Genomic DNA, 114,220 nt, shown 5'->3' with positions numbered 1-114,220 from the left:
GAATTGAGCGAACCAACCTGACATAACGTTCAAGATTGAAGCGCCTTGTTCGTAAAACGATCGGTTTTTCAAAATCAGAAGAGATGCATGACAAAGTTATAGGGACGTTTATCGAGCGGGAGTTCTATTAGTAATTCAACTGATTTGAGTCACGACCTAAGATTGGGTACATGCGTTGAGACTCCACCAAGGAGTTCTTCTGTATTTTCGTAAGAAATAGTAATCAGCTGAAAAGCTATAAAAAAGGACACCTGTCTTTTTTTATGAAGAAGGTATATTATTAAATTTCATGATAGGCTTATTATAAAAAGATGATTTGATGAAAAAATCAACCAATACAGAATTGAAGTGGCATTATATTGAACATTTTTCTTTAGCGGATTACTTGTCTGATGAGACCATTAAGAATATTGATTTGATTTCAGTAAATAAGGGTGAGTACCTCTATCATCAAAACGATGAGCTCTCTTATATTTACTTTCTGGTAAATGGGAAATTGCATGTAAATTATGTTCAGGATAGCGGAATAGAGTCTGTCTACTCATTTGAAACTCCTTTTTCTGTAATAGGTGAGGTTGAGTTATTCTCGAATGATAAAATACGAAGAAATGTTCAGGCTTGTGAAGATTCTACTGTATTAGCACTTTCCGCAAAATACGTGCTAGAGCATGCATATGATAATGTACAGTTTTTACATTTTATTATTTCCAGATTAAGAAAAAGAATCGTATTCGTATCCTCTCTCCTTTCACAATCGTCTGAATCAGTAGAGTTTCTGATATCCAGATACTTACTACAAAGGGCAGAAAAAGAAGGTTATGAACTAAAATTAGAAAAGAGAGAATCACTATCTGCAATGCTAGGAATATCAACTAGACATTTGAACCGAATATTAAAAAATCTACATGAAAAAAATATTATTTTCTTAAAAAATAAGACTCTGATCATCAGAAATGAATCCTATTTACTAGACCTAATTAAAAAAGGACACTAGTCCTTTTTTTGTTTCCACTATTCACGGATATTACATCGTACAGATAATAAGCAAGGTACGATGTAATGAGGCATTTTTTAATTGATACTGATACAGCTTCCGATGATGCAATCGCAATCATCATGGCCCTTAGAGAACCTAGTATCAAAGTGGAAGCAATAACGGTCCTCGCTGGTAATTGCCCATTGGATCAGTGTGTAGAAAACGCACTGAAATCTATTGAGCTAGCTAATACTTATCAGCCCCCAGTCTACGCGGGTGCTTCTAAGCCGCTACTCCGTAAGCAAATAAACGGTGTGGGTGTACACGGAGAAGATGGCCTTGGAAACCTAAATCTATCACCTGCTGCTATCAAAGTTTCCAAAGGACATGCAGTAGACAAACTAATAGAAACCGCAAAAAAATACCCGGGCGAATTAGAGATTGTAACCATTGGCCCTCTGACAAATTTAGCTTTGGCACTACTAAATGATCCAGAGTTACCTCAGTTAATTAAGCATGTATATATTATGGGTGGTGCTGGTTTTGGGCCTGGCAATGTAACATTTGTTGCCGAGTTTAATGTGTGGGCTGACGCTGAGGCGGCGCAAATTGTTATAGGTTCAGAACTAAGCAAAAGCATTGTAGGTTGGGACGTTTGTATTGGTGATGCCTTCTTTGACGCTAACGATATCGAACAGTTACATAAAACTGGTCCATTGGGCGAGTTTGCCGCTCGTAGTACTCAGCTACTAAGAGAGTTTGGCAGAAAGTTTGGTAAAGACGGTATCGACCTTGCGGATCCTACGACAATAGCCGTTGCGATGTACCCAGAAATTATCACAAAGCAATTAAAAACTTTTGCCGAAGTCGACTACAAAAGCGAAGCAGGCTATGGGCAACTCATCATCGATAAATTCCGTGTTAGTGAGAATAAGCATAACGCAGTCATTGTATACGACATTAATGCCAAAGCGTTCAAAGGTAAGTTATTTAGCCTTTTATTGGAGTAAACGATGTCTATCGAAACCATAGGATATATCGCCTCTGGGTTAATTATTATGTCCCTAGTGATGACTAGCCAAAAGAAGCTTAGATATATAAACGCTACTGGATGTTCTATATATGTATTCTACGGTTTTTATATTTAATCATATCCTATCCTAATTAGGAATTTATTATGCGTGGGAATAAACATTTACCATTTAATACTAACTAAATCAGAGTGATAATATTTATATCCAATTGAATTTATAACGTTAACAAGGTGAAAATCATGAATATCATAATGAGTTTTATCGGAATAGCTGTATTGCTATTACTTGCGATTCTATTGTCAACAGATAGAAAGAAAATAAACTTGAGAACAGTTGGTGGCGCGTTCGCTATTCAGTTCTTCTTTGGTGCCTTTATTTTATATGTTCCCTTGGGCCGAGATTTTCTTTACGGAATATCTTCAGCAGTATCTAATATTATTGGATATGGTAACTCAGGAATAGAATTCTTATTTGGTAATCTAGTCAACTTCAGTGTTGATGGACTTGGTTTTATTTTCGCATTTAAAGTGTTACCAGTAATTATTTTCTTTTCCAGTCTGATCAGTGTTCTTTATTATTTGAAAATAATGCCTATTGTTATTAACTTTATCGGCGGTGGCCTTCAGAAAGCCCTAGGTACTTCTAGAGCAGAATCACTTTCAGCGACAGCTAATATATTCGTTGGTCTTACCGAAGCTCCTTTAGTTGTAAAACCGTTTATTCCAAATATGACACAGTCTGAATTGTTTGCTGTAATGTGTGGTGGACTGGCTTCCGTTGCTGGCGGTGTACTTGTGGGTTACGCATCTATGGGTGTACCAATGGAGTATCTAATCGCTGCATCGTTTATGGCTGCGCCTGGTGGACTTCTCTTTGCTAAGATAATTAAACCTGAAGTTGACGAGGTTGAAGATCAATCTCCAAACATAGAAGCTGATGCAGGTGATAAACCAGCAAACGTAATTGACGCGGCAGCCTCAGGTGCTTCATCTGGTCTTCAGTTAGCCCTCAACATTGGAGCAATGCTGATCGCCTTTATTGGCTTGATTGCATTACTTAACGGAATATTAGGCGGTATTGGTGGATATATCGATATGCCGCATCTTTCTTTGCAATATCTTCTCGGACTTATCTTTGCTCCGCTCGCATTCTTAATTGGTGTTCCATGGGAAGAAGCTACACTGGCAGGGTCATTCATTGGACAAAAGGTCATAGTTAATGAGTTTGTCGCTTATTTAGATTTTGCAAAATATCTAGCTTCCCCCGAAGAGCTTCAAGTCATGGGTCTGATGGTTCTTTCAGAGAAAACTAAAGCGATAGTTTCATTTGCACTATGTGGTTTCGCTAACCTGGGTTCAATTGCAATGCTATTGGGTGGATTAGGTTATCTGGCTCCAACCCGTCGTCATCAAATCGCAAAATTAGGTATGAGAGCCATTGCCGCTGGTACGCTGTCAAATCTAATGTCAGCAACCATCGCTGGGCTATTTATTTCATTCTAACCTTATTCGTCAACCAGAAATAACTATCGTCTGTAATGATTGTGCAGTATCTGCTCCTATCTACATCTGGAATCAAAGGTATCAGGCTAAAGTAACAAGTATTATAAATGCTGTGTAAACTGATTAATTATGTATTTCTGATTTTGTGTTAAATGCTATATCTGGACTGCTCTGTCAGTTGCTGCTAAATCGGAATTGTCCAGAAACGTTTTTGTTAGACCCCTGTTCTATTTGAGCAGACTTTATAAACTGTAGTGTAAATTGCAGACCAATAAACGCAAAAACCGGAGCAATCTTGCTCCGGTTCAACTCTTATACCATTAATTAATGCAGCTTAAGGTTTGGTCTAAGCACTCTGTTGATTCTACCAACCAACATCATCAAACCTGTTTTGAAAATACCGTGTAGCGCCATTTGGTGCATACGGTACAGAGAGATATACACTACGCGAGCAATACGTCCTTCAACCATCATAGAACCTTTAGTCAGGTTACCCATCAAGCTACCAACCGTTGAGAAGCGACTCAACGAAACTAAAGAACCGTGGTCTTTATAAATGTATGGTTTCAGTTCACGACCATTGAGTTTAGCGACAATGTTTCTAAACGCATGGCTCGACATTTGGTGCGCAGCTTGCGCGCGTGGTGGTACGAACTTACCGTTAGCTTGGGTGCATTGTGCAAGGTCACCAATCACAAAAATATCGTCATCTCGTGTGGTTTGAAGTGTGTTTTTCACGACTAATTGATTAATGCGGTTAGTTTCCAGACCTGCAATATCTTTCATGAAATCTGGGGCTTTAATACCTGCCGCCCATACCATGATTTGTGCTGGGATTTTCTCACCGTCTTTGGTAGTTAAACCATCTTTATCCGCTTGAGTCACCATTGTTGCTGTGCGCACATTAACACCGAGTTTGGTCAACTCGCTATGCGCTGCACTTGAAATACGCGGTGGCAATGCAGGTAGAATTCTCTCACCCGCTTCCACAAGATTAACATTCAGTTTGCTTGAGTCGAGATCACCAAAACCATAAGTGCGAAGCTCTTTCACTGCATTGTGCAGCTCAGCCGATAATTCAACACCTGTTGCACCCGCACCAACAATAGCAATGTCTACCGTCCCATGGCCATTTTTAGCATGCAGTTTCAAAAACTCATTATTCATCTCTGTACGGAAGCGGTTTGCTTGCTCAGGACTATCGAGGAAAATACAGTGCTCACGCACGCCAGGAGTATTGAAATCATTGGATGTCGAACCAATAGCAAGAATAAGAATGTCGTATTCTATTTCACGGCTTGGCATTAACAGTTCATCATGTTCGTCTTTGAGCTCACTGAGCACAATAACTTTACGTTCACGGTCAATATCAGCCAGGCTACCCATTTGGAAGTCGAAACTATGGTTCTTAGCATGGGCACGATAGCTCAAGGCATCCACACCTTCATCCAAAGAACCTGTTGCAACTTCATGCAGCAAAGGTTTCCATAAATGGCTCGCCTTACGATCTACCAGTGTAATCTCTGCGCGATTTTTACGGCCAAGTGTACGGCCAAGTTTTGTTGCGAGTTCTAAACCACCCGCTCCACCACCTACAACGACAATTCGAGTCACAAAAACAATCCTCAAAAAATGAATAAATATGGTTCAGCATGGCACTTCACACTGAAGAAATTTTCAATCATATGCTTGCTTTGGGCACGCTATCGCCTTTGAAGTAAAAGCTGCTTTCAGTAACACGTTCATTAGGATAAAAATATGCTTACGCACAATAATGGGCAAGTTTTCGCCTTGCTCTCAATTTTTTTTGATATTTATCAAAATATTTATAGTTTATTCATTATATAGAGCAAAATTCACCGTGCAACTAAAGAATGATGCTATTTCATTAACAAATGTAGGGATTTGGACAATAAAAAAGCGACCCTTACTGGAGTCGCTTTGTCATCAATATATGCAGCTAATGCGATTCTTTAAATGCTTTTATCGCTTGTAAATGCTGTGAGATCTTCTTGAATTTATGAGACTCTTTTTCATCCCAAATAATATCGTAGTAGCTCTCTAGCGCAGCTGCCGTTTTGCTGTTGTCATGGATTTCATCTTCTTTCGATAAGATCACTAAACAACGCCCTTTATTTTTCACTCGATACTGTTCCACACACTTGGTTGCAATATCTTCATATTCTTCAGGACGGTCAATTCGTCCTGTCATATTATTCTCTGGATATAAATTAGGGTTAAAGATCACTTGCTTAATGCCACACAGAAAACCAATACGTTCAGACCAGAACCCACCCAGCCCCACACCACAAATGATTGGATGTGGGTCATTCGATTGCTCGATAGCTTTGTGCACTTCTTTGAGAAGGTGTTGCATATCATGCTTGGGGTGTAATGTGCTGTAATTAATGAAACGGACATCATCGTCAATAAACTGCAACTGCAACACTTTTTCATGGTTTCCCGGGCTTGTTGAGTCGAAACCGTGTAAATAGATAATCATAATAATTCCCCCATTCCTTGAGGCTTCAATCTACCACGAAGATTGTGGTTTTAAAGACCTTACCAAATATTTAATGTAATGAGACTACGAAACAGTGATCCTAACTACATAATCCGTTTTTAAGTTTATCGGCTTGGTGTAGATAGTAATCATCTCCCCACAGTTGATGTGCAAGTAAATACCATAGCATCGCCATCATCGATATCCTTGGATGCCAGGCCATAACACCTTCAACCCAGTCATCTACACCTTCAATTTCGCGTAATTGGCAATAGCGATAAACAGATTCCAAAGGCTTCTGTCCCGCAACTTCAATGCTTAAGGCGAGGTCTAGCCTTGGGTCAGCAATAGAAGCATATTCCCAATCAATGACTCGATGACCTTGTTGGGTTTTCACCATATTGTAACCAGCAAGATCAAAATGACAGAGAACTACCCCAACATCGGCAAGATTTGGAGCTGTTCTCCATGATTGGTATAGACTCGTGCATTGTTCAGTTTTGTACTCGGCTTTAAGTTGTAACCAATAGAGATCGACACGTGCGGTAAAACTGAACGGAGCTACGGGGATACGGGCTGTACTGAGATTGTGGATCTTAATTTGGGTCTTGAGTAATGATTCGAAGGGTAACCCATCCATTAAAGACTCACCCTCTATCCACTCAACTAATAATCCCTGCTCATTGATAAACAGCGGCTTGGGGCCGATATGAGACGATTCTATCGCTGATAGGATTTGATACTCCTGAAAACGGGAGATTGAAAACGCTTGTGTAATTGGCGTATTAGGGCGCCATACAAAAGCAGATCCATCTTCAACAATGATTTTCCAGCATCGATTGGTTAAACCACCAGTCAAGGTCTGAGCATAGCCCGGTGGAATAGAGAAGAAGCCTTCTAGCGAGGTTAAGGTATGATCAAGCTTACAAGCTTCACGCCAAGACATTCGCGCCATATCGACTTCTTCCTCAATAATTAGGCCAACACGCCCTAGATATCGTAATTAAAGACCTAACATACTTTTTGACTCTTGCTTACGGATTTCGGTTTCATCCGCCCACTCGATAAGACCAGTTTCTAGATCCATCATGCGCATCGTCATTTTGTAGTACACATCTTTGTCACTTCCAGCATTTTTTACAATGCTTGAAAGGTTGCCATAAAGCATGTACTGCGCACCAACCATTTTACCAAATTGAATCGCTGTACTTTGATTGACTAGCTCGTCATTGTTTTGGAAGTTGAGCTGCTCACGTACAGACTCAACACGGTCCATATCAACAAAACGGAACTTACCTGAGTTCAACATCTTGGTGCTAATGGTGTCAGTGATCGACTCTGTATCAATATGCTCGCTGGTTTTGTTTTTAATACGCTCAACAAAAACAATGGGGCGCGAATCACGAGTAATAGCGGCAATAGAGCCTGACATCATCATACTATCGATCATTTCAGCGGCAATTTTTTGTAAATCCGTTGAGCCAAAATCAACCGTAGTCGTTTCAACAGCTTGTGCGTCACCATAGCTCACTTTATTTGAACAACCGCCCAGAATGACCGCTAGACCTAGCAATGCAATAATACTTTTCTTCATATTGGATCCTTAACTTCCCAATTTAGTTGTTTGATTCACGGATTTGTACGCGAAACTGTTTACCATTTGGATTCACTGAAACCTCAGAGAGTGAAACGGTGTCCATTCCACTAATAATAGTTTGCTTCCAAGGACTGAGTTTGTTGTTTACCTCTAGCCCATCATCGTCATACCAATAAAAACGGTACTCAATATTCTGGTCACCTTTGTATTGGCTAACTAAACGAACTATTCCTCGTGTATGCCCATCAACTTGCTTGGTCGCAATATCATCAATCACAAGTCGTTGACTTAATACGTTGTCACCAAACAACACTTTTTGTGATGCTCCGTCGACTCTTAAACCAGCTGTATTCGCAGCACAGCCAACTAAGGCTATGGCAGTTAAAAGCCCTAATATCCACTTTTTCATTACAATCTTCCTAGTTGTTTATGCCAGATCGTTGCATTATTCCCTTGGCGCGAAATCCACACCAATGTTGTTCCTTTTTCAGGAACAGAAAAAACGTACTCTTGTCCCTTCAGCTCTATTCGTTGCTCCCCCGCATCAACTAAAAGGCTTGTGCTCTTCACTTGACCCGGTAAGGTTATCCAGCTACGCGTATCAGGTTGCTCAGTCAGTAAATTCCATGCGTTAAGCAGTAAGTTACCTACATCATTATCTTTAGCCGCTTCTTTGCGTAATTGATCTTTGGCGAACACTCTTAACGCCTGCCTTATAACAATAGACGGCATTCGTTCTGACAAGCTTTGATTGGCCATCAAATTTACATCCGCTAGCACATTTGATTCTACAAGCTGACCATTGATCGCCAATCGTGCAAATCCTTCAGCCTGGGCTTTAGGATAGTATGGCAGAGCCAAAGAATATAATGCGCCATTACCTCGACTGTCATACAAAGGCAAAGATTGACGCCAACTTTGCATCGCTTGAACAATACTTTGTTCTTCAAGGATGATCACTCGCCCTTGATATTCAGACATGGCCGAAGCCTTACCATATTGCTTTTCAAGTTGAACAAGGTCTGCTTTCATTGCCAAACGTTTAGCAACTCGCAATGTACCGTCGATCACTTCAGGGTTATCGGGCATCACAGCTAACGCTCGTTTGTAATCCACATACGCACTATTCAAATCGTTAGAGGTTTCATAAAGCAAAGCTGACAAGTACAGAAGGTATGCGTTTTGTACCGCTTGCAGCGTTTTGCCAGCATCAGGATAGTTCGATAACACACTACCTAAATTTGGTGTAACACCTTGAGCTTGCATATCTTTTTGCGCTTTTTCTAAGTCAGCTTCCCTAGTTTTTCTGGCTTGCTCTTGAACTTGATTAGCCCGTCTAATTTCGACCAATGCACCTTCCAAATCATTGCGTTGTAAATAGTTTAAGCTCAGATAGAGATGCAAGAATCCTAATTCGTAATCCGCAGGAATGTACTCTGTTAAATTATCATTAGCAGCAAGCGCGCCGACACTGCTAGTGGTATCGCTAAGAGAAATTAATGCCTTATCTTGTTGAACTTTCATTGCTGCATCGCTCAGCTCAAAAGTTGCTTTACTTTCGACATATTTTTGATTGAGAAAGTAAACACGTCCTTTCTCTAAATTATCAAGAATATCACCCGCTATATAATCAGGAAGTTCGCTTTCCGCTTGTTGGTATTGACCTACTTTCACTGATTGATAAACAGCGCTGTTTTGCGCACTGTAATGGCTGAACAAATTTCCCGCAGAGAGATTGGCACATGAATTAAGAAAAATAGGCGATAAAAAAATAACAACGAGTCGCACGTAACGCTTCACCCAACACTCCGTTTCTGAAATCTATAGATCACAGTTATTACCCAACCAAGGTTGGGTAATACAAATTTAGCTCATTAAGAGAGGGCCAAGTGGACAACCACCCACTAGGTGCATATGAATATGATAGACCTCTTGTCCAGCATGCGCATTGCAGTTAACAATGAGGCGATAACCATCAGCAGCAATACCTTCTTGCTGTGCGATTTTCTTCGCTACGGTAAACATACGCCCTAACGCAGCTTCATCCTCGGCTTCCACATCATTCGTTGTTGGAATCAATTTGTTGGGGATGATCAAAATATGGCTTGGAGCTCGCGGGTTAATATCTCGAAAAGCAGTGACTAAGTCGTCTTGATATAGGACGTCAGCAGGAATTTCTTTATTGATAATTTTGCTAAAAATGGTTTCCTCAGCCATGAAGTACTCCATTGAGTGAATATAGTGATAGGTGTTTGGTTGGATTTTAGTATGCGCCAACACTAAAAAAAGCTCAATAAAAAACACCGTTCACTTAAAATAAATGACATTTCACTAATATAAAAAATAATTTTGCCAAACTCGTCATAAAATGCGCACCCCAACCTCAATACAATGCCGATTATTTTGTTATTTTTTTGAGACAAAAGATTATTATGATTTTTCTAGGGAGAGGATTATGAAGGGTTCAGTGATTAGGCGTATGTACGCTGGCTTTACACTGATTATCATTATGTTTGCTGTAACAACTGCTATTATGATGGGAGGAATGAATCAAATTCATTCCAATTTCGAAAGTGTATCAACCACCGCTTTACCACTTGTTTCACTATCAAACAAAACGAGTGTGCAATTGCTTTCTGCTGACAAATCATTTAAAGATTTTTTAACCACGCAGAATCAAGATCGTATGAATGCCATGCGTGCAGAATTTACCTCATCAAAACAAGACTTCAACACTATCCTAAATCAACTCGCACAAGCCAGTTCGAGTAACCCTGACTTAACAGAGCGTATTGCTCAATTAAAACAAATGGAGCAACGCTACTTCTCTGAAGCTTCAGATGCAATGAACAACTACCAAGCTATGTTTGAGGCTCAAGAAAAAGTACAAAAATCAACACGTGAGTTTCAAAGACTTCATGCAGATTTGAGCGTTGGAATGAAAGATTACGTCGACGGCCAGAGCAGTATTTCAGTGAAAGTTATGGCAAAAAGCTATTTCATCAAATTGAAAGACGCTGAAGTTATTACTTCTGATGCTTTAGCCAGTTCAGATGTATCCTTTGTTGAAAAAGCGGTAGCGAGAAATAAAAAAGCCGTTACCCATTTAAACTATGCCTACCGTGGGCTAGCGACACAATTGCCAGAGCTTAAGAAAGTCTTTGATGAATCAGTAGAGAAATTCACTATAGATATTGGTCAAAAAGGCGGCGTGTTAGACCAACATAATAACTACTTATTCGCTAAAGCCGCTTTATACGACAACATTGCCAATCTTGCGGTGGAAGTTGATAAAGCAATGACGATTCTGGACTCATTCAATGGCACAGCAACTGATAGCCTAAATACTTCTCTCGCAGAAGCAGGTGATGTTTATGAGAAAGGTGTGATACAAGCGATTGTCATTGGTATCGCTGTTGTGCTTATTGCTACCGGTATTGGTTATCATATTGCACAAAGTGTTCGTGAGCCGCTAACTCGGATACTCAAAACACTCGAAGGGCTAACTCAAGGGGACATGACACAACGCATTGAGATTCGCTATAACAACGAATTCAGCCGCTTAAGTGGTCATGTTAATTCATTAGCGGACAATTTGCATAATATTCTAGTACAACTCAATGATGCTTCTGAAAACCTAACCAACACGGCTAATCATAACCAAACCACTTCATCGCAAGCACAATCGAAACTCAATTCTCAACGTGAGCAAACCGCAAATGTCGCCACTGCAATGACGGAAATGGCACATTCTGTTCAGGAAGTCGCACAAAGTGCGCAAAGCTCGTTAGAGATGGTACTGAAAGTAGAATCGGCTTCTGAATCTGGTCGTAACATTATGAGCACCAATATCACGACCATTAACCAGCTTGAAACACGTTTGAATCAATCTGTAGATGCGGTGGGTGAATTGCAAAAAATGAGTAGCCAAATTGGTTCTATTTTAGATGTAATTCGCAATATCGCTGAACAGACAAACTTGCTGGCATTAAACGCAGCCATTGAAGCAGCGCGGGCAGGAGAACAAGGTCGTGGTTTTGCGGTTGTAGCCGATGAAGTTCGTGTTCTCGCAAAACGTACCACTGACTCTACCTCTGAAATTGAAACCATGATCAGCAACCTACAATCAAGCTCTTCATCAGCAAGCACAGTCATCGAAAGCTGTATGTCAGATATGGAAATGTCGGTCGAACAAGCGTCAACAGCAAATAGTACGATGGAAGAAATTCAAGCGCTTATACTCGAAATCAGCCAAATGAGCACGCACATCACTCAAGCAGCTGCAGAACAAAGTGAAACAACCAGTGATATTGCACGTAATATTGAAGATATTAATTTGATCGCAGATGAAAGCTATCAAGCTATGTCTCAAATTGCACAAGCAAGCGCCAGTTTGACTCAACTAGCCAGCCAACAAAATGAATTGGTCCATCAATTCAACTTGTAACAAACTAATGGCTAACTCACTTTAGCTTGTAAGTTAAGTGTCAATAATTGTCCAAGGGCGACTTTTATCTAAAGTCGCCCTTGTTTTTTAAGTATTGCATCGTTATATGATAACTATTGCTTGCGCACCATTTTACTTCTTACTTTTGCAAGCTAAACATGAGGATGATTTATGGCTGTTCATGTTGGCATTATTGACCAAGACCCTATTCGCTTGGTCACACCCCTACTGGATAATCGAACGGTAAGTTCACACATTGTTTTTATTGGTGATCAAAGCCAAGAACCTATTTATTTACGTCTACACGCCGTACTCAAGCAGCGTGATATCACCTCTGAGTTTTTTGAGATCCCATCGGGTTCAAATACATCAGCGATTAAAAACTCGATCTATGAGTTAGCAGAAGAGCTTAAAGCAAGAAATGAAGAGGTTAAGCTCAACGCTAGCTGTGGACTGCGCCATCGTCTGCTGTCTGCTTATGAAGTATTTCGTAGTTACTGCTGGCCAATTTTTGTGATCGAACCGAGTAGTGATCGTCTGTGTTGGCTCTATCCTGATGGAAATCAAGATGCTCAAGTTCAAGACCATATCACCATCTCTGATTACTTGACTATTTTTGGTGCCAGAGGTCAGTTCAGTGAACATAATATCCCACCTCAACTCGACAAAAAACTCTATGAACTCGGTGAACGTTGGGCCAGCAACGCATTAGAATTAGGCCCTGGCCTCGCTACCTTAAATTACTTAGCAACGACTTGTCGTAAAGAGCAGAAACTCGATGTTGAGCTCTCTGAAAAACAGCAAGGCTACCGTGAACTAAACCTTCTTTTAACTGATTTGGTCGAAGCTAAAATTGCTACCTATGAAGATGGTGTTTTAACTTTTGCTAATGAAGATGCGCGTCGTTTCTCGAATGGGGAGTGGCTTGAAACTTTAGTACATAGCACGGTGAAGCAAATTCAAGATGATATGCCAACGATTCAAGACCGTTCTCTAAATGTACAAGTTTATCGTCAATTAGGAGAAAGAGAAGTTCGAAATGAACTTGATGTTGCGACAGTTGTGAACAACAAGCTGCATATTATTGAATGTAAAACCAAAGGCATGCGTGATGATGGCGATGATACTCTCTATAAATTAGAGTCATTACGTGATTTGCTTGGCGGATTACAAGCAAGAGCAATGCTAGTTAGCTTTCGTCCTTTACGTCACAACGACATTACCCGAGCCGAAGATCTGGGGTTAGCCTTGATTGGTCCTGATGAACTGAAAGACTTAAAAAAACACCTTGCGGTTTGGTTCCAAGAAGCTGGGGGTAGCGAAGAAATCTAGCGACTGCCATAAATAACAAAGCCCGCTCTGCGGGCTTTGTTATTTTATGAATACTCGACAATGAATAGCCTAGCTATCATCTTCCGTAAAATTAGTCGGTAACGTTGTCTTCATCTGATTCCAAATGTGGGCACTAGCGATACCATAATGACGAATAACTACGGGCAATTCTTCGCGGTTACCGCTCTCACACACAGCTAATAACTCTCTATAAAACTTCAGAGCTAAATCACGAGCTTCTGGGTTTGAAAAATAGTAGCTACCAATTCGGTCGTACAATTTTTTAATTCCGTTGAAGATCAAACCATATATTTGATTGCCAGAATGAAATGCTAAGCGTTGGAAAAGCATGTAATCATAAAAATTAAATGTTTTTGCGATGAGTATCTGTTGACGTTTAGCCTCATCTTTCTCGCCATCATCTTTAATGTGCTGCTGAATTTTAGTAGCATAAGGTGATGATTCTATAAAAGAATCCCACGATTCTGCTCTTATCAGGGCTTCACAAGATTCAATCACATTAGTGATCGTACGCTCAGAGCTGTCTTTGTTTACCTTAAAAGCATAGCGCATAAATATCGGGCTAATATTAGTACGTGCAGCTAGCAAATCTTCCACGATACTGGTTGCATTGTCCGCATCAAGCGTCATAAGCGTATCTAAAATATGTAGGCCAGATGTTTCCATAAACTGGTTTACTTTCGTTGGCTTACCATGTTGTATAGTTAGCCAACCATCACGGGCTAAGCGTTGCAATACTTCTCGAAGCGTTGTGCGTGTAACACCAATTAATTCGGAAAGTTCTCGCTCTGCAGGTAAGATTGAACCAGGCGGAAAGCGACCATTCCAGATGCTCTCAATTATGTATTTTTCAGCAAAACCTGCTGGGCTTTTTGCCTTAATGACCATTAAGTACTTTTCCAGTTTTCTATTTATTTGTGGGTCGAATAGCACTCATCATACCACTACTTACTCGTTATCGGAAACCACCCTTCAATAAAGTCGTTACAAAGCAAAATTAGAGCAAAAACTCCATTTCATTCAGTATGACGCTTCCATTTAGATAATAAGTAAAATAGCTTTTTTCCATCACTTATGTATTCCCCGCCACTCATAACTCACTATAAGATAAAGAGAGATAAATCACATTCATAGATTTATAAGGCGTAATTTAATCTTGCGAAATTCGCTCTTTTTACTTTTTTTGCACGCTATTAACTTAGTTTCACTTCGAATCTTATCTCAATGAACATTTATCATCATTCTCAAGCAATGTTTACACTACTTTGATCGCGTTTTTGACCAAAATGTTGGTAGGTATTTTATCAATAAGCGGTTTTTTATTGACTAAAAAAGCGTGCAAGGTAGAGTGGCATTCGAAGTAAGGATTGCTTGTCTCACTCACGGAGCGTCTTAGTTAAACAGTTATTCAACACTTGGATTATTGTTTCACTAAGTCATTGTCAAATAGACGGTTACAACTACAATATTTGATAATTCCAATACATGAATTTAGATAAGCTAAAGATGTCTATTCATATCAACAGTAAGAGTACTACCCATGCCGATGTCCCTCGGAAGCGCTTTTCTCAAGAATTTTCTTGGTAAAGCTCCTGACTGGTACAAAGTTGCCATTATCACTTTTCTCATTATTAACCCGATTGTCTTTTTCTTGATCAACCCATTTGTTGCCGGTTGGTTGTTAGTGGTTGAGTTTATTTTCACCCTTGCGATGGCGCTCAAGTGTTATCCTCTTCAACCTGGTGGCTTATTAGCTATTGAAGCTATTGCTATTGGGATGACCAGTGCTGAACAAGTAAAGCACGAGTTAGTCAATAATATTGAAGTATTACTGCTACTGGTATTTATGGTCGCGGGTATCTACTTCATGAAGCAGTTATTGCTCTTTATCTTCACCAAGATATTACTTGGCATTCGATCTAAACCTATGCTGTCGGTTGCATTTTGTATCGCTGCTGCTTTCTTATCAGCTTTCTTAGATGCTCTAACCGTGATCGCTGTTGTTATTAGCGTCGCTGTTGGTTTTTATTCGATTTATCATAAAGTCGCTTCTGGTCAAGGTACAAGCTCTGCACACGACCACACGCAGGATGAGCATATATCAGAACTCACACGTGACGACTTAGAGAACTACCGCGCTTTTCTTCGCTCATTGCTGATGCACGCAGGTGTCGGAACCGCATTGGGCGGTGTAATGACGATGGTTGGTGAACCACAAAACTTGATCATAGCAGACCAAGCCGGGTGGTTATTTGGCGAATTTATCCTTCGAATGTCTCCAGTTACTGTCCCTGTCTTTATTTGCGGAATTTTAACCTGCGTACTAATAGAGAAATTCAAAGTTTTTGGCTATGGTGCAGAACTTCCAAACAACGTCCGTAAAATTTTGGTCGATTTTGATACCGAAGAGCGAAAAACTCGCACTAATCAAGATGTTGCTAAACTTTGGATTCAAGGTACCATTGCGGTTTGGTTGATTGTTGGTCTCGCTCTGCACTTAGCAGCTGTTGGCTTAATTGGACTTTCGGTCATTATTCTTGCAACAGCGTTTACTGGTGTTATTGAAGAGCATTCGTTAGGTAAGGCATTCGAAGAAGCCTTACCATTTACAGCCTTACTCGCCGTTTTCTTTTCGATTGTAGCCGTTATTATTGATCAAGAGTTATTTAAACCTGTGATTGATGCGGTACTGCATGTTGAAGATAAAGGAACTCAACTTGCGTTGTTCTATGTGGCTAATGGTCTACTATCTATGGTCTCTGACAATGTATTTGTCGGCACGGTATACATCAACGAAGTTAAAGCTGCACTTACTGAAGGTATGATCACGCGTGATCAGTTCGATGTTTTAGCTGTGGCCATTAATACCGGTACTAACTTACCTTCTGTAGCAACCCCGAATGGTCAAGCCGCGTTCTTATTTTTGTTGACTTCAGCACTTGCGCCACTTATTCGCCTCTCCTACGGCCGAATGGTGTTAATGGCTCTGCCCTACACTATCGTACTCGCCCTAGTAGGCTTAGCGGGAATTGTGTTCTTAGTCGAACCAATGACGGCTCACTTTTATGATTTAGGTTGGATAGTACATCACTCAGCAAAAGCAGTGGAGCACGCAGTTTCTATTGGGCACTAAAAATTTCAGTTGAACATGAAACTTATCCAAGTTAAAAAGCTCTGATAACTCAGAGCTTTTTTTTATTCTCAATAGGGAAATATCAGTGAACATTCTTTCCACCCTCAAGTCCTTCTCACAATCTAGAAAGTCTTGGCTTTTACTTTTGCTTTTTGTGGTTTTCTTCGAACTCTGCGCACTCTTTTTCCAGCACGTATTGATGCTAGCACCTTGCGTTATGTGTATTTATGAGCGAGTTGCGATGTTAGGGATTGTAGGAGCAGCCGTTATCGGGGCTATCGCGCCAAGCAACCCACTTGTACGTTGGGTTGGCCTAATCGCTTGGGGAGCGAGTGCCTACAAGGGGTTAACGTTAACAATACAACATGTGGACTATCAATTTAACCCTTCTCCATTCGCTACTTGTGATCTTTTTGTTACTTTCCCTAACTGGGCGCCACTAAATCAATGGGCACCATGGATGTTTGAAGCTTATGGAGATTGTTCAAAAATTGTATGGCAGTTTTTATCGCTTTCGATGCCACAGTGGTTAGTGGTTATTTTTGCAGGTAATTTATTGGTATTAGCGGTGATGGTATTAGCTCAACTAGTAAAAACAAATCGATAAACTTATTAGGGCACTGTAATCCATATTCGATGCTATGGATTACAGTGCCCTTATCTTTGTCTATCTTAATAATTGACCAAACGCAGCTAGGCGGTGAGAAACTGAATGTTAGTCTCTTGATGGTGCGGGAGCCAGTACCTCACGATTGCCATTATGACCAGGCGCGCTCACGATTCCTTGAGCTTCTAGCTGTTCAACGATTCTTGCCGCTCGGTTATAACCAATCTTAAACCGCCGTTGAACCCCTGAAACTGAGCCTCTACGCGTCTCTACGACATGTTCCACCACTTGATCAAAGAGTGGGTCGACTTCTTCGTCACTTTCCATCTTTTCACCAGGTAGCAAACCTTCGGGGCCTTGATCGCCATGAGTGATCTCTTCGATATAATTAGGTTTACCACGAGCTTTCCAATTATTAACTACCGCATGTACATCATCATCTGAAGCGAAAGCACCGTGAACGCGAATCGTATGGCTTGAGCCTGGAGGCAAATAAAGCATATCTCCCATGCCTAATAACGATTCAGCACCGCCTTGGTCAAGAATAGTACGTGAGTCCGTTTTGGTAGAGACAGTAAAAGCAACACGCGTTGGAATGTTAGCCTTAATCAAACCCGTAATAACGTCAACTGATGGTCGTTGGGTCGCTAGGATCAAGTGAATACCAGCCGCTCGAGCCTTTTGCGCTAAGCGAGCTATCAGTTCTTCAACTTTTTTACCCACCACCATCATTAGATCAGCGAATTCATCCACAACCACCACGATATACGGCAATTTTTCTAGCAATGGCGGTTCGCTATCCATACTGTCACCTTCTCGCCAAAGAGGGTCATGGATTGGGTGACCTGCTTCAGCAGCCATCTTCAGTTTATCGTTGTAACCTTTAATATTACGCACACCAAGCACCGACATGAGCTTGTAGCGGCGTTCCATTTCACCCACACACCAACGCAACGCATTGGAAGCATCTTTCATGTCAGTAACAACTTCAGAGAGAAGATGAGGAATACCTTCGTAAACCGATAGCTCCAACATTTTAGGGTCAATCATGATAAAGCGGACCTCCTCAGGCGTTGCCTTATACAGCATGCTGAGAATCATGACGTTAACCCCAACTGATTTACCTGAACCCGTGGTACCAGCCACCAACACATGAGGCATCTTAGATAAGTCGGCCACCAAAGCTTCGCCAGCAATGTCTTGTCCTAGTACAATTGTTGTTGGTGATTTTGCTTCTCTAAATTGCGGGCTATCAATAACATCTGATAAATAAACTGTCTGACGGCTCATATTCGGTAATTCAAGGCCCACATACGGTTTACCCGGTATAACCTCAACAACACGTACCGCCATCGCAGACAAAGAACGCGCTAAGTCCATCGACAAACTAGAAATACGGCTGACCTTAACCCCTGGTGCAAGATCCAACTCAAAACGAGTAATCACCGGACCTGGGAAGATATCCACAACCTGCGCCTGAATTTTATAATCAGCGAGTTTGGATTCAACCAACCGAGCAATTTCTTCTAATGCATCTCGGTCAATAAAGTTCTCACGCTTTTCTGGATGATATAAAAGTTGCAACGTTGGCATTGGCTCGGCAGGTTTCGGAAGATTGGTTTCTTGTTGCATTAAAAATGGATTCTGTTGCGCAGCCATATTTGCCTGTGCCGACGCCACCATTTCTTGAAAAGCAAGTACATCGCTATCGGTTTGTTCTGCGTGATCTTCTTGCTCGACACTGGCAGCTTGCGGCATAAGTTTAAGCTCAGAGTGAACAAACTCTATTTCGCTTGGTGCTTCTTCTTCATCAACCACATCAAAATCTGAAATAACTGGTTCAACGCGCAGTTCATCGACTTCAACGTCAGCCACCGAGCTAAATGCCGGGTCAACCTCTGTATCTGCCTGAGGCCAATTTGAATCTTGATCCAATGGTTCAGATCTCAACGGCCGTGCTGGTATCTCTTCCATCGTATAATTAATGAACGTGGGATCAGGCGATTCTTGCCCTGGTTGAGATACAAGATCATCATCTTCTAAAGCGACCGATTCAAGCTCCTCAATCGTTGCATTAAGTTGTTTGCTGCGATCAAACTCATGCTGTTCGATATAATTCGATGGTGTTGTTAACTCAACAGGTTCTTTGGTTTCAGGCATATGGATATTAAAACGCCTTGGCACCTCATCTGCTAAAACACTCTGTTGAGCACCTTCCACTGTCGGCTCAGTCGACTCACGATCATTCACTACCTCTTGGTCAAGCGCTGTGGGTTCAGCACGAGATAATTCAACGGCGGTGAGAACAGGTTCAATGGTCTCTTCTCGCTCACCTCGAATCCGGTTAATCAGCCATGAGAACATGCGAATGCTCGTCTCTCCTAGCGATTCAACAATGGTTAACCAAGAGATCCCAGTTAGCAGCGTAAAACCTGCTCCCCATAGAAAAAGTAATACTAACGTAGAGCCTAATAAGTTTAATGTAGGCAAGGCTAGGCTCGTCAGTACATCACCAATAACGCCACCCGATGAGAAATACCAAATATCATCAAAGTTAATATCAGCTAATCCGCAACTGGTTAAAATCAGAACAGTTAGACCGAGTAAGCGCGTACCCCACAACACAAAATCTAAAGGGTCATCGGCATCTCTTTTTCGTAGAAAAACCCAAGCAATTACCATCATAATAGGCGGGATAAGATAAGCCAGTGACCCAAATATGAAGAACAGCGTATCCGCAACCCAGGCCCCGATAACTCCACCAGCGTTTTGTATATCACTGCCCCAAGACGTTTGGGACCACGATGGGTCGGCAGGGTTAAAAGTAAGTAATGCGACAGAAAGGAGTGCAGAGGTAAGGACAGCGATGATCAGTCCGCATTCTTTAAGGCGTTGAGACCCATTCAAACGTGAAGACTGAGGCTCTTCACTCGTTTTAACAATAGTCTCAACTTTATTCGGGTTCTCTTTGAACATAAACCTAGATTCTGATTAGCTCCAATACGTAAATTTGATGAATAATTTAGCGATTGGTTTAAGTGGAAACAGTCCGAGCGGCAAAAGCCGCTCGGTTTGTTATGTAATTTAACCTATCAAGGTTAAAAACCCAATTGACGAAAGTCAGAATGTGGAAAGAAGTACCACTATTCAAACATTATCATCGAGTTTTTATAACCAATTGGTTAGTTTGCTTTACTTCTTCCATTACGACGTAGGTGCGCGTGTCGTTTACACCAGGTAAACGTAGCAACGTGTCGCCTAGCAGTTTTCGATACGCCCCCATGTCAGATACACGAGTTTTCAGCAGGTAGTCGAAATCACCAGAAACAAGATGACACTCTTGAATGTCATCCAGCTTTTGAACCGCAGTATTAAACTGCTCAAACACATCAGGTGCACCACGATTCAACGTAATTTCAACAAATACCAAAAGCGAAGCATCAAGATATTGAGGATTCAACAACGCGGTATAACCGGTAATGAAACCTTGACGCTCTAAGCGACGTACACGCTCTAAACAAGGCGTTGGAGATAACCCTACCCGTTTAGACAATTCTACATTCGAAATACGACCATCTTTCTGCAATTCATTAAGAATATTGCGATCGATACGGTCTAGATCCTTGGACGGCCTTTTATAGTTGTCTGCCATTTTTTATTCCACCTTATTACTTCCTTGCAAAAATATATACTACAACTTTTTAATATTCAGTATCAAATTTTACACACTCACATTTATACTAGTCATAAATTCGCAACAACAACCCGACATGCAGTTATAACAACCAAAAATATCTAAGGAGTTAGGATGATCATTGGAGTCCCTAAAGAAATCAAGAACCACGAATATCGTGTGGGTATGATTCCCGCGAGCGTGCGCGAACTTATCTCACACGGCCACCAAGTCTTTATTGAAACAAATGCCGGTTCCGGCATCGGCTTTTCAGACGATGATTACATCGCTGTAGGCGCATCCATTCTTCCTACTGCTTCTGACATTTTTGAGAAAGCAGAAATGATAGTTAAGGTTAAAGAACCTCAAGCTGTTGAGCGCGCTATGCTCCGTGAAGGCCAAATTTTATTTACCTATTTACATCTAGCTCCAGATTTTCCACAAACTGAAGAGCTAATCAAGAGCAAAGCTGTCTGCATAGCCTATGAGACTGTAACAGATAATATGGGTCGCTTACCACTATTAGCACCAATGTCTGAAGTTGCGGGTCGCATGTCTATTCAAGCAGGTGCACAATGCTTGGAGAAATCACACGGTGGCAGTGGATTACTGATGGGCGGTGTACCAGGTGTAGCACCTGCTAAAGTGGTCGTTATCGGTGGTGGGGTTGTTGGCGCAAATGCTGCGCGTATGGCGGTTGGCCTACGTGCGGATGTCACCATTCTCGATCGTAGTGTCGATACATTACGCAAACTTGACGAAGAATTCCAAGGCCGTGCAAAAGTCGTTTATTCTACAAAAGATGCTATTGAGCAACATGTTCTAGAAGCTGACTTAGTTATCGGCGCTGTTCTTATTCCGGGGGCAGCAGCACCTAAGCTTGTCACCAAAGATCTTATTTCTCGTATGAAACCTGGCTCTGCGGTTGTCGATGTCGCCATTGACCAAGGTGGTTGTTTCGAAACTTCTCATGCAACAACACACGCTGATCCAACTTATATCGTTGACGAAGTTGTGCACTATTGTGTTGCTAATATGCCAGGTGCCGTTGCACGCACATCAACGTTTGCTTTAAATAACGCTACTCTGCCTTACATTGTAAAACTGGCGAATAAGGGTTATCAACGTGCATTGCTTGATGACAAAGGCTTCCTCGAAGGACTCAATGTTATCCATGGTAAAGTAACGTGCCAAGAAGTTGCCGAGAGTTTCTCTCTTGAGTATGTTGCACCTGAAGAAGCTATTGCAATGTTTAACTGATCGCGAGCTCTTATAGTTGCATTCCGCTGAAATAGATAGAAAGCCAGGCTAATCACCTGGCTTTCTTTTAGCTGCTACTCCTTGAAAGCGTGGACCAGTATATTTCTAGGTGTGACTTGTCGTTCACAAAACTGCTCAATCGTTACTTTGTAACCACTTTCTTGCAAATAAATGGCTTTATCCAACACTAGCCATAGCTCAATAATGCGACGAAAAGCTTGCTGCACAAGACTCAGTCTTTCCATCTGCCAAAATCTATCCGCTCCTTTTTCTTCATAGTGTTTTAAATCCACATCTGCAGGCAACTCAATGCTCTTTTGCGCGCAAGCCCATTGGCAAAAAATGCGAAATCCATCGGCTAACTGAGATTTTTTGATACTCGGTACAGGGCAATAATTTTGATAGCCTAATTCCAGTCGCAAAAATAGATCAAAGCCTAAACGATACGTCATTTCCTGCTGACGGTGTCGTCGCACTCTCTGCCCCCCTGTTACAGTTTCTTGTAGGGGAATACGTAATTCACTTTGACTTAATGTTAATGATGACGCTTGCCCCTCACTCGACATCGCTTGGTAGAGGGCTGCTTGAATTAGGTGGTAACAACAAGGTGAGAATGAAATAGCGGGTAGTTTTTTTGCTACTGAATACTCTAAAAGCCGAACGTGGAGGTCACCGCAAGCATGCAGTGCTACAGCGTGTTGCGCTGGGTGAAATGCACACAGTGCCTCTGGCTGGAAGGCATCACCTTGTATAAACTGCATCGGCAGAGCAAATGCATCCGCAATGGTTTGTCCAGCCTCACATAATGGCATTTGATACTCAAAGCTTGTCACTTTTTGTTTTGATTGAGCTGCCAGTATTCTTCCTAAAAAACCTTTACCTGAACACCATTCCAACCATTCCGTACCTTGGTGCTGATACAATAAAGCTGAGCTCATCGAACGAATTTGCTGTAATTTTCGGCCCGGAATTCCTGTTTCAAGATGGGAATCGTGAATAAGTCGATGACTATGACGGGCTGGTCGAAGTTGTAACGAAGCATGAACTTGATCTAATCCTTCAATGAACTCAGATAAATGAATAACCAGTTCATTTGGCGACAATTTCAACGCTTCAATTTGTGAAAAGCTCAGAGAGCTTAACCACTGACCTAAAGGTTCATTGAATGAATGCCATGGCGAACCGGGCACAATACTCTGATGAAAAGGTTCAAATCGCCAAAAGTGTTGATTTTCGATTAAGAAAGCATCGAGCTGTTTAAATAATGTACGCATTCATCCCCCTAGAGTTGCCAATTTTAGGGGGAGAGTCATTAATTAGAAAGCGTTTCTCATTGAAAAGAGAAATCTCGAGCAAACGAACTATTTAACGAACCGGCAATTCAATATCTTTAAACATCTCTTCTATCTCTATATTCGATTTCAAAGAGATGGCTCGTTCGACGACTGGTCGGGTGAGATGAGGTGCAAAACGTTCCATAAAATCAAACATATAAGAGCGCAAGAATGTTCCGCGTCGGAATCCAATGCTCGTTGTGCTGGCACCGAAAAGATGACTGGCATCGATGGCCACTAGGTCACTGTCACTTGCTTTATCAATGGCCATACTTGCGATAACACCAACGCCAATTCCCATGCGAACATAAGTTTTGATTACATCGGCATCCGTTGCGGTAAAAACCACTTTGGGAGTTAACCCTACACGGTTAAATGCCGTATCTAGCTCTGAGCGCCCGGTAAAACCAAATACATAAGTGACTAATGGATAGGCTGCCAAGTCTTCAATTGAAATGCGCTCTTTTTTGGCTAAAGCATGATCTTTAGGTACAACAATGGAACGATTCCAATGGTAACAAGGCAACATGACGGCATCTTGATATAGGTGCAAAGCTTCTGTCGCAATAGCGAAATTAGCAGTACCTTTGGCAACCGCTTCAGACATCTGACTTGGTGTCCCTTGATGCATGTGTAGTGAAACTTTAGGATAGCGAGCAGTAAAGCCTTTGATGACATCTGGTAGAGCATAACGTGCTTGAGTGTGGGTAGTGGAGATATTCAGCGTGCCCATTTCTGGGTGGGTATGTTCACCAGCAACGGCTTTAATACTCTCGACACGCGAAAGGATTTCCTGAGAAATTCGAATAATTTCTTCTCCAGCCCCAGTCACCTGAGTAAGGTGCTTACCGCTACGTTCAAATATTTGAATGCCTAACTCATCTTCAAGCAAACGTACCTGTTTACTAATACCCGGCTGAGAGGTATACAGACTTTCCGCAGTTGCTGAAACATTCAGGTTATGATTAACCACTTCAACAATGTATTTTAACTGCTGTAACTTCATTATTGGCCCCGCAATCCCTTATCAAAGATCCAGATCATACAATCATAGTTTATAATAATTAGTTATAACGCTTAACACTCTCAATTCAAAGCCTGTAGGGTCAATACTTAACTAAAAAAGAGAGCATTTTGTGCAGTTGACTAAATTTTTGCCAAGCAACGCCCAATCTCACAAATAAAAAGCAGTTTTGACGTTTTAAAACAGGAATAATGAAAATAGTCGTTTTGAAGGTGTAGTGATAACTGAGGATCGTGTATCCTTAAATATCAACCGCTAAATTCTAAGAAAGATACGGATTTTATGAATATAGGTTTAATCATTGCTCTAGTTGCCGTTTTACTGGTATTGGTCCTTGGCTACAACATCATGCTCCAGTACAAAGTAAAGGTCGAGTCAGCAAAAAAGCAGGAATCGACTCGCTACATTGCGATTATTGATGCCACTGAAGATCTTATCGGGAACGCTCACCACATGCCTTTTAGTAAGGATTTATTGGTTTGCCTCAATAACCGCATTCTTGATGCTCTGCTTAATATGCATGAACTGGATCCCAAGAATAAACAATTAGTGCAACGAATTGAAAACATGAAAACACAGGTCAAAAACTTGCAAGAGAATCACCCTGGGGGAGACAGTACAACGTTCAAAGTTCCAACCAGTGATAAGCAAGCCCTGATGATGTTGAAGTTGGTTAAACGCCTTAGAGATACAGTGCGCAGTGAACACAATAAAGGACGCTTTGAAACTCAGGCTTATGTCACTGAAAATGCGCGTCTAGAAACTATACAAGTTCGCATCAACATTGAAAATGTACTTAAGCGAGCTAATGATTCAATTATGCGTGGGCAGCCAGGAACAGCAATACAATTATTGCGTAAAGGTTTGGATGTACTGAGTACCAAAAATGACGCTTACTCTAATCAAGCAAGAGAAAAATTGCAGTCAATGTATGATGATTTAGAGAAACGCCGCCAAACTAAAAGTGCCGCAGACCTTCAAGTCATGGAGGACAAAGAGAGAAATAGTGATATGGATGCTCTCTTTGGCGAAAAGAAAAAGTGGTAATATACCACCTCGATTTAATTCTAATTTTGAAGGTCGCAAACGCGGCCTTTTTTACACAGTAACGACATGATAAACAAAACAACAATCCAATCCCTATTAGAGCCTATACACCAATTTTTGCAATGTGAAACCCCCGATGAATGGGTAGAAGAGGCTCGTAAACCTAGCAATTTAAAAATCATTCTTCTCGATCATTTACTCTGTGAGCTGAAGGCTGGACAATCAGCGATGTATCTAATTCGCAAATACGCTGTTGATCAACAAAGTGCGCGTACCCTCTTAGATTGGTTCAAACCTTATGAAGATTTTGCTTATCGCCATATCGGCTCCATGGAAACCCTTAAGGGCAAAAGTAATATTTCCAAGATGATTATGGCTAAGTCAAACTCTCCTTATAGCCAAGATTTGATCGACAAAATGGTTCTCCTGATTAAAGAAGAGCTTCACCACTTCTATCAAGTACTCGAAATTATGCATTCCCGTGGCATTGAATATGAGTCAATACCAGCGAGCCGATATGCAAAAGGGCTGCTATCGCATATGACAACACATGAACCTAATACCTTGATTGATAAGCTCATTATTGGCGCCTATATTGAGGCCCGTTCTTGTGAGCGATTTGCAAAACTTGCTCCGTATTTAGATGAAGACATTGCAAAATTCTACATTTCATTATTGCGCTCAGAAGCAAGACACTATCAAGATTACCTAGCGCTAGCAGAGCAAATTGCAGGCAAAGATATTAGCGAGCGAGTCAATTATTTCGGCCAAGTTGAAGCTGATTTGATCACCACAATAGATAATAATTTTAAGTTTCACAGCGGTCGTCCCGCTTCAAACTGATTAAGCGCATAATAATAAACCCTACCGAAGTAGGGCTATCACTGATAAAATTTTCACTTTGAATTTTCATTAACTGAAGTCGAGGTAATTTACGCTACCAGTCAATTTAGCGACTGTTTATCCCTTTATTATCATCCGCACGGAAGAAGACTTTCATTTATCGCTTTTAAAACAGCATCAGGCTGCTCGGACTGTGTGATTGGGCGACCAATAACTAAGTAGTCAGATCCCGCTTTGATCGCCTCATATGGTGTCATGATGCGTTTTTGATCGCCTACTTCAGCACCTACAGGACGGATCCCAGGAGTAATTAGCTTGAAATCATGACCAAAGCTACCTTTAAGCATTGTAGCTTCTTGCGCTGAACAGACTACACCATCTAGGCCTGAGTTTTTGGTAAGACTTGCAAGTCGCATGACGTGTTCTTGTGGAGTCGTATCAATGCCAATACCACGCAGATCGCTCTGCTCCATGCTCGTTAAGACCGTCACCGCAATCAACAATGGCTTATCGTTACCATAAGGTTCTAGAATTTCACGCGAAGCTGTCATCATTCTCTCTCCACCACTTGCATGAACATTGACCATCCATACACCAAGTTCGGCGGCGGCTCTTACGGCTTTAGAGCATGTATTAGGAATATCATGAAACTTAAGGTCTAAAAATACTGAAAAACCACGCTTATGAAGTTCGCGCACAAAATCTGGACCAAACAGTGTAAACATCTCCTTACCTACTTTTAGTCGGCAAGAATTAGGGTCGATTTTATCGACAAATGCTAAAGCTTCATCTTGTCTATCATAGTCCAACGCGACAATCACTTTCTGGTCTTTCATTATTACTCCTAACAGTATTGAACCTAAAAAAAAGCAGCTTATTAGCTGCAAATTCTTTTTCGAGTTAACGGATTAACTCTGGTGAATCATTCTCCATCTAGCCCACGAATGGGTTTGATTGACCCCCAATTTTTACAAGAAGGACAGTGCCAATATAAGGAATGAGTAGAGAAACCACATTTTCTACATCGATAATGGGGCTTCACTTTAAGCTGCTCTCCTACCAGTTTCTGCAATGTAGACAAACTATCTTTAGCTCTTCCCTCTTCAGCATCGGCTAGATGATAATCAATTAAACGATAAAAGCCTTTCATCGTTGGATTTTTTACGAGTTGCCTGGTTAGCAAGTCTTGAGCTGCACCAACGCCTTCATGTTGTGCAACTAACTGTGCAAGCATCAATTCAGCCGATACACCCGCTTCTTTTTCTATACATTCTCTTAAGAACTCGACCAAGTGCTGTTCTTGGCCAATGTGGTGGTAACAGTCTGCTAGAGTAGGAAGGATTTCACCTATAAAATCAATATCTTGTTCTAAAACCATCTGCATGTATTTAATGGTATGCTGATAATCTTCACGTTCAAGGTATAACTTCCCTAAAGAGATGGTAGAACGCACACATTTAGGGTCTTCGCTTAATGCCTTCTTAAAATTCTGAATCGCCTTGCTATCGTTGCCATCTGATTTTTCTTGCATAGCGAGTTCACACCAAAAATGAGCAATCACACTACGCATTCTCTTGCGGCCTAATTTCACCAAATCATAGGCGTAATCAATGGCTTTATGCCATTCACGAGTTTGTTGATAAATAGCGACGAGTTGCTGTAATGCACCTTCACGGTGTTCAGGTTCATCCACTAACTGCTCAAATATTCTCTCAGCACGATCAAGAAAGCCAGACACCATATAGTCTTTTGCCAACTGTTGTAGAGCGAGATTTTTTTGGTCAATGGTTAAACTCGAACGAGATATCAGATTTTGGTGAATACGAATAGCACGATCGACCTCTCCTCTTGAACGAAATAGATTGCCTAACGCCAAGTGAGTATCAATGGTTTCATTATCGACCTGAAGCAGTTCAATGAAGTGATCAACCGCTTTGTCTGATTGATCAGAAAGCAGTAAATTAAGCCCCGTAACGTATTGACGGGATATTTGGTGAGAATGCTTCTGCTTGTCTTGCTGGGCACTACGATTGCCCATATACCATCCGTAAGCGGCTGCTATTGGCAATAACAAGAAAAGAATTTCTAACATTAAGTCAGCCTTTATTCCATTCTAAGCTTTACTTATAACGGCATTTTTTTCAGCCGTCTGTTTCTTCAGCTGCTTATTTAGCTTTCGCAGCTGTAACTGAGATTTAAAATAAAAGCTACTGCCAATTAACCAAGCTAAAGCAAAACCTGAGACAAACACTACACCAAGTAAAGTAGATAGGTGGAATTCACCTTGAGCGAGTAAGTAATTAAAAGTCACAACCACTTGATTTTGTGCACCTAATGCTAAAGCAATCAAAAAAAGCGCAACAATGAGAACGATTTTTATAATTTTCATAAGCCATTACCTATCCAGTATTGATCTGGTCTGATTATGCAGGAAAACGACTTCACAAACCATGTCTATCTATAGATTGATATCATAAAAAAGCGGCATACCAACTGTATGCCGCTTCTCAAAATAGGTTCTAAATAACAAATTTAGAGGCTCTCATTAACTCGCTCACGCAACTCTTTGCCTGGTTTGAAATGAGGTACAAACTTTCCGTCTAATACCACTTTATCACCAGTTTTAGGGTTACGTCCCACCCGAGGCTCACGATAGTGCAAAGAGAAACTACCAAATCCGCGAATTTCAATTCGCTCTCCGCTCTCCAAAGTTGATGCCATGCGTTCAAGAATATCTTTCACTGCATCTTCAATTTCTTTAGCAGATAGGTGCGTTTGCTCAGCACAGAGTCTTTCTATCAATTCAGACTTAGTCATAGTTTCCCTCATTACTTGCTTATCAAAGTAGGCACTAACCGAAAAAAGGAGCCTTTCGGCTCCTTCTAGCGAGTTAGATTATTCGCCTTTAGCAGCCTTGAATGCATCTGCCATAGCATTACCGAACGCACCTTCATCAGTTTTGTTCAGAGTAGCCATTGCTTCTTGCTCATCAGCTTCATCTTTAGCTTTGATAGATAGGTTGATTACGCGGTTCTTACGGTCTACACCAGTAAATTTCGCTTCAACGCTATCACCAACGCTTAGGATTAGAGACGCATCTTCAATACGGTCACGCGATACTTCAGAAGCACGGATGTAACCTTCAACGCCGTCTACAAGTTCAATTGTAGCACCTTTCGCGTCAACTGCAGTAACAGTACCGTTAACTAGAGTACCTTTTTTGTTATCTGCAACGTATGCATTGAACGGGTCGTTTTCCATTTGCTTAACGCCAAGAGAAATACGCTCACGCTCTGCGTCTACTGCTAGAACAACTGCAGAGATTTCATCGCCTTTCTTGTAATCACGTACCGCTTCTTCTCCTGCAACGTTCCAAGAGATATCAGATAGGTGAACAAGACCGTCGATGCCGCCGTCTAGACCGATAAAGATACCGAAGTCAGTGATAGACTTGATCTTACCAGTAACTTTGTCGCCTTTAGCTTGTGCTTCAGCGAATGACTGCCATGGGTTAGCTTTACACTGTTTCAGACCTAGAGAGATACGACGACGCTCTTCGTCAATATCAAGAACCATAACCTCAACTTCGTCGCCAACATTAACAACTTTAGATGGGTGGATGTTCTTGTTAGTCCAATCCATTTCAGAAACGTGTACTAGACCTTCAACGCCTTCTTCAATTTCAACGAAGCAGCCGTAGTCAGTTAGGTTCGTTACACGACCAGATAGTTTGTGACCTTCTGGGTAACGCTTAGCGATTGCTACCCATGGATCTTCGCCTAGTTGCTTAAGACCTAGTGATACGCGAGTACGCTCACGATCGAACTTAAGAACTTTAACTAGGATTTCGTCACCAACGTTAACGATTTCTGATGGGTGCTTAACGCGTTTCCATGCCATATCTGTGATATGTAGAAGACCGTCAACACCACCAAGATCAACGAATGCACCGTAGTCAGTAAGGTTCTTAACGATACCTTTAACTTCAGTTCCTTCTTGTAGAGTTTCAAGAAGTTCGTCACGCTCAACGCTGCTTTCTGATTCGATAACAGCACGACGAGAAACAACAACGTTGTTACGCTTCTGGTCTAGCTTGATAACTTTGAACTCTAGCTCTTTGTTTTCTAGGTGAGCAGTGTCACGGATAGGACGTACGTCTACTAGAGAGCCAGGAAGGAAAGCACGGATACCGTTTAGTTCAACAGTGAAACCGCCTTTAACTTTACCGTTGATGATACCAACAACAGTTTCAGCTTCTTCGTAAGCTTTCTCAAGAACGATCCAAGCTTCGTGACGCTTAGCTTTCTCACGAGAAAGTTGAGTTTCACCGAAACCATCTTCAACAGCATCAAGAGCTACGTCTACTTCAGAACCAACTTCAACTTCAAGTTCGCCAGCAGCGTTCTTGAATTGTTCAGCAGGGATAGCAGACTCAGACTTAAGACCAGCATCTACAAGAACGAAACCGTTCTCGATAGCTACTACAGTACCTTTAACGATAGTACCTTGTTGAAATTCAGTTTCGTTTAAAAACTCTTCAAAGAGTTGAGCAAAAGATTCAGTCATTTATTTAATCTTCAATAATTAAACTTCCACGGGTATCCTACCGCATGGGGTTATTAAATTCGCCAGTCATCATCCTTGCGACCAACGCTCTTACCTAACAGAACTATTCTGCTAGCTTAGATTCGGTATATTGTAATGCTTTTTCTACAACTTCGTCGATAGACATTGAAGTTGAATCAAGCAATAGCGCATCCTCAGCAGGTCGTAATGGAGCCACTGGGCGGTTACGATCTCGATCGTCACGCTCTTGGATTTCGCTTAAAAGGGCGTCAAATTTAACATCTAGGCCCTTGAGTTGCAACTGCTTAAAGCGGCGCTGAGCACGCTCTTGCGCACTCGCGTCTAAGAATATCTTTACTTCAGCTTGTGGGAATACAACGGTCCCCATATCACGCCCGTCAGCAACTAGGCCTTGCTCTTTGGCAAAAGCACGCTGACGACGCAGTAACGCTTCACGCACTCGAGGTAAAGCCGCTACTTTTGATGCCGCCATACCAGTTTCTTCTTTGCGTAGCTCTTTAGATACGTCTTCACCTTCCAAGATAACTTTCACTAAGTCACCTTCCGCCAAAAACTGAACATCCAAATGCGTTGCTAAAGGCACGAGAGCATCTTCTGATTCTGTGTCAACTCCGTGGTGAATAGCGGCGAGTGCAAGCACACGGTATATTGCCCCAGAATCTAATAAATGAAAGCCTAATTTTTTAGCCAACAACATACAAAGCGTGCCTTTACCAGCACCACTTGGTCCATCAACGGTTATAACCGGTGTATGAGAGGACATAATTTACTCCAATTCGTTTTAGTGCGACACATTGCTCGCTTTTGTCGGCGACAAATTATAGTGCTTATCCATTAAAGGTGCTAGAAAGGAATGTTGATGTGCCTGAAATAGTGCAATAAAAAGTAGTGAAGAGGAGCTCTTCATATAGCCCCTCATTATTAATTTATACCAAACTATAATAAAATTCTGTCTTCATTTTTTTGAACGATGGCATTACCGATTCCTTTTACTTGGCTCAGTTGCTCCTTCGTTTTAAACGCTCCATTTTGCTCTCGATAGTCGACTATCGCTTGTGCTTTTTTTAAACCAACACCTTTTAATAAATCAGCGAGCTCTTGTGCGGATGCTTGGTTTATATTGACGGTAATTTCTATACCTTGGTAAGTGTCTGCGACGTCTTCGGACGCAAAAGTAGGCGTAAGTGGCAATATTAAGCTTAAAACGAGTAACCATAGTTTCGATTTCATCTGAGTATCTCCTTGTTGTCAGTTCAGTCACCTCTATACTAACGACTTTAAAAACACATTCAGATGCATAAAACCAAAAATTAAAATGGGCTACATCTGCAGCCCATTTTGAGTTTCATATCAGTTACATTGCTGGTAACTATTGGCTCACAACATAGTACTCAATATCCGTATTCTTACGTAAGATACTTAGCATTCCCGCAAGGTCTTGTTGGCTACCCATTCGTTCTAGCTGAGCACCAATTTGATCGTTGTATTCTGGTGTAACTTTTGACTCAACTTTATCAAGCTGAATAATGACGACATCACCATTTGCCACTTTTGCTTGCCCGTAAATCACGCTATCCGTTACTGGTTTAGGTAATGAGAAAACGGTATTAGCAAGTGGTGAGCTGCGATCAATCATTTCTGCCTCACCAAATTCCAGAGCGTTCTGTTCGAGCAGTGATCGATCTCCATTTTGTAGTGAAGCGACGAGTTTTTCGCCCAACTCCGTTGCCTGTTGCTCACCTTTCACTTTTGAAAGTTGAGTAACCACTTGTTCTTTAACCTCAGATAACGGCAGTACCATTTGCTCACGAACATCGTTAACACGAACCACAATAACGTGCTCAGGCGCAACTTCTATCACCTCAGAATTTAGGCCATCCTCTTTTACTTCTGGGCTCAAAATCGCTTGTAGCACCGTTGGTGTCAACAACAATTCTGGCGCATCTTTTTGTGAAATAAAGTCAGTAGTTTGGATGGTTGCAGAAATAGCTTTAGCTGCATCATCTAAAGAATCTGGAAATTCAAACGCTACTTTTTCTAATTCACTTTGGAGTTCATAGAATTTATCGACCGCTTTTTGATCTTTTAGCTCTGTTTTAATTTCAGAAGCAGCTTGCTCATAAGGCTGGGCAACCGAGTCTTTTACTTCATCTAAACGAATGATGTGGTAACCAAATTCAGATTTAACTAAACCTGTTACATCTCCGACATTTTGAAGTGCGAACGCTGCTTCTTCAAAAGCAGGATCCATCACATCACGTTCAATCCAGCCTAGGGATCCCCCCTCTTCTGCGCTACCAATATCTTCAGATTTCTCTTTTGCTAACGTCGCAAAATCCGCACCTGTATTGATTTCATCAAGTATTGCTTGCGCTTTGGCTTCATCGTCACCTTGTACCAGAATATGACTCACTTTACGTTGAGCTTGTGTTGAGTACTTATCCAGATGCTCTTGGTAATACTTTTTCGCTTGCTCTTCAGAAACGGCCATTTGCTCTTTCAACTGTTCAGCCGAAAGTTCTATATACGCAACTTTCACCTGTTCAGGTCGAGTGTAACGATCTGGGTTCTGTTGGTAATATTGTTCAATGTCTTCTTCTGTTAATTCTACTCCTTTAGCAAACTCATCAAGAGATAGCGTTAACGAACGAATATTACGCGTTTGAGAGATAAGTTGACTTTGCTCATCAATTTCACCAGGAAGAATAAACTCACTGCCTTGAATGGCGCTCAACAATTGGTTACGAATCAAGTCACGACGTAGATATTCAGCAAAACTTTCTGGCGAAAAACCGGCACGACGAAGCGCTGCTTGGTAGATTTCTTGATCAAATTTTCCGTCAACTTGAAACTGAGGCATATCAATAATAATTTGACGAACCTGAGCATCGCTGACTCGTAAACCTAACGACTGAGCATGTTGCTCAAGTAGTAGGTCGTTGATCATGCGGTCAAGTACAGATTTACGGAAAGACTCTACATAGCTTGGATCAGCCAACAAATTAGCAAAGTAGTCACCTAATTGGGACTGCATGCGATTGCGCTCATTTTGATATGCTTGCTCAAAGTCTCCACGACCAATCTCAGTATTGCCAACTTTTGCTGCTGCATTGTTGCTACCACTGACGAGGTAACTACCTACACCTGCGAAGATGAATGATAAAATAATCATTCCTAAAATAATTTTCACCGCGATGCTGTTCACGCCTTCGCGTAATCGATCCATCATAATCTAACTGCTCTCCGGATAAGAAGTTTCACACTTCAACCTAAAAATTTGAATAGCGCGATAATATCAGAAAAAGAAATGCGCATCAGTAGGATGCGCATAATTTCAAAAGGTTCGAATTAATTTTGCCTACCAGTGGCAAAAAAAGACGATTTTGATTAGTTACAGGCGTCTTTAAGAGCTTTACCTGCTTTGAATGCAGGAACTTTTGCTTCAGCAATTTGAATTTCTTCACCCGTTTTTGGGTTACGACCTGTGCGAGCGGCACGAGTACGAACACTAAATGTACCAAAGCCAACAAGAGCAACTTGGTCACCAGACTGAAGAGTACCGCTTACCGCTTCGATAAATGCATCAAGAGCACGACCTGCAGATGCTTTAGAGATGTCAGCGTTATCTGCGATTTTTTCTACTAATTGTGTTTTATTCACTGTGTTTCCCCTTAGTGTCACCAGTTATAATTTTTTAATGGTGACTTTTCCGTTCCATTAAGTTCCTAAACTAGCTTGAAGCCTTATCGTGTCTGGGTTGCAAGCTATAGTGAGTTACGTTAGCGCCCAAAAAAAACGCTGACAAGCCTTTTTAAGCCTATCAGCGCAATCTTTTACTTATTTTTGCTACACATCACTATTTTTTAGCGTCAAACTCAACCCCTGATGGGTCTCGCTCCAGTGCAACCTTTAAAACCTCATCAATCCATTGAACTGGAATGACTTTTAGATCGGCAATAACGTTGTCAGGAATCTCTTCCAAATCACGCTCGTTATCTTTCGGGATCAGTACCGTGGTAATACCACCGCGATGCGCTGCCAACAGTTTTTCTTTCAAGCCACCAATCGGAAGCACTTCACCACGCAAGGTTATTTCCCCTGTCATCGCCACTTCAGCTTTAACTGGGTTCCCCGTGAGGCTTGAAACAAGTGCTGTACACATAGCGATACCAGCACTTGGACCATCTTTCGGTGTCGCACCTTCTGGCACGTGGACGTGAATATCACGTTTTTCGTAAAAATCTGGGTTAATCCCTAATTTCTCGGCACGAGCTCGAACCACAGTCATCGCTGCTTGAATCGACTCTTGCATCACATCACCCAAAGAACCAGTTTGGGTGAGTTTACCCTTACCTGGCATGGATTCAGTTTCAATCGTTAAGAGGTCACCACCCACTTCAGTCCACGCAAGACCTGTTACTTGACCAATACGATTGCTGTCATCGGCTTTACCGAAGTCACAACGTTGTACACCAAGGAACTCTTTCAAATTCTCTTGATTTACTACAACGGTTTTTATCTCTTTATTCAACAAGATATTTTTAACAGCTTTACGACAGATTTTTGAAATCTCACGCTCTAAACTACGCACGCCGGCTTCGCGAGTATAGTAACGGATGATGCCAATGATTGCAGAATCTTCAATGACGATTTCATGCGCTTTTAAGCCATTACGTTCTATCTGTTTGGTAACCAGGTGACGCTTAGCAATGTTCAGTTTTTCGTCTTCGGTATAACCAGAAAGACGGATCACTTCCATACGGTCAAGAAGTGGCCCTGGAATGTTCATTGAGTTTGACGTGGCAACAAACATAACGTCCGAGAGATCATAATCGACTTCAAGGTAATGATCGTTAAAGGTGCTATTTTGTTCCGGATCAAGTACTTCAAGTAATGCAGACGAAGGATCACCACGCATATCTGAAGACATTTTGTCAATTTCATCCAATAGGAATAGCGGATTTTTAACACCAACTTTTGCCATTTTTTGGATCAATTTACCTGGTAGTGATCCAATGTAAGTTCGGCGATGGCCTCGAATTTCAGCTTCATCACGAACACCACCCAGAGCCATACGCGTGTACTTACGCCCAGTGGCAGCAGCAATAGAGCGACCCAATGATGTTTTACCGACACCAGGAGGCCCAACAAGGCAAAGGATTGGACCTTTTAACTTGTTGATACGACTTTGTACCGCAAGATACTCTAAAATACGCTCTTTCACTCGTTCTAGACCGTAGTGATCAGAATTGAGGATCTCTTCAGCTTTCGTTAAGTCCTTCTTAACTTTAGAGCGTTTTGTCCACGGGACATTAACCATCCAGTCGATATAGCTACGTACCACTGTCGCTTCAGCAGACATTGGAGACATCATTTTCAATTTCTGAAGCTCTTGTTCTGTCTTCTCGCGTGCTTCTTGCGGCATTTTTGATTCATCAATTTTCTTTTTCAGCGTTTCAAATTCGTCAGGTGCATCATCCATATCACCCAATTCTTTTTGAATCGCTTTCATTTGCTCATTGAGATAATACTCACGCTGAGACTTTTCCATCTGTTTTTTAACGCGGCCACGAATTCGTTTTTCAACCTGTAGTAGGTCAATTTCCGACTCCATCTGTCCCATTAGGAATTCTAGACGCTCGCTGATATCAATAATTTCTAAGACTTTTTGTTTATCAACCAGCTTTAACGGCATGTGCGCAGCAATGGTGTCAGCAAGACGAGCGGCTTCATCGATACCATTCAATGATGTAAGTACTTCTGGTGGAATTTTCTTATTTAGTTTAATAAAACCATCAAACTGGTTAATAGCACTACGCACTATAACTTCCTGCTCTCTTTCATCCAGCTCAGGAGTAATAAGATACTGTGCTTCAGCTGAGAAAAAATCACCTTCAACAAAGCGGTCTATTTTCGCTCGTTGTTGACCTTCCACCAACACTTTGACAGTGCCGTCAGGTAGTTTAAGGAGCTGTAAAATGGTAGCAACAGTTCCAACGTCAAATAGATCTTCTATCGTTGGTTCATCAGTTTCTGCTTTTTTCTGTGCCACTAATAGAACTTGTTTGTTGTTGTCCATTGCCGCTTCAAGGCATTGGATAGATTTTTCTCTACCAACAAACAAAGGAATAACCATATGAGGATAAACCACCACATCACGTAGAGGCAGTACGGGGATTTCGATACGCTCGGAACGCTCCAAGTTCATATTATTCTCTCTTCCGCTTTAACTTATTACCGAGTATATGGGGGCTAACTAACTGGATTCAATAACAGAATAAAAAAAAGGAGGTATTTGCTACCTCCTTTAAATATTTATCTCTGCGTTTTACTCTGCGCCTGCTGCTTGGCTCTCATTTGCGCTGTAAATTAGCAGCGGTTCAGATTCACCATTGATTACCGATTCATCGATTACCACTTTGCTAACATCCGATACAGATGGAAGCTCATACATGGTATCGAGCAAGACACCTTCTAAAATTGAACGTAAACCACGTGCACCGGTCTTGCGGTTCATTGCTTTTTTCGCAATCGCTCGCAATGCATCTTCACGGAATTCAAGTTCGACATTCTCTAACTCGAAGAGTGCAGCATATTGCTTAGTCAGTGCGTTTTTAGGCTCGCACAAGATTTGAATCAGCGCTTCTTCATCAAGTTCAGTCAGTGTAGCCGTAACAGGAAGACGACCAATGAATTCAGGGATTAAACCGTATTTCACCAAATCTTCTGGCTCAACTTGAGTGAACAGCTCGCCAATGGTCTTAGTTTCATCTTTGGAACGAACTTCCGCTCCAAAGCCAATACCAGAACCTTTAGCAACGCGTTGATCAATTACTTTATCTAAACCAGCAAATGCACCACCACAGATAAATAGAATCTTAGATGTGTCTACTTGCAGAAATTCTTGCTGCGGATGCTTACGTCCACCTTGTGGCGGTACAGAAGCAACAGTACCTTCAACCAATTTCAATAGCGCTTGCTGAACCCCTTCACCCGATACATCTCGTGTAATCGATGGGTTTTCAGCTTTACGAGAAATCTTATCGATTTCATCGATGTACACAATACCGCGTTCGGCTTTAGCAACATCGTAATCACACTTCTGAAGTAGTTTTTGGATGATGTTTTCGACATCTTCCCCTACATAACCCGCTTCTGTTAGTGTGGTTGCATCAGCCATCGTGAACGGTACATCTAGGAAACGAGCCAGTGTTTCTGCCAGTAGTGTTTTACCACTACCCGTTGGGCCAATAAGCAAAATATTACTCTTGCCAAGCTCAACCCCTTCACTTGTCGTATCACCGTTACGTAAACGCTTGTAGTGGTTATATACTGCAACTGCAAGCACTTTTTTCGCGTGTTCTTGGCCAATCACATAGTCATCAAGATGTTCACGAATCTTACGTGGCGTAGGTAACGCCTCAGATTCCTTTTTAGGCAGAACATCTTTAATCTCTTCACGAATGATGTCGTTGCATAAATCAACGCATTCATCACAAACGTAAACAGAAGGACCGGCGATCAGCTTGCGAACTTCGTGCTGGCTTTTACCACAGAAAGAGCAGTACAACAGCTTGCTACTACCGCTCTCTTTGCTTTTGTCTGTCATTCGCTAACCTCTTAGCCTTTACTCTTAATGGTTTGAGTGTAACTCAAATTAAGCCAAAATGCGTAAACAATTATGACAACTGTTACTCGCCACGTTTGCTCAAAATAGAATCAACTAAACCGTATTCAACCGCTTGGTCTGCTGACATAAAGTTATCACGGTCAGTATCACGTTCAATCACTTCTAGTGGTTGACCCGTGTGCTCAGCCAATAGTTTGTTGAGTTTTTGTTTAATGGTCAAAATTTCTTGAGCGTGGATCTGAATATCAGAGGCTTGACCTTGGAAACCGCCCAAAGGTTGGTGGATCATCACTCGTGAATTAGGTAACGCATAACGTTTACCAGGAGCGCCACCTGCTAATAGAAATGCTCCCATAGAACAAGCTTGTCCCATACATACCGTACTCACATTAGGCTTAATGAACTGCATGGTGTCATAAATTGACATCCCTGCGGTTACGCTACCACCTGGGGAATTAATGTATAAGAAAATGTCTTTGTCAGGGTTTTCTGATTCTAAAAACAGCAATTGTGCAACGACAAGATTTGCCATTTGGTCTTCAACTTGACCTGTCAAGAAAATCACTCTTTCTTTAAGCAAGCGGGAATAAATATCGTATGAGCGCTCACCACGGGAAGTCTGCTCAACCACCATGGGTACTAGCGCGTCAATAATTGGCGACATTGCGTTTTTTTCTTGGTAGCTCATATTGTTATGTCCCTAAAATAAATGGCCCGGATGATGGGTATCACGCGGACCATTGTTAGCAGAATAGTTAACGTTAAGTCAACCACCTACGCTACATATTGCTTATTAAGCAGGTTGTTGGTTCATTAGCTCGTTGAAGCTAACTGCTTTCTCAGAAACCTGTGCTTTAGCGATGATCGCGTCGATTGCTTGCTCTTCAAGAGCAACATTACGCATGTTGTTCATCATTTGCTCATTTTGAGCATAGTAAGCCATTACTTCAGCAGGATCTTCGTAAGCAGTCGCCATTTCTTCGATTAGCGCTTTTACTTTCTCATCATCTGCTTTTAGCTCTTCAGTTTTAATCACTTCGCCAAGAAGAAGACCAACAACTACACGACGTTTAGCTTGCTCTTCGAACAATTCACGTGGAAGTTGCGCTGCCGCTTCAGGGTTGCCACCAAAACGTTGTGCAGCTTGTTGGCGTAGCACACCGATTTCTTGGTCAATAAGTGCAGAAGGAACGTCAATGTCGTTCTCTTTCACTAGGCCTTCGATCGCTTGCTCTTTGATGCGGTTCTTAACTGCTTGCTTAAGCTCACGCTCCATATTTTTGCGAACTTCAGCTTTAAGCGCTTCAACACCGCCTTCAACAACACCGAATTTAGCAACAAACTCATCGCTTAATTCTGGTAGTTCACGAGTTTCTACTTTGTTGATCTTGATTGCGAATTTCGCCGCTTTACCTTTTAGGTTTTCAGCGTGGTAATCTTCAGGGAAGTTTACGTCGATTTCGAATTCCATGCCTTTCGTTTTGCCAACGATACCGTCTTCAAAACCAGGAATCATGCGGCCTGCACCCATTTCTAGTGGGAAGTTTTCAGCTTTACCGCCTTCAAATTCAACACCGTCGATTGAACCAACGAAATCGATAGTTGCGCGAGAACCGTCTTCAACTGCTGCATCAACTTCAACCCACGTAGCTTGTTGCTTACGTAGCGTTTCTAGCATTTCAACAACATCTTCTTCTTTAACTTCAACCGCTGGTTTTTCAACAGTGATGCTTTCTAGACCTTTCAACTCAACTTCTGGGTAAATTTCAAAAGTTGCAGTAAAAACAAGGTCTTGACCTTCTTCAGTAGCGACTGGAGCAAAAGTCGGAGCACCTGCTGGGTTGATCTTTTCTTTTACGATTGCTTCGATGAAGTGACGTTGCATTACTTCGCCCATCACGTCTTGACGTACCGCTTTGCCGTACATTTGAGCAACCATTTTCATTGGAACTTTGCCTTTACGGAAACCATCGAAACGACGATTTTTCGCGATGTTGCGTAGTTCAGCTGTAACTGCATCTTCAATGTTAGCAGCAGGAACAGTAATATTCAGACGGCGCTCTAGGCCTTCTAGCGTTTCAACAGTAACTTGCATTATTTATAAACCTCAAAACTGGCTCAGTATTTCTGAGCATCATGAGCCGTAAGCTAGGCTATCGCCTGGTGCTTGGCTGCATCCTTGTGTTGTGTTCTATCCGAACACTTCAATTAAAATGAGCGTCGACATCTGAAGCGAAAACACCCAAACATCGGACTAATGAGCGATATCTTTACCAACCTAGGTCAAAAAGGTGTCTCCGATTAGTCTCAGGACAGAAAATTTAGACGCGACATTCTACCGACCTAAGTCAGTGCTGTCGAGCCAATCACCGCTTGGAGGTGATTCAATGCCCTAAATTGCCTATCGAGTGCTAAAAATTCCATCAACACGGAAAGCACCCGTTTTGAAATGGGGACAATAAAGGCTTTTTCAAGGGAATCGAGGCTTTTTTTATCTCAGAAGTGTAAAAAGAGATCTTGCTCCTGTTTTGTGACGCACTATTGAACTCTTTTTAGACAAAAAAACATCGAAAACCAGTAGACTTATCGTGTTCAGAAATGGATTTTCTTAATCACAACCGCAGTTGCAATAGAAGAGTAACCAAGGATGCTAGCGATTCGCCGTGTCAGTCTAATTTTTGTGATACTGTTCGTGTTGATAACAGCACTGGGTGCTCACCTTATCTGGCAATACAGTTACCAAAACTTATTAATTGAACATCAAGCTCAACTTGATCGTTTCTCTAGCCATATCACGGCTAAACTCGATAAATATGCACACATACCAAGATTACTCTCTAAAGATAAGGAGCTAATCGATGCATTAAACAGCCCTAACAATAGTGCCCAAGTAGAGATTACTAATCGCTACTTGGAACAAGTCAACGAAGTCATTCAAGCGGCCGATACGTATCTCATCGATCAATATGGCAATACCATAGCCTCAAGCAACTGGAACCTTGATCGTTCTTTTATCGGTCGCAACTTCGCTTGGCGGCCGTATTTTAAAGCGGCTATTACGAACCAGGAGAGTCAATATTTTGCGCTAGGCTCAACATCTGGCCAACGCGGTTACTATTATTCTTACCCTGTCATCTATGCGGCTGATGTGATAGGTGTGGTGGTGGTTAAAATGGATCTCTCGGCCATTGAAGAAAACTGGCAGAGCAAGCAAAGCTACTTTGTAGCAACCGACAGCAACAACATTATTTTTATGTCCAGTAAACCGCAATGGCTGTTTAAAAGCGTGGATACGTTGACCGAGAGTCAACGATTATTAGTACAAAATAGTCGCCAGTACCTTGAAACTTCGATTCGTTCTCTCGGTTTAGTGGGTGACTTTACCGCTCCAGTTTCTGAATGGCAAAACCCACATCAAGGTTGGTTCAAAGGTGACTTCATTGTCTCTACACGTGCTTTGCCTAATGTTTCGCTCAATATCCGCGTGTTATCGCCGAAGATGAATATTTTTTGGGATAGCTTTGCCTTTGCCCTGATCTCTAGCATGGTATTTGCCATCATTTATTTAGCGCTCCTACTCATCCATCACCGTCAACTCAAACAGCGCCAGATCGAACAATTGCAATCAGAAGCCAAGCAAAAACTCGAATTTTTAGTGATGGAAAGAACCTCAGAGCTGCACGCAGAGATTGCCGAGCGAAGTAAGACCGAAGTAATGCTAAGACAAACTCAAGATGAACTAATACAAGCCGCTAAGCTTGCGGTATTAGGAGAAATGTCCGCCAGCATTAGCCACGAACTCAATAATCCACTCGCCGCCATTCGAAGTTTTGCCGACAATGGACGCCGCTTTTTGGCAACGGGCAAGCCCGAAAGAACCGATGATAATCTTGCTCGCATTTCTGCGCTAACTGAACGCATGGCAAAAATTAGCGAACAGCTTAAATCGTTTGCGCGCAAAAGTGCAACGGATGAGAAAGTCATTGCACAATTAATACCGATTATCTTATCGACTAAAGAGTTGATGCAGCCTCAATTCAAATCGCACTTAATTCAGTTTCATTGTGAATTACCCAACCAGCCCATTCTAGTCAGAGTAAACCTTATCCAGTTAGAACAAGTCTTGATTAACTTACTCACCAATGCCGTTCAAGCTGTTGATGAACAAAAAGAAAAATGTGTTCACTTGACAACAGAAATCCATCAGGATTACGTTACTATTCATATTGATGATAACGGGCCAGGAATCTCACAAGAAAAAATTGACCACCTTTTTGAACCGTTTTTTACCACTAAAAAAAATGGACTGGGGCTTGGTCTTTCTATCTCACAGCAAATAATACAAAGTATGGATGGCAAGTTAAGCATGACGAAATCAACGCTTTCAGGGGCTCGCTTTTCCGTATCATTACCACAAATCGCAGAACCACAATAATCACAAGGACACCATATGTGTGATGTGTTTTTTATTGACGATGAAGATGATATCCGTATCGCCATCGAGCAAAGTTTTGAATTAGCCGACATTAGTGCTCGCCTCTTTGCTAGCGCCGAAGAAGCCTTACTTGCCGTGAAAAGCAATGGCCTGCCTCTTGTGGTCGTCACCGATATCTGTTTGCCAGGCCTCACAGGGCAAAACCTACTCAATTCTATCCACCATCAAGACCCTGATATCCCTGTGATATTAATCACTGGCCACGGGGATATATCGATGGCCGTACAAGCGATGCACGATGGAGCGTACGACTTCATTGAAAAGCCTTTTGTCACCGAACGATTGATGGAAACCGTTCAACGAGCCATAGAAAAGCGCCAACTAACGCTTGAAAATCAACAGTTAAAACGCACTCTCAAAGCTAGCCAAACGTTGGGGCCTCGTATTATCGGTGCTGCTCATAGTATTGAGTCATTACGCGAGACGATTACGCACATTGCTGATACCAATGCAGACATTTTGCTGTTTGGCGAAACAGGGACTGGTAAGGAATTGGTTGCACGTTCCTTGCATGAGCAAAGTTCACGCCGCGAGCAAAATTTTGTTGCCATTAATTGTGGTGCCGTACCTGAAAATTTGATTGAAAGTGAGCTATACGGACATGAAAAAGGCGCGTTTACTGGCGCAGATACAAAACGTATTGGTAAGTTTGAACACGCGCAAGGTGGAACACTTTTTTTAGACGAAATCGAATCCATGCCGATGCAAGCTCAAATTCGCCTACTTCGTGTGTTGCAAGAAAGAGTCATCGAACGCGTTGGTTCCAATGAGCTACTTCCTTTAGATATTCGCGTTATCGCTGCCACCAAAATCGACCTAAAACTGGCCGCGGAAGAAGGTACTTTTCGACAAGACCTCTATTACCGACTCAATATTGTTACACTTGATATTCCACCGCTGCGCGATAGAAAAGAAGACATTCCAGCCTTATTTCACCATTTCCTTTTGGTGGCTGCTGCGCGTTATGGTAAGGCCGCCACCGCGCTACCACAATCAGACATGCAAACATTGATTAGCCATGACTGGCCAGGCAATGTGCGCGAACTGAGAAATGCCGCAGAGCGTTTTGTTCTGCTCGGTAAACTCATTCAATTAGGAACCACCCAACCAGCCATCCAAACAACCAGTAACCTGACAGACCTAGTGGCTGAATTTGAAAAATCGACTATTGAACAAGCGTTAATTGAATGCGGTGGAAGTATAAAAGAGACGATGGAAACGTTGAATGTGGCGCGTAAAACCTTATATGACAAAATGCAGCGCTACGGGTTAGACAAAGACAATTATAAGATTTAATACCATAAAAATGCCCAGCGTCGCTGGGCATTGAATTTTATTTGGTAATGATTTCCGGCCCCATCAGTGTGGTCGGTAACCAGGTTGAGACCCATGGCACATAAGTAACGATAATTAGGAATAAGAACATAATAGCAACCCATGGTAATGCCGCTTTCACCACACTCATCATCGACATTTTAGCGACCCCTGCGGTGACAAATAGGTTTAAGCCCACGGGTGGGGTTATCATGCCAATTTCCATGTTAACCACCATAATGATACCGAGATGAATTGGGTCAATTCCCAACGCAATAGCAATAGGGAAGACCAGTGGAGCGACGATAATCAGCAAGCCTGACGGCTCCATAAACTGACCACCTAACAACAGCAATACGTTCACAACAATGAGGAAGGTAATTGGACCAAGCCCTGCCGACAACATCGATTCAGCGATAATTTGTGGGATGCGCTCTTCAGTTAATACATGTTTTAATATCAAGGCATTGGCAATGATAAACAGCAGCATAATGGTTAGTTTACCTGCATCAAACAGGGTCGCCTTGGTATCTTTATGAAAAAAGGCTTGTACCACTTTGACAACCGCAGGCTTGGTGTTTGCTTTATCCGCAAATGGGCCCATATCTTTGTAAATAAAGTTAGCGATCAAAAATGAATAAACCGCGGCAACGGCCGCCGCTTCTGTAGGTGTAAATATACCGCCATAAATACCACCAAGAATAATGACCACAAGTAGCAGCCCCCAGCTAGCTTCTTTAGCAGCCGACATCGCTTCTTTCCAACCGACAAATGGCTGCTTGGGCAAATTTTTCACACGGGCAAAGATATAAATGGCAATAATTAACATCAACCCGGCAAGCAACCCAGGGATCACTCCTCCTAAGAACATTCGCCCAACCGATACGTCCGTGGCCGCCGCATAAACAACCATAACGATCGACGGAGGGATCAAAATTCCGAGCGTCCCCGCATTACAAATAACACCAGCGGCAAACTCTTTGGTATAACCATTTTTCACCATACCGGCGATAACAATACTACCAATAGCGACCACCGTAGCAGGTGATGACCCAGACAACGCAGCGAACATCATACATGCCACAACAGAGGCAATCGCCAAACCACCGCGAAACCAACCTACCATCGCAATTGCAAAGCGGATAATGCGTTTTGCAACTCCGCCTGTAGACATAAAACTGGAGGCTAAAATGAAAAATGGAATCGCCAATAAAGTGTAGTGCCCTTCAAAGGCATTAAATAAGGTTTGAGCCACAGATGCTAACGACGTATCTGAGTGCCACAAAAGAAAAAGAATACTCGATAAGCCAAGTGAAATAGCAATGGGTACACCCACCAGCATAAAACCGATCACCATCACAAACAGTAGTAAAATTTCCATGAATTAGCGCTCCTTGCTGCTGTCGTTCGAGGCGATAGGTTGACGAAATGGTTCGGCCATATCGTCAGCGGCTTGCGCCATTTCGGCTTTCAGCGCTTCTAAATCTTCTTCAGCTTCATGACCTGCAATCATACGGTCTAGCTTGCCTGTCACAATTTGGTAGGCAATTTGTAAAAAGCGGAATGTTAACAATGCCATTCCTATCGGTAATGCCATATAAGGAATGAAACGTGGTAGCTTTTCATAGCGTTCGCCTTCATTCATCAAATCTGCGAGAAATTGCAGCATCTCTGGCATCGGAATATCGTCTGTTTCATACCATGCGCGCTCTGTCGCAAAGGGATACCAATAGTTCCACGAACCAATGAGCAATAAGATAGAGAAGGCTAAACAACTGCCAACAGCAAGCAAAGCAAACACTTTACGCATACCGGCAGGAACCATGTTAATAATGACATCAACACCAATATGAAAATGCTTTTTCACACCGTAGGAAGCGCCCACTAACACCATCCAAGCAAACATGAATACTGTCAGTTCCAATGCCCATAAAATATTTTCGTTAAACACATAACGCAGCACGACGTTAACGAAAGTGAGTAAGGTCATACTGCCAAGGAAAAATGCAATCAGCATTTCTTCTATGGCATCCGTAAATTTGCCGACTTTAGAGAAAAAAGAGTGTTCCATTTGATACATCGCTCTAATAGTTATTATCGGAATAAACACAAAGCGCTGTACTACTTAACTTCCAAACCAGCGGTAGAGTTAGGTGCAGCGTATTGAGAAAGCCCCATCACTCTTGATGGGGCAAATGGTACGTTATTGGTTTGAAGCCAACGCAGCATCAATCAAATCAGTACCGATGTCTTTTTCAAACTTCTTCCATACGGGTTTAAGTGCAGTAACCCACTCTTGACGCTGTTCTGAGGTCAAGGTGCGAATAACGCCGCCCGCTTCTAATACATACTGTCTGTTTTGTTGCTCAACCCGATTTGATTCGGAATTACGCGTTTCGGTTACTTCTTTTAGAATGGTGGCAAACTGATCGCGAATATCCGTTGGTAGACCGTCCCACCATTTGGTGGAGGTCACGACCAAGTAATCCAAAATACCGTGGTTCGTCTCTGTGATACCATCTTGTACTTCGAAGAATTTCTTCCCATAAGTGTTAGACCAAGTATTTTCTTGGCCATCGATAACTTTGGTTTGTAAGCCACCATATACTTCAGCAAAAGACATTTTTTGCGGGTTCGCACCAAGTTGTTCAAACTGAGCCACTAGCACATCGGAGGCTTGAACACGGAATTTCAACCCTTTGGCATCCCCAGGGACCAACAATGGCTTATTGGCTGACATCTGTTTCATACCGTTATGCCAAAACTCTAGGCCTTTCACCCCACGACGTGCCATTGAGTTTTTCAGTTTTTCGCCGTCAGCAGAATTTTGGAAACGGTCAACGGCATCAACATCATCAAAAAGAAAAGGAAGGTCAAAAATGCGGAACTTTTTGGTGAACTTCTCAAATTTAGAAAGAGAAGGTGCAGCAAGCTGAACATCGCCATTGAGCAAAGCTTCTAACACTTTGTCATCATCATAGAGTGTCGAGTTTGGAAACACCTGCATACAGGCTTTGCCATTCATTTCCTTATTGACACGCTCTTCAAGCAATGAAGCTGCGATACCTTTAGGGTGTTTATCGGTATTGGTTACATGGCTGAATTTAATCACCATTTCACCAGGGTCACAGTTTGCAGCGGCATTAAAACTCGTTACGGCAATAATTGAGGCAGAAAGAAGGGTTAGAGGCTTTAACATTATTATTCTCCTTGAGTGAACATATCAGCCCCATCAATGGGTGCTGTATAGTCTATACAAGGCAATTACCAAGCCAACTTTGTACATTTATTTAACAAGCCTTTAACCACAAGGTTCTCCACGATTACGCGGTTTGTAAACAGACAAAGTCCTACAAAACTTATTGGTACAATGGGTGGGAAATGACACACATAAAACGGCATTTTGGGTGGGAAATGACACTAAGCAAGATGATAAGCGAGTAAAGCATGAGGATATCAACCTCGAACGTTACATCGCCGCTTTTACTGCTTTGGCTAGCTTACGCGCTGCCTGCTTAGGATCTGCATAGCTGTCATTAAAAAAGTCAGTAACTACATCAAACATTGCACTTTGCACGTAGCTGGTCGTTGCCATGCCATGTGCCATGCTAGGTACTAACCCAGCGGATGCTGCCGTGTTTTTAAAGGCATTCATTGAATCTAAAGCGCATAGATCAAACTTAGACATATCTACGTCAACTCGCACAGGAATGGAGCCTTTTTTAAGATTAAATATCTCTTGGAACTGAGGAGCAAGAATCGTCGTTGCCAATGCTTGTTGCGCTTGCTTATTTTCGGTGTCGCTTAACTCATAAAAGGCAAAACTATCGATATTATGAATGAACTGCCCTTCCGTTCCGGGCGCAGCAACACAAAGGTAATCTTTACCCGCGACTTTACCGGCAGCGGTAAATTCACCTTTGGCCCAATCCCCCATGATCTGCATCGCAGCTTGACCACCTATCACCATCGATGTTGCTACGTTCCAGTCTCTACCGGGAGCATCAACGTCGATATAATCATGCATTTTTTGGAATTTGCTGAACACCTCGACCATTTTATCACTCAATAGCACATCCATATCCAGCTCAACAAATGCCTGTTGGTAGCCTTTAGGACCCAATACGTCTAAGGCAATGACTTCAAACAACGTTGCGTCTTGCCACGGTTGACCACCATGAGCAAGTGGAATAACACCTATGGCCTTAAGTTTGTCTCCGGCTACAAAAAATTCATCCAATGTCATCGGGACTTTCATATCGAGTTTCTTCAATACAACGAGGTTAACCCACAACCAATTGACACGATGAATATTCACTGGGACAGCAACATATTGGCCATGCCATTTCATGATCTCGGATACCACGGGCGGAAGAACATCATCCCACTGGCCTTGTTTGGCAACATCATTCAAATTGGTCAGAAAACCAAGCCCTGCCCACTCTTGAATATCACGCCCTTTAATTTGCGCAGCAGAGGGTGGGTTACCCGAAACGGCGCGGGTTTTTAGTACGGTCATCGCGCTTTCTCCACCACCACCAGCCACCGCAAAATCCCTCCAACTGTGACCTTGCTCTTCTAGCATCCCTTTCAGTACATCAATCGACTCAACTTCTCCATTAGCAGTCCACCAATGAAGAACTTCAACATCAGCGGCATCAACCGATGCAGTAAACAGCAACGATAAAACCAAGAGTATTTTTTTGATAGATAACCTCGTGTTGGTACTCATATCAACGTCCATAGTTTACTTTCTGCTAAAAAGAAATTGTCTGGCATCCTAGATCACACTTCAAGCATAGGCGGGATAAACACTTGCACTTCCAACCCACCGTGCGCTGGGTTGCGCAAAATAATATCACCACCATGTCCATGTAAAATACTGCGGCAGATACCCAACCCTAAGCCGTGTCCTTGATCATCATCGGCCAAGCGAAAATAGGGTTCAAATACCGCCTCCAATTTATCAGCCGGAATACCCGGGCCTTTGTCTTGGATTGTCACTACCACCCATTCTGGTGTTTCTTCCAACTTAACCCACACCTGCTGACCATATTTAACACCGTTGCCGATTAAATTGGTTAACACGCGCTTGATAGCCAGCGGCTTTGCGATAACGGGAGCGATCTCAATCGGAGAGAAGTGCACCACAGATTGAGATAAGTTATAGCCCTCAGCGATAGTGATAATCATCTCATTGAGATCAATGCTGGCATTATTCTCATGCAAATCGGTATCGCGTACGCACTGTAATGCCCCTTTAACCATCATCTCTAACTCGTCCAGATCACGGTTAAACTTCTCACGTTTTATATCGCTGTCGAGCAATTCAGCTCTTAGCCGTAAACGGGTGATGGGCGTTTTTAAATCATGAGAAATGGCAGAGAACAGATGCTCCCTATCAGCAATATAACGGCGAATACGTTGCTGCATTCGGTTAAAGGCTTGCGTGGCCGTGATCAACTCTGTTGCGCCCTCTTCACGTAAAGGACGTTGGGCAATATCCATGCTCATTTCATTAGCGGCCTTAGCGAGATTTTTCAACGGCCTAACTTGTCGGCGCATTAATAAGTAAGTGAGTAGCAGCAATATGGTGGTGGAAAAGAACAAAAATAACATTTGCTCCTTGCCCAAAATCGTATCGTCTAACTTCACGTACGGTGCGGGCAGCAAGGCGGCAACGTAGATCCACTCATGGCTTGAAAGCTCAATTTGCACCACCAAAATAGGTGGATTAAGAGGTTCCAGTGTTAACGTATGGTATGCCCAGGACTTTGGTAAATCACTAAGTAAAATGTCATTTTTCAATAAACGTAGGTGCTCAGGCTTGGTAAATTCCACTTGAATGCTAGCGACATTGTTTAATTTTTGCATGAGAACCTCAGTGACAGCATCAACCGAAGCTCGCTTTAAGCGCGTCTCTTCAATCGGCTCCACCAGCAATGCCTCTTTATTGAAAGAGACAAAAAATCGCGTGCCACCCATATTACGAATTTGGTCGAGTACGATATGACGGTATTTCACTGGCAGCGACTGAAAAAATGTCACTGTAGAAGCAAACATACCCGCCATACTAGATGATACCGAGTGTATCCCCTCGAGTTCTTTCTGTTTCGATTGGCTGTACCAAATGGCTGTGGCGATCCCTTGTGCAAGCACGACCGCTAACAGCGTCAGTAGTAGTGTGCGAGAAACTAAAGAATTGGGTTTAAGTCGCGAAAATAAAGGCGTCAATGGCATCGTTTAACTACCATACGTGACCGGAACCGAGAGAATATAACCATTACCACGCATAGTTTTTATATAGTGAGGATATTTAGCGCTATCGCCTAGTCGTTGTCGCAAGCGACTCAGTTGAACGTCAATACCACGCTCATAAGGCAAAGCTTCGCGTCCACGCGTTGCGTACGAAATAGTGTCACGATCCAGTACTTCATTAGGGCGGGTTAAAAAGAGCATCAATAAGGCAAAATCGCTGCCTGAGAGATCGTGCCCTTCATCACGTTCAAGGTGCATAATGCGATGCGACAAAGTATCCAGTTGCCAATCGCCAAAAGTAATCTGCTTGGGAGACGCACTATCGGTAGGCTTCTCTTCAGAAACTTGTACTCGACGAAGCAGCGCTTTGATACGAGCCATCAACTGACGCGGATTAAAAGGTTTCGCGACATAGTCATCAGCCCCAATCTCCAAACCAATAATTTGATCGGTTTCATCAGAAACTGCTGTCAGCATAATGATTGGCACATTTGAATTGCGACGAATTTTTTGACATAGCGTAAAACCGTCGTCACCCGGCATCATCACATCAAGCAAGATAAGATCTGGGTACATGTTTTGCTCTAAATAAGACAGCAATGCCACACCATCAGCGAGCGTAATAATTTCATAGCCCGATTTGGTCAGATATTCGTCGAGTAACTCACGAATTTCCTTATCATCATCTACTACAACAATGCGAGTTCTTGCCTGCATACCCTTTTCCCGTTTTTACCACGACTTTATTTTTACCACTAATCGCCACAGTGTACCGACCGACCGTTTTTTTGATTATTGATATTTATGTAAAATTTGAATTCAAACTGGATGATGATCACAAATTGGAATGGTTATGAGGAACAGCTGATCGTTAATTTTTTCCCCCATTGTGGTGGAAGTTGCGCATAGTGATCGTTTTCAGGTTGATCATCAAAAGGGTGAGCCAGTAATTGTGCCAAACGCTGCACTTCTTGATAGTCACCGTGTTGCGCTTTATCGATAGCTTGTTGAGCAAGGTAATTACGTAAAACATACTTAGGGTTCACTTTGCGCATTGCTTCACAGCGCACCTCAAGCGATGTCAAATTTCCAAATCGATCCGTTTCTAAATGACAACGTTCTAGATAGTGATCGAGCCAAATTTTGGCCTCCCCCCTGTCAAGGAATAGATCAATAACTGCTTGAGATCCTTGAGTATCTAGGTTAGATAATTGCCTAAAAAATCGTGTGTAATCGGTATGGTTTTTAGTTAGCAGCTCGAACATATGCTCAAACAAAGCAGAATCGCCGGTTTGTTGTGTCAGTAAGCCAAGTTTATGGCGCATGTGCTGGCTAAAATAACACCCAAGTTGTCTTTCAAACTGTGCAAGAGCGACTTCAAGATCAGCACGCTCAACCAATGGAGAAAGCGCATGTGCTAACGCCGACAAATTCCACAAGGCAATTCTAGGCTGCTGATCAAACGCATAACGCCCCTGATAGTCAGAATGGTTACTAATAAAACTGGGCTCGTAATCATCTAAAAATGCAAAAGGGCCATAATCAAAAGTTTGACCAAGAATCGACATATTATCGGTATTCATCACACCATGAGCAAAGCCGACCGCTTGCCAATCGGCAATCATCTTGGCTGTGCGATCCACAATGCGGTTAAACATAGCGGCATAAGGTTTTTCTTCAGCGAGGCAGTCTGGGTAGTGCCACTCAATCACTTTATCGGCGAGTAACTTTTGCTGCGTAAGTTGGTCGGTATAAAAGAAATGCTCAAAATGACCAAAGCGAATATGGCTTTGTGCCACTCTCACCAACAGAGCACCTTGTTCTTGTTGTTCTCTATAAACTGGCGTATCACTGCTCATCATGGCTAGTGCTCGGGTGGTGGCAATTCCTAAACCTGCCATTGCCTCACTACACAAATATTCACGAATGGTTGAACGCAGAACTGCTCGGCCATCGCCCATTCGAGAATAAGGTGTTAACCCTGCCCCTTTAAGATGGAGATCAAAGACCTCCCCTGAGTGACTTTCAATTTCAGCAAGCAGTAAACCGCGCCCGTCACCCAGTTCAGGGTTGTACACTCCAAACTGGTGGCCAGCATATTTCATGGCAAGCGGTTTAAATTGAGAAGGGAGTGCTTGACCCGATAAACTGACTAATAACTCATCGTTAACCGACTCTGGTAAAGACAAAAACGAAGCTAGCTTTTTATTCCAAGCCACCCAACGCACATTTTTTAATGGCGTAGGATCAACCTTAGAATAAAAAACTGTGGGTAACTGACCGTAACGATTGTGTAGCTTTACCTCATCCCAAATCGACATGCGAAGTCCTTTGTTTACTATGCTCTGACACTCGCACGTTAACAAATACCCGACCAAGTTGCTAGGGTATATGAGTTTAACCCAACCCTAGTTGGCTCTATTTAGATAAAGGCAAATATACCCATAACGATAACGAACGAAAAAAGACTGGTTTTACCTATCACCCCGAGAAAAGCAGGTTGGATCATTTCTTGACGCTGCATGTTACTCTTACTAATTATTACATCGTTATTACAATATGATGAATTTTTAACATTTACTCAACTATTTAAGATATTAAATTTTTGTTACAAAACATTCAATATTCTCTCTCTTTCACTAACGAAAAACGCTACTATTGCTAACAGTCACTCTCTTTATCGTAGGTATTGCCATGTTATCCATTTTTGAGATTTTTAAAATTGGCGTCGGCCCTTCAAGTTCACACACCAACGGTCCGATGATCGCCGGTTATCAATTCACACGCCTTATTGCTGATCTTTCTGAAGTAAAGCGAGTACAAGTTGATCTTTATGGGTCTTTATCGTTAACCGGTAAGGGCCACCATACCGACCGAGCGGTCGTTCTTGGTTTACTGGGCAATAAGCCCGACACCATCAAAATAACCAGTGCCAAGCAATCACTAGCCGTTGCTTTCGAAGAGGGAATGCTCAACTTAGCAGGCTCTCACAATATCTCTTTTGACGTTCAAACCGACCTTATTTTCCAATCGACCAACCTGCCACTGCACGAAAATGGCATGACTATTACAGCCTTTGGTAAACAAGGGCAGCAGCTTGCCTTTGAAACCTATTATTCAGTCGGGGGCGGATTTGTTACCACAGCGCAAGAGCTGCAACATGGCAGCAGTCAACCGACGGTAGACGTCGAATTCTCTTTCTCCTCTGCCGACGAGCTCCTATTCAAAGCTGAAAAAAATGGGCTCAGTTTAGGTGGTTTAGTGCTCCGCAATGAACTTGCCTTTCAAAGCGTAGAAGAAATCAATAAAAAAGCTGACCAAATTTGGAAGGTCATGTCGCTGTGTATGCAACGAGGTTTAGAAACAGAAGGAATATTAGAAGGAGGGCTGCATGTCACTCGCCGAGCACCTGCGCTATTAAAAAAGCTGGAAGCAAATGCGGCAATAGAGAATGACCCAATGGAAATCATGGATTGGATTAATTTATTTGCTTTTGCAGTAAGCGAAGAAAATGCAGCGGGTGGACAAGTGGTCACATCACCCACTAACGGTGCCGCTGGCGTTATTCCTGCGGTGCTAATGTACTACCATCGTTTCATTAAGCCGCTCGACACCAAACAGTTGAAAGATTTTCTAGCCGTTGCTGGCGCGATTGGAATTTTGTACAAAACCAATGCATCAATATCTGGCGCTGAAGTAGGTTGTCAAGGTGAAATTGGCGTGTCTTCCTCAATGGCTGCGGCAGGGTTAACCGCACTGAGAGGCGGCAGTAACGAACAAATATGCATTGCCGCAGAAATCGCGATGGAACATTCTCTGGGTATGACCTGTGACCCGATTGGTGGTTTAGTCCAAGTACCATGCATTGAGCGAAATGCCATGGGAGCAATGAAAGCGATAAACGCCTCTCGAATGGCATTGAAACGAACTAGCAAGTGTTTAATATCTTTAGATAAAGTCATCGATACTATGTTTCAAACTGGTAAGGACATGAACAAAAAATATCGAGAAACATCATTAGGTGGGTTGGCACTTATTCATTTAGCTCCACCTTGTGAATAAACGGTCTCTGATAAAAATAAACCTTATACCCTTCCGACTTGAATTTGCAGCGGTGTTGGCTACGTTCACTCACCCCAATCACATAGTGTATCTATGCTAATGGGGATGAACTCACTTGCCGCCTACCTGCAACTGCAAGTGGTTTGGGTATATACCAATGAAGCTTTAAGCATTAAATTCTGGCACGCGGATTTCTAACTTCTGCTCTGCCGCTTCGCGTTGAATGATCCATTGATAACTCAATGACAAAATACAAATTTCAACTGCACAAACAAACAGCCAAATTGCAGAGGCTAAGAATGTCACCATCAAAATATTGGACGCAAACAATGGTTGCAACACGATATTGATCAATGTTGGGATCACACCAATCAAAATAAACAGCGATTTACTGTGTGGCTTCGACCTGCGCCACGCAATAGTTAACCCTCTTGGTTGATGGTCTAAAGCCGTTGCAGGTAACACCAGTGACCAACGCGCTAATAGCCAGCAAATAGGAAGCATCACGCCATAAGTCATAAGCTGTAACACCCATTGTGCAGCACCAACAGTACTTGCAAGTGACCCGACCAGAAACAAAGGGATAAACATCGCACCAAACAGAGCACTCGCCAATACCCCCCACCACCCCACAAATCGCCACTCACGGATACTGATATGGAAAATAGCCCCTAAGCTGCATGACTTTTCATCTAACAGTGCCAAACGGTGAATCCGAACGGCCGCCATTGCTGCTGTCGCCAAATAAAGTAAACCAATCAGCATATTCAATGGTGTAAAGATAACTTGAGGCTCTGAAATATCAACCCAACCTAAAACAAAATAGCTATTCACTACACAAAAAGGAGCAGACAGAAAAAGCAGCGTCAGCCAGTTTGCTCTTACTAATTTAAGCGCACTGACCACCGTATATTGGACGGGTAACTGTTGATCTTCCATGAATGAATTCCCTTACAAAACCGTAGGTTTAATATATCGGATATGGATATTTTTTATCCGAAAAGCTCTGTGATGCGAATCTAACTCCCCACAGTAGTTGTTAACAATATTGTTTTTATCTCGATAAAAAATTAACGATGCTGTGCTAGTAATCTTCAAAAGGTTAAGAGATAGTGAAAATGTCGTATTACTCGTTGCTATTTCTTCCTGGCTATCAGTCAGTTGATTTCTAACGAGCAATCCAGATAAATAAAAAAAGGACACTTATTCAATGAGAAAATCAACCCCACGCTTAACCTTAAGAGTCATAGATACGAGTGATTATTCTGAACTGGCGGCGTTAATGGATCTGGTTTTTCATGACGTTGGCGGGTCATGGCCACGGATGACCATCATGGACCTAGTGCATCAGTTTCCTGACGGGCAAATTTGTATTGAAGATGATGGGCGCATTGTTGGCGCAGCATTAACAATTAAAGTTGACTATAACCGGATGTCATTACCGCACGTCTATACCGACATCATCAATGAAAATAATGTGATTCAACATAAAACCAGTGGCGATGCACTTTATGGTTTGGATGTGTTTGTCCACCCAGATTACCGAGGTTTGCGTTTAGGAAGGCGTCTTTACGAGGCAAGAAAAGAGTTATGTCGCAGCAATAACTTAAAAGCGATTTTGGCTGGTGGACGTATTCCAGGTTACGCTAAACATGCCAAAGAAATGAAGGTCGCTGAATATATAGAAAAAATCAAAAGACGCGAGCTGCATGACCCTATTTTATCTTTTCAGTTAGCTAATGATTTCGACGTAAAACGTATTATGCGTCACTACCTACCGGAAGACGACAGCTCACAAGGCTACGCAACATTATTAGAATGGGATAATTTCTTCTATGAAGAAGATATCTTTTCCATTCATGATATTGAAAAGACTATTGTTCGCTTAGGCATTGTGCAATGGCAGATGCGCGCGATGGAAAGCGTCGAAGACTTGATGCAACAATCTGAATTTTTTGTGTCATCACTGTCCAACTACAAGGCCGATTTCGCCTTATTTCCAGAGTTTTTCAATGCGCCGTTAATGGGTTTGCAAAATGATAAGAATTCAGTTGAAGCAATACGCTTTCTTGCTTCATTCAGCGACGAAATAAAACTGCATTTTTCACAATTGGCAGTCACCTACAACATCAACATTATTGCAGGCAGTATGCCAGTGATCAAAGATGACCAACTGTATAATGTCTCCTATTTGCTGCATCGAGATGGCTCGATAGACGAGCAGTATAAAATTCATATTACTCCACATGAAAAAAGAGACTGGGTGATTGATGGTGGCGATAAAGTGAAGGTTTTTGAAACCGATGCAGGACGTGTCGGTATTTTGATTTGCTACGACAGTGAGTTTCCAGAACTTGGCAGAATGATGGCAGAACAAGATGTGCAGATCATCTTCGTGCCATTTTGGACTGATACCAAAAATGGTTACCAACGCGTACGCTTATGCTCACAAGCCCGTGCCATCGAAAACGAATGCTATGTTGCTATTGGCGGCAGTGTTGGAAACCTTCCAAGGGTGGATAACGTCGACATTCAGTATGCTCAGTCGGCGGTTTTCTCCCCTTCTGATATCTATTTCCCACACGATGCAACGATCACAGAAGCAAGCCCTAACACTGAAATGATCATTTTTGCAGACGTTGATTTAGACAAACTCAAGCAGCTTAACATGGAAGGCTCCGTCACTAACTTACGCCATCGACGCTTAGACCTATATGGCGGATTTACTCAAAAACGTTCAGCTAAATAACTTCGACTAGCAGCAGTGATACTCAAGTGGTATCACTGCTTTTCATGAACAACAAAATAGCTATCGCTAAAATGTGCGATCTTCGTTCGCGTTTACTGACTTCATGCTAGAATGTGCTCTTATCGACACAGGTTGAGCCTTGTTGGGCTAATCCTACCAAATTATCATAATTCTGAGAGTCAGCATGCCATTCTCCAATCTTGGATTGAGCGATCCAATCTTAAAAGCCGTTACCGAACTCGGTTATTCCGCCCCCACTCCCATCCAAGAAAAGGCGATTCCAGCCATTTTAACGGGTAAAAATGTGATAGCGGCGGCGCAGACCGGTACCGGTAAAACGGCCAGTTTTGTATTGCCTATTCTACAAATGCTCAGCCAAGGAAAAACACAGCGTGCCAAACGCGTACGTGCATTAATTCTTGCTCCAACTCGTGAGTTAGCACTGCAAGTAGAAGAAAACATTACGCAATATGCGAAATATCTTTCACTGACATCGCTTGCAATGTACGGCGGAGTTGATTCTCAAAAACAGAAACAACGCTTGATTGAAGGTGTGGATATTTTGATCGCCACACCAGGCCGCTTGCTTGATATGTATGGACAACGTGCTGTCCATTTTGACGAGCTGGAAGTGTTAGTCATGGATGAAGCCGACCGCATGTTGGATATGGGCTTCATTGAAGACATCAATAAAATTGTTGATCGTCTACCGCTTGATCGTCAGAACTTGCTGTTTTCTGCAACACTCTCTCGCCCAGTACGCGAACTGGCAAAATCAGCGATTAATAACCCAATCGAAATTGATGTTGCGGGCTACAACAAAACACCAAATCAAATTGAGCAGTGGATCATCACGGTCGATAAAGATCAAAAATCCGCTCTGCTTAGCCATTTGATCAATGAAAACCAATGGCAGCAGGCGATGATTTTCATTGAAACCAAACACGGCGCTGCCAAGTTAGCCAGTCAATTGGAAAAACGCGGCATCACCGCCGAAGCATTTCATAGCGGGCGTAGCCAAGAAGTTCGAGAAAAATTATTGGCCGATTTCAAAGCCGGTAAGCTTCAATTTCTGATTGCGACTGGCGTCGCGGCTCGCGGGATTGATATCGACAACTTAGAACGTGTTATCAATTACGATCTACCCTACCCAGCTGAAAACTACATTCACCGTATCGGTCGTACTGGTCGCGCAGGTGCTACAGGCGAAGCAATCTCACTGGTATCAAGAGATGACTTTAAAAACTTATGTATGATTGAAAGTCGCTTAGGACATTTATTGGTACGCAAAGAGATTGAAGGCTTTACCCCGAAAAAAGACGTACCTATTTCGATTTTAAATTACCACTTGAAAAAGCGTGATAACGACCGCTCCAATGCGTCTCGTCCCCCTTCTCGCTCTAAGCAAGCTAAACGCTCGTAAGCGTTTGCTCTCTATCCATAGACCTCACCAGTTAGTGAGGTCTATGCTAGTTAGCGTTCCAAATAATTCAAACCGCATCACACTTCCGCTCACTCCTTGCCATCTACGCCCCCAATTAATGCATCAAGGAGGATTTTGTCTCATTGCTCTTCAACTAGCCTAAAACTCATCCAATATTGATATCAACGTGATGGCTTAGGTTCAACCGTTATGACCACTAATAAATACAATATCTATCAAGTATTCACGCGCTTATTTGGTAATAAAAAGAGTGTCAATACTCCGTGGGGCAGCGCCGAACAAAATGGCTTGGGTAGATTCAATGATTTTACTCATCAAGCGCTGGCTGAAATTCAAAAGTTGGGCATCACCCATATTTGGTATACCGGTGTACCCCACCATGCTTTGGTTCGTAACTACACTCAATACGGCATTCACAACGATCACCCAAGTGTGGTCAAAGGCCGTGCAGGCTCACCCTATGCTGTCAAAGACTACTATTCGGTCAATCCAGATTTAGCCGATAACCCTGCACAGCGAAATGAAGAGTTTGCAGCATTAATTCACCGAACGCACAATGCGGGTATGAAAGTCATCATCGATATCGTCCCTAATCATGTTGCAAGGCAGTATCGCGGCTTAAATAACCCTGCTGGTGTAAATGATTTCGGAGCCAATGATGACACCAGTGTCGAATATGCAAGAGATAACAACTTCTATTACATTCCACAGCAGCCATTTGAACTGCCTGATATACCTACTTCCCTTTTGCCACTCGGTGGCGAAAAGCACCCTGATTTAGCAACGCCATACCATGAATATCCTGCAAAATGGACAGGCAATGGTTCACGACTTGCTAAACCCAATGCGGATGACTGGTACGAAACCGTCAAAGTAAATTACGGCATAAGACCCGACGGCAGCAAAGATTTTGTGTCGTTACCAGAAGAGTACCGTTTTAAGTCTCACCGTGAGCATGCCGCATTCTGGCAAGATAAAAGCGTGCCAGACTCATGGGTCAAGTTTCGCGATATTGCGCTGTATTGGATCAATAAAGGCGTCGATGGCTTTCGCTACGACATGGCAGAAATGGTGCCTATTGAGTTCTGGAGCTATATGAACTCGGCGATTAAACAACAAAATCCACACGCATTTTTGTTAGCCGAAGTGTACCAACCGGAGCTATACCGAGATTATATTCAGCTAGGAAAGATGGATTATCTCTACGATAAAGTAGACCTTTACGATTCATTAAAAGCGGTGATGCAAGGTCATGGTTCGACCAAAGAGATTGGCCGCATTGAATATCAATTGCGTGATATTGAACATCACATGCTGCACTTTCTCGATAATCACGATGAGCAGCGTATAGCATCACCACAATTTGCAGGAAGTGCTGAAAAAGCGATCCCCGCGATGTTGATTTCAACATGCTTATCGACCGCGCCAACCATGATTTATTTCGGACAAGAAGTCGGGGAAGCGGGTGCCGAACATGCAGGCTTTGGTCAGCCATCTCGCACTTCTATCTTCGACTATATTGGCGTGCCAAATCATCAACGTTGGATGAACAACGGCCTATTTGATGGTGGCCAATTAACTGATAGTGAAAAGCAACTTCGCGATTTTTATTGCACATTGCTCAATTTAGCCAAACAGAGCCCGGCCTTGATGGGCGAATATCATGATTTGTATGCGCAAAACGTTGACAACTTTGCTCCTCTGCAAGACAGCCTATTTGCTTTTGCTCGAGGGAATACCACTCAAAAACTGATCCTGGCAGCGAACTTCAGTGACACTCACTCGAAATCATTACATCTAAGTATTCCGATGGCATTGATTAAGTATTGGGGATTAAGCGAGGGGGAATATCCACTGTTTGATCACCTTACCCAGCAAGCACTGGTATTGATAGTGAATGAAAAAGAAGATACAGCCTACGTACCACTTCAGTTTTCACCACTTTCAGCGCATTTTATCGAACTGATTTGGGAGTAAAACGATGACTCATCCTTTCTTCTATCACGGTCAAACGGCTGATTGGGTTGTGCGAGAAGGTGACCAACTCACCATAAAATTAGCCACAGAGAAAGCCTTTTCGCTGACCAAAGTTCAAATTCGTCATGAACCAAATAACGAAGAATACCTAGTTGATATGGTCTTGAGTAGCGCAACACCATATCTCAATTACTGGCAAGCAACCATCCCGCTCAACAGTGACCGAAATATCACGCACTATGTATTCAAGCTGCTACAAGAAAATGGTCAGTGGTGGTTAGATGCAAAATCCATATCTAAACGTATCCCAAGTAAAGAATTTCACTTTAAATTTAATGCCAACCACCAACCACCAGAGTGGGTCAACGAGCAAGTTTTCTATCAAATATTCCCTGATCGCTTTGCTAATGGCAAACCAGAGATAAGCGTTAAGACTGGCCAATACGCAGTCAATGGTGGTAAGAAGATGGTTCAAGCAAAAGTTTGGGGAGAAGCTGTCGATACGAAAAATGGCCATGGTGGATGTGAATTCTATGGTGGCGACTTGTATGGCGTCGAAAGCAAACTGGATTACTTACAACATCTCGGCGTCACCGCACTTTACCTTAACCCTATTTTCCGTGCACCCAGTAACCATAAATACGATTGCACAGACTATTACACTATCGATCCACATTTGGGGACGAACAAGCATTTTGCGGCTCTTTGTCAGAACTTACGTCAGCGTAATATGAAAATCATGCTTGATGCGGTTTTTAACCATACTTCTACCGAACACCCTTGGTTTAACCGCCAAGGTACGCATTCAACGATTGGTGCTTACCAATCTCCATTATCACCCTATCGTGATTATTATTTTTTCGATGGTGATAGCCAAAATTATATAGGTTGGAAAGGTATCGCCAATCTGCCTGTTTTAAACTTCGAAAACCAGAAAGTGAAAGACACCATTTACCAAGCTAAAGACTCAGTTATAAAGTACTGGCTTAAACAACCATACTGCATTGATGCATGGCGATTTGATGTCATTCATATGCTTGGTGAAGGAGAAGGCGCAAAAAACAATGCTCACTATGTCAAAGCTTTTCGCCAGTCAGCCAAACAAACCAACCCTAATTGCTATGTATTAGGTGAACACTTTTTCGAAGCCACACAATGGCTACAAGGTGATCAAGAAGATGGCGCAATGAACTACTATGGCTTTGCTCACCCTATCAGAGCTTTATTAGCTAAATTGGATATCGCTTTCGACCCCATTGATATCAGTGTGTCAGAGTTTCTCGACTGGCTTGCTGAAGCTCGTGCAAAATTACCTTGGGCCAATCAGTTATCACAATTAAATCAATTAGATAGTCATGACACAGCTCGTTTTATCGAATTGGTTAAATACGATTCGGCACTCTTTAAAATAGCCAGCACGCTATTGTTTACCTATATTGGAACACCTTGTATTTACTATGGAACCGAAGTTGGGCTAGAAGGTAGCCATGATCCTGACAACCGCCGCTGTATGCCATGGGATCACGTTGAGCAATCACCGTACTACCCATTCTTCCAACAGTTAATCGCTCTTAGAAAAAATTCCATCGCGCTGCAAAAAGGCGATTTTTATCTGTTGTTTAGCGATGATAAAAGTTTTGTCTTTGCCCGAAAACACACTGAACAAAATATAGTTGTTGGTATAAATTTATCAAAACAAGACATAAGCATAGCCCTGCCAATGTGGCAGTTAGGCTTAACAAATGGTGAACTAAGAAATATCGACAACGGCCATACAATGCAATATACAGATGGTCTTGCACAAATCACCTTAGTAAGCCGTTCCAGAATTGTACTGACATCGATATCAGATAAATCGTTTGATTACTCAGCATCGCAGTAAGCGCTTTTTATCGCATAACTCTTGATGAAAGATTAACATGCATCATTGCTCGGTAGTGTCACTCACCTATCGAGCTGATTTTTTATATTTAACAGACAACAAGGTGATGACATGTGCGAATTAACAATAGAACAAACCGATGCAATAGCCACCTTCAAACACAACCTCCATCTTCCTGGCGGTGGTTTTCATGCGCTTATCGTTGAATTATGTAGAGAATTCCAACTACCTTTCCAAGTTGTTCGCTCCGTTCTTAAGCAGGCACAAGCTTCCATCGAAACAAAAATACGAAACCAATTTGATGATGTTGTTGCTAGTGATTTAACCAAAGAACATTGGCTAAGCATCATAAAAGATGAACTCAACGAACGAGCAAAAGATAACATTTCTCTGATGGAAATGCTGATTGATAGTGAAATCTACCGTCAGTTTCTTGATCAAAGTAAATCACCACTTCGCACTGAATCGGAGCGCGAATGTCTTTTAGAGCAATTAATGCAGGCTTATGAACAACAAGTTTATAAACCCCTCAAAGCCATGCTGTACACCACAGCCTTGCAGTGGCAACTGCCGAGCGATTTATTGGATATGACCGAAGAAACGCGCCAATTGTTTAATAACTATCCGCAACATATGGAAGCCAGTGCATTATTATTTAAGCTCAGTGAACAAATTAGCTCTCAACCACTAAGCGATAATTAATCCCACAAACGAAAAAAGCCTGACAACTTAATAAGCTATCAGGCTTCTAGAATAAATGGCACGCCCTGTAGGATTCGAACCTACGACCACATCCTTAGAAGGGACGTGCTCTATCCAGCTGAGCTAAGGGCGCGCTACAGGGAAAGGATTATACGAGTTGAACTCGGTAAATCAATCGCTTTCTCTAACATTTTGTTTCAAATGCCTAAAAAAGAGTCGCCCAGCAATATACTGATGAAAAACAAAACAAGGCAAACGTTTGCTTGTGGATGTTATTCAAAATATCTGCGACAATGCGCGCAAAAATTTTCGCTACGAATGTGTAAGGAAAGTCATGACCGCTCAAAATATTGATGGAACACTCATCTCACAAACCGTTCGCTCAGAAGTCGCAGCACGAGTAAAAGCTCGTAATCAAGCAGGGTTGCGCGCGCCAGGCCTTGCTGTTGTATTAGTCGGTGAAGATCCTGCATCGCAAGTTTATGTTGGCAGCAAGCGTAGAGCGTGTGAAGAAGTTGGTTTTGTATCGAAATCTTATGACCTTCCTGCCACTGCCAGTGAAGAAGAGTTACTGACGTTAGTCGATCAACTTAATGAAGATCCAGAAATTGATGGCATCTTAGTACAACTGCCACTACCGGCTGGCATTGACACAACTCATGTACTTGAGCGCATCATTCCTGAGAAAGATGTGGATGGTTTCCATCCATACAATGTAGGCCGTTTAGCGCAACGCATTCCTAAACTGCGCTCATGCACACCAAAAGGCATTATCACACTGCTCGATCGCTACAATATTCAACTACGCGGTAAACACGCGGTGATTGTTGGCGCTTCCAATATTGTTGGCCGCCCAATGACACTTGAATTACTGCTTGCGGGCTGTACGACAACGACATGCCACCGCTTCACTAAAGATTTAGAGCACCATGTACGCCAAGCTGATGTTTTGGTCGTTGCTGTTGGTAAACCCAATTTTATTCCAGGTGCTTGGGTGAAAGACGGTGCGGTAGTGGTCGATGTTGGCATTAACCGCTTGGAATCAGGCAAACTAGTGGGTGATGTGGAGTACGATGTCGCTAGGGCGAAAGCAAGCTTTATCACACCAGTTCCTGGTGGCGTTGGCCCAATGACGGTGGCAAGTCTGATAGAAAATACGATGCTTGCGTGTGAACAGTTTCATACTAAAAAATAACTGTTATTGGCGGGGGGCGTAACTCTCTCCCCTTTCCTAGTACGCCTCAGCAACGCAAACTTTACCTTTGCCTGCCTTTTTGGCTTGATACATAGCCCTGTCTGCAATCGTCAGGCTATCACTCAAGTCCATCTTTTCCGTGTCAACGAATGCAATACCAATACTTGCTCCAACATCGTTCACTACTTTTTTTAGTGAAGAGAGCTGCTGGCTAGAAAATAGTGCAATGATCTCATTTGCCATGTTCACGACATCCTGCTCGCTGGCATACTCTTTCGCATAAATAGCAAATTCATCGCCACCGATGCGAGCAACATCATATGCACCTAGGCTTTGTTGTAGATATTGCTCGGCAACGGCTTTCAACTTTAAGCCAAATTCAGCTAGGACGATGTCGCCATAATTATGACCATAGCGATCATTAATGTTCTTGAAATTATCTAAGTCGATATAAATTATTGCGCTTTGGTAGTGATGAGTTAATTGCATGGAATGATAAAGTACTGAGTTGAAACTAGAACGGTTAGCTAACTTGGTCAGTGAGTCAATATAAGCGAGTTCATGAATACCTTCCTCATGCATTTTAAGTATGTAGTCATCCATTTGAGACTGAAAGTAAATTAAAATATGGCACATACCGCTTAATGCAATCAATGTAATGACCAAGCGGATACTCATCACATGAGAATATTCGTAGATCGACAATTGGAAAGCGAGCGTTATAAAAACACCAGTAATAAATAGAAAGGAGAGAAGTAAACCAGACTTAAATTGATTAATAAATATTCCGATTGCGGCAAGCGGATATACCCACATTACCCCCGCACCTTCATATCCACCAGTTATGATAAGGTATAAGCTTAAAGAGTAAACAATCGCAGAAAGGCAAACCAAGCCAACCGTTCGCCAACGTATCAATAGCCAAACCGTCAGCAAGCCAAAACCCGTATAGAACGCTAAAGTCGTTGCCAGTAACGTTTGACCTTTATAAAAACAATAGCCAGAAAAAACACCAAGAAACACTATACCAAATAGCGTCAAAGCAAAAACCATCATCCGTTGCCGGTGATGTTTTGTTAGAACCACTTCAGATAGTTTATCCGCTACAAAACTGTGAACGTCATGCGCCACCAAGATTCCTCTGTAAAGTGCTACCACCAGCCGTTGCTAGCAAGTAATTTCGACCACTAAATACAACCAAAACACCAATAAATGTGACTTCAGTCGAAAATAACACCAACAATGATAACTAAAACAAAAGTAAATCACCACAGAGTCATTCACAAAAGTGTGAATTTTTAAACGATTGGTTGAATTCACACATCGGTTGAGTAGTGAATTCAACTGTAACTAAAAACTGGCGATGCGGTCTGCTAAATGGCTAACGGCAAGAGCAAAATAATACGAACGATTCCACTTCATCAACACGTTGTAATTGTTATATACCAAATAGACTCGACCTGCTTCATCGTCTGGCATAATCAACCAAGCTTGGATATCGTCTGTTAGCGTGGGCAACGGGCGGCCATCATAACGAGTAACGCCTAGCTTGGACCACTCTTGCAGGAATTTGCCTTTTTCTGATTGACGTCCTTCTAGTGCATGGTCAAATCCTTTCGGGATTTTCACTTGTCGACCCCAAGTGTATTTATCATCCCACCCTGACTGGCTTAAGTAATTGGCAGTGGAAGCAAACACATCTTCTTTAGTACCCCAAATATCTTTTTTGCCATCACCATTGCCATCAGAAGCGAAGGCTAAAAATGAACTAGGCATAAATTGACATTGGCCCATTGCACCTGCCCATGACCCTTTCATGTCGTCAGCATTGATATGACCTTGCTGTAGAATCTGCAGTGCAGCCATAGTCTCTTTACGAAAAAATGCCTCTCTTCTACCGTCATAAGCCATAGTCGTTAAAGCATCAATGACACTATAACCCCCCATCAATGCACCGAAATTACTTTCCACTCCCCATAACGCCACGATAAAACGAGGTTGTACACCATACAGTTTTCCAATACGGCTAAGTTGATCATAGTGCTTTTCATACAAGGCTTTGGCTTGGTTTACTTTCCAATCTGGCACAGCACGGGGAATATATTCGTCCAGCGTCAATTTTTTTTCTGGCTGATTACGATCCGCTTTGACCGCACGCGGCTTGTAAGCAACATCTTTGAAAGCATCGCTTAAAATTTGCTCTGAGATTCCTTCACTGCGCGCTTGCTGTTTTAAGCTTTCGACATACTGTTCGAAACTGACTTCATTCGCCATTAACGGCGCGGTAAGACTCAAACCTAATACGACTGACAATAATTTTCTCAAATCGCCCTCCTTGAGCTAAAAACCTAGCGGCCTTGTTGCTGAGCTTTTTGTTGTTTGTAGTTTTCAAGTACATTTTCTGGTGGCGGTGGTAACTGTAAGAAATAGCCTTCATTTTCCAAAGACTCTTTCACTTTCTCAATGTTGACCTGAGCAAGCGTCCGTCCTTCTAATTTCACTACCATCACCAAAGTAGGTTTACCGAACATCTGCATCAGCGTGTCAGGGACCTGTGAAAAATCGTCTTTTTTCGGAATATAAAGATAGGTACCTTCTTTTTTTGAGCCTTTGTAGATAGAACAAAGCATGACAACCCTTTCTTGTAATAAATCGGCTTTTTAAGCAGATTAAGTGATAAACGTTAAATTTTCGCCAAATTTGAGATTAATACAAACATTTGGCAGTAGATAACTTGCTGAGCTAAGTGAGTAAATATAACATGACAACCCTAGTTTCAGGCAACGCCCTTTCTAGTGAAGCCATTAGTTATTGAGGTCAAAAATAAGATGTCCAATACTCCTGACCTAAAAGGTAGCAGTTTTACTTTGTCAGTTTTACACCTTTGCGACAATGAAGTTGCCAATACCATTGAGTTTCTCAAGGAAAAAGTAACCCAAGCCCCAGCTTTTTTTGCATCAGCCCCGGTAGTTATCAATATTGCCAAGGTAATGGGCGAGCTTGATTTCATCATGCTAAAACAGGGGATCAGTGAAGCAGGAATGATTCCGGTAGGAGTGACTGGCTGTAAAGATAAACGCAGCCAAAACTTGGCATCAGAAGCCGGTTTTGCCGTGATGAACGCAAGTAAGTCCCCAGCTCAAGCACCCGCAAAGATGGCCCCAAACAAAGTTGTTCGTACTCCAATCCGCTCTGGACAACAAGTGTATGCTAAAGATGGTGATTTAGTGATCCTAAATCATGTCAGTGCTGGAGCAGAAGTGATTGCTGATGGCTCTATACATGTTTATGGCACATTGCGAGGCAGAGCCATCGCAGGCGCAGGCGGTCAAACCGAAGCACGAATTATTTGTCACGATTTACAAGCTGAGTTGGTATCCATTGCTGGTAATTACTGGCTTAGTGATCAAATTGAAAGTGAGTTTTGGCAAAAGAAAGTGATGCTCAGCATGGTTGATGACTCACTACACTTTGAAACGCTTACGATTTAAAAATTAACAAGGAAAATATAATGGCACGCATTATTGTTGTAACGTCAGGAAAAGGCGGCGTAGGTAAAACGACCTCAAGCGCAGCCATAGCATCAGGTTTGGCTTTAAAAGGTAAAAAAACTGCGGTTATCGATTTCGATATTGGTTTACGTAACCTTGACCTTATCATGGGCTGCGAACGCCGCGTTGTGTATGACTTTGTCAATGTCATCAACGGTGAAGCTACACTCAACCAAGCGATGATCAAAGACAAGCGTACAGACAATTTATTCATTCTTCCCGCATCACAAACTCGCGATAAAGATGCGCTGACTAAGGATGGCGTCAAGCGCGTACTCGATGAACTCGATGCGATGGGTTTTGATTTCATCATCTGTGATTCTCCAGCAGGTATTGAACAAGGCGCACTAATGGCGCTTTACTTTGCCGACGAAGCAATTGTGACCACCAACCCAGAAGTATCTTCAGTGCGAGATTCTGACCGTATTCTTGGAATTTTAGACTCAAAATCACTGCGCTCAGAACAGGGCCTAGAACCGGTCAAACAACACCTGCTTCTCACACGTTATAACCCAACACGTGTGACACAAGGTGAAATGCTGAGCGTGGAAGATGTTGAAGAGATCCTGCACATTTCTCTACTGGGTGTAATTCCAGAAAGTCAAGCTGTGTTGAATGCTTCCAACAAAGGCGTACCGGTTATTTTTGACGAACAGGCAGATGCAGGCCAAGCTTACGGTGATGCAGTTGAGCGTCTATTAGGCCAACAAGTTGATTTTCGCTTCGTCACGGAACAGAAAAAAGGCATCTTTAAACGACTATTTGGAGGTTAAGCACTATGTCACTACTTGAGTTCTTCAGACCACAAAAAAAGACATCCGCTAATCTGGCGAAAGAACGTTTACAGATCATCGTTGCGGAGCGTCGTAGCCAAAGTGACCCTGCACCGACTTATTTGCCGCAGTTGAAAGAAGATATTCTAAAAGCTATTGCTAAATATGTTCCCATTGACCCTTCCATGGTTGAGCTAACATTTGAGCATAAAGGAGATGATATCGCTGTGTTGGAATTGAATGTCAAACTGCCAGATGAAGAAAAATAAAATCAGCTTTAAATTGAGTTAAAAACTGATCGAGAAAAAGCCTGCTAAAATGCAGGCTCTTTAATTTGCATGGCGCTAGCACCTTAAGCTAACTTAGGCAGTTAACAACACTATAGCTTAACAACCATAATGTTGTGCAATGTACTGCTCGAACTGACGGCACATTTCATCGTCAGAATGAGTATTACTGGCTAATTCTTGTGCCCCATCGACCACTTTAATTGTGGCATTGAGTGAGGCTGGTTGAATTTGCGTTCTATCAGCCAGACGCTCTATCTTCTGTAACTCTTGTTGCCATGCTTGCTCGACCGATAGGTTACAGACATCCGCTAAGTATTTAGCATTGAAACCTTCACCGGTCAGTTTCTCGATGGTTTGATTATGCGACACACTATTTCCAGCTTGCCAATAATGTTCAGCTAACAATGGGCCAATTTCAGGATTGTCAGTCAGGTAACCGAATTTTTGAGTGAAGAAAGCTCGTGTTTGATATACCGCCATATGTGCCAACAAATAGCCTTGATAAGAGCACGATGCTTCATCGGACAATAAATGAGGAATCGCCATCAATGGACGTGGACTGCAAGCCAGACCGAGTATTTTTTGTTCCGTAGCACGAGCAAGAGCGGTAACACGTTCCGCTGTTAATTCCTCTTCACTTAATTCATACAACGCGCGTTCAAAATACGGTACCACCAAAATGCTACGTTCTTCATATGCTTTAAACGGTTGACGGCTCTTGATCATCGCTTGAATAATTGAATCAGGTACTGGGTTACCTTGAGCATCAAGCGCATAGCTTTTTAACCAATCAGCATCGGTGAGCAAGCTATCACAGAACATTGATTGTGTTTCAGCATAAGCCATTGAAGTTGGCGCAAACTCTTGAGAGAAACATGGCGCATTCATCTTAACATTAGAGAAATGTGCGGCATGCCCACCTTCATGGAATAAGGTATTGATGCCATCATAGCCACTTCCAACTTGGTCAGGTTTTGCATTACTAGTAAAGTTGACCTTCGCCGCAATCCACTTTCCTTGGTCATAAAATGATGGCACGGGTCCATGACAAAAACCATTAGGATACTTGCCTTTGCGATCAAGTAAGTCGAGCGTCAATTCCGCGCCAGAATAATCAATATTTAAGCGACCAAAGGATTCAATCCAACGGCGCAACGACTGTGAAAATGGCACGTAAGGGTCTAATTCACGCATCACATCACCGGCAAAAGAATACACAAAATTATGCCCTGCGAGTGCTTGGTCCCCTTTTGCTTGTACCAGCATCGCTAAGCTGCTCTGATGACTATCGCGGGTACGCTGTTCAAAATCATCTAAAATATTAAACAGTTGCTCGGTTGTCATTTGCTCCGTTTTGTTGATTGAATAATCAAAAAAGCTTTTATATCCAAGTGACTGAGCAAACCGATTACGCCGCTTCACTAACTCTAAAAAACCGTTTTGCAATAACCACTGTTCAAGATCTAGCAAGGCTTGATGAGCACTTTGGCGAACAGCTTCATGGTTATTGGTACGAATCGTCGAGCCAACAACTGGCAATGATCCCTCAATACGTTTACCTTGCTCACTAGTAAATGTCATCACATGGTTTTGTTTTTTCTCAAATAATTCAGCTTCAAATTTAATTAAATCAGCCTTTAACGCTTGAGCGTGTTCTGACTCAATCGCATGCGCTTGAAACATGGCGAGCCAACCATTTAAACCAATAACTGTGTTTTGCTTTTCTTCTTCGTTAGTAATACGTTCCGCTTGAACCAATTGCTGCTTTATTTCAGCAATATGCCCTGCGTTGCTGAGAAATTGCGTCCAACGAGTTTGAGCTTGAGTCGAGCCTTGATGATCATCACTGATACCCATATAGGTATCCCAAAAGAAATCTTCTTTCGTGCGATGAATGGCAAGATAACGTTGGTTCAAATCATTAAGGTAAGCTGTTGCTGTCATTTTGATCCTTAAAATGGTTGGCCTTGAGAAATTAAACAAGTTTATTAAGCTTTTCACCTAAGATAGGTAAACGCCAGCCTTGCATAACATCCGGTAATTTTTCAGGGTTTCGCTCTTTCTTCCACACCCAACTTAACAGTTGATTCAACTGTTTTTTCGATGCCAAAAACTCTGTCGCTAATCCTGTTGTTTGAGAAACCGCTTTGACTTCATCTTTCAACTTTTTAAACAGTTGTTTATAACCTGGGTAGTCCATCAACGGTTCGATTTGAGGCGGATATTGGTCAGCAGAGATTTGTTGCCCCGCTTTGACCAAGGCGATGATTTTATCACTATGGCGACGAATCCCTCGTGGGTCAGCCCCCTCCTCAATCATACGATTAGGGTTAGTCAGCCCCAAGCGAGCAATGGTGAGCAAATCGGCCTCTTTAACCACAAAATTTAACGCTATATCTCGGCGCACCGCTTCTTCATAACGCCACGTTGCCAACGGTTTCAGAATTGCCAACTGCTTCGGTGATAGCTGCCATGCCCCTTTAAGATCAAGATAAGCAAATTCAGGATTGGTATTCTTAATACGTTTAACAGTGAGCAGTTCTGATTCTTGCTGCGCAGCATCCCACCAGCCAGCTTGAGTCACTTTTTCCAACAGTTGTTGATACATGGGTAATAAGTAGAAAACATCAGCGGCAGCGTAATCTAACTGCTTTTGCGATAATGGACGGGCAAGCCAGTCAGTTCGCGACTCACTTTTATCCAACTCAACCCTAACAAATTCGTTCACCAGTGCGGCAAAACCGGTTGAGAGTCCATGACCTAAAAATGCCGCCATCACTTGCGTATCGACCATAGGGAAAGGAACACACCCAAATGCGTTGTGGAAGACTTCTAAATCCTCACCGCAAGCATGTAGCACCTTTAATACAGAGACATCTTGCAACAACTCAACAAACGGAGCCATATCATCAAAAGCCAATGGGTCAATTAATGAGAGATTCTCACCGTCGTACAACTGGATAAGGCCGAGTTGCGGATAGAAGGTACGGACACGGACAAATTCGGTGTCGAGCATCACTAAGTCTGCATCACGTGCGGCAAGGCATACTCGCTGAAGGTCGTTCAATTGGGTAATGATTTGATAATTCACAAATGGCTCACTTTGGGCAGCCCACGATGGGGGACATAAAAATGCCGACAATTTTGTCGGCATTCTATCACTATTTTCTATTGCTGGCTTGACGCTTATGCTCGCTTTACTTCTGCTTGCTGAGCTTCATTTTCTTCGCGCAACACTCGGCGTAGAATCTTACCAACGTTAGATTTAGGTAAGTCTTCCCTAAACTCAATCAATTTAGGCACTTTATAACCCGTCAAATGCTTACGGCAATGCGTAATAATTTCGTCTTTGGTTAGGCTAGGATCTCGTTTGACAACATAGATTTTCACCACTTCACCTGATACTTCGTGTGACTGTCCAATCGCTGCAACTTCCAATACCTTGCCATGCAGGGCAATGACATCTTCAATTTCATTTGGATAAACATTAAAACCAGAAACTAAAATCATGTCTTTTTTTCGGTCAACGATATACAGCATGCCTTGTTCATCAAACTTCACAATATCGCCAGTAGATAACCAACCATCCGCATTGATGACTTCTTTTGTCGCTTCAGGTCGCTGCCAATAACCTTGCATCACTTGTGGTCCGCGTACTTGCAGCTCACCCACTTGGTCATACGCTAAGACATTACCTTCATCATCAACAATACGGACTTCAGTCGACGGCACTGGCAAACCGATAGCACCAGAATAATCACTTAAATCATAAGGATTACCGGTTACCAAAGGAGCACATTCAGTTAAACCATAACCTTCAAGCAGATGAATCCCGGTTACTTTTTTCCACTGCTCAGCAACAGCGCGCTGCACTGCCATACCGCCACCTACTGACAACTTAAGATTTTTAAAATCAAGCTCATGGAAATCTTCGTTATTGACCAGTGCATTAAAGAGCGTATTCACCCCAGTAATGGCAGTAAAAGGGTATTTTTGCAGTTCTTTAATAAAGCCTGGAATATCTCTTGGGTTGGTAATCAAAAGGTTGCGACCACCAATTTCGACGAACAACAAACAGTTTACGGTTAGCGCAAATACGTGATATAGCGGCAATGCTGTCACCACAAGCTCGCGCCCTTCAGCTAAAACAGGGCCATAAGCACCTTTAGCTTGCAGTACGTTGGCAATCATATTTCTGTGGGTCAAGATTGCACCTTTCGCGACCCCAGTAGTGCCACCGGTGTATTGCAAAAAGGCGATATCATCACCCGACATGAATGGTTTCACATATTGCAGACGACGACCTTTATGTAATGCTTTACGCATTGAGATTGCCCCTGGCAGGTCGTATTTTGGTACCATCCCTTTGACATATTTCACAACGAAATCAACGAGCGTACCTTTGGCTCTTGGTAGCATCTGCCCAAGGCTTGTAAGTACCACATGTTTAACCGGGGTGCTATCAACGATTTGCTCTAACGTGTTGGCAAAGTTAGACACAATAACGATGGCTTTTGCATCGGCATCATTGAGTTGATGTTCAAGTTCACGAGGGGTATACAGTGGGTTCACGTTAACTGCAATCATGCCTGCGCGAAGTACACCAAATAATGCAACGGGATATTGCAGCAAGTTTGGCATCATCAACGCCACTCGATCGCCTTTTTTCAGCTTTAGCTCATTTTGTAAGTAAGCGGCAAAAGCACGGCTGCGCTCTTCCAGTTTACGGAACGTCATCACTGAGCCCATATTCATAAAAGCGGGCTGGTCGGCATACTTATGGACAGATTGTTCAAACATTTCCACCAAAGATGGATACATATCTGGATTGATGGTTTCCGGTACGTCACTTGGGTAACGTGAAAGCCAAGGTTTATCCACGGTAATACTCCTCGTTATTGGCTGCTGCTCTACGGCAATATTTTTATTTTTGCTATTACAGCATAACCAAAGTGTATGAGCACGAAACACTCAAACACTTGTTTAAATTTTGTTAACTAAGCCAAAGATTAGTTCTGCGACTTGTGAAGGTTGTTCAAGGTGACAATGATGACCACCAGAAATAGTGAACATTTCACAGTGATTATTGGCTAAACAGTCACAATTTTGCTTTAAATAGCCAAAACCTTGATCACCAAGAATGACCCGATGTGGACATTGGATTTGCCCTAAAAATTGCCGAGCATGCTCAAACGACATCCTAAATAGTGAGTCACTATTTAATTTTAGGTCATGCCGCCAAACCCACTGTTCGCCTTGCTGTTCTATTCCTCGCTCGACAACAGGACGAATCAATTTCGCATCCAAGTGGTTAACTGCTGATCGGCGAGCTATCGCATCTTCCAAGGTGGGAAGTGAACGCTTTGGCTTACGTCGGATCCGTTGTCGACTCAGCACACCATTACGTAACCTAGTTACGCTTTTATCTGGCGATTCAGCTAGTGGCCCCACCCCTTCAATTTGAATTAATCCTGCGACTTGCTCAGGAAAGGCGGCACTATAGCAACTTGCGATTAAAGCACCAAGAGAATGCCCAACCAACACTAACCTGTTTGGTGATAAATTAAGCAAAAGTTGGTAAATGTCGTCAATATAGTCGTGAAAAGGGTAAAAATTGTCGTTTGATTTATGGCTTGATAGGCCATGGCCAGGCAAATCGATTGCGCAAAGGTGTGCGCCAAAAAGCCGCCAACTTAACTCATTGATAGTAGTTAAGAAACTGGATGAGTTATCTAGCCAACCATGTAAAAAAACGACCGAGACTTCGGCCGTTTGTGCATTGCCAATTTCCTGTGATGCAATGTAACCTTGCTCAAGGAAATAACGCTTTTGTTGAATGTTCATTTGACCTGTTGAACCACACGACCTTCTCGGGAACTTGGCGCTCTTTGACGGCAGTATAGGCCATTGCACAGTGACAAATAGGAACCGACTTCATTAACAATGACCCGCTCCTCGATACGCCACAGATGAGCGCCTTTGACCGCCATCACAGGAAAAGTGTATTGATATTCGCCTACTTTCTTTTGCTCTGCGGGCGAACCAACCCCAATAACCGTAATCAAACGACCGTTAGCATAAGTAACGGGATCGACAAAACCGTCGATGTAACCAACAAAGCGACCTTGAGGCTCTTGACTGATATCGGGCTTTCCAGATGAACTAATCGGTAAGTTCACCACCTCAATACGCGTTTGATTGGTTAAGTTCGTGACATTGGCAATCACACCGCCAAGCCGAACTTCACTGCCCACAGCAGCTGAGCTATTTACCCAACTGCTGTAGTCGGTAAACACATTCTCACCACTTGCTTTGAGGTTTTCCGGCAAACTAGAACAGGCGCTAATTAGAAGCACGGAAGATAAAAGCAGTAATATTCTACCAATACCGGAGTGACGAAGTAGCTTGTTACTAGCTGGTGTTTTATGGATAAAGGTTCTATGGGTAAAAAACCTTTTGCTCGCAGCGCGCATGATAGTGACCTTATTATGTTAGATGTAAATGTCGACCCCAAGCATCTGAGCAAGTTCCTCTTTTTTTGCTTGATTCATCACATCCATATACTCTTCCATCGCTTTTCTGGCTCGCCCTTCGGGTAAATCATATTCTAGGGTTGCGCGCTGAATATCAGCTTCTTGTACTTGACGGATCGAATGAGAAACAGCATTAGCCACCTTGGTTGTTTGACCAAACGCAGCTTTAGTATCGCCTTTTCTTACCTCATTTTTCTTATTTGCTCTATTGGTCTTATTAGACCCCGGCACTATCGAAGGAGGTAAACTATTAATTGAAACCATACTGTTCCTGTTCTATTTGAGTAGGATTGGCATACAACCCTACTCACTGTAAATCATTCGCGGCCAGGTAGTTTTTTCCAAGCCACTTTGTCTCGTAAATAGACTGGGCTAGACTCTTCTACCGATAGAGTATTTCCCTTGGCAAATTCATATTGTGCAAGATAGACGATATCTTGTGCATCTGGGTAAAGTACTTCGCCCATTTTACAAGCAATGGGGAGTGATTCCAGTTCCTCGGCGTACGCCGCCCAACCAGTACCTGCGCAACCCCAAGTCTTATCATCTGCCGCTAACTGCTGGCTTAGCACTCTCGGTGGAATCACGCACTCACTGTCGATTTCACTCCAAGAGCCATCTTCTTGACGCAAGTAGCGCCCCCAATACACTTCATTCATTCTGGCATCAATAGCACACGCAACCTCTTGATAACCGTGTTGGCGATAGGCACCTTGCGCCATTGCTGCCAAGGTTGAAATACCGATCATTGGTAAGTCAGCACCAAACGCTAAACCTTGTGCAATTCCAATGCCAATGCGCACTCCGGTAAAACTTCCCGGACCACGACCATAAGCTAATGCATCCAGTTCTTGTAAGCGGATGCCTGCTTCTTTTAGAACCGAATCGACCATTGGCAGGATTTTTTTGGTGTGATCACGTGGTGCAACTTCACTGCGAACATACAGTTTGTCGCCAACCATCAATGCAACAGAACAGTTTTCTGTTGCTGTGTCTAAGGCAAGAATTTTTGCGCTCATTACTATCTCTAATTATTTTGTGTTGTTACTGAAATCTGACTAAGGAAGTCTTTCACTTTATCCAAATCTCGCGTACGAGGAATGGGCGGTAAACTGGCAAGGAATATCCCACCATAATCACGGGTCACTAATCGGTTATCACAGATGATGAGCGCCCCTTTGTCATTCTTATCTCGAATCAAACGCCCTACGCCTTGTTTTAGCGTGATGACCGCGTCCGGTAATTGTACTTGAGAAAATGGGTCTCCGCCTCGCAAGCGGCAATCTTCAATCCGCGCTTTTAATAGCGGATCATCAGGTGCAGTAAACGGAAGTTTGTCAATAATAACACAGCTCAAGGCGTCACCTCTAACATCAATCCCTTCCCAAAATGCGCCAGTTGCCACCAACAACGCATTCCCTAGCTCCATAAACTCCGCTAAGGTTTTTTGCTTACTGGTTTCCCCTTGTAAAAGTACTGGAACCGTTAGTACTTCTCTAAAACGCACTCCTAATTCGCGCATCATATTGTGTGAGGTACATAAGAAGAAACAGCGCCCTTGGTTTTGTTCTATAACAGGCGCAAGAATTTGCACCAATTTATCCGCCAGCCCAGCACTATTGGGTTCTGGTAAATAACGTGGCACACACAGCTTGGCTTGCTGCTCATAATCAAACGGGCTAGACAAAGAAAATTGCGCCTGCGGCTTCAAGCCTAAACGATGGGTAAAATGGCTAAAATCATCGTTCACCGCCAACGTCGCGGAGGTAAATATCCACGAACCTTGCTTGAGTTCTATCTGCTCATGAAACTTATCCGCCACAGAGAGGGGGGTAATATGCAAACTAAAGTGACGCGGTGTCGTGTCATACCAATAGGAATAACCGGTGATAGAAACATCACACACTCGGTCGATACGCCCTTTAATGAGGTTAGCTCGCTCAAACGCAGTATCTAATAATTGACTACGCCCTAAAGCCAGTTTCAGGACATCAATCGCAAAATCTAAACTCTCGCGCAATCGACTTAATTCACGTGCGACAGATGGGGAAGATAAGGCTTCACGCCAATTGCCTCTAAAACCCGGTTCACCCAATACAATACGCAATTCCATCGCCGATTGAGTTAGTTTATCGCCTACTTTTTGTAACTGGCGCATGTCCTTAGCTTCAGTGCGATAACCGATTTCAATATCTTTCGCTAGCTCTTGAACTTGGCGACTTGAGACAGACTGACCAAAATATTGACTGGCAATATCTGGCAATTGATGTGCCTCATCAAAGATGAACACCTCCGCCTCAGGGATTAATTCGCCAAATCCGGTTTCTTTGATAGCAAGATCAGCAAGGAAAAGGTGGTGATTAACAACAACCACATCAGCATCCATCGCCTTTCTTCGCGCTTTGGATACAAAGCAATCAACGTAACTTGGGCACTCTTTACCTAGGCAGTTATCATTGGTCGAGGTAATGGTTGGGATAATTAAGCTATCTTCAGGCAGTTCATCGCACTCGCCCAAATCACCGCTTTTGGTCTCTGATGACCAACTACGAACTTTAACCAATTGAGTCAATAATTGCGGATCTGCTTCATTGGTGTGACTTTCAATCATTTGTCGGCTTAATCTATCAAGGCACAAATAGTTCGCACGACCTTTTAACAATGCGACACTACCAAAGAAACCGAGAGCATCAACCATTAGCGGTAAATCTCGGTGAAAAAGCTGTTCTTGTAGGTTTTTAGACCCTGTACTAATGATGGTTTTTTTACCACTGAGCAATGCCGGGACAAGGTAAGCGAATGTTTTCCCCGTTCCAGTTCCCGCTTCAACCACCAATTGTGATTGCTGGGTAATGGCCTTGGCCACAGCTTCAGCCATATCAATTTGTGCTTGTCGTGCTTGAAAACCAGGAATGGCTTTACCGAGTGCACCCTGCGAAGAAAAGGTTTTTGCGATCATCTAAAAATAGGGCTAAGTATTCGTTGCGGGGCATTATGGCAGGTTTCATGAATCGGCGCGAATCGAACGATGACTCACGCCGGTTAGGGATGTTCTATTTGCGATTGAGGTAACGTGACAGCCACATCGGCGCTTCATAGCCACTTTCAGCTTGGGTCATTGCTTTAGCTGCGTCGGCTGGTGATGCTCGGATCTCCCACATGTCTTCCAAGATAATTTCATCGATCTGCTGATCGCCCATCAATGCACTCACTCTTTCGACGTACAGTTTGCGTGCAAGGAGTTCTTTATCCATAAATACCGCCTTAAGACTCTCATGAAGAAGAAAATAAGCTAAAGCCTAACGGTTAACCCGTTTATTTATTGAAACCAACTTGATAATAGATTAATTATAGCCCTTATATTGTGGAGTGCATCACCGTTCATGCGCGCTCGAATTAGTTTTTAGAATAAAAGAATTCAATCACGGAAGTATTAGATAATGGAAAGAAAGACTCTCCTGACTCATTGTAGCGATGCACCAGGCTTAATCTCAAAAATCACCAACATTTGTTATAAACATCAACTCAACATCATCCAAAATAATGAGTACGTTGATAACACAAGCGGTCACTTTTTTATGCGTACCGAACTTGAAGGTTACTTCAATGATACGACGCTTCTTGCTGACCTTGATCAAGCGCTACCTACTCAAGCCAAGCGTAAACTCGTAGATTCATCACGTAAACGCGTAGTGATTTTGGTCACAAAGGAAGCACATTGCCTCGGTGACATTTTAATGAAGAACTTCGATGGCAGTTTAGATGTCGAGATTGCCGCGGTTGTGGGCAACTACGATACTCTACAAAGTCTGACTGAACGGTTTGATATTCCTTATCACTGCGTTTCTCACGAAGGACTAAACCGCTCAGAGCACGAAGAAAAACTGCTTGAAGTGATCAACCAATATCAGCCAGATTACTTGGTTCTTGCGAAATACATGCGCGTACTAACACCGACATTTGTTGAGAGCTATCATCACAAAATCATTAACATCCACCACAGCTTTTTGCCAGCCTTCATTGGTGCAAAACCCTACCAACAAGCCTATGAGCGTGGCGTTAAGATCATCGGTGCAACAGCACACTTCGTTACCAACGATTTAGATGAAGGCCCAATCATCAAACAAGATGTCATTCCTGTTGATCACACTTTTAGTGCAAAAGATATGGCACAAGCCGGACGCGATGTAGAAAAGAATGTATTGAGCAAAGCACTCAATAAAGTAGTGAACGATCACGTTTTTGTGTATGGCAACAAAACCGTTATTCTTTAGGTACTTTGACCGAAGAAAAGCGAATTGGATACCATCAAAAAAGCGCTGAATTCAGCGCTTTTTCCTATTTAGTGATTGGGTATTACAATTTCGTCGCTAACTCGACACCTTGGCGAATAGCGCGTACCGCATCCAACTCACCAGCGTAATCAGCACCGCCAATCACATGTAATTTTTCACCTAACGAATCCCACTTATCTTCAAACGGACGAACTGATTCTTGACCAGCGCAAATTACAATTTTGTCTGCATCAAGTAATTGTTGCTTGCCATCAATAGAAATATGCAATCCGTATGGGTCTATCTTTTCATAGCTCACGCCACCCAGTAAGTGCACTCCGCGTTTCTCAAGTGTGCGTTTGTGGATCCAACCTGTCGTTTTACCTGGCCCTTTGCCCACACGTCCCTTACGGCGCTGTAAAACCCAAACCGTTTTATCACTCAATGAATCTGGGTAAGGGTACAAGCCACCAGGGTGAGCGATTTCTTTATCGATCCCCCAATCATGTAGCCAATCATCGAGTGTGTGATCTTGCGGCTCAGTCAACATGGTGGCAATGTCGACACCAATGCCACCAGCCCCGACTATTGCAACCTTTTCGCCTACGGGTGTTTTTTCGCGAATCAAGGTTTGGTAATCAACCACTTTTTCTTGGTTTTCAATACCCTCAATACTAACTTTTCTTGGGGTCACACCAGAGGCCATAACCACATCATCATAGCCTTGCAGCATATCGAAAGTGACCTTAGTATCTAAATGAAGCTTGACGCCCGTCTCATCAATTAGATTGGCAAAATAACGAATGGTTTCTCGAAACTCTTCTTTACCGGGGATCTGCATTGCTAGTCTAAATTGACCACCGATTCGATCGTTTTTCTCAAACAAATCAACTTGATAGCCTCTTTCTGCTAAGGTTGTGGCGCATGACAAACCGGCAGGCCCAGCCCCTATCACAGCAATTTTCTTGGGTTTTTTGGCAGGTTGCACCACAATTTCAGTTTCGTAACAGGCTCTAGGATTGACTAAACAACTGGCACGTTTCGCTTTAAATACATTGTCCAAGCAAGCTTGGTTACAGCCAATACAGGTGTTAATCAGCGCCGCTTTTCCTTGCTCGGCTTTGCTCACAAATTCAGGATCGGCGAGAAATGGACGAGCCATTGAGACCATATCAGCTTGGCCAGATGCCAGTATTTTCTCCGCCTCTTCAGGTGTGTTAATTCGGTTACAAGTCACCACAGGAACCGATAAATGAGGACGCACTTTCTCTGTTACCCACGTAAATGCAGCGCGTGGCACTTGCGTGGCAATGGTTGGGATACGTGCTTCGTGCCAACCAATACCAGTATTGATAATGGTCACACCGGCTTTTTCTAATGCTTTAGCAAGCGTTAATACTTCTTCAAAAGTGCTGCCTTCTTCGACCAAATCCAGCATCGAAAGACGAAAAATTATGATGAAATCTTTACCAACCGCGGCGCGTATCGCCTTGACGATTTCTAAGGGAAAACGAATGCGATTTTCATAACTACCACCCCAATCGTCGTATCGCATATTGGTACGCTTACAGATAAACTGGTTGATAAGGTAACCTTCCGAACCCATCACTTCCACGCCATCGTAACCAGCTAAGTGCGCCAATTCAGCACTATTTGCAAAGGCATCGATGGTTTTTTTGATTTGACGAACACTCATTTCGCTCGGTGCGAAACGCGCGATTGGCGCTTTGATCGCTGATGCACTCTGAGCAAAAGGATGCATCGCGTATCGGCCTGCATGAAGCAGTTGTAATGCTATTTTGCCACCTTGACGGTGAACCGCTTCAGTGACCACTTTGTGGGAACGAGCGTGCTTCACTTTACTAAACTCGGCACTAAAAGGATGAAGTCGACCACGTAAATTAGGCGAAAAACCGCCAGTTACGATCAGTCCAACCCCACCTTTCGCACGCTCTTCATAAAAGGCGGCGAGTTTGTGGAGTCCTTCTTTATGTTCTTCTAATCCAGTGTGCATTGATCCCATCAATACACGGTTACGTAACTGAGTAAATCCTAGATCTAATGGCTGTAATAGGTGTGGGTACATGCTGACTTCACTTTTATAATTATGCTTCGTGGTCAGACCAGAATATTATCAGAGTCAATAAAAATCAAACAAGTGTTTACATTTTTGTAACACCGATCAATCTTGCGGTTGTTTGGGTATACTAGATCACGTAGGATGTAACTCATTCATATCTCAAGGGTATTCCCTTCTATTCATTTAACACGCTAGCGAATAACCGCAGTGGAGAGGCAATGAAATCACTATTTCGATTTATCGGATTGATCTTTAAAGGGTTTTGGAAAGCTATTACTTTTGTAAGAGTGGCTTTAACCAACATATTCTTTTTACTCAGTATCGCCATTATTTATTTTTTGTATGTACATGCAGAATCCCCTCTTCCGACCGTAGGCAAAGAATCGGCCTTGGTGCTCAATTTGTCTGGTCCTATCGTTGAACAAAGCTCCTATGTGAATCCAATGGATTCGGTAGCTGGTTCATTTTTTGGTCAGGATTTGCCAAAAGAAAATGTATTGTTTGACGTGGTTGACACTATTCGCCATGCAAAGGATGACTCAAAAATCACCGGCTTAATTTTAGCATTAGGTGAAATGCCTGAGACGAACCTGACTAAGTTGCGCTACATAGCTAAAGCACTCAATGAGTTCAAAGCGGCGGGTAAACCAATTTACGCTATTGGTGACTTCTATAACCAAAGTCAATATTACTTAGCCAGCTACGCTGACAAAGTGTTCTTAGCGCCTGATGGTGCGGTGATGCTCAAAGGTTATAGTGCGTATTCTATGTACTATAAAACCTTGCTAGAAAAGTTAGATGTCAATACGCACGTCTTTCGTGTTGGCACTTACAAATCTGCCATTGAACCTTTTATTCGCGATGACATGTCACAGGCTGCCAAAGAGTCAGCTTCTCGTTGGTTAACGCAGTTATGGGGCGCATACATCGATGATGTTTCAACCAATCGCCAAATTGATGCCCAAACGCTTAACCCATCAATGGATCAATTCCTTGCTCAACTAAAAGCCACTAATGGTGACCTTGCCGCACTTTCGCTAAAACTCGGTTTGGTCGACGAACTCGCCACTCGCCAGCAAGTACGCCGTGAATTAGCCGAAGTATTCGGTAGCAATGGCGAAGATAGCTACAACGCAATGAGTTACTACGAATACCAAGCGACCATAACACCGCAATTTAATAGTGAGATGGATGATGTGGCTGTTGTTGTGGCCAGTGGTGCGATTATGGATGGCTCCCAGCCACGCGGCACTGTGGGTGGCGATACAACGGCAACTTTACTTCGCCAAGCACGTAATGACGATAAAGTAAAAGCCGTTGTGTTGCGAGTCGACAGCCCTGGAGGTAGTGCCTTTGCGTCTGAAATCATCCGTAACGAGATCCAAGCATTGAAAGACGCCGGAAAACCGGTCGTGGTTTCCATGTCGAGCCTAGCGGCTTCTGGTGGTTATTGGATTTCGATGAGCGCAGATAAAATCGTTGCTCAACCAACCACATTAACAGGCTCAATCGGTATTTTCAGTGTCATCACTACCTTTGAAAAAGGCCTCAATAAACTGGGGGTCTATACTGATGGGATCGGTACATCTCCATTCTCTGGCGTTGGGGTGACCACCGGCCTACCAAAAGGTGCAGCTGATGCACTTCAATTAGGCATAGAACACGGTTACCAACGTTTCATTAGCCTTGTCGGTGAAAACCGCAGCTTATCTACCGAGCAAGTTGACCACGTCGCTCAAGGTCGTGTTTGGACAGGGCAAGATGCAATGGACCATGGGTTAGTCGACCAAATGGGTGACTTTGATGACGCGGTAAAACTGGCAGCGGAATTAGCGAATCTGGAAACCTATAATATTTACTGGGTAGAAGAACCACTCACTCCGGCACAACAGTTCCTGCAAGATATCATGAGCCAAGTACAAGCTCACTTTGAGTTTGATGTATCTTTGATACTGCCAGCTACACTACAACCAGCAGCCAAACAACTGGTGCAAGATGCCAATATACTCAGCAGTTTTAATGATCCAAAAGGACAATATGCGTTCTGTCTTAACTGCCAAGTACAGTAAAAATAACTGTTATTAACTAAATAATACTCTAGGGCGCTTTGTGTAAAGCGCCCCTTTTTATATTGATTGAATACGCTATAATCGCCGCTCTGTTCCCCCCTATACGAGTGGTTTCTAGCAATGGCAAGAAAACATATTTACATCGCCTACACTGGCGGCACTATTGGTATGCTAAAATCCGACCATGGTTACGTCCCAATTGCGGGATTCATGGAAAAACAATTAGCAGGCATGCCCGAGTTCCACCGTCCTGAAATGCCTGAGTTTACCATCCACGAATACGATCCTCTGATCGACTCTTCCGACATGACCCCTGAAGATTGGCAACAAATAGCCAACGATATTCGTGATAATTATGATAAATACGATGGTTTCGTGATCCTACATGGTACCGATACCATGGCCTACACGGCATCTGCGCTCTCCTTCATGCTAGAAAATTTAGGTAAGCCTGTCATCGTGACTGGCTCGCAAATTCCGCTGGCTGAACTTCGTTCTGATGGCCAAGCAAATTTACTTAATGCCTTACATATTGCGGCCAATTATCCCATTAATGAAGTGACGTTATTCTTCAACAATCAATTGATGAGAGGCAATCGCAGTGTGAAATCTCACGCCGATGGTTTTAATGCCTTTACTTCACCAAACTTGCCTCCTTTACTCGAAGCTGGAATTAACATCCAAATCAGCAATAGTGTTAAGGTCAACGAGCAACCTCAAGGTACTTTTAAAGTCCATAACATCACCCCGCAACCAATTGGAGTGATTACGATGTACCCAGGTATTTCACACGAGGTTATTCGCAACACCTTATTGCAACCGGTAAATGCAATGATTTTGCTCACCTTCGGTGTCGGTAACGCACCACAAAACCCTGAATTATTAGGTCATTTAAAAGAAGCCTCTGAGCGTGGTGTAATTGTTGTCAACTTAACGCAATGCCTAGCAGGCAAAGTCAACATGGGTGGCTACGCGACGGGTTGTGCACTGGCAGAATCAGGTGTAATTAGCGGTTATGACATGACGCCAGAAGCTGCATTAGCAAAACTTCACTACTTACTTAGCCAAAACCTCTCCTATGAGGAAGTTAAAACAAAAATGCAGCAAGTACTGCGTGGTGAAATGAGCCTATAAGGCGTTGGTATAATTTCATCTGCATTAAACTTTGAACAATAAAAAGCCCCGTCTTATCTAGATAGGGCTTTTTAATATCACCTTGAACACTGTTAGCTTAATCGTGATTGGGGTTAACTCGCACGATATCTTCTTGCCCTTCTTGAAAGCGCTTTTTCAGTTCACTTTTTGACTTCAAGCTAATTTCACCACCGGCGGCAACTGTCATATGTTCTGCTTCTAGATTATGCTTAGATTGATACAACATCACAGCTTGCATGCATGAGTCTCGCTGCTCTTGAGAAAGTGGTGTACCCTCAGACCACTTACCCGTTTCCACAGCGTGTAATAAACGCTCATAAGCTTCAGGTGTGATGGCGTTAATTAATTGGTTGGCATCCATGATGTGTCCTTGATTAACAAATTCATCACAAACATAACTTGCCAATCTATTGAGTCAAGGCAAGCCAAATAAATAAGTGTATTTGATCACAAGCTAAGACAATGAACCGCATAAAAATTACGCTAATTCTTTGCTTTCCACTGCTTGCTAGTGGCTGCTTTGAAAACAATAAGAATACTGAAAAGCTCTGCGCTGATAATCCAAACTTACGCTGTGAACAGCTCAATATGGATGATGGTCAGTGCAGAATTCCTCGTACTGATTTAATTTGGCACCGCTTTGAGGTACTAAAGAACCCTACAGATAAAAACAAAATTGAAGAATATGGTTTGGTCAAATCTTATCGAAAATGCCTTGAGCTCGCCTCCCAAATTCAAGCCATAGACCAAACCAAGCTTAAACAACAACGTTTTGAGGCTCTGGTCAATTCGGGGAATGATCTGGATCGCATCGTTAAAGAACTGAAACAATCACACTCAGCACAATCACTTTACTTTTTGTGGAGTCAAATCGGTGACAAACAAGCTCAACGTCAATTCTTACAGTTAGAAGGAAAACCTGAGCTTGAAAATGCAGAAATGCAGTATGCGCTTGCTACTTTTTATACCAACAGAAATAGAGAGAAAAGTATTGCCTTACTTACTCACTCACTTGAACTCAGCAAAGGTAAACCAGTTAATATCGAGATTATTAAATCTTTGGCAAGCACCAATCAGATCCTGAAACATAAAGAAAAAGCGTACATTTGGGCGATGGTCGGTAAGGCATTCAATGTACCTGTCGCCTCAGAAGCCGAGCTTGAATTACTGTATGGCTTCACTCAAGAGAAATTCGATAGGTTAGATCTCATTGCGGATCAAATAACAGAGGCGATCGAAAATGGGCAATTCAAAGCGTCTCTTATGCCTTCGAATCTATCAGAGTTATAAACACCCAAACAACTTCAAGTTGCAGGTAGGCACCAAGTGAGTTCATCCCCATGAGCGTAGATAAACGATGTGATTGGGGTAAGCGAACGTAGCCAACACCGCTGCAGTTTCAAATAGACAAGAGCATAGGGCTACCACTCATTAGCTTTAAAACCTGTAACGATAAAACGAAAGGCGGTGAGAAACTCACCGCTTTTTCACTTTTTGTTGAAAATTAACGACACAGAGTTGACACAAAATCGTTCACCCGTCGTCTTTGGCCCATCAGGAAAAACATGCCCAAGATGACTATCACACTGAGCACAACGGATCTCCGTACGTACCATTCCGTGACTTCTATCTTCTAAATAGCGAATAGCGGTGTCGTTAATTGGCGCATCAAAACTCGGCCAACCACAACCTGAATCGTATTTATTGGTAGAAGTAAATAACAGCGCTTCGCAACAAGTACATACATACTCCCCTGTATCACGATTGTGCAATAACTTGCCGCTGAATGGAGCTTCAGTTCCTTGCTTACGACATACATAAAACTCATCATCAGTCAGCTTCTCACGCCAGTATTCATCGGGCTTCATGGTGTTTTCGACCTTTCGTTCCACTTAACAAAACTTCCTTTTCTCAAAATTTGACCATTCTTTTTGCGCTAAAAACTTGCACAGCCAGCTCTTTGTAGCACATACTTTCTCTCCGTAAAACGGTAGGTTTAGAATTTCTTAAATGCTTTAGAGCTCTAAAGTATTTTACGCCAACTGGTAGTAATCGAAAGCTACTTAAAGTCTAAATTTTAATCACTTGCGATGGATTGTGAAAAAAAGCGACAGTTTTTTTTGACTTTAAACAAGTTAAGTCCGATTATCTGTTGCAGATGTTTACTGGATTTTGTAATTTTACTACCAGTTTATCTTTAATCAGAAATTAAGTTGTGGAGCAACTACAATGACTATCAAAGTAGGTATTAACGGTTTTGGCCGTATCGGTCGTTTCGTATTCCGTGCAGCGCAAGAGCGCAATGACATCGAAGTTGTAGGTATCAATGACCTTATCGACGTAGATTACATGGCATACATGCTGAAGTACGATTCAACTCACGGCCGTTTCAACGGTACTGTTGAAGTTGAAGGCGGTAACCTAGTAGTAAACGGTAAAACTGTACGTGTAACTGCTGAGCGTAACCCTGAAGATCTTAAGTGGGATGCAATCGGTGTTGACGTAGTTGCTGAAGCAACTGGTCTATTCCTAGACGACGCAACTGCACGTAAGCACATCACTGCTGGTGCTAAGAAAGTTGTTCTAACTGGTCCATCTAAAGACGCAACTCCAATGTTCGTTATGGGTGTTAACCACGAATCTTACGCAGGCCAAGACATCGTTTCTAACGCTTCTTGTACTACTAACTGTCTAGCACCTATCGCTAAAGTTCTAAACGACAACTTCGGTATCGTTTCAGGCCTTATGACTACAGTTCACGCAACTACTGCGACTCAAAAAACTGTAGATGGTCCTTCAGCTAAAGACTGGCGCGGTGGCCGTGGTGCTTCTCAAAACATCATTCCATCTTCAACTGGTGCAGCTAAAGCAGTAGGCGTTGTTCTTCCAGAACTAAACGGCAAACTAACTGGTATGGCTTTCCGCGTACCAACTGCTAACGTTTCTGTAGTTGACCTAACAGTTAACCTAGAAAAAGGTGCATCTTACGAAGCTATCTGTGCTGCAATGAAGCAAGCTTCTGAAACTACGCTTAAAGGTGTTCTTGGTTACACTGAAGATGCAGTTGTATCTCAAGATTTCATCGGCGAAGTTCAAACTTCAGTATTCGATGCTAAAGCTGGTATCGCTCTAACTGACAACTTCGTTAAAGTTGTATCTTGGTACGACAACGAAATCGGCTACTCAAACAAAGTTCTAGACCTAATCGCTCACGTTTCTAAATAATGTAAGTGTTTAGCGAAGAAATTCGTTGAGAACAAAGGCGGCCATTGTGTCGCCTTTTTAGTATCTGTCCCTTTACCTAGGGACTCGCTTTGGACAACTCCAACTGGTTCCTTACCCGTTTGTCTGGCAGGAACTGCATGAGGAACGGCATTTATGGACTTACACTCTCTTCCAACGCTTACTTTTCTTTCTGATAACGTCACCATCGTTGAAAAAGATGGTGTGAAAATCGTTCGTGTTATTCACGATAAAGCAACCGCAGGTATTGCCTTACATGGCGGCCACGTTGTGTCATTCACCCCATCTGGCAAAGATGATCTTATTTGGATGAGTGATAGTGCAATTTTTGATGGAAAAGCAGCACTAAGAGGCGGTATTCCTGTTTGTTGGCCATGGTTTGGCCGTATTGCCGCACCAGCTCATGGCTTTGCACGTACTAGTGAATGGACGCTGGTTGAACATAAAGAAAACGATCACGGCGTCATCGTCGTTCTTGGACTGGAAGCAACAGCCGATACGTTGGCTATCTGGCCTTATCAGTTCCAAACACGTCTGTATGTAGAAATTGGTGATACATTAAATCTTACCCTTGAAGTCACCAACACTGATGAGAAAGCATGGACGTTCTCTGGCGCACTGCATACTTATCTCAATGTTGGCGATATTAGGCAAACTACCACCACTGGTATGGGCCGTGAATATATCGATAGCCTACAAAATGCGAAGGTATGTCAAGGCGGTGAACAATTACTCCTCACCGATACCATTGACCGTGTTTATACTGCGCCAGAAGCTCAAATTAAGGTTGCTGACGCTAAACTCAATAGAACACTGACTGTTGAAAATAGCGGCCATAACTCGGCGGTACTTTGGAACCCCTGGGCAGCAGGAGCACAATCAATGGCCGACATGCCTGATGATGGCTACCAAACCATGTTATGTGTTGAATCAACACTACATGCACCTTGTTTGTCTGCAGGTAAAACCTTGCAACCCGGTGAAAGCCACCAGTTGATCACTCGTCTTTCTGTATAAGCGCAATCATATAAGGGTGGTACTTTCCCACCCTTTTTATTTAACGCTAATACCGTTAAACTTGCCGCCTTGAATATCTCCATGAGGTCGTTATGACTTACCAATGTCCCCTGTGCCACCAGCCTCTTGCACTCAATCAACAAAACTACCGATGTGAAAAAAATCACCAGTTCGACCGCGCAAAAGAAGGCTATGTGAATTTAATGCCTGTGCAGCACAAGCGTTCAAAAGATCCCGGTGACAATAAGGAGATGATGCAAGCAAGACGCCGCTTTCTTGAAGGTGGACATTATGACCCGATGCGTCAAGCTGTTACCCAGTTATGTCGTGACTATTTGCAAGGTTCACAATACCAACTTTTAGATATTGGCTGCGGTGAAGGCTACTACACTCAGTTTGTCGCGCATTCGCTGGCAGAGCAAGCACCACAGGCAACCACTTATGGTTTAGACATCTCTAAAATCGCGATTCGCTATGCCGCCAAGCGTTATCCGAATGTCAATTTTGTTGTCGCATCAAGCCATCGCCTACCTTTCGCAGATCACTCACTTGATGGTGTCTTGCGGATTTATGCGCCGTGCAAAGCTGATGAGCTTAACCGATGCATTCAAGCTAATGGTATCGTAATTACCGTTACGCCAGCGGGTCGCCATTTATACCAGCTCAAACAAGGTATCTATCAAACCGTACAGCTGCATGATGAAACACCTGAAATCATCGCTGGATTCACATTAGAACACCAACAACAGCTTAATTATACAATGTCCCTTAGCGGCTCTGATGCCTTTGATTTATTGCAGATGACCCCGTTTGCATGGCGAGCCAGTGATGAATTAAGATCTCATTTGAAAAACGCCGAGATATTTGAATGTGAGGCGGATTTTATGATCAGCGTTTACAGAAAGAATAACTGATAACAATTCTCATTATATTGCAAGTTAACGACGCCTCCATTACTATCTGAAACTTAAATGGAGGCCCTCATGCGCACGATTATTTATTTTGCTTTGTCCCTATGGCTTATGGGCTGTACAACATACTCGACTAAGCCAATTACACACTTTTATGATTACCAACTAGCCTCGCCTGAAGGAGAGCCAATCGCTCTCACAGCCCTACCTCAAGCGCTTAAAAATGCTGATGTTATTTTGGTTGGAGAATGGCATACGCACCCAGCTATCCACCGCTTTCAAACTGATCTACTCGAACAACTCAACCTACAAAAACGAGATGTCGCTTTGTCTATGGAACAATTTTCACGCGATAGCCAACTAGTACTCAATCGTTATCTTGCAGGCGAAATTGGTGAACAATACCTTACCTCTCAAGCGAATGCGTGGCCAAATTATGAAAGTGACTACCGCCCACTGGTTGAATACGCCAAAGCGCATAACATCGACACCATTGCGGCGAATGCTCCTAAATCGATTGTGCGCTGCATAGGAAAAGTCGGCATAGAATATCTTGATAGGTTGCCAGCAGAACAACGGCAACATGTTGCCAGACAAGTTGATATGTCTTCATCTTTATATAAAGAAAAATTCATGGCATCGATGCATCACGGCTCTGCCGAACAAACAGAAAATCAGTTTGCTGCACAAATCACCTGGGATGAAACCATGGCAGAAAGTATTGTTGAATATTTGACTGATCACCCTAACTCACAAGTCATGCATATTGCAGGTAAATTCCATACACAGCAGGGATTAGGTACTGCAAATTCTATTTTGCGTCGCAATCCAAATTTGAAGATCGTTGTTATTACCCCAGTTGAAAAAATTCAGCCGCTTTCTCCAGATTTTCAACTGGAGGTGCTACCTGTTCCCACTGCTTTTATCCAACCAAACAATCGTATGCAAGCCTATAAACAACTTGCTACACGAAACGCAGAACTCTCCTGTAAATAGCCAATCAAATAGACTGCGTCTTTTGTCTGATTTGATCGGATAAATAGGCGCGGTTTTTGCTTGTGTTTATTTCATACAAATTGCGACTTTTTTGCACAAGTTTTTTTTATATCTGTCGATACATTGTCTGAGGGCATATTTTAGGAGAAAAGTATGACACCCGTAGGAACAGGCGCAGCTAAGCTGTATTCAAGTCAATCGGTAAAAACTCAAGCAAACTCTACACCAGAGGCAAACGCAGCTGCTCCGCTAAAAGTCGAGCAGAATAAAGTGACTTTATCCGATGAAGGAAAAGCATTACTTGCCGCGTTGCAGGAGCTTGAAAAAGATAACAAAGTTGACCAAAACAAAGAAAAAACCGTTGGGGATAAAGTAGAATCCTTTGCTCACGGTGCATTAGGCTTAGACCACCCAGACAAGATCCCTGAAGAGGAAGATGACTCCTATTCGGCAGGGCAATATCTTTCCGCTGCGGCAACGATTGGCGGTTTACTACTGTTATTATAAGGTTCAACCTACTTGGGTAACGCACACTGATTATTGAGTAAATCAATACCACTCATCATAATTAGCAGCATAACGATTTACTCAGACATTAAATGCCTGGAAGGGCCTAGTTCATTTCCCTAACGTGAGGGATGATTTAAAATGTGGTCTTCCCAATCAATAACATCAATTTCATAAACCACTTTGTTACGGACACTTTCTTGCGCGGCATGCATCGCTTCTTTGGAGCCAGTGATTAGCGGATGCCACTGTGGTAGAGGCTGCCCTTCCGACATTAGGCGGTAAGCGCACGTATCAGGTAGCCAATTAAACTCATCAATTTTATCGCGGGTCAGTTTTAAACACTCTTCACCTGAATTAAATCGATTTGGGTAATCTTTGCACGAACAAGTATCGCTATTTAACCAACTGCAAGCGACATTGGTGTAATACACTTCATCACTATCTTCATCCATTAATTTGTGTAAACAACACTTACCGCATCCATCACAAAGCGACTCCCACTCTTGTTCAGTCATTTGCTCCAGGGATTTAGTTTGCCAAAATGGTGTATTCATAGGATGACTTCTTACTTAACGACTAACTTAACGAATGGGGGCGTGTTATACCGCTGTGGCGTAGAAAATTCAAGGAGAAAAATTTACTATAGACGCTGCGATTCCTACTAATATCTGCTAGGATGCGTGCCTAATTTATTTCTCGGACAAATGTTATGGAATGCCGACTCGGTTGTGGCGCATGCTGTATTGCCCCTAGTATTTCTTCATCAATTCCAGGCATGGAAAATGGTAAACCGGCAGGGGTTCGTTGCATTCAACTTAACGACGATAATCTATGTAAGTTGTTTGGCAAGCCAGAACGGCCCAAAGTATGCCACGACTTCAAACCATGTCCGATCGTGTGTGGCCAAACTAATCAGGAAGCTTTGAGCAACATTACCGAGCTCGAACAACTCACTTAATCGTTACCCAATTCCCTTAGGTAAAGGTAAATCGTATCACGCGAGATACCTAGGTGGTTTGCCACCATCAATACCGCATCTTTGTATTTAAAAATCCCAAAACCTTGTAAGCGTGTCACCAACTCTCGGTTGCGTTTGGAAGGTGTGATTGCCTCATTCGTCCATACTTCTGACTGAACGGTTTCGATCGTACTAATGATGGTTTCGTCGATGTTGCGTGCAAACGTTTCTGGCGAGCTCGCTCCCGTGCAACAAGGGTTCTGCTGCTGCGGCAAGATTGAGCGCAAAAAGTCCTGCATCGGCACATCCATATCCACGTTGATACAAAGTAGACCGATAGGCTTATTTTTTGGGTTACGAACGATGGTGGTGATCGAGTGCAAGGTCTTTCCGCTCGCGGTTTTAGTCAGATACGAGTCTGACACGTCCTTGCCCTCAAGTAGCTTCATTCTTGCTAAGTTGGTAATTGGAGCGCCTTCTCCACGTTCAGTAACATGGCCATTGGCAATTTTGATGATTTCTGGTGCTTCTGCATCAAGACTGTGAAGAACGACTTCAGTATGTTCACCGTACATACGAGCAATGCCATCGACGACGTTCTTCATCGAATTCAAAATATCTAAATCACTTTTGGTAAGTTTCTTAAGCTGCAATTTACTTCCCTTAGTAAAAACTTTGAGGCTAGGCCAACATGATATCGATAATAGATTTGTCAGTATACGGCATACCAAGTCTAACCATAGAGCCAACGTTTCTTATAGTTTGTTCAACTTCGTCGTCTACTATACCTTGATTCTTCACACTGTGGTTACCCATCGCCATCAAATATGAGCGCACTGCCGTAGTTGAAGAAGTGCAGACTTTCATCGCACATGAGGATTTTGCGCCATCGCACACCATGCCCGAACTATCACTGATAACGTTTTGAATCGCATAACATGATTGTTCAAACGTGCCACCCGCAAGGTACACCAATGCCATAGATGCTGCCGCACTGGTTACCGTGTTACCACTGCCAAAGTTACTCATAGCTGGCAGGGTCGTCCCCCCATTCGAGCGTCGGATGCAGCAGAGGTCATCATTTGGATTCTGCTCATCAGGTCATTGCTAAGCAAACCTTGTTCGATATTGCCTTTTAATGTGCGGCCAATTTCTAGACCGTAACCTCAGTCGATACCCTCTTGCGCTAAGGAAGTGTTGAGTTTCGCCGCTTACAAAATAAATTTGATGTCATCAAATGGCGCTGAAGGGCAAAGTCGTAAATCTGCTTAATAGAGATATCAACCCCTTTACATACCGATCTTGTCGCGACTCGTTGCTGTAAAGGGGCATCAAACGTCACCACTCCATTTCGAGTGATATGAATGATGTTAGTGTGCCCACTGCTGATGGTCACCGAAACTATGTCTTCTCCAGCGCTCATGGTTACACTGCAAAAGATATATTCTTGTGTATCAATGCGAGCAACATTGACTCACTCTTCATCAATAAGTTGCTGGGCAGCAGCAACGGGTTCTGTACATCCGAGGGCAGGTTTTACAACTTGCTTAATGATTTGAATATATTGGTTCCATTGCTGATTAATGCTTCTTCTCCGTATTACTTTTTACTAGCAATCGCTTCAACTTCAATCAAAACACCTAGCGGAAGATCTTTCATCGCAAAGCAGCTTCGTGCTGGGCAATCTTTTTGGAAAAACTCTGCATACACTTTGTTAAATTCAACAAAGTCGCTGATGTTTGCCAAGTAGCACGTCGTTTTTAGAACCGTATCTAAACTGCCGTTACCAGCTTCAAGCACATGTTTTAAGTTCGTTAGAGATTGATGACTTTGAGCAGTAATCCCTCCCTCTACTACTTTACCTGTCGCGCTATCAACTGGGAGCTGACCAGAAGTAAAAATCAAATCCCCGTAAGTGGTTCCGTGTGAATATGGGCCAATTGCGGCAGGAGCGTGCTCTGAAGCGATCAATTCTTTCATGTTAATCCTCACATAGTTTTTAGTTTTAGTCGTAAAACTCAGCTTTCGCTTTCGTTTTAAAGCTATTTTTTCAACTATATGTGAGAAAAAACAACCAAAGATCACAAAAATCGATCTAAATTCAGATTTTATTGAGTAATTTCGCCTAGATCTCAAATTTATCTGAATTTTCTACAAAATAATTGCTGTTAATATTTTTCTCAAATAGATTTGAGAAAATTCATATTAACAAAGAGAAAACGACAATGAGCGTTACTGTACCTACACAAACTCTTCCAATAACTAAAGAACCACCTCACGTTAAAGCCGGAATGACAGCCACAGAATGGAAAGCGGCGACTAAGTTTGATAGCACTGACTGGGGCTGGGTAATCATGAGTATCGGCATGGCAATCGGTGCTGGTATTGTTTTTCTTCCAGTAAAAGTGGGCGTACTTGGTATATGGGTATTTCTTGCCTCCGCGGTGATTGGTTATCCAGCGATGTACTTGTTCCAACGCCTATTTATTAACACGCTTTCCACCTCTCCGAAGTGTCAAGACTATGCGGGGGTTATCTCTGGCTACCTTGGCAATAAATGGGGCGCCTTGTTAGGAGTGCTCTACTTCATCATGTTGGTGATATGGGTATTCGTATACTCGACGGCAATCAATAATGACTCAGCCTCTTTTCTACACAGCTTTGGTATCACTGAGGGGCTGTTGTCGGAAAACCCGTTGTATGGTTTAGCATTGGTTTGCGCTTTGGTGGCGATCGCGTCTCGTGGAGAAAAGATCTTATTTAAAGTCAGTACGGGCTTAGTGCTAATTAAGCTCTGTACCGTTGCCCTATTGGGTTTCATGATGGTAGAAAAGTGGGATTTAGCTAATGTCGGTACAGTACCAACGGCTGGTGCTGGCCTAAAAGATGCGATTGAACTGCTGCCGTTCACCCTTACCTCTATCTTGTTTATTCAAAGCTTGAGTCCGATGGTGATCTCTTACCGTTCGAAAGAGAAGTCTATTGAAGTTGCCCGTTTTAAAGCGATGCGCGCCATGAATATCGCTTTTGGCATTTTGTTCGTTACCGTGTTTTTCTACGCGATTTCTTTCACGTTGGCGATGTCTCATGAACAAGCAGTCCGCGCAGCAAACGAGAACATCTCTGCGCTAGCGATGGTAGCACAAGGCATGGACGGCACGACGCTTAAACTGCTTAGCCTGATGTTGAACATCTTTTCTGTAATGACAGCATTCTTTGGTGTTTACCTTGGCTTCCGTGATTCTTGCCAAGGCCTTGCGATGTTGGCATTGAAAAAAGTGATGCCTGAAGAGCAAATCAACAAAGATCTCGTGACGAAAGGCATCATTCTATTCGCGATTTTGATGGCGTGGGGCGCTATCGTACTCAACCTACCGGTTCTGAGCTTCACTTCGGTTTGTAGCCCTATCTTTGGTTTGATTGGCTGTTTGATTCCTGCTTACTTGGTGTATCAAGTGCCTTCTCTACATAAATATAAAGGTGCTTCACTATACCTGATCATCGCTACGGGCATCTTGTTGTGTATCTCACCATTTATTGCTTTTAGCTAACGCTTCCTCTCGCCTCGGTTATCAAATTCTATAGCGATAGCCGAGGTTTTCCTTTCAACTCATCCACCTACCCTCTCCTTATCCATTTCGTTTCATGTATGAGACAGAAACGCTCATATCTGGCATTTGGGTTAATTTCCGCGCTTCAATTCACACTTTTCTGACAATTCTCTACTATGTTCAACAGGTAATCTAAATCCGCAATAGGAAACAATATGAATAAATACATGGCAGAGGTTTTTGGTACTTTTTGGTTAGTGCTTGGTGGTTGTGGTAGTGCAGTGTTAGCGGCTGGCTTCCCTGATGTCGGCATTGGCCTGTTGGGCGTTTCTTTGGCGTTCGGTCTTACCGTACTTACAATGGCATTTGCTATTGGCCATATCTCAGGTTGTCACCTAAACCCAGCAGTAACTATCGGTCTATGGGCCGGTAGTCGTTTCGAGACTAAAGACGTAGTGCCTTACATCATCGCGCAAGTGATTGGTGGTGTTATTGCGGGTGGCGTACTTTACGTAATCGCAACCGGTCAAGCGGGCTTTGACGTGGTTGGTTCTGGCTTTGCCGCGAACGGTTACAGCGCACATTCTCCAGGCCAATATTCAATGGTTGCAGCTTTAGTGGCTGAAGTTGTGATGACGATGATGTTCTTAATCGTGATCATGGGTGCAACAGACAAACGTGCACCTCAAGGCTTCGCACCTATCGCTATTGGTCTATGTTTGACATTGATTCACCTAATCAGCATTCCTGTGACAAACACATCGGTTAACCCAGCACGTAGTACTGGTGTTGCGGTATTTGTTGGTGACTGGGCTGTTTCTCAGCTTTGGCTATTCTGGGTAGCACCAATCGTTGGTGGTATTCTAGGTGCACTTATCTACAAAAATCTACTTGGTACAGAATCAAACGATTAATCGATTCTCGAACCTCAAGCTCAAAAAAGCCGCTGAATTCAGCGGCTTTTTTATTAAATCTTGTGCCGCCCAAGTAGCGAGTGAGACAACGTTGTGCCATCGACTAGCTCAAGCTCGCCACCAACAGGTACACCATGAGCAATACGGCTTGCGGACACTTGGTGAGCTCGGCACAATTCAGCAATATAGTGCGCCGTTGCTTCTCCCTCGACCGTTGGGTTGGTCGCTAGAATCACCTCTGAAATACCACCACGCTGCAAGCGATAGTCCAAAGTATCCAAACCGATATCACTCGGACCAATACCATCTAATGGCGACAGATGACCCATAAGCACGAAATAGCGCCCAGAATATTGGCCCGTTGCCTCAACGGCGGCAATATCTGCAGGGCTTTCTACCACACACAATTGCCCGTTTTCTTGGCGCTTGGGGTTGGTGCAAATATTACACGTTTCTTCTTCGGTGAAAGTTCGGCACTCACTGCAATGACCAATTTCTGTCATCGCTTGGCTTAAAGTATCGGCTAGCTGTAAGCCGCCTTTTCTATCGCGCTGTAACAAATGAAAGGCCATACGTTGGGCTGACTTGGGGCCAACCCCAGGCAGACAACGTAAGGCCTCCATCAAATGCTCCAGCATATGACTGGTACGCATTAATAACCTGCTTGTTGGTTAAAACGGCATTTTCATGCCTGGTGGTAGTTGCATACCACCAGTTACTGAAGCCATTTTTTCTTTTTGAGTTTCTTCAACGCGACGTGCCGCATCGTTAAATGCCGCTGCGATAAGATCTTCAAGCATCTCTTTGTCATCTTCCATCAAGCTTTCGTCGATCTCAACACGACGTACGCTGTGGCTACCAGTAATAGTGACTTTTACAAGACCTGCGCCAGATTCACCAATCACTTCCATATTTGCGATTTCTTCTTGAAGCTTTTGCATGCGATCTTGCATTTGCTGGGCTTGCTTCATTAAGTTGCCCATACCGCCTTTACCAAACATGTTTATCTCTCTGGTTTCATTGGGTGTTTCACATAAAGTGGGGTTACTAAAGAATAGATTCAACCCCACACACGGTTAATTTGATTAAATTGGTCTCACACTATCGCGGTCAAGTTCAGCTTCAAAGCGCTTTTGTAGGAACACCACATTAGGATCGCTCTCCAGGCTGGCAAAAGCCTGCTCTAACCTTGCTTGGTACAGCTGCTCTCTGAGCTCTAATGGCGTTTCACCTTGCTCACCGATAGTCACATTAAGATGACACTCTTCATTAAGCACTTCATTGAGCGCTTGCAATAATTCACTTTGCGCTCGTTCGGTATTGAGATGAGCTTGGCTCGTTCTTAATGTCAGCTCGATTGATGAGCTTGATTTATGATAGACAGAGTTTAACGCCAGTTGTTCAACCAATTTTGCTGTATTCAGTTTTTGAATCAATGCTGCCCACGGGTCTTTGGCTACCGACTCTTCCAACAACTTCGCCGCCATTTCAGGGGTTTTAACATGCTCCAAAGCTTGTTTAATTTGAGTGGGTGTCAGCTCAGTTTTCTCTTGTAGCTCAATGACCTCAGTCTGTGTTGGACGCCATTGATAAGGTTCATTGCCAAGAGGTTGGTCGCTCTCAGTCTTGGTTTTTGATGCAGACGACATCCGTGCTGATTTACCGTGCGACGCAACGCGTTCAAGCACAGATTCAGGTTGAGCAGATGCCGCATTAGACTTTTTTCCACCGTTCCTTGTTGGATTAGAACCTTTTACTGGTTGAGCTAACCCTTTACGCTGAGAGCGCAATTGATGGCGTAACCCTGCTATCGGTGAAACCGACTGTGCTGGCTGCGGTGTGGCCGGTTGTTGAGAGACTGGGGGGGCTGATGACGCGTGCGAATATGCTTCTGGTACATAGTCCATTGCATTAGAGTCATCATAATTCATGTCAGAATAGCGACTATCGTACTCTCGATCCGCCTCGTAGCTAGGGTAGCCAAGTTGCGGTTCTGTCGATATTACCGGCTGCGCAGGAGTAACATTTGGTCTGGGTACGGTTTGAGATGGAGCTGCAACACTAGAAACTGGTGCTAACTGTTGAACTTGAGGTTCGCTAGGTTTAGATACATCAGTGCTAATAGTATTGACCAGCGACACTGATGCAGGGCGAAACGCCATCATACGTAAGACTATCATTTCTAAGCCAACACGCGCCGTCGGTGACAAGGCTAAATCTTCGCGACCTTTCAACGCAATTTGGTAATAAAGCTGAACATCTTGTGGGCTCAATGCTTTGCTCAATAGCTGAATTTTTTCAGCATCTGGCTGCATTTTATCCAGTGTAGCAGGTAAGGTTTGATGCATAGCAATGCGGTGCAATTGCATCGCGATTTGCTGTAGCAATCCATCCCAATCAACGCCATGTTGCGCCAAAGACTCTACACTATTCATTGCTGTTTGTGGCTGTTTACTGCTGATGGCTTGTAGTAAGTTCAATGCTTGGTCAGTATCTAACGTACCAAGCATGGGAGCAACCACATCAACCATAACCTGATTATTGCCTAAGGCGATAGCTTGGTCGGTTAAGCTCAGTGCGTCACGCATACTACCGTCGGCCGCATGCGCTATCATACCTAACGCTCTGGATTCACAAGCTACTTGTTCGACTGATAGAATATGCTCTAGCTGCTCATGGATTTTTTCAACGCTAATTGGTTTAAGATTGAACTGTAAGCAACGCGATAAAATAGTAACAGGTAATTTTTGCGGATCAGTCGTCGCAAGTAAAAACTTCACATATTCAGGTGGCTCTTCCAACGTTTTAAGCAAAGCGTTAAAACTGTGGCGAGAGAGCATATGAACTTCATCGATCAAATAAACTTTGAAGCGACCACGTGCAGGTTTGTACTGCACGTTATCTAGTAAATCACGAGTATCTTCAACTTTAGTGCGTGATGCGGCATCGATCTCTAAGAGATCAACAAAGCGTCCTTGGTCAATTTCACGGCATGTATCACATTCACCACAAGGTGTGGCGGTGATACCCGTTTCACAGTTTAACCCTTTGGCAAACAATCGACCGATAGTCGTTTTTCCAACACCACGAGTGCCGCTAAACAGATAAGCATGATGCAATCTATTTTGTGCTAATGCATTTTCAAGCGCCGTCAAGACATGAGCTTGTCCGACTACTTCATTAAATTTCGTTGGTCGCCATTTTCGCGCTAAGGCAAGATAACTCATGAATACTTCCAATTGGTTGACTTAGTGACCTTCAAATTCACAGATACTATAGATGGTTAGTCCCATTGCTTGTAAACGTTTGTCTCCACCAATTTCAGGTAGATTAATTACAAACGCAGCATGATCAACTTCACCCCCTAATTGACGGATCAATTTGGTGGTCGCTTCAATCGTGCCACCCGTCGCAAGCAAGTCATCAACCATCAGAACTTTATCGCCTTTCTTAATTGCATCGACATGAATTTCCAAGGTATCGGTGCCGTACTCTAACTCGTAAGACTGGGCAACCGTTTCTCGTGGCAATTTACCGGGCTTACGTACAGGTACAAAACCAACGCCTAACTCCAATGCAAGTGGTGCACCAAATAGGAAACCACGCGCCTCAGTGCCCACGACCTTGGTAAAGCCCATGTCCTTATATTTTTCAACCAACAACGCAATGGTCGCTTGGTATGCCTGAGCATCTTCTAGCAAACTGGTGACATCACGAAATAGAATGCCCGGTTTTGGATAATTAGGAATACTTTTGATGCTTGATTTGATCAGAGAGATAGTTTCAGTTGTCATAACTTCATTTACTTCGATTGGCTCATAGACCCCAAGGCTTATGCAGGCGTGGAGTGGTAGAGCATGAACTCTCAGCACTATCGATATGGCAATATATCTAGTCGCTGAAAAAACAAACGCCCACTCGAAGAGTGGGCACACTTCTCTATAATGCTAGTGATTTTCTTGTTGGTTAGCAACCTGCTCATGAACTGGAAGTCGAATAAACCAAGTGATCAATCCCACAAGCATGATAAACAACATGATTTTTAACCAAAAATGAGGAACAAACCAGATAGAAAAAGCAAAGCTAGCGACAATCCATACGCAACCACGTTGCTTAACTTGTTGAGAGACAGTTCGATGCTGTTGCCAATTATAGAGTATTGGACCAAAGATACGATGATGGTGTAACCAATAATGAAAGCGAGGGCTGCTTCTCAAAAAACAAGCACTGGAGAGTAGGATAAATGGAGTAGTTGGAAGTAGAGGTAAGAAAATACCGATAATGCCTAAAACTAGGCTCAGCCCGCCAAAAATATTAAGAAAGAGATGACGAATATTAATGACGAGCTCCGTTCAAAATTAAAAACCTGAATAGCCGTTAAATACACGAATCCAAGTCAGTGTTGCAGGTAAAGTCGGGATTAAAATGACGGTGATTAAGCCTAAAAAGTAAAAAATGTTATAAGGTTCTTTAAAATCTTGGTCTGCCATTGCTACTTCTCTAGTGTTGGGTGACTGTTTTCTCCGCTCTTTTTATCAATTAGAGTTAATGAAAAGTAAACGGATTTGGTAATTATTGTTTTAGGCGCAAACTATACCTCAAACACACCACCACAAACACAGAGTAAAATAAGGGTTATTAAAGTCTAATAACGACTAGCGAATTAATCAGCGTCACCGATCAGTCAGGCATCTTTGCTTTGATAAATATCCAGTTTAAAGCTGCTGGAACCTAATCGATTAATTGATAGTTGGCAGGCTGAATTAATCGGTAAATCCTTGGTAATAAAATTTTTCAAACAGTTTTCACCTAAGTTAACACCAGGTGCTATGTGTTGGTTGATGTAGCAGTTAGACCACTGACAGTCCAAACCAGCCGGCAACAGCGAAACCGTTCCTTCAGAGAGATCCGCAATACCAAATAGCGCTTTGACGGAGTTGGCCGATTTAGCGCACTCAATCCCCTTTTCCAATATCTCAGCCATATTTTTTAGATCAGCACTAAAGCTCTTTAAGTTACGCAGATAGTCATGAAATAAGGCTCTGACCAATAAGGTCGACGCAATACCATCTTCATAATAATTATTTGAATCAACTAAGTAAAAAGCAAATTGTCCATTCATTAGCCACGCATAATCAAAGACCAAAGGCATCACATCAGCAGACTGTAAAAGTCGATAACTGCATTTCCAACTTCCTTGCGAGGTGTCTTTATCCGGTAACAAGGCGTGAAGTAAATCTCTTGCAGCATTTGGATTATCTTGTAAATACTCGAGATGCCAATGTAATTCCTGCTCTTCAGGAACATCACCATCATCATCAATACGAAACCACTGAGTTGAGAAGTCACGTTGATCCGCCAAACGACTGAATGAATCTTCTAGTGTACTTTCAATCGCACAACCAAGATGTTGGTGGTTACCAATTGGTTTGGGTAGAAAATCTTTGATGCCAAAGCGCAAGGCTTTGGCGACATCAGACATTTCATCTGTCGCAGATACCACAATCAATGGCATTGAAGGATATTCCAGACTCACTTCTTCAACAAATTCAATACCATTTAACACTGGCATTGCAAGATCACAGACAATAAGATCGGGTTCTGCATCTTTTAATTTGCGTAAGCCATCAAGGCCATTTTCGGCTTCAAGCACTTGATATCCCTGAGAAGCCAAGTAGCCACTGATGATATGCCTGAAAATAGGATCATCATCAACGAGCATAATGAGCTTCTGGTCGATGGGAGTATTCTCTATACGTTTTTGTGCCGAGCGCTCACCAACCTGACTGTGAGATTTGTACATGGTTATCGCCTCACAATGCTTTTTAAAGCGGTTATATTATTGTTATAAGATGGATTGATACGATACTTTATAAGGTAGTATCTAAATAAGATTTATACAAATGTTCCACTTTCTTTTGAGGCTACCTACTATATGTACTGAATATTACTTTTCGTCAAACAAGTTGATATGACTCAAACTTTGGCAAATGATATACGTATAGATTACTCAAATTCGCAAAATAATGTGTCAGGAATAATGAAATTAGATGACCTAAACCTATTTCGACTGGTTGTCGAAAATGGAAGCTACACCGCTACTTCACGTAAAACGATGATCCCAGTAGCAACCATTACCCGACGCATTCAAGCACTTGAAGATTCGTTGAATCTTAGGCTGTTGAATCGTCATGCTCGGAAACTGTCGCTAACTGAAGCCGGCGAACGATTCTTTCAAGAGTGCTCACCTTTACTGCACAGACTCGCGTCGACAACTGAAGAAATCACCGACGAATGCCGAGGGGCCTCTGGTAAACTCAAAATATCCTCACCATCCAACGTGACAAAGCGCATGATGATGCCCATCTTCAATGCGTTTATGAATCAGTACCCTGATATCAACATTGAACTCACCACGAGCAATCATGCTGACCAGCTTGACCCGACCGAATGGGACGTCATTTTCAGAGTTGGACCACAAAGAGACTCTAGCCTGATTGCACGAAAAATTAATGAAGTAAAAGACATCTTGGTGGCAAGCCCTGCTTATCTGGCTAAGCATCCGACCCCCATTCATGCAGAAGAACTCAGTAACCATTCGCTGCTTAAAGGCCACCCTCTAATGAAGTGGCAACTGACGAATAATAAAGGGGAAAGCATAGTTAATAACGATAAAGGTCGCTTTCAAGCGAATACCCTCAATGTCGTTCGCAGTGCTTGCTCTGAAGGCCTGGGGATTACTTTGATGCCAGATGTGATGATAAAGGAGTTTATTGAAGATGGAAGTCTGGTGCGAGTACTACACGATTGGGTAGCAAACCCACGTGATATTTACATGCTTTACAACCACAAAGATCATTTACCTGAAAAAGTCCGTTTATTTATCGATTTTGTGATTGCCTATCACACTGACTAAATACTAGATTAAACGTTTTGTTGTCTTGTAAGAGACCCAGCCTGACTGGGTCTCTTTTCTATAAGAATTCTACAAATTTGCTCAAGTCACGCTCTGGCACTTTCAACGCTGTACATCCTGGTGTTCCTAGATATAAGAAGCCAACGATTTGATCTTCCCCTTGCACAGAAAAAGCTTTACGCACCTCAGGATGAAACATCCAATTACCTGAACGCCAAATGCCTTGAAAACCTTGTGCTACAGCGGCCATTTGCATAGCTTGCACGGCGCACCCTGCCGACAAATACTGCTCGAATGCAGGCACTTTGTCATGTGCGGTCACTTTGGCAATGATGGTAATGACCATCGGTGCTCTAAAGGGCGCACTTTTCACTTTTTCGATCACCACCGCTTCGCTGTCATCAGCTTGTGCTGCTGCCGCTAAAATATTGGCGAGTTTATTCAAGCCACTTCCCTGAGCTATGACAAAGCGCCAAGGTGTTAGACCGCCATGGTCAGGAGCTCGTAGACCCGCTTTAATAATATTTTCCAATACTTTGCCTTCAGGTGCGGGTGAGCTGAGCTTAGCAATGGAGCGTCGGTTCAACAGCAGTTCTAATGCATCCATTTGAAATCCTTCTTTACTTCATTATTGTTTTTTCATCTTATAACAAATGAGAATAATTCGCACAAAAAAAATGCGAGGGGCAATCCCTCGCTGTTAGTACTTTAAGTTAGAGTAATTGCGATTAAGGATAAAAACTCTCATTTAATCCAGCACGAGTCAGTAAACCATCGCACGGTGCAAATTTATCGCCATACTTTTCAGCATGTTTGTTCATCATTTCAGCTAACTTGCCGATACCTATTTGATCCATATAACGGAATGGCCCACCAAGGAAAGGAGGGAAACCAATACCGAAAATAGCACCAATATCGCCATCTCTAGGGCTACGAATAATGCCTTCATCTAAACAACGAACCGCTTCATTGAGCATTGGTAATACACAACGCAGTGCCATTTCATTGTCGCTCAATTTCGATTCCGGAGTCAGCTTCAGCAATTTGTAGACCGACTTATCCACTTCTTTTTTCTTGCCTTTGTAAGTGTAGAAGCCTCTGCCGCTCTTACGGCCTTTACGGTTATCGTTCAACAGTACGTCAAATACATCAGGACCTTGGAATCTCGGCCCCAACTCCTTGACCAGAATCGGCATAATTTTCGCTCCGATATCGACACCAACCTCATCTAACAAAGTGATAGGTCCAACAGGGAACCCAAAATCAAGCAATGCCGTATCAAGCTTTTCAATCGGCTCACCCGCCATTAACACTTGCGCTGCTTCATTCATGTAAGGGGCAAGAATACGGTTCACATAAAAGCCAGCACAGTCTTTAACGACAATCGGTGTTTTACCTTGTTTACGAGCAAGTGCAACTACGGTGGCAACCGTTTCTTCCGAAGTACTTTGATGAGGAATAACTTCCACCAACGGCATTTTTTCTACTGGGCTAAAATAATGCAAGCCGATAATATTTTCAGGGCGAGCCGCTTTCTCCGCAATTTGAAAAATTGGCAGTGATGAAGTATTAGTTGCGAAAATGGTGCTATCTTTCGCGTTTTGCTCAATATCTGCAACCATTTGCTGTTTTAGATTTAAATCTTCAAATACCGCTTCAATTACTACGTCAATCTGCGAATAGCTAGTAAAGTCCGTTCCACCAGACAACTGCGACATTTTCGATTGTAGTTGTGCCTTAGACAAAATTCGGCGCTGACGCTGTTTATCAAACAACTTGTAGTTGTAATTCAGCGCGTTCAAAACACCATCATTAGAAACGTCTTTAATGCGTACTGGCATTTTCGCTTTTGAAGCCGTTACATGACTAATACCAGCCCCCATCAAACCGCCCCCTAATACACCAACACGCTGAACGTGTTTAGGTTTGGCGCTGCTGCCCGTTTCTTTTTTCATCTCAGTTGTCGCGAAGAAGATAGAACGCAAGGCTTTTGATTCAGAGCTCATTACCAAATCACCAAAACGCTTTACTTCTAACTCCAATCCGGCTTTAAACCCATGCTCTAAACCGTGTCGAATTACATCTAAAATTGCATCAGCCGCAGGGTAGTTTCCGCGCGTCTTTTGTTTAGTTTTTTTCGCCGCTTGATCAAAAATCAACTTACGCCCAAATTGAGTATGAGATATCAACTTTTCTCTGGTTGCAACCTTATGTTTTTTCTTATTTTTCCCTGCATTATCGATAACAAACTTCTGCGCTACATCAAGCAAAATAGTTTCAGGCACGCAGGCATCCACCACTCCCAGTTTCTTGGCTTTTTTTGCTCTTAACTGCTTGCCAGTCAAAATCAAATCAAGTGAAGAGAGCAAACCAATTAAGCGAGGTAAACGCTGAGTACCACCCGACCCTGGCAATAAGCCGAGTTGAACTTCAGGCAAACCTAAACGCGTTTTATCGGAATCCGTACACACACGATAGTGACACGCTAACGCTAGCTCTAAACCACCACCTAAGCAGGGACCATGAATCGCAGCAACAACTGGGAAAGGAAGATCAGACAAGGTTTGAAACATGTCCTGACCCTGCTTCGCTAACGCTGCAGCTTCCGTTGACGATTGGCAAGCGTCCAACATGCGAACATCAGCGCCTGCAATAAAGTTGTCTGGTTTAAGTGAGTGGACAATCATCCCTTTTAAGCTGTTTTTTTGCGCGTCCAGTTCTGAGAAAATGGCTTGCATTTCTTCAGCAAACGCCGCTTGCAACGTGTTCATTTTCTCGCCTGGGACATCAATAGCGAGCCACGCGATATTTTGCTCATCAATGGTCAAATTAAAGGCTTTTGCTGTGTTCATTATTCAACCTCCAAAATCATCGCTGCGCCTAGGCCACCAGCCGCACATGCCGTATTCAAGCCTAACCCGCCCCCCCGGCGTTTCAGCTCTCTTAATGTCTGTGTAATCATACGTGCGCCAGTTGCTGCAAAAGGGTGACCATAAGCGATAGAACCACCTAACACGTTGAATTTATCCATATCAATTTCACCGATAGCTTTCGCTCGACCTAAATGCTGTTGGGCAAATTGGTCACTCGCGAACATTTTCATATTGGAAAGGGTTTGCGCCGCAAAAGCTTCATGCATATCAATTAGTGTAAGGTCGGAAAGTTCGATACCCGCGCGCGCCAAAGCAAGAGGAGTCGAGTAGGAAGGCCCCATAAGCATGTCTTGTTCTACCCCAATCGCAGAAAATGCGTATGAGCGGATATACCCCATGATCTCTAGACCGAGTTCTTTAGCTCGCCCTTCGCGCATCAATATAAGCGCGGCAGCACCATCAGTTAGTGGTGTACTGTTGGCTGCGGTTACACTGCCATATTGGCGATCAAACGCAGGACGTAGTTTGGCATAGCCCTCTAAAGTGGAGTCATGACGAATATTGTTGTCTTCCGCAATCCACTTTTTATAAGGTTCAGGAAAAGCGGTCATCACTTCGCCCTGAATTTTACCTTCTTTCCACGCTTGCGCAGCTAAGGTATGGGAACGATGAGCCAGTGCATCTTGCTCCAAGCGACTGATATTATGTGACTTCGCCATCTGTTCCGCCGTTTGCCCCATCGATAACCCAGTCGAGTATTCTGCAACAGCAGGAGGAACTGGCATTAAGTCTTTGAAGGAAAGCGATTTTAATATATTGAGTTTTTGAGCAACCGTTTTAGTTTTACTCAGTGCGAGAAGACCTGCGGCAAGCTTTTTAGAGACACCAATTGGCAAAACAGAAGAAGAGTCAGCACCACCCGCAATACCGATATCAATGGTTCCAGCCATGATACTTTCAGCCACATTAACCGCGGCTTGAAAACTGGTGGCACAAGCACGTGTCACGCTGTAAGCGTCGGTGTGGATATTCATACCAGTGCCTAACACGATTTCACGCGCAATATTCGGCGCTTCCGGCATTTGGACCACTTGCCCAAAGACCAATTGTTCAATCAATTTAGGATCAATATCCGTACGCGCTAACATCTCACCAACAACCATTTTTCCTAGGTCGACGGCGGGAACTTGGCTAAATTCGGTGCTTTGACGCGCAAAAGGAGTGCGCAGCCCCGCTACAATTGCAACACGTTCACCTGAGCGTGTTTTGACTTCCTGCTTGCCCATTGTTTCTCCTTACAATAAGAGGTCTGACCTGCACATTGTAACGAGATTGTTAAAACAATCAAACAGGTGTTTAAATAAACGTGATATTCGCATCGAATCTAGGCAAATCCCGATAAAACAACGGAAGACAAACATGAGACTACTGGAGAAGATAGCCCTCTCATGATCGCGGACGCGCTCTGATATTGGAGAATTTTAGGCAAAAAAAAAACCACACAAGAATGTGTGGTCGGAATATATAAAGCAATTAACTTACGCCAATTGAAATAATCAGTTTCCTGATTAGGAGAAAGTAAAGTCAGCCTTCAAAAGGAAGTGTCATCTTGCTCAACATGTTAGTCGCAATGACTAACGAGATGACAAGGTGTACTATAGCGGCTTCAGGTGATGACTTTTTGAAGTAGATCAATTTTATTGTGATTTATTGAATGTAGCGGAATGAAAAAGCCGCAAAACTTGAATTTCCATAACACACCGTATTCCTATGTTAAACGCATAACGTTGGTATAAAACCACAGAGCAGATGGAGGCTTATGTGTCGATAATAAAAATGTTTGGAAAGAAAAAGGCCAGCCCCCCGGTCAATAATGATATGGACAGACAAAGAAAATATGAAGCGCTCGTGCGCGCCTATCATCGGGATCTTTACCGATATGCCTATTGGCTGTGTAAAGACAAGAGTATTGCAGAAGATTTAGTGCAAGAGACCTGCCTACGAGCTTGGAAATCTCTTGATAGTTTACTAGATGAAAAAGCAGCGAAATCATGGCTGATCACGATTCTGCGTCGAGAGAATGCTCGCCGATTTGAGCGAAAACAATTTGATTTGGTCGATATTGATGACTATAGCGGCGATGTTAAAGTCAACGATGATCCTCATCACCAACAAGAATGGTTACAAGCACAGATCATGAAATTGGATATTGAATACCGAGAACCACTTTTTCTGCAAGTGATTGGCGGGTTTAGTGGTGAAGAAATTGGCGAGATCTTAGAGCTCAATAAAAACACAGTGATGACTCGCTTGTTTCGAGCTCGCAATCAATTGAAAGAAATGTTGGATTCTTCTGAAACTTATAGAGGGCAGCAAAATGGATGATTTAGAATTTCGCCGCCGCGTGATGTCAGATCCAAAACAGCGCGATAAAGATCTGATCGATGCCGCCTCAGCGAATGAAGCGAACAGTAAATTTTTAGATGATGTGCTCAATCTAGATACGAAAATTGCCGCTGCCATGAATGTTGATGTGCCTGATGACTTAGCCGATCGCATCTTATTTAACCAAACATCCGTAGCCGATAATGTAGTTCGAGCAACTTTTGCAAAGCAAGCCATGGCGATGGCCGCTTCTATTGCTTTTGTTTTCGGGTTACTCGTAGGTCAAGTCAATTGGGGCAACTTAATCGTGCCACCAGCGCAAGCTAGCCTTGTCGATACGGCAATCAAACACGTTATTGATGAAGATGGGTTTGTCAGCACCCTTGATGAACAGGTGAATTCAAGCCAGATCAACGCAAAAATGCTGCCTTTTGCTTATCAGCTCAATCATAATTTTCCGTACCATGTTTACTATTTAAACCATTGTGGATTTGGTCAAGCAAATGCACTACACATGGTATTTCAAGGCGAAAAAGGCAAGGTAACACTATTTTTAGCTGGCGTTGCCAGTGAGCAACCGACCAATTTCACCCAGCAAGGCATGAATGGCATTGTCGAACCAATGGGTAACACAAGCCTTATCCTTGTCGGAGAAAAAGGTGAAGATGTCGCTAACATCGCCAAAAAACTGATGCCAATGCTAAAACCTGCCAGCTAAGTCACGTTCCGACCCACAACTCGATGTGGGTCGGATTTTTCCGATAGAAATAGAGTCAAAACTCTAAAATGAAGCATTTTATAAGCTTTTCCTGCCAGATAGGCATCATTTCTGTAATTTTATCATCCAACTAGACAATGGTCGGATTTCTATCTTCTACACTAGAGTCTAGTATCAGCCACTAAACTGAGCTATTGCTCAGACAACGCCCATTAGAGGCGACGATGTTAAAAGGAAAAGCACAATGAACAAGACGCGTCTGTTTAAAAAATCTCTACTCGCTGTAACCGTAGCTCTCGCTTCACAACAAGCACTTGCAGCAGGTTTCCAACTCAATGCACAATCAGCCACCGGCCTAGGTCGTGCATTCGCAGGTGATGCCGTTATCGCAGATAACGCATCGGTAATGGCTCGTAACCCAGCGGCGATGGCGTTGTTTGATGAAACCTCACTCTCTTTGGGTTTTGTATCGATCACATCGAAAATTAAAGTTAAAGATGCAAAATATTCAGCGATTACAGCACCTGGCTCATCTTTTGATTCAAATTATAATGATGCGGGTGACACTTCTATTGCACCGAATATTCACTTAATTGTGCCAGTTAATGATCAATTTGCATGGGGTATTAATGCCTATTCAAACTTCGGTACGAAAACTGAGTTTGATAGCTCCTTTGTTGGCTCTGAATACGGCGGCTTAACTGATGTGAAAAGTGTAAATTTTGGTTTATCAGGTTCTTACCGTTTAAATGAACAATGGAGTTTAGGTTTAGGTTTAGATTTGATTTATGGTCAAGGAAAACTCGAACGAAAAACAAGTCAATACCTAGGTAGCTCTACAGCGTTAGAAGCTGATGCCGATGGTTGGGCAATAGGCTTTAACTTAGGCACTGTTTATGAGCTGGATGAACATAACCGTTTTGGTTTTTCTTACCGTTACAGCCCAGATTTAGAAGCTGATGGAGATGTCAATTATTCTCGTTCAGGAAAAGGTAAAGTCGATGACACTCTCATTATGCCACTTCCTGATATGGCTGAATTCTCCGGTTTTCACCGCTTAAATGAACAGCTTGCTGTACATTATAGCGTTCAATGGATTGGCTGGGCTGAGTTTGACAAGCTAGAAGCTAAAACAAGCGGGGTATTGAACGAATATAACTGGCAAGATGGCATGCACTACTCGATTGGTGGTACTTACTACCTAAACCAAGATTGGACACTGCGTGCTGGTTACATGCTTGATACCAGCGCTCAAGATCAAAAGACTTCGGTTTCAGTTCCAGATTCCGATCGTAACTGGTTGTCAGCTGGTTTTACTTACCATTTAGATCAACAATCAAACATTGATTTTGGTTTCACATATCTAATGGGCAAAGACGTTCAGGTTAACGAATCAACACCTCACCCAACATTACCAGTAGAGCTATCTTCTATTTCAGCAACGACTCACGCAGATGCAATCCTAGTCGGCTTACAATATAGCCGCAGCTTCTAAACAAAACGTTCATTAGCAAAGCATCAATAAAGGGCTGGTTTTCCAGCCCTTTTCAATACTGTAACAGCATACCCTCGCCTAATTCAGCTAACAGTTGTACCTTTATAACCTTAAACCACGCTACAAATGTTCGCTAAAAAACAGAAACACTTTCATAACAAGCAGAGCATTCGACTTGAAATTCTGGATTTTAAAGGTTTTACTTTCAAAAATGGAAAATACACTGCTTTATATTTTTAAAGTATTAGCTCTAACCTTAGAATCCTCCTACTAAATTCATATATTTCAGCGAACATTATAATGAAATCAAATAAAACTCTTCTTTCACTCGCAGTGGCATGTGGACTATTCAGCGTATCAAGCGCATCCCAAGCAGCAGGTTTCCAACTTGCTGAATATTCTGCAACCGGTCTTGGCCGGGCTTACGCTGGTGAAGCAGCCATGGCTGATAATGCCAGTGCACAATGGCGTAACCCTGCCATGCTGACTTATTTGAAAGGTACGCAAATTTCTGTGGGTGCTATTTACGTTAACCCGAATGTTGATGTTAAAGGCAAAATCAATGGTATGTTAGAGACAAGTTCAGACGACTTTGCACACGACGCGGTAATTCCTAACTTCTACCTATCACATCAGGTTAATGAAAAACTGGTGCTTGGCTTGGCTCTGGGTACTAACTACGGCATGGAAACAGAGTTAGATAATAATTTTGCAGCAAGCCATTTTGGCAATGAAGCCATGGTTAAAACTATGGAAGCGAATGTTAATGTTGGTTATCAAGTGACCCCAACGGTTAGCGTTGGTGGTGGTGTTCGCTATGTCATAGGTGAAGGGCATTTTGGTGCAACAGTCCCAGCTCACACAGCAGCACTAGTATCCAACTTAAATCAAGGTGATACACTAAAATACATGGAAGGTGATGACACATCTTGGGGTTGGCAAGTAGGTACCGCTTGGCAAATCAACGATAACAACCGCATTGGTTTCACCTATAAATCAGAGGTAAAACTGAAACTTGAAGGTCACGCTGAAGGACTTGGCTTTGGTTTGCCATCAGGCCAAAAGCTTGATGGCTTTATGAACCTAAACCTACCTGCAACCGCAGAATTAGCCAGTTTCCATCAACTTAATGACAAACTTGCTCTGCATGCAAGCATTAACTGGACAGACTGGAGCAGCTTTGACAAGCTCGAAGCCGAACTGGTAGGCAGAACCCAGCCATCTGAAGTGAAAATTGAAAATTGGGAAGACAACTATCGTTTCGCGTTAGGGGCAACTTATCAACTAGATGCAAAATTGGCATTGCGCGCTGGTGTTGCATACGACATGGCGGCAGTGAGCGATAAAAACCGAACCATTACTATCCCAGAAACAGACCGTACTTGGCTGAGTGTTGGTGCTGGTTACGTATTTACCGACCAATTCACTCTAGACGCTGGTTTCACTTACATCCTAGCGAAAGATGCACCGATTATTGAATCTCGTGGCTATGCCTCAGATGATGCTGCAGAAAATATCGGTGGTCAGTTTGTGGGTACAACGACAGGTAATGTATGGATAATTGGTGTACAAGCCAATTATCGATTCTAATATCTAGCGAAACATGCAAGGCCAGAGCACTGCTCTAATGCCGTTCACTTAAGGTGAGCGGCATTGTATTTTCTAGGGTATCGGCTTGGCTTTTTCTTCACGACTCTAGGGAAGGAGCTTTCTCGCCTAGGTTCAAGTATTAAGCTCCCACTCATTGCGTAGAAGTTTTGGAGTTGCCTCGGTATTGCACCTGGTGACGCGTAGGGAAGCCCCACTATTAGGCGCATGATGTGGGCTAAGGCTCCATTGAAGCTAAGTTGGTATGGCAAGTAGTCTCCATTCAACGTATTACACATCTGCACCATTTGATATCTGATTAAGTTGTATGTCAGTAGTATTCCCCAGAGCTCTTGTCTCACGAGCTCTGGGAGTCGGCTTCGCAGTGTAAGGCGGTTACCAAGCATGTATTGTTTTTGCTCTCGGTACCCCAGTTCAATTTCCCAACGGTATCCATATAAACCGACTATATCTGATTTGGGATAAAGCATAGGGTCAACCATTGAGGTGAGAACATCGTATTGCTTACCCTCTTTGACTCTCGTGATTAAACGTACTACAACCTCTTGTTCTAGCTCTGGCCATTTTTTACGCGCTTGCAGGTTACTCTTCAGTTTTATCAGTTTATCTTGTCGGCCAAAAGACTGAACGACTTCATAAGTCAGCCCTTTTTTCATCGGGATAAGCCAATGGCGATTGATGCCTTGCGAGCTCCATGCTTGAAGTAAACCTAGGGAGTAAAAGCCTTTGTCGAAGAGCGTTAAGCTGTTATCGGGGGTCGTTTCGATAAGCT

General features: G+C 42.8%; 101 protein-coding genes, 1 tRNA gene and 2 pseudogenes. 40 read left to right on the top strand and 64 right to left on the bottom strand.

The window, feature by feature from the left end:
• From AACW06_RS06090 to AACW06_RS06075, 4 genes and pseudogenes are all read left to right on the top strand, one after another.
• Nucleotides 1-131, top strand: a pseudogene (locus AACW06_RS06090) (IS1 family transposase); the annotation flags it as partial.
• 188 nt (nucleotides 132-319) lie between these two features.
• A complete protein-coding gene (locus AACW06_RS06085) occupies nucleotides 320-994 on the top strand; it encodes a Crp/Fnr family transcriptional regulator (RefSeq protein WP_192074418.1) in 675 nt (224 codons plus the stop codon).
• A gap of 65 nt (nucleotides 995-1,059) precedes the next feature.
• Nucleotides 1,060-1,986, top strand: coding sequence for a nucleoside hydrolase (locus tag AACW06_RS06080; RefSeq protein ID WP_192074417.1), 927 nt, complete (start codon nucleotides 1,060-1,062; stop codon nucleotides 1,984-1,986).
• Nucleotides 1,987-2,249: 263 nt separating this feature from the next.
• Nucleotides 2,250-3,512, top strand: a complete 1,263-nt coding sequence (locus AACW06_RS06075) for a NupC/NupG family nucleoside CNT transporter (protein WP_192074416.1) — start codon at nucleotides 2,250-2,252, stop codon at nucleotides 3,510-3,512.
• A gap of 324 nt (nucleotides 3,513-3,836) precedes the next feature.
• On the opposite strand, the gene AACW06_RS06070 is transcribed toward AACW06_RS06075, so the two are convergent.
• The 7 genes from AACW06_RS06070 to hinT all read right to left on the bottom strand — a co-directional run bounded on the left by AACW06_RS06070 (nucleotide 3,837) and on the right by hinT (nucleotide 9,829).
• Complete coding sequence (locus tag AACW06_RS06070) at nucleotides 3,837-5,126, bottom strand: FAD-dependent oxidoreductase (RefSeq protein ID WP_192074415.1); 1,290 nt, start codon at nucleotides 5,124-5,126, stop codon at nucleotides 3,837-3,839.
• Nucleotides 5,127-5,472: 346 nt separating this feature from the next.
• Entirely contained in the window at nucleotides 5,473-6,015 is a 543-nt protein-coding gene (ycfP, locus tag AACW06_RS06065; protein ID WP_192074414.1) for an alpha/beta hydrolase YcfP, read from the bottom strand.
• 100 nt (nucleotides 6,016-6,115) lie between these two features.
• A complete protein-coding gene (locus AACW06_RS06060) occupies nucleotides 6,116-6,970 on the bottom strand; it encodes a phosphotransferase (protein ID WP_192074413.1) in 855 nt (284 codons plus the stop codon).
• Nucleotides 6,971-7,018: 48 nt separating this feature from the next.
• Nucleotides 7,019-7,609 (bottom strand): penicillin-binding protein activator LpoB, encoded by a 591-nt coding sequence (gene lpoB / locus AACW06_RS06055; RefSeq protein ID WP_053310102.1) that lies wholly within the window; start codon nucleotides 7,607-7,609, stop codon nucleotides 7,019-7,021.
• A gap of 22 nt (nucleotides 7,610-7,631) precedes the next feature.
• Nucleotides 7,632-8,021 carry a YcfL family protein gene (locus tag AACW06_RS06050; RefSeq protein ID WP_192074412.1) on the bottom strand — a complete coding sequence of 130 codons (390 nt, stop codon included), beginning with the start codon at nucleotides 8,019-8,021 and terminating at the stop codon, nucleotides 7,632-7,634.
• Nucleotides 8,021-9,412, bottom strand: a complete 1,392-nt coding sequence (locus AACW06_RS06045) for a hypothetical protein (protein WP_192074411.1) — start codon at nucleotides 9,410-9,412, stop codon at nucleotides 8,021-8,023. The genes AACW06_RS06050 and AACW06_RS06045 overlap by 1 nt, the downstream gene beginning before the upstream one ends.
• A 66-nt stretch (nucleotides 9,413-9,478) precedes the next feature.
• On the bottom strand, nucleotides 9,479-9,829 hold the full coding sequence (gene hinT / locus AACW06_RS06040; protein ID WP_192074410.1) for a purine nucleoside phosphoramidase: 351 nt from the start codon (nucleotides 9,827-9,829) through the stop codon (nucleotides 9,479-9,481).
• Nucleotides 9,830-10,067: 238 nt separating this feature from the next.
• Between hinT and AACW06_RS06035 the strand changes: the two genes are divergently transcribed.
• Both AACW06_RS06035 and AACW06_RS06030 read left to right on the top strand, forming a co-directional pair.
• Complete coding sequence (locus tag AACW06_RS06035) at nucleotides 10,068-12,059, top strand: methyl-accepting chemotaxis protein (RefSeq protein ID WP_192074409.1); 1,992 nt, start codon at nucleotides 10,068-10,070, stop codon at nucleotides 12,057-12,059.
• 171 nt (nucleotides 12,060-12,230) lie between these two features.
• Entirely contained in the window at nucleotides 12,231-13,391 is a 1,161-nt protein-coding gene (locus AACW06_RS06030) for a DUF1887 family protein (protein WP_192074408.1), read from the top strand.
• Between the two features lie 69 nt (nucleotides 13,392-13,460).
• Here the strand turns inward: AACW06_RS06030 and fadR are convergent, their stop codons facing one another.
• Nucleotides 13,461-14,300: a fatty acid metabolism transcriptional regulator FadR gene (gene fadR, locus AACW06_RS06025; RefSeq protein ID WP_192074421.1), complete on the bottom strand. Its 840-nt coding sequence runs from the start codon at nucleotides 14,298-14,300 to the stop codon at nucleotides 13,461-13,463.
• Nucleotides 14,301-14,952: 652 nt separating this feature from the next.
• Between fadR and nhaB the strand changes: the two genes are divergently transcribed.
• Both nhaB and dsbB read left to right on the top strand, forming a co-directional pair.
• Complete coding sequence (gene nhaB / locus AACW06_RS06020; protein WP_192074407.1) at nucleotides 14,953-16,545, top strand: Na(+)/H(+) antiporter NhaB; 1,593 nt, start codon at nucleotides 14,953-14,955, stop codon at nucleotides 16,543-16,545.
• 85 nt (nucleotides 16,546-16,630) lie between these two features.
• Nucleotides 16,631-17,152 (top strand): disulfide bond formation protein DsbB, encoded by a 522-nt coding sequence (gene dsbB, locus AACW06_RS06015; RefSeq protein ID WP_192074406.1) that lies wholly within the window; start codon nucleotides 16,631-16,633, stop codon nucleotides 17,150-17,152.
• Between the two features lie 108 nt (nucleotides 17,153-17,260).
• Here dsbB and AACW06_RS06010 read toward each other — a convergent pair whose 3' ends face one another.
• Entirely contained in the window at nucleotides 17,261-20,128 is a 2,868-nt protein-coding gene (locus AACW06_RS06010; protein WP_192074405.1) for a DNA translocase FtsK, read from the bottom strand.
• Between the two features lie 181 nt (nucleotides 20,129-20,309).
• Complete coding sequence (lrp, locus tag AACW06_RS06005; protein ID WP_053310112.1) at nucleotides 20,310-20,804, bottom strand: leucine-responsive transcriptional regulator Lrp; 495 nt, start codon at nucleotides 20,802-20,804, stop codon at nucleotides 20,310-20,312.
• A gap of 156 nt (nucleotides 20,805-20,960) precedes the next feature.
• Between lrp and ald the strand changes: the two genes are divergently transcribed.
• Nucleotides 20,961-22,085 (top strand): alanine dehydrogenase, encoded by a 1,125-nt coding sequence (gene ald, locus AACW06_RS06000; RefSeq protein ID WP_192074404.1) that lies wholly within the window; start codon nucleotides 20,961-20,963, stop codon nucleotides 22,083-22,085.
• A 74-nt stretch (nucleotides 22,086-22,159) separates the two neighbouring features.
• On the opposite strand, the gene AACW06_RS05995 is transcribed toward ald, so the two are convergent.
• Nucleotides 22,160-23,359, bottom strand: coding sequence for a methyltransferase (locus AACW06_RS05995; protein ID WP_192074403.1), 1,200 nt, complete (start codon nucleotides 23,357-23,359; stop codon nucleotides 22,160-22,162).
• 91 nt (nucleotides 23,360-23,450) lie between these two features.
• Nucleotides 23,451-24,425, bottom strand: coding sequence for an HTH-type transcriptional regulator CysB (gene cysB, locus AACW06_RS05990; RefSeq protein ID WP_053310115.1), 975 nt, complete (start codon nucleotides 24,423-24,425; stop codon nucleotides 23,451-23,453).
• A gap of 300 nt (nucleotides 24,426-24,725) precedes the next feature.
• Between cysB and AACW06_RS05985 the strand changes: the two genes are divergently transcribed.
• Together AACW06_RS05985 and miaE are read left to right on the top strand one after the other, a co-directional pair.
• Entirely contained in the window at nucleotides 24,726-25,490 is a 765-nt protein-coding gene (locus tag AACW06_RS05985; RefSeq protein WP_053310116.1) for a hypothetical protein, read from the top strand.
• Nucleotides 25,491-25,556: 66 nt separating this feature from the next.
• Nucleotides 25,557-26,333 carry a tRNA isopentenyl-2-thiomethyl-A-37 hydroxylase MiaE gene (gene miaE, locus AACW06_RS05980; RefSeq protein WP_192074402.1) on the top strand — a complete coding sequence of 259 codons (777 nt, stop codon included), beginning with the start codon at nucleotides 25,557-25,559 and terminating at the stop codon, nucleotides 26,331-26,333.
• 131 nt (nucleotides 26,334-26,464) lie between these two features.
• Here the strand turns inward: miaE and pyrF are convergent, their stop codons facing one another.
• The 13 genes from pyrF to tig all read right to left on the bottom strand — a co-directional run bounded on the left by pyrF (nucleotide 26,465) and on the right by tig (nucleotide 40,645).
• Nucleotides 26,465-27,169 carry an orotidine-5'-phosphate decarboxylase gene (gene pyrF, locus AACW06_RS05975; RefSeq protein WP_192074401.1) on the bottom strand — a complete coding sequence of 235 codons (705 nt, stop codon included), beginning with the start codon at nucleotides 27,167-27,169 and terminating at the stop codon, nucleotides 26,465-26,467.
• A gap of 86 nt (nucleotides 27,170-27,255) precedes the next feature.
• On the bottom strand, nucleotides 27,256-28,425 hold the full coding sequence (gene lapB / locus AACW06_RS05970; RefSeq protein ID WP_192074400.1) for a lipopolysaccharide assembly protein LapB: 1,170 nt from the start codon (nucleotides 28,423-28,425) through the stop codon (nucleotides 27,256-27,258).
• A 21-nt stretch (nucleotides 28,426-28,446) separates the two neighbouring features.
• Nucleotides 28,447-28,722 carry a LapA family protein gene (locus tag AACW06_RS05965; RefSeq protein WP_192074399.1) on the bottom strand — a complete coding sequence of 92 codons (276 nt, stop codon included), beginning with the start codon at nucleotides 28,720-28,722 and terminating at the stop codon, nucleotides 28,447-28,449.
• Between the two features lie 143 nt (nucleotides 28,723-28,865).
• Complete coding sequence (gene ihfB, locus AACW06_RS05960) at nucleotides 28,866-29,162, bottom strand: integration host factor subunit beta (RefSeq protein WP_192074398.1); 297 nt, start codon at nucleotides 29,160-29,162, stop codon at nucleotides 28,866-28,868.
• A gap of 66 nt (nucleotides 29,163-29,228) precedes the next feature.
• Entirely contained in the window at nucleotides 29,229-30,899 is a 1,671-nt protein-coding gene (gene rpsA / locus AACW06_RS05955) for a 30S ribosomal protein S1 (protein WP_053310123.1), read from the bottom strand.
• A gap of 103 nt (nucleotides 30,900-31,002) precedes the next feature.
• Complete coding sequence (cmk, locus tag AACW06_RS05950; protein ID WP_053310124.1) at nucleotides 31,003-31,683, bottom strand: (d)CMP kinase; 681 nt, start codon at nucleotides 31,681-31,683, stop codon at nucleotides 31,003-31,005.
• A 173-nt stretch (nucleotides 31,684-31,856) separates the two neighbouring features.
• Entirely contained in the window at nucleotides 31,857-32,150 is a 294-nt protein-coding gene (locus AACW06_RS05945; protein WP_192074397.1) for a ComEA family DNA-binding protein, read from the bottom strand.
• A gap of 139 nt (nucleotides 32,151-32,289) precedes the next feature.
• Nucleotides 32,290-34,149, bottom strand: a complete 1,860-nt coding sequence (gene ppiD / locus AACW06_RS05940; protein ID WP_192074396.1) for a peptidylprolyl isomerase — start codon at nucleotides 34,147-34,149, stop codon at nucleotides 32,290-32,292.
• 158 nt (nucleotides 34,150-34,307) lie between these two features.
• A complete protein-coding gene (locus AACW06_RS05935; protein WP_053310127.1) occupies nucleotides 34,308-34,580 on the bottom strand; it encodes an HU family DNA-binding protein in 273 nt (90 codons plus the stop codon).
• 196 nt (nucleotides 34,581-34,776) lie between these two features.
• Nucleotides 34,777-37,128, bottom strand: coding sequence for an endopeptidase La (gene lon / locus AACW06_RS05930; protein ID WP_053310128.1), 2,352 nt, complete (start codon nucleotides 37,126-37,128; stop codon nucleotides 34,777-34,779).
• Between the two features lie 120 nt (nucleotides 37,129-37,248).
• Nucleotides 37,249-38,529 carry an ATP-dependent protease ATP-binding subunit ClpX gene (clpX, locus tag AACW06_RS05925; RefSeq protein WP_053310129.1) on the bottom strand — a complete coding sequence of 427 codons (1,281 nt, stop codon included), beginning with the start codon at nucleotides 38,527-38,529 and terminating at the stop codon, nucleotides 37,249-37,251.
• Between the two features lie 82 nt (nucleotides 38,530-38,611).
• Complete coding sequence (gene clpP / locus AACW06_RS05920; RefSeq protein ID WP_192074395.1) at nucleotides 38,612-39,238, bottom strand: ATP-dependent Clp endopeptidase proteolytic subunit ClpP; 627 nt, start codon at nucleotides 39,236-39,238, stop codon at nucleotides 38,612-38,614.
• A gap of 105 nt (nucleotides 39,239-39,343) precedes the next feature.
• Nucleotides 39,344-40,645, bottom strand: coding sequence for a trigger factor (gene tig / locus AACW06_RS05915; RefSeq protein WP_192074394.1), 1,302 nt, complete (start codon nucleotides 40,643-40,645; stop codon nucleotides 39,344-39,346).
• A 552-nt stretch (nucleotides 40,646-41,197) separates the two neighbouring features.
• Between tig and AACW06_RS05910 the strand changes: the two genes are divergently transcribed.
• Nucleotides 41,198-42,985: a sensor histidine kinase gene (locus AACW06_RS05910; protein WP_192074393.1), complete on the top strand. Its 1,788-nt coding sequence runs from the start codon at nucleotides 41,198-41,200 to the stop codon at nucleotides 42,983-42,985.
• Nucleotides 42,986-43,000: 15 nt separating this feature from the next.
• The gene (locus AACW06_RS05905) at nucleotides 43,001-44,341 is read left to right on the top strand and encodes a sigma-54-dependent transcriptional regulator (protein WP_192074392.1); all 1,341 of its coding nucleotides are present in this window, start codon (nucleotides 43,001-43,003) and stop codon (nucleotides 44,339-44,341) included.
• A gap of 37 nt (nucleotides 44,342-44,378) precedes the next feature.
• Here the strand turns inward: AACW06_RS05905 and AACW06_RS05900 are convergent, their stop codons facing one another.
• The 7 genes from AACW06_RS05900 to AACW06_RS05870 form a co-directional block, all read right to left on the bottom strand.
• Nucleotides 44,379-45,740 carry a TRAP transporter large permease gene (locus AACW06_RS05900; protein WP_192074391.1) on the bottom strand — a complete coding sequence of 454 codons (1,362 nt, stop codon included), beginning with the start codon at nucleotides 45,738-45,740 and terminating at the stop codon, nucleotides 44,379-44,381.
• Nucleotides 45,741-45,743: 3 nt separating this feature from the next.
• The gene (locus AACW06_RS05895; protein ID WP_192074390.1) at nucleotides 45,744-46,430 is read right to left on the bottom strand and encodes a TRAP transporter small permease; all 687 of its coding nucleotides are present in this window, start codon (nucleotides 46,428-46,430) and stop codon (nucleotides 45,744-45,746) included.
• 132 nt (nucleotides 46,431-46,562) lie between these two features.
• Nucleotides 46,563-47,558, bottom strand: coding sequence for a TRAP transporter substrate-binding protein (locus AACW06_RS05890; RefSeq protein ID WP_192074389.1), 996 nt, complete (start codon nucleotides 47,556-47,558; stop codon nucleotides 46,563-46,565).
• A gap of 270 nt (nucleotides 47,559-47,828) precedes the next feature.
• The gene (locus AACW06_RS05885; protein ID WP_192074388.1) at nucleotides 47,829-49,091 is read right to left on the bottom strand and encodes an ABC transporter substrate-binding protein; all 1,263 of its coding nucleotides are present in this window, start codon (nucleotides 49,089-49,091) and stop codon (nucleotides 47,829-47,831) included.
• Nucleotides 49,092-49,144: 53 nt separating this feature from the next.
• Nucleotides 49,145-50,599, bottom strand: a complete 1,455-nt coding sequence (locus AACW06_RS05880) for an ATP-binding protein (protein ID WP_192074387.1) — start codon at nucleotides 50,597-50,599, stop codon at nucleotides 49,145-49,147.
• A 3-nt stretch (nucleotides 50,600-50,602) separates the two neighbouring features.
• Nucleotides 50,603-51,334, bottom strand: coding sequence for a response regulator (locus AACW06_RS05875; protein ID WP_192074386.1), 732 nt, complete (start codon nucleotides 51,332-51,334; stop codon nucleotides 50,603-50,605).
• Nucleotides 51,335-51,468: 134 nt separating this feature from the next.
• Nucleotides 51,469-52,938, bottom strand: a complete 1,470-nt coding sequence (locus tag AACW06_RS05870; protein ID WP_192074385.1) for a protein adenylyltransferase SelO — start codon at nucleotides 52,936-52,938, stop codon at nucleotides 51,469-51,471.
• Between the two features lie 373 nt (nucleotides 52,939-53,311).
• Between AACW06_RS05870 and AACW06_RS05865 the strand changes: the two genes are divergently transcribed.
• Entirely contained in the window at nucleotides 53,312-54,679 is a 1,368-nt protein-coding gene (locus AACW06_RS05865) for an L-serine ammonia-lyase (protein ID WP_192074384.1), read from the top strand.
• A gap of 165 nt (nucleotides 54,680-54,844) precedes the next feature.
• Here the strand turns inward: AACW06_RS05865 and AACW06_RS05860 are convergent, their stop codons facing one another.
• Complete coding sequence (locus tag AACW06_RS05860) at nucleotides 54,845-55,618, bottom strand: hypothetical protein (RefSeq protein WP_192074383.1); 774 nt, start codon at nucleotides 55,616-55,618, stop codon at nucleotides 54,845-54,847.
• Between the two features lie 271 nt (nucleotides 55,619-55,889).
• On the opposite strand from AACW06_RS05860, the gene AACW06_RS05855 reads away from it, so the two are divergent.
• The 5 genes from AACW06_RS05855 to AACW06_RS05835 all read left to right on the top strand — a co-directional run bounded on the left by AACW06_RS05855 (nucleotide 55,890) and on the right by AACW06_RS05835 (nucleotide 63,433).
• Nucleotides 55,890-57,428, top strand: coding sequence for a bifunctional GNAT family N-acetyltransferase/carbon-nitrogen hydrolase family protein (locus AACW06_RS05855; protein ID WP_192074382.1), 1,539 nt, complete (start codon nucleotides 55,890-55,892; stop codon nucleotides 57,426-57,428).
• Nucleotides 57,429-57,612: 184 nt separating this feature from the next.
• A complete protein-coding gene (locus AACW06_RS05850) occupies nucleotides 57,613-58,851 on the top strand; it encodes a DEAD/DEAH box helicase (protein ID WP_192074381.1) in 1,239 nt (412 codons plus the stop codon).
• 210 nt (nucleotides 58,852-59,061) lie between these two features.
• The gene (locus AACW06_RS05845) at nucleotides 59,062-60,849 is read left to right on the top strand and encodes an alpha-amylase family protein (RefSeq protein WP_192074380.1); all 1,788 of its coding nucleotides are present in this window, start codon (nucleotides 59,062-59,064) and stop codon (nucleotides 60,847-60,849) included.
• 4 nt (nucleotides 60,850-60,853) lie between these two features.
• A complete protein-coding gene (gene malZ, locus AACW06_RS05840) occupies nucleotides 60,854-62,731 on the top strand; it encodes a maltodextrin glucosidase (RefSeq protein ID WP_192074379.1) in 1,878 nt (625 codons plus the stop codon).
• 111 nt (nucleotides 62,732-62,842) lie between these two features.
• The gene (locus AACW06_RS05835; RefSeq protein WP_192074378.1) at nucleotides 62,843-63,433 is read left to right on the top strand and encodes a hypothetical protein; all 591 of its coding nucleotides are present in this window, start codon (nucleotides 62,843-62,845) and stop codon (nucleotides 63,431-63,433) included.
• A gap of 56 nt (nucleotides 63,434-63,489) precedes the next feature.
• Here AACW06_RS05835 and AACW06_RS05830 read toward each other — a convergent pair.
• Nucleotides 63,490-63,566 (bottom strand) — tRNA-Arg (locus AACW06_RS05830).
• Nucleotides 63,567-63,767: 201 nt separating this feature from the next.
• Between AACW06_RS05830 and folD the strand changes: the two genes are divergently transcribed.
• The gene (folD, locus tag AACW06_RS05825; RefSeq protein ID WP_168522752.1) at nucleotides 63,768-64,628 is read left to right on the top strand and encodes a bifunctional methylenetetrahydrofolate dehydrogenase/methenyltetrahydrofolate cyclohydrolase FolD; all 861 of its coding nucleotides are present in this window, start codon (nucleotides 63,768-63,770) and stop codon (nucleotides 64,626-64,628) included.
• A gap of 36 nt (nucleotides 64,629-64,664) precedes the next feature.
• On the opposite strand, the gene AACW06_RS05820 is transcribed toward folD, so the two are convergent.
• From AACW06_RS05820 to AACW06_RS05810, 3 genes are all read right to left on the bottom strand, one after another.
• Complete coding sequence (locus tag AACW06_RS05820; protein ID WP_168522754.1) at nucleotides 64,665-65,759, bottom strand: GGDEF domain-containing protein; 1,095 nt, start codon at nucleotides 65,757-65,759, stop codon at nucleotides 64,665-64,667.
• Nucleotides 65,760-65,978: 219 nt separating this feature from the next.
• On the bottom strand, nucleotides 65,979-66,953 hold the full coding sequence (locus AACW06_RS05815; RefSeq protein ID WP_192074377.1) for a lytic murein transglycosylase: 975 nt from the start codon (nucleotides 66,951-66,953) through the stop codon (nucleotides 65,979-65,981).
• A gap of 23 nt (nucleotides 66,954-66,976) precedes the next feature.
• A complete protein-coding gene (locus tag AACW06_RS05810) occupies nucleotides 66,977-67,258 on the bottom strand; it encodes a YcgL domain-containing protein (RefSeq protein ID WP_168522759.1) in 282 nt (93 codons plus the stop codon).
• Nucleotides 67,259-67,456: 198 nt separating this feature from the next.
• On the opposite strand from AACW06_RS05810, the gene minC reads away from it, so the two are divergent.
• From minC to minE, 3 genes are read left to right on the top strand one after another with little or no spacing between them, the layout of a single operon-like run.
• Nucleotides 67,457-68,119: a septum site-determining protein MinC gene (minC, locus tag AACW06_RS05805; protein ID WP_192074376.1), complete on the top strand. Its 663-nt coding sequence runs from the start codon at nucleotides 67,457-67,459 to the stop codon at nucleotides 68,117-68,119.
• 20 nt (nucleotides 68,120-68,139) lie between these two features.
• A complete protein-coding gene (gene minD / locus AACW06_RS05800; RefSeq protein ID WP_192074375.1) occupies nucleotides 68,140-68,952 on the top strand; it encodes a septum site-determining protein MinD in 813 nt (270 codons plus the stop codon).
• Nucleotides 68,953-68,957: 5 nt separating this feature from the next.
• Nucleotides 68,958-69,221: a cell division topological specificity factor MinE gene (minE, locus tag AACW06_RS05795; protein ID WP_053310153.1), complete on the top strand. Its 264-nt coding sequence runs from the start codon at nucleotides 68,958-68,960 to the stop codon at nucleotides 69,219-69,221.
• A gap of 117 nt (nucleotides 69,222-69,338) precedes the next feature.
• Here the strand turns inward: minE and AACW06_RS05790 are convergent, their stop codons facing one another.
• From AACW06_RS05790 to AACW06_RS05750, 9 genes are all read right to left on the bottom strand, one after another.
• Nucleotides 69,339-71,186: a M3 family metallopeptidase gene (locus tag AACW06_RS05790; RefSeq protein WP_192074374.1), complete on the bottom strand. Its 1,848-nt coding sequence runs from the start codon at nucleotides 71,184-71,186 to the stop codon at nucleotides 69,339-69,341.
• 31 nt (nucleotides 71,187-71,217) lie between these two features.
• Nucleotides 71,218-72,333: a ribonuclease D gene (gene rnd / locus AACW06_RS05785; RefSeq protein WP_192074373.1), complete on the bottom strand. Its 1,116-nt coding sequence runs from the start codon at nucleotides 72,331-72,333 to the stop codon at nucleotides 71,218-71,220.
• A gap of 95 nt (nucleotides 72,334-72,428) precedes the next feature.
• Nucleotides 72,429-74,123 (bottom strand): long-chain-fatty-acid--CoA ligase FadD, encoded by a 1,695-nt coding sequence (fadD, locus tag AACW06_RS05780; protein WP_192074372.1) that lies wholly within the window; start codon nucleotides 74,121-74,123, stop codon nucleotides 72,429-72,431.
• Between the two features lie 102 nt (nucleotides 74,124-74,225).
• Nucleotides 74,226-75,080 carry an alpha/beta fold hydrolase gene (locus AACW06_RS05775; protein WP_192074420.1) on the bottom strand — a complete coding sequence of 285 codons (855 nt, stop codon included), beginning with the start codon at nucleotides 75,078-75,080 and terminating at the stop codon, nucleotides 74,226-74,228.
• A 2-nt stretch (nucleotides 75,081-75,082) separates the two neighbouring features.
• The gene (locus tag AACW06_RS05770) at nucleotides 75,083-75,715 is read right to left on the bottom strand and encodes a Slp family lipoprotein (protein ID WP_192074371.1); all 633 of its coding nucleotides are present in this window, start codon (nucleotides 75,713-75,715) and stop codon (nucleotides 75,083-75,085) included.
• A gap of 18 nt (nucleotides 75,716-75,733) precedes the next feature.
• Nucleotides 75,734-76,039, bottom strand: a complete 306-nt coding sequence (locus AACW06_RS05765) for a chromosome partitioning protein ParA (RefSeq protein WP_192074370.1) — start codon at nucleotides 76,037-76,039, stop codon at nucleotides 75,734-75,736.
• 53 nt (nucleotides 76,040-76,092) lie between these two features.
• Nucleotides 76,093-76,794 carry a tRNA (adenosine(37)-N6)-threonylcarbamoyltransferase complex dimerization subunit type 1 TsaB gene (gene tsaB / locus AACW06_RS05760; RefSeq protein WP_192074369.1) on the bottom strand — a complete coding sequence of 234 codons (702 nt, stop codon included), beginning with the start codon at nucleotides 76,792-76,794 and terminating at the stop codon, nucleotides 76,093-76,095.
• A gap of 8 nt (nucleotides 76,795-76,802) precedes the next feature.
• Complete coding sequence (locus AACW06_RS05755) at nucleotides 76,803-78,734, bottom strand: ATP-dependent DNA helicase (protein ID WP_192074368.1); 1,932 nt, start codon at nucleotides 78,732-78,734, stop codon at nucleotides 76,803-76,805.
• Between the two features lie 94 nt (nucleotides 78,735-78,828).
• Nucleotides 78,829-79,029 (bottom strand): hypothetical protein, encoded by a 201-nt coding sequence (locus AACW06_RS05750; protein WP_192074367.1) that lies wholly within the window; start codon nucleotides 79,027-79,029, stop codon nucleotides 78,829-78,831.
• A gap of 186 nt (nucleotides 79,030-79,215) precedes the next feature.
• On the opposite strand from AACW06_RS05750, the gene purU reads away from it, so the two are divergent.
• Nucleotides 79,216-80,049, top strand: a complete 834-nt coding sequence (purU, locus tag AACW06_RS05745) for a formyltetrahydrofolate deformylase (protein WP_192074366.1) — start codon at nucleotides 79,216-79,218, stop codon at nucleotides 80,047-80,049.
• An 82-nt stretch (nucleotides 80,050-80,131) separates the two neighbouring features.
• Here the strand turns inward: purU and AACW06_RS05740 are convergent, their stop codons facing one another.
• The gene (locus AACW06_RS05740; protein ID WP_192074365.1) at nucleotides 80,132-82,135 is read right to left on the bottom strand and encodes an NADPH-dependent 2,4-dienoyl-CoA reductase; all 2,004 of its coding nucleotides are present in this window, start codon (nucleotides 82,133-82,135) and stop codon (nucleotides 80,132-80,134) included.
• A 212-nt stretch (nucleotides 82,136-82,347) separates the two neighbouring features.
• Between AACW06_RS05740 and sppA the strand changes: the two genes are divergently transcribed.
• Both sppA and ansA read left to right on the top strand, forming a co-directional pair.
• On the top strand, nucleotides 82,348-84,198 hold the full coding sequence (sppA, locus tag AACW06_RS05735) for a signal peptide peptidase SppA (RefSeq protein WP_192074364.1): 1,851 nt from the start codon (nucleotides 82,348-82,350) through the stop codon (nucleotides 84,196-84,198).
• Between the two features lie 120 nt (nucleotides 84,199-84,318).
• Nucleotides 84,319-85,332 carry an asparaginase gene (gene ansA, locus AACW06_RS05730; protein ID WP_053310164.1) on the top strand — a complete coding sequence of 338 codons (1,014 nt, stop codon included), beginning with the start codon at nucleotides 84,319-84,321 and terminating at the stop codon, nucleotides 85,330-85,332.
• Nucleotides 85,333-85,429: 97 nt separating this feature from the next.
• Here the strand turns inward: ansA and AACW06_RS05725 are convergent, their stop codons facing one another.
• The gene (locus AACW06_RS05725; protein ID WP_192074363.1) at nucleotides 85,430-85,714 is read right to left on the bottom strand and encodes a YeaC family protein; all 285 of its coding nucleotides are present in this window, start codon (nucleotides 85,712-85,714) and stop codon (nucleotides 85,430-85,432) included.
• 101 nt (nucleotides 85,715-85,815) lie between these two features.
• Here AACW06_RS05725 and AACW06_RS05720 point away from each other — a divergent pair, with 101 nt between their 5' ends.
• On the top strand, nucleotides 85,816-86,643 hold the full coding sequence (locus AACW06_RS05720; protein WP_192074362.1) for a DUF2989 domain-containing protein: 828 nt from the start codon (nucleotides 85,816-85,818) through the stop codon (nucleotides 86,641-86,643).
• A gap of 197 nt (nucleotides 86,644-86,840) precedes the next feature.
• On the opposite strand, the gene msrB is transcribed toward AACW06_RS05720, so the two are convergent.
• Nucleotides 86,841-87,245, bottom strand: a complete 405-nt coding sequence (gene msrB / locus AACW06_RS05715; protein WP_192074361.1) for a peptide-methionine (R)-S-oxide reductase MsrB — start codon at nucleotides 87,243-87,245, stop codon at nucleotides 86,841-86,843.
• A gap of 337 nt (nucleotides 87,246-87,582) precedes the next feature.
• Between msrB and gap the strand changes: the two genes are divergently transcribed.
• From gap to AACW06_RS05690, 5 genes are all read left to right on the top strand, one after another.
• Entirely contained in the window at nucleotides 87,583-88,578 is a 996-nt protein-coding gene (gene gap, locus AACW06_RS05710; RefSeq protein WP_053310168.1) for a type I glyceraldehyde-3-phosphate dehydrogenase, read from the top strand.
• A 153-nt stretch (nucleotides 88,579-88,731) separates the two neighbouring features.
• Nucleotides 88,732-89,613, top strand: coding sequence for a D-hexose-6-phosphate mutarotase (locus tag AACW06_RS05705; RefSeq protein ID WP_192074360.1), 882 nt, complete (start codon nucleotides 88,732-88,734; stop codon nucleotides 89,611-89,613).
• Between the two features lie 92 nt (nucleotides 89,614-89,705).
• Nucleotides 89,706-90,527 carry a 23S rRNA (guanine(745)-N(1))-methyltransferase gene (gene rlmA, locus AACW06_RS05700; protein ID WP_192074359.1) on the top strand — a complete coding sequence of 274 codons (822 nt, stop codon included), beginning with the start codon at nucleotides 89,706-89,708 and terminating at the stop codon, nucleotides 90,525-90,527.
• Between the two features lie 69 nt (nucleotides 90,528-90,596).
• Nucleotides 90,597-91,520 (top strand): ChaN family lipoprotein, encoded by a 924-nt coding sequence (locus tag AACW06_RS05695; protein ID WP_192074358.1) that lies wholly within the window; start codon nucleotides 90,597-90,599, stop codon nucleotides 91,518-91,520.
• Between the two features lie 153 nt (nucleotides 91,521-91,673).
• The gene (locus tag AACW06_RS05690) at nucleotides 91,674-92,027 is read left to right on the top strand and encodes a hypothetical protein (RefSeq protein ID WP_192074357.1); all 354 of its coding nucleotides are present in this window, start codon (nucleotides 91,674-91,676) and stop codon (nucleotides 92,025-92,027) included.
• Nucleotides 92,028-92,146: 119 nt separating this feature from the next.
• Here the strand turns inward: AACW06_RS05690 and AACW06_RS05685 are convergent, their stop codons facing one another.
• Nucleotides 92,147-92,584 carry a YcgN family cysteine cluster protein gene (locus AACW06_RS05685; protein WP_192074356.1) on the bottom strand — a complete coding sequence of 146 codons (438 nt, stop codon included), beginning with the start codon at nucleotides 92,582-92,584 and terminating at the stop codon, nucleotides 92,147-92,149.
• A 155-nt stretch (nucleotides 92,585-92,739) separates the two neighbouring features.
• Here AACW06_RS05685 and AACW06_RS05680 point away from each other — a divergent pair, with 155 nt between their 5' ends.
• Nucleotides 92,740-92,988: a YkgJ family cysteine cluster protein gene (locus AACW06_RS05680; protein WP_171979958.1), complete on the top strand. Its 249-nt coding sequence runs from the start codon at nucleotides 92,740-92,742 to the stop codon at nucleotides 92,986-92,988.
• On the opposite strand, the gene AACW06_RS05675 is transcribed toward AACW06_RS05680, so the two are convergent.
• The 3 genes and pseudogenes from AACW06_RS05675 to AACW06_RS05665 form a co-directional block, all read right to left on the bottom strand.
• Nucleotides 92,985-93,641, bottom strand: coding sequence for a helix-turn-helix transcriptional regulator (locus AACW06_RS05675; RefSeq protein ID WP_192074355.1), 657 nt, complete (start codon nucleotides 93,639-93,641; stop codon nucleotides 92,985-92,987). The genes AACW06_RS05680 and AACW06_RS05675 overlap by 4 nt on opposite strands.
• Nucleotides 93,642-93,669: 28 nt before the next feature.
• A pseudogene (locus AACW06_RS05670) lies at nucleotides 93,670-94,573 on the bottom strand (L-cysteine desulfidase family protein).
• A 14-nt stretch (nucleotides 94,574-94,587) separates the two neighbouring features.
• Entirely contained in the window at nucleotides 94,588-94,968 is a 381-nt protein-coding gene (locus AACW06_RS05665; protein WP_192074354.1) for a RidA family protein, read from the bottom strand.
• Between the two features lie 311 nt (nucleotides 94,969-95,279).
• Between AACW06_RS05665 and AACW06_RS05660 the strand changes: the two genes are divergently transcribed.
• The gene (locus AACW06_RS05660; RefSeq protein ID WP_033006068.1) at nucleotides 95,280-96,539 is read left to right on the top strand and encodes an amino acid permease; all 1,260 of its coding nucleotides are present in this window, start codon (nucleotides 95,280-95,282) and stop codon (nucleotides 96,537-96,539) included.
• A gap of 215 nt (nucleotides 96,540-96,754) precedes the next feature.
• Nucleotides 96,755-97,453: an aquaporin Z gene (gene aqpZ, locus AACW06_RS05655; RefSeq protein ID WP_192074353.1), complete on the top strand. Its 699-nt coding sequence runs from the start codon at nucleotides 96,755-96,757 to the stop codon at nucleotides 97,451-97,453.
• A 53-nt stretch (nucleotides 97,454-97,506) separates the two neighbouring features.
• Here the strand turns inward: aqpZ and recR are convergent, their stop codons facing one another.
• The 7 genes from recR to AACW06_RS05620 form a co-directional block, all read right to left on the bottom strand.
• Entirely contained in the window at nucleotides 97,507-98,106 is a 600-nt protein-coding gene (gene recR / locus AACW06_RS05650; RefSeq protein ID WP_192074352.1) for a recombination mediator RecR, read from the bottom strand.
• 18 nt (nucleotides 98,107-98,124) lie between these two features.
• Nucleotides 98,125-98,454, bottom strand: coding sequence for a YbaB/EbfC family nucleoid-associated protein (locus AACW06_RS05645; RefSeq protein WP_053310179.1), 330 nt, complete (start codon nucleotides 98,452-98,454; stop codon nucleotides 98,125-98,127).
• A gap of 84 nt (nucleotides 98,455-98,538) precedes the next feature.
• Nucleotides 98,539-100,680 (bottom strand): DNA polymerase III subunit gamma/tau, encoded by a 2,142-nt coding sequence (dnaX, locus tag AACW06_RS05640; RefSeq protein WP_192074351.1) that lies wholly within the window; start codon nucleotides 100,678-100,680, stop codon nucleotides 98,539-98,541.
• A gap of 21 nt (nucleotides 100,681-100,701) precedes the next feature.
• On the bottom strand, nucleotides 100,702-101,247 hold the full coding sequence (gene apt, locus AACW06_RS05635; protein WP_192074350.1) for an adenine phosphoribosyltransferase: 546 nt from the start codon (nucleotides 101,245-101,247) through the stop codon (nucleotides 100,702-100,704).
• A 153-nt stretch (nucleotides 101,248-101,400) separates the two neighbouring features.
• A complete protein-coding gene (locus AACW06_RS05630; RefSeq protein WP_192074419.1) occupies nucleotides 101,401-101,766 on the bottom strand; it encodes a DUF454 family protein in 366 nt (121 codons plus the stop codon).
• Between the two features lie 45 nt (nucleotides 101,767-101,811).
• Entirely contained in the window at nucleotides 101,812-101,943 is a 132-nt protein-coding gene (locus AACW06_RS05625; RefSeq protein ID WP_272956756.1) for a hypothetical protein, read from the bottom strand.
• Nucleotides 101,944-102,137: 194 nt separating this feature from the next.
• Nucleotides 102,138-103,256, bottom strand: coding sequence for a response regulator (locus tag AACW06_RS05620; RefSeq protein ID WP_192074349.1), 1,119 nt, complete (start codon nucleotides 103,254-103,256; stop codon nucleotides 102,138-102,140).
• 237 nt (nucleotides 103,257-103,493) lie between these two features.
• Between AACW06_RS05620 and AACW06_RS05615 the strand changes: the two genes are divergently transcribed.
• Nucleotides 103,494-104,369, top strand: a complete 876-nt coding sequence (locus AACW06_RS05615; protein WP_192074348.1) for a LysR family transcriptional regulator — start codon at nucleotides 103,494-103,496, stop codon at nucleotides 104,367-104,369.
• Nucleotides 104,370-104,427: 58 nt separating this feature from the next.
• On the opposite strand, the gene AACW06_RS05610 is transcribed toward AACW06_RS05615, so the two are convergent.
• From AACW06_RS05610 to fadI, 3 genes are all read right to left on the bottom strand, one after another.
• Nucleotides 104,428-104,976, bottom strand: coding sequence for an NAD(P)H nitroreductase (locus AACW06_RS05610; protein ID WP_192074347.1), 549 nt, complete (start codon nucleotides 104,974-104,976; stop codon nucleotides 104,428-104,430).
• A gap of 121 nt (nucleotides 104,977-105,097) precedes the next feature.
• The gene (fadJ, locus tag AACW06_RS05605) at nucleotides 105,098-107,221 is read right to left on the bottom strand and encodes a fatty acid oxidation complex subunit alpha FadJ (protein WP_192074346.1); all 2,124 of its coding nucleotides are present in this window, start codon (nucleotides 107,219-107,221) and stop codon (nucleotides 105,098-105,100) included.
• Nucleotides 107,221-108,528 carry an acetyl-CoA C-acyltransferase FadI gene (fadI, locus tag AACW06_RS05600; RefSeq protein ID WP_192074345.1) on the bottom strand — a complete coding sequence of 436 codons (1,308 nt, stop codon included), beginning with the start codon at nucleotides 108,526-108,528 and terminating at the stop codon, nucleotides 107,221-107,223. Before fadI ends, fadJ begins: the two co-directional genes overlap by 1 nt.
• A 523-nt stretch (nucleotides 108,529-109,051) precedes the next feature.
• Here fadI and AACW06_RS05595 point away from each other — a divergent pair.
• From AACW06_RS05595 to AACW06_RS05580, 4 genes are all read left to right on the top strand, one after another.
• Nucleotides 109,052-109,627: a sigma-70 family RNA polymerase sigma factor gene (locus tag AACW06_RS05595; RefSeq protein WP_176312168.1), complete on the top strand. Its 576-nt coding sequence runs from the start codon at nucleotides 109,052-109,054 to the stop codon at nucleotides 109,625-109,627.
• Complete coding sequence (locus tag AACW06_RS05590) at nucleotides 109,620-110,345, top strand: DUF3379 domain-containing protein (RefSeq protein WP_176312167.1); 726 nt, start codon at nucleotides 109,620-109,622, stop codon at nucleotides 110,343-110,345. Before AACW06_RS05595 ends, AACW06_RS05590 begins: the two co-directional genes overlap by 8 nt.
• A 244-nt stretch (nucleotides 110,346-110,589) precedes the next feature.
• Nucleotides 110,590-111,840, top strand: a complete 1,251-nt coding sequence (locus AACW06_RS05585) for an outer membrane protein transport protein (RefSeq protein WP_176312166.1) — start codon at nucleotides 110,590-110,592, stop codon at nucleotides 111,838-111,840.
• 300 nt (nucleotides 111,841-112,140) lie between these two features.
• The gene (locus AACW06_RS05580; RefSeq protein WP_192074344.1) at nucleotides 112,141-113,430 is read left to right on the top strand and encodes an outer membrane protein transport protein; all 1,290 of its coding nucleotides are present in this window, start codon (nucleotides 112,141-112,143) and stop codon (nucleotides 113,428-113,430) included.
• A 44-nt stretch (nucleotides 113,431-113,474) separates the two neighbouring features.
• Here the strand turns inward: AACW06_RS05580 and AACW06_RS05575 are convergent.
• A partial coding sequence (locus tag AACW06_RS05575; RefSeq protein ID WP_192074343.1) for an IS4 family transposase occupies nucleotides 113,475-114,220 on the bottom strand: 746 nt, incomplete at its 5' end.

It is taken from the genome of Vibrio sp. S12_S33 (assembly GCF_963889785.1).
GTDB classification, from domain to species: domain Bacteria; phylum Pseudomonadota; class Gammaproteobacteria; order Enterobacterales; family Vibrionaceae; genus Vibrio; species Vibrio aestuarianus.
Note: the sequence above shows the minus strand (reverse complement) of the source record. Positions and strands in the feature narration are given on the sequence as shown.

Excerpts from the sequence above, each read along its gene's own strand:
- AACW06_RS06085 (WP_192074418.1), top strand. The coding sequence starts at position 320 with ATGAAAAAATCAACCAATACAGAATTGAAGTGGCATTATATTGAACAT.
- AACW06_RS06080 (WP_192074417.1), top strand. The coding sequence starts at position 1,060 with ATGAGGCATTTTTTAATTGATACTGATACAGCTTCCGATGATGCAATC.
- AACW06_RS06075 (WP_192074416.1), top strand. The coding sequence starts at position 2,250 with ATGAATATCATAATGAGTTTTATCGGAATAGCTGTATTGCTATTACTT.
- ycfP (WP_192074414.1), bottom strand. The coding sequence starts at position 6,015 with ATGATTATCTATTTACACGGTTTCGACTCAACAAGCCCGGGAAACCAT.
- AACW06_RS06060 (WP_192074413.1), bottom strand. The coding sequence starts at position 6,970 with ATGGCGCGAATGTCTTGGCGTGAAGCTTGTAAGCTTGATCATACCTTA.
- lpoB (WP_053310102.1), bottom strand. The coding sequence starts at position 7,609 with ATGAAGAAAAGTATTATTGCATTGCTAGGTCTAGCGGTCATTCTGGGC.
- AACW06_RS06050 (WP_192074412.1), bottom strand. The coding sequence starts at position 8,021 with ATGAAAAAGTGGATATTAGGGCTTTTAACTGCCATAGCCTTAGTTGGC.
- hinT (WP_192074410.1), bottom strand. The coding sequence starts at position 9,829 with ATGGCTGAGGAAACCATTTTTAGCAAAATTATCAATAAAGAAATTCCT.
- AACW06_RS06035 (WP_192074409.1), top strand. The coding sequence starts at position 10,068 with ATGAAGGGTTCAGTGATTAGGCGTATGTACGCTGGCTTTACACTGATT.
- AACW06_RS06030 (WP_192074408.1), top strand. The coding sequence starts at position 12,231 with ATGGCTGTTCATGTTGGCATTATTGACCAAGACCCTATTCGCTTGGTC.
- fadR (WP_192074421.1), bottom strand. The coding sequence starts at position 14,300 with ATGGTCATTAAGGCAAAAAGCCCAGCAGGTTTTGCTGAAAAATACATA.
- nhaB (WP_192074407.1), top strand. The coding sequence starts at position 14,953 with ATGCCGATGTCCCTCGGAAGCGCTTTTCTCAAGAATTTTCTTGGTAAA.
- AACW06_RS06010 (WP_192074405.1), bottom strand. The coding sequence starts at position 20,128 with ATGTTCAAAGAGAACCCGAATAAAGTTGAGACTATTGTTAAAACGAGT.
- lrp (WP_053310112.1), bottom strand. The coding sequence starts at position 20,804 with ATGGCAGACAACTATAAAAGGCCGTCCAAGGATCTAGACCGTATCGAT.
- ald (WP_192074404.1), top strand. The coding sequence starts at position 20,961 with ATGATCATTGGAGTCCCTAAAGAAATCAAGAACCACGAATATCGTGTG.
- AACW06_RS05995 (WP_192074403.1), bottom strand. The coding sequence starts at position 23,359 with ATGCGTACATTATTTAAACAGCTCGATGCTTTCTTAATCGAAAATCAA.
- cysB (WP_053310115.1), bottom strand. The coding sequence starts at position 24,425 with ATGAAGTTACAGCAGTTAAAATACATTGTTGAAGTGGTTAATCATAAC.
- AACW06_RS05985 (WP_053310116.1), top strand. The coding sequence starts at position 24,726 with ATGAATATAGGTTTAATCATTGCTCTAGTTGCCGTTTTACTGGTATTG.
- miaE (WP_192074402.1), top strand. The coding sequence starts at position 25,557 with ATGATAAACAAAACAACAATCCAATCCCTATTAGAGCCTATACACCAA.
- pyrF (WP_192074401.1), bottom strand. The coding sequence starts at position 27,169 with ATGAAAGACCAGAAAGTGATTGTCGCGTTGGACTATGATAGACAAGAT.
- lapB (WP_192074400.1), bottom strand. The coding sequence starts at position 28,425 with ATGTTAGAAATTCTTTTCTTGTTATTGCCAATAGCAGCCGCTTACGGA.
- AACW06_RS05965 (WP_192074399.1), bottom strand. The coding sequence starts at position 28,722 with ATGAAAATTATAAAAATCGTTCTCATTGTTGCGCTTTTTTTGATTGCT.
- ihfB (WP_192074398.1), bottom strand. The coding sequence starts at position 29,162 with ATGAGGGAAACTATGACTAAGTCTGAATTGATAGAAAGACTCTGTGCT.
- rpsA (WP_053310123.1), bottom strand. The coding sequence starts at position 30,899 with ATGACTGAATCTTTTGCTCAACTCTTTGAAGAGTTTTTAAACGAAACT.
- cmk (WP_053310124.1), bottom strand. The coding sequence starts at position 31,683 with ATGTCCTCTCATACACCGGTTATAACCGTTGATGGACCAAGTGGTGCT.
- AACW06_RS05945 (WP_192074397.1), bottom strand. The coding sequence starts at position 32,150 with ATGAAATCGAAACTATGGTTACTCGTTTTAAGCTTAATATTGCCACTT.
- ppiD (WP_192074396.1), bottom strand. The coding sequence starts at position 34,149 with ATGATGGATCGATTACGCGAAGGCGTGAACAGCATCGCGGTGAAAATT.
- lon (WP_053310128.1), bottom strand. The coding sequence starts at position 37,128 with ATGAACTTGGAGCGTTCCGAGCGTATCGAAATCCCCGTACTGCCTCTA.
- clpX (WP_053310129.1), bottom strand. The coding sequence starts at position 38,529 with ATGACAGACAAAAGCAAAGAGAGCGGTAGTAGCAAGCTGTTGTACTGC.
- clpP (WP_192074395.1), bottom strand. The coding sequence starts at position 39,238 with ATGAGCTACCAAGAAAAAAACGCAATGTCGCCAATTATTGACGCGCTA.
- tig (WP_192074394.1), bottom strand. The coding sequence starts at position 40,645 with ATGCAAGTTACTGTTGAAACGCTAGAAGGCCTAGAGCGCCGTCTGAAT.
- AACW06_RS05910 (WP_192074393.1), top strand. The coding sequence starts at position 41,198 with ATGCTAGCGATTCGCCGTGTCAGTCTAATTTTTGTGATACTGTTCGTG.
- AACW06_RS05905 (WP_192074392.1), top strand. The coding sequence starts at position 43,001 with ATGTGTGATGTGTTTTTTATTGACGATGAAGATGATATCCGTATCGCC.
- AACW06_RS05900 (WP_192074391.1), bottom strand. The coding sequence starts at position 45,740 with ATGGAAATTTTACTACTGTTTGTGATGGTGATCGGTTTTATGCTGGTG.
- AACW06_RS05895 (WP_192074390.1), bottom strand. The coding sequence starts at position 46,430 with ATGGAACACTCTTTTTTCTCTAAAGTCGGCAAATTTACGGATGCCATA.
- AACW06_RS05890 (WP_192074389.1), bottom strand. The coding sequence starts at position 47,558 with ATGTTAAAGCCTCTAACCCTTCTTTCTGCCTCAATTATTGCCGTAACG.
- AACW06_RS05885 (WP_192074388.1), bottom strand. The coding sequence starts at position 49,091 with ATGAGTACCAACACGAGGTTATCTATCAAAAAAATACTCTTGGTTTTA.
- AACW06_RS05880 (WP_192074387.1), bottom strand. The coding sequence starts at position 50,599 with ATGCCATTGACGCCTTTATTTTCGCGACTTAAACCCAATTCTTTAGTT.
- AACW06_RS05875 (WP_192074386.1), bottom strand. The coding sequence starts at position 51,334 with ATGCAGGCAAGAACTCGCATTGTTGTAGTAGATGATGATAAGGAAATT.
- AACW06_RS05870 (WP_192074385.1), bottom strand. The coding sequence starts at position 52,938 with ATGTCGATTTGGGATGAGGTAAAGCTACACAATCGTTACGGTCAGTTA.
- AACW06_RS05865 (WP_192074384.1), top strand. The coding sequence starts at position 53,312 with ATGTTATCCATTTTTGAGATTTTTAAAATTGGCGTCGGCCCTTCAAGT.
- AACW06_RS05860 (WP_192074383.1), bottom strand. The coding sequence starts at position 55,618 with ATGGAAGATCAACAGTTACCCGTCCAATATACGGTGGTCAGTGCGCTT.
- AACW06_RS05855 (WP_192074382.1), top strand. The coding sequence starts at position 55,890 with ATGAGAAAATCAACCCCACGCTTAACCTTAAGAGTCATAGATACGAGT.
- AACW06_RS05850 (WP_192074381.1), top strand. The coding sequence starts at position 57,613 with ATGCCATTCTCCAATCTTGGATTGAGCGATCCAATCTTAAAAGCCGTT.
- AACW06_RS05845 (WP_192074380.1), top strand. The coding sequence starts at position 59,062 with ATGACCACTAATAAATACAATATCTATCAAGTATTCACGCGCTTATTT.
- malZ (WP_192074379.1), top strand. The coding sequence starts at position 60,854 with ATGACTCATCCTTTCTTCTATCACGGTCAAACGGCTGATTGGGTTGTG.
- AACW06_RS05835 (WP_192074378.1), top strand. The coding sequence starts at position 62,843 with ATGTGCGAATTAACAATAGAACAAACCGATGCAATAGCCACCTTCAAA.
- folD (WP_168522752.1), top strand. The coding sequence starts at position 63,768 with ATGACCGCTCAAAATATTGATGGAACACTCATCTCACAAACCGTTCGC.
- AACW06_RS05810 (WP_168522759.1), bottom strand. The coding sequence starts at position 67,258 with ATGCTTTGTTCTATCTACAAAGGCTCAAAAAAAGAAGGTACCTATCTT.
- minC (WP_192074376.1), top strand. The coding sequence starts at position 67,457 with ATGTCCAATACTCCTGACCTAAAAGGTAGCAGTTTTACTTTGTCAGTT.
- minD (WP_192074375.1), top strand. The coding sequence starts at position 68,140 with ATGGCACGCATTATTGTTGTAACGTCAGGAAAAGGCGGCGTAGGTAAA.
- minE (WP_053310153.1), top strand. The coding sequence starts at position 68,958 with ATGTCACTACTTGAGTTCTTCAGACCACAAAAAAAGACATCCGCTAAT.
- AACW06_RS05790 (WP_192074374.1), bottom strand. The coding sequence starts at position 71,186 with ATGACAGCAACAGCTTACCTTAATGATTTGAACCAACGTTATCTTGCC.
- AACW06_RS05770 (WP_192074371.1), bottom strand. The coding sequence starts at position 75,715 with ATGCGCGCTGCGAGCAAAAGGTTTTTTACCCATAGAACCTTTATCCAT.
- AACW06_RS05765 (WP_192074370.1), bottom strand. The coding sequence starts at position 76,039 with ATGGTTTCAATTAATAGTTTACCTCCTTCGATAGTGCCGGGGTCTAAT.
- tsaB (WP_192074369.1), bottom strand. The coding sequence starts at position 76,794 with ATGAGCGCAAAAATTCTTGCCTTAGACACAGCAACAGAAAACTGTTCT.
- AACW06_RS05755 (WP_192074368.1), bottom strand. The coding sequence starts at position 78,734 with ATGATCGCAAAAACCTTTTCTTCGCAGGGTGCACTCGGTAAAGCCATT.
- AACW06_RS05750 (WP_192074367.1), bottom strand. The coding sequence starts at position 79,029 with ATGGATAAAGAACTCCTTGCACGCAAACTGTACGTCGAAAGAGTGAGT.
- purU (WP_192074366.1), top strand. The coding sequence starts at position 79,216 with ATGGAAAGAAAGACTCTCCTGACTCATTGTAGCGATGCACCAGGCTTA.
- AACW06_RS05740 (WP_192074365.1), bottom strand. The coding sequence starts at position 82,135 with ATGTACCCACACCTATTACAGCCATTAGATCTAGGATTTACTCAGTTA.
- sppA (WP_192074364.1), top strand. The coding sequence starts at position 82,348 with ATGAAATCACTATTTCGATTTATCGGATTGATCTTTAAAGGGTTTTGG.
- ansA (WP_053310164.1), top strand. The coding sequence starts at position 84,319 with ATGGCAAGAAAACATATTTACATCGCCTACACTGGCGGCACTATTGGT.
- AACW06_RS05725 (WP_192074363.1), bottom strand. The coding sequence starts at position 85,714 with ATGGATGCCAACCAATTAATTAACGCCATCACACCTGAAGCTTATGAG.
- AACW06_RS05720 (WP_192074362.1), top strand. The coding sequence starts at position 85,816 with ATGAACCGCATAAAAATTACGCTAATTCTTTGCTTTCCACTGCTTGCT.
- gap (WP_053310168.1), top strand. The coding sequence starts at position 87,583 with ATGACTATCAAAGTAGGTATTAACGGTTTTGGCCGTATCGGTCGTTTC.
- AACW06_RS05705 (WP_192074360.1), top strand. The coding sequence starts at position 88,732 with ATGGACTTACACTCTCTTCCAACGCTTACTTTTCTTTCTGATAACGTC.
- rlmA (WP_192074359.1), top strand. The coding sequence starts at position 89,706 with ATGACTTACCAATGTCCCCTGTGCCACCAGCCTCTTGCACTCAATCAA.
- AACW06_RS05695 (WP_192074358.1), top strand. The coding sequence starts at position 90,597 with ATGCGCACGATTATTTATTTTGCTTTGTCCCTATGGCTTATGGGCTGT.
- AACW06_RS05690 (WP_192074357.1), top strand. The coding sequence starts at position 91,674 with ATGACACCCGTAGGAACAGGCGCAGCTAAGCTGTATTCAAGTCAATCG.
- AACW06_RS05685 (WP_192074356.1), bottom strand. The coding sequence starts at position 92,584 with ATGAATACACCATTTTGGCAAACTAAATCCCTGGAGCAAATGACTGAA.
- AACW06_RS05680 (WP_171979958.1), top strand. The coding sequence starts at position 92,740 with ATGGAATGCCGACTCGGTTGTGGCGCATGCTGTATTGCCCCTAGTATT.
- AACW06_RS05665 (WP_192074354.1), bottom strand. The coding sequence starts at position 94,968 with ATGAAAGAATTGATCGCTTCAGAGCACGCTCCTGCCGCAATTGGCCCA.
- AACW06_RS05660 (WP_033006068.1), top strand. The coding sequence starts at position 95,280 with ATGACAGCCACAGAATGGAAAGCGGCGACTAAGTTTGATAGCACTGAC.
- aqpZ (WP_192074353.1), top strand. The coding sequence starts at position 96,755 with ATGAATAAATACATGGCAGAGGTTTTTGGTACTTTTTGGTTAGTGCTT.
- recR (WP_192074352.1), bottom strand. The coding sequence starts at position 98,106 with ATGCGTACCAGTCATATGCTGGAGCATTTGATGGAGGCCTTACGTTGT.
- AACW06_RS05645 (WP_053310179.1), bottom strand. The coding sequence starts at position 98,454 with ATGTTTGGTAAAGGCGGTATGGGCAACTTAATGAAGCAAGCCCAGCAA.
- dnaX (WP_192074351.1), bottom strand. The coding sequence starts at position 100,680 with ATGAGTTATCTTGCCTTAGCGCGAAAATGGCGACCAACGAAATTTAAT.
- apt (WP_192074350.1), bottom strand. The coding sequence starts at position 101,247 with ATGACAACTGAAACTATCTCTCTGATCAAATCAAGCATCAAAAGTATT.
- AACW06_RS05625 (WP_272956756.1), bottom strand. The coding sequence starts at position 101,943 with ATGGCAGACCAAGATTTTAAAGAACCTTATAACATTTTTTACTTTTTA.
- AACW06_RS05620 (WP_192074349.1), bottom strand. The coding sequence starts at position 103,256 with ATGTACAAATCTCACAGTCAGGTTGGTGAGCGCTCGGCACAAAAACGT.
- AACW06_RS05615 (WP_192074348.1), top strand. The coding sequence starts at position 103,494 with ATGAAATTAGATGACCTAAACCTATTTCGACTGGTTGTCGAAAATGGA.
- AACW06_RS05610 (WP_192074347.1), bottom strand. The coding sequence starts at position 104,976 with ATGGATGCATTAGAACTGCTGTTGAACCGACGCTCCATTGCTAAGCTC.
- fadJ (WP_192074346.1), bottom strand. The coding sequence starts at position 107,221 with ATGAACACAGCAAAAGCCTTTAATTTGACCATTGATGAGCAAAATATC.
- fadI (WP_192074345.1), bottom strand. The coding sequence starts at position 108,528 with ATGGGCAAGCAGGAAGTCAAAACACGCTCAGGTGAACGTGTTGCAATT.
- AACW06_RS05595 (WP_176312168.1), top strand. The coding sequence starts at position 109,052 with ATGGAGGCTTATGTGTCGATAATAAAAATGTTTGGAAAGAAAAAGGCC.
- AACW06_RS05590 (WP_176312167.1), top strand. The coding sequence starts at position 109,620 with ATGGATGATTTAGAATTTCGCCGCCGCGTGATGTCAGATCCAAAACAG.
- AACW06_RS05585 (WP_176312166.1), top strand. The coding sequence starts at position 110,590 with ATGAACAAGACGCGTCTGTTTAAAAAATCTCTACTCGCTGTAACCGTA.
- AACW06_RS05580 (WP_192074344.1), top strand. The coding sequence starts at position 112,141 with ATGAAATCAAATAAAACTCTTCTTTCACTCGCAGTGGCATGTGGACTA.